Annotated in this window: 80 protein-coding genes and 2 tRNA genes; 47 read left to right on the plus strand and 35 right to left on the minus strand. The window is 42.9% G+C overall.

Features of this window, described 5'->3' with window-relative positions; translation table 11 throughout:
• Window positions 1-337 precede the first annotated feature (337 nt).
• Window positions 338-1,138: a histidine kinase gene (locus tag V7K49_RS25875; RefSeq protein WP_335208183.1), complete on the minus strand. Its 801-nt coding sequence runs from the start codon at window positions 1,136-1,138 to the stop codon at window positions 338-340.
• A 191-nt stretch (window positions 1,139-1,329) separates the two neighbouring features.
• On the opposite strand from V7K49_RS25875, the gene V7K49_RS25880 reads away from it, so the two are divergent.
• From V7K49_RS25880 to V7K49_RS25905, 6 genes are all read left to right on the plus strand, one after another.
• Window positions 1,330-1,554 (plus strand): hypothetical protein, encoded by a 225-nt coding sequence (locus tag V7K49_RS25880; RefSeq protein WP_273766817.1) that lies wholly within the window; start codon window positions 1,330-1,332, stop codon window positions 1,552-1,554.
• Window positions 1,555-1,609: 55 nt separating this feature from the next.
• Window positions 1,610-1,945, plus strand: coding sequence for a cytochrome c6 PetJ (petJ, locus tag V7K49_RS25885; RefSeq protein WP_335074212.1), 336 nt, complete (start codon window positions 1,610-1,612; stop codon window positions 1,943-1,945).
• Window positions 1,946-2,120: 175 nt separating this feature from the next.
• Window positions 2,121-3,140 (plus strand): aldo/keto reductase, encoded by a 1,020-nt coding sequence (locus tag V7K49_RS25890; RefSeq protein WP_335208184.1) that lies wholly within the window; start codon window positions 2,121-2,123, stop codon window positions 3,138-3,140.
• A 58-nt stretch (window positions 3,141-3,198) separates the two neighbouring features.
• On the plus strand, window positions 3,199-3,507 hold the full coding sequence (locus V7K49_RS25895) for a hypothetical protein (RefSeq protein WP_335208185.1): 309 nt from the start codon (window positions 3,199-3,201) through the stop codon (window positions 3,505-3,507).
• The gene (locus tag V7K49_RS25900; protein ID WP_335208186.1) at window positions 3,434-6,241 is read left to right on the plus strand and encodes a tetratricopeptide repeat protein; all 2,808 of its coding nucleotides are present in this window, start codon (window positions 3,434-3,436) and stop codon (window positions 6,239-6,241) included. The genes V7K49_RS25895 and V7K49_RS25900 overlap by 74 nt, the downstream gene beginning before the upstream one ends.
• 158 nt (window positions 6,242-6,399) lie before the next feature.
• Window positions 6,400-6,609, plus strand: a complete 210-nt coding sequence (locus V7K49_RS25905) for a DUF433 domain-containing protein (protein ID WP_335208187.1) — start codon at window positions 6,400-6,402, stop codon at window positions 6,607-6,609.
• Here V7K49_RS25905 and V7K49_RS25910 read toward each other — a convergent pair.
• Window positions 6,577-6,771 carry a DUF433 domain-containing protein gene (locus V7K49_RS25910; protein ID WP_335208188.1) on the minus strand — a complete coding sequence of 65 codons (195 nt, stop codon included), beginning with the start codon at window positions 6,769-6,771 and terminating at the stop codon, window positions 6,577-6,579. The genes V7K49_RS25905 and V7K49_RS25910 overlap by 33 nt on opposite strands.
• A 493-nt stretch (window positions 6,772-7,264) precedes the next feature.
• Window positions 7,265-7,768, minus strand: coding sequence for a DUF4385 domain-containing protein (locus V7K49_RS25915; RefSeq protein WP_335208189.1), 504 nt, complete (start codon window positions 7,766-7,768; stop codon window positions 7,265-7,267).
• A 77-nt stretch (window positions 7,769-7,845) separates the two neighbouring features.
• Between V7K49_RS25915 and V7K49_RS25920 the strand changes: the two genes are divergently transcribed.
• Together V7K49_RS25920 and V7K49_RS25925 are read left to right on the plus strand one after the other, a co-directional pair.
• Window positions 7,846-8,313 carry a VOC family protein gene (locus V7K49_RS25920; protein WP_335208190.1) on the plus strand — a complete coding sequence of 156 codons (468 nt, stop codon included), beginning with the start codon at window positions 7,846-7,848 and terminating at the stop codon, window positions 8,311-8,313.
• A gap of 43 nt (window positions 8,314-8,356) precedes the next feature.
• Window positions 8,357-8,632, plus strand: a complete 276-nt coding sequence (locus V7K49_RS25925) for a hypothetical protein (protein ID WP_335208231.1) — start codon at window positions 8,357-8,359, stop codon at window positions 8,630-8,632.
• 197 nt (window positions 8,633-8,829) lie between these two features.
• Here the strand turns inward: V7K49_RS25925 and V7K49_RS25935 are convergent, their stop codons facing one another.
• Window positions 8,830-9,591 (minus strand): class I SAM-dependent methyltransferase, encoded by a 762-nt coding sequence (locus V7K49_RS25935; RefSeq protein WP_335208191.1) that lies wholly within the window; start codon window positions 9,589-9,591, stop codon window positions 8,830-8,832.
• Window positions 9,592-9,597: 6 nt separating this feature from the next.
• Between V7K49_RS25935 and V7K49_RS25940 the strand changes: the two genes are divergently transcribed.
• Together V7K49_RS25940 and V7K49_RS25945 are read left to right on the plus strand one after the other, a co-directional pair.
• Window positions 9,598-10,416, plus strand: coding sequence for a class I SAM-dependent methyltransferase (locus V7K49_RS25940; protein ID WP_335208192.1), 819 nt, complete (start codon window positions 9,598-9,600; stop codon window positions 10,414-10,416).
• 314 nt (window positions 10,417-10,730) lie between these two features.
• Complete coding sequence (locus V7K49_RS25945; protein ID WP_335208193.1) at window positions 10,731-12,992, plus strand: cation:proton antiporter domain-containing protein; 2,262 nt, start codon at window positions 10,731-10,733, stop codon at window positions 12,990-12,992.
• A gap of 99 nt (window positions 12,993-13,091) precedes the next feature.
• Here the strand turns inward: V7K49_RS25945 and V7K49_RS25950 are convergent, their stop codons facing one another.
• From V7K49_RS25950 to V7K49_RS25980, 7 genes are all read right to left on the minus strand, one after another.
• Window positions 13,092-14,528 (minus strand): TolC family protein, encoded by a 1,437-nt coding sequence (locus V7K49_RS25950; RefSeq protein ID WP_335208194.1) that lies wholly within the window; start codon window positions 14,526-14,528, stop codon window positions 13,092-13,094.
• A gap of 103 nt (window positions 14,529-14,631) precedes the next feature.
• Window positions 14,632-15,303 (minus strand): ABC transporter ATP-binding protein, encoded by a 672-nt coding sequence (locus tag V7K49_RS25955; RefSeq protein WP_334873035.1) that lies wholly within the window; start codon window positions 15,301-15,303, stop codon window positions 14,632-14,634.
• A gap of 275 nt (window positions 15,304-15,578) precedes the next feature.
• Window positions 15,579-15,782 (minus strand): hypothetical protein, encoded by a 204-nt coding sequence (locus V7K49_RS25960; protein ID WP_335208195.1) that lies wholly within the window; start codon window positions 15,780-15,782, stop codon window positions 15,579-15,581.
• A 56-nt stretch (window positions 15,783-15,838) separates the two neighbouring features.
• A complete protein-coding gene (locus V7K49_RS25965) occupies window positions 15,839-17,119 on the minus strand; it encodes an ABC transporter permease (protein ID WP_442948693.1) in 1,281 nt (426 codons plus the stop codon).
• Between the two features lie 23 nt (window positions 17,120-17,142).
• The gene (locus V7K49_RS25970) at window positions 17,143-18,741 is read right to left on the minus strand and encodes an efflux RND transporter periplasmic adaptor subunit (protein WP_335208196.1); all 1,599 of its coding nucleotides are present in this window, start codon (window positions 18,739-18,741) and stop codon (window positions 17,143-17,145) included.
• A gap of 101 nt (window positions 18,742-18,842) precedes the next feature.
• Entirely contained in the window at window positions 18,843-19,439 is a 597-nt protein-coding gene (locus tag V7K49_RS25975; protein ID WP_335074245.1) for a hypothetical protein, read from the minus strand.
• A 309-nt stretch (window positions 19,440-19,748) separates the two neighbouring features.
• The gene (locus tag V7K49_RS25980; RefSeq protein ID WP_335208197.1) at window positions 19,749-20,381 is read right to left on the minus strand and encodes a TetR/AcrR family transcriptional regulator; all 633 of its coding nucleotides are present in this window, start codon (window positions 20,379-20,381) and stop codon (window positions 19,749-19,751) included.
• 145 nt (window positions 20,382-20,526) lie between these two features.
• Between V7K49_RS25980 and V7K49_RS25985 the strand changes: the two genes are divergently transcribed.
• The gene (locus tag V7K49_RS25985; protein WP_334873026.1) at window positions 20,527-21,405 is read left to right on the plus strand and encodes a tetratricopeptide repeat protein; all 879 of its coding nucleotides are present in this window, start codon (window positions 20,527-20,529) and stop codon (window positions 21,403-21,405) included.
• A gap of 252 nt (window positions 21,406-21,657) precedes the next feature.
• On the opposite strand, the gene V7K49_RS25990 is transcribed toward V7K49_RS25985, so the two are convergent.
• Window positions 21,658-22,062 (minus strand): response regulator, encoded by a 405-nt coding sequence (locus tag V7K49_RS25990; protein WP_273766843.1) that lies wholly within the window; start codon window positions 22,060-22,062, stop codon window positions 21,658-21,660.
• A 284-nt stretch (window positions 22,063-22,346) separates the two neighbouring features.
• Here V7K49_RS25990 and V7K49_RS25995 point away from each other — a divergent pair, with 284 nt between their 5' ends.
• Together V7K49_RS25995 and V7K49_RS26000 are read left to right on the plus strand one after the other, a co-directional pair.
• Window positions 22,347-24,896: a DNA gyrase/topoisomerase IV subunit A gene (locus V7K49_RS25995; RefSeq protein WP_335208198.1), complete on the plus strand. Its 2,550-nt coding sequence runs from the start codon at window positions 22,347-22,349 to the stop codon at window positions 24,894-24,896.
• 602 nt (window positions 24,897-25,498) lie between these two features.
• Window positions 25,499-25,684, plus strand: coding sequence for a chlorophyll a/b-binding protein (locus V7K49_RS26000; RefSeq protein ID WP_334873021.1), 186 nt, complete (start codon window positions 25,499-25,501; stop codon window positions 25,682-25,684).
• Window positions 25,685-25,801: 117 nt separating this feature from the next.
• On the opposite strand, the gene rpoD is transcribed toward V7K49_RS26000, so the two are convergent.
• On the minus strand, window positions 25,802-26,968 hold the full coding sequence (gene rpoD / locus V7K49_RS26005; RefSeq protein WP_273766849.1) for an RNA polymerase sigma factor RpoD: 1,167 nt from the start codon (window positions 26,966-26,968) through the stop codon (window positions 25,802-25,804).
• 1,899 nt (window positions 26,969-28,867) lie between these two features.
• Window positions 28,868-30,805: a DNA topoisomerase (ATP-hydrolyzing) subunit B gene (gyrB, locus tag V7K49_RS26010; protein ID WP_334873019.1), complete on the minus strand. Its 1,938-nt coding sequence runs from the start codon at window positions 30,803-30,805 to the stop codon at window positions 28,868-28,870.
• Between the two features lie 183 nt (window positions 30,806-30,988).
• On the opposite strand from gyrB, the gene miaA reads away from it, so the two are divergent.
• On the plus strand, window positions 30,989-31,894 hold the full coding sequence (gene miaA, locus V7K49_RS26015) for a tRNA (adenosine(37)-N6)-dimethylallyltransferase MiaA (protein WP_335208199.1): 906 nt from the start codon (window positions 30,989-30,991) through the stop codon (window positions 31,892-31,894).
• Window positions 31,895-31,950: 56 nt separating this feature from the next.
• On the opposite strand, the gene V7K49_RS26020 is transcribed toward miaA, so the two are convergent.
• The gene (locus tag V7K49_RS26020) at window positions 31,951-32,658 is read right to left on the minus strand and encodes a Uma2 family endonuclease (protein WP_335208200.1); all 708 of its coding nucleotides are present in this window, start codon (window positions 32,656-32,658) and stop codon (window positions 31,951-31,953) included.
• Window positions 32,659-33,106: 448 nt separating this feature from the next.
• Window positions 33,107-33,265, minus strand: a complete 159-nt coding sequence (locus V7K49_RS26025) for a DUF2281 domain-containing protein (RefSeq protein WP_334873013.1) — start codon at window positions 33,263-33,265, stop codon at window positions 33,107-33,109.
• A 363-nt stretch (window positions 33,266-33,628) separates the two neighbouring features.
• On the opposite strand from V7K49_RS26025, the gene glcD reads away from it, so the two are divergent.
• The 6 genes from glcD to V7K49_RS26055 all read left to right on the plus strand — a co-directional run bounded on the left by glcD (window position 33,629) and on the right by V7K49_RS26055 (window position 41,835).
• Window positions 33,629-35,101 carry a glycolate oxidase subunit GlcD gene (glcD, locus tag V7K49_RS26030; RefSeq protein WP_335208201.1) on the plus strand — a complete coding sequence of 491 codons (1,473 nt, stop codon included), beginning with the start codon at window positions 33,629-33,631 and terminating at the stop codon, window positions 35,099-35,101.
• Window positions 35,102-35,364: 263 nt separating this feature from the next.
• Entirely contained in the window at window positions 35,365-36,612 is a 1,248-nt protein-coding gene (locus V7K49_RS26035; RefSeq protein WP_335208202.1) for a glycoside hydrolase family 10 protein, read from the plus strand.
• On the plus strand, window positions 36,612-37,196 hold the full coding sequence (locus V7K49_RS26040; RefSeq protein WP_335208203.1) for a hypothetical protein: 585 nt from the start codon (window positions 36,612-36,614) through the stop codon (window positions 37,194-37,196). The genes V7K49_RS26035 and V7K49_RS26040 overlap by 1 nt, the downstream gene beginning before the upstream one ends.
• 344 nt (window positions 37,197-37,540) lie before the next feature.
• Window positions 37,541-39,787: a sensor histidine kinase gene (locus V7K49_RS26045; RefSeq protein ID WP_335208204.1), complete on the plus strand. Its 2,247-nt coding sequence runs from the start codon at window positions 37,541-37,543 to the stop codon at window positions 39,785-39,787.
• 62 nt (window positions 39,788-39,849) lie between these two features.
• Window positions 39,850-39,921 (plus strand) — tRNA-Lys (locus V7K49_RS26050).
• Between the two features lie 378 nt (window positions 39,922-40,299).
• Complete coding sequence (locus V7K49_RS26055; protein ID WP_335208205.1) at window positions 40,300-41,835, plus strand: flavin-containing monooxygenase; 1,536 nt, start codon at window positions 40,300-40,302, stop codon at window positions 41,833-41,835.
• A 15-nt stretch (window positions 41,836-41,850) separates the two neighbouring features.
• Here V7K49_RS26055 and rppA read toward each other — a convergent pair whose 3' ends face one another.
• On the minus strand, window positions 41,851-42,549 hold the full coding sequence (gene rppA / locus V7K49_RS26060) for a two-component system response regulator RppA (protein ID WP_335208233.1): 699 nt from the start codon (window positions 42,547-42,549) through the stop codon (window positions 41,851-41,853).
• Between the two features lie 76 nt (window positions 42,550-42,625).
• Here rppA and hisG point away from each other — a divergent pair, with 76 nt between their 5' ends.
• The 7 genes from hisG (at window position 42,626) to V7K49_RS26095 (ending at window position 53,380) form a co-directional block, all read left to right on the plus strand.
• On the plus strand, window positions 42,626-43,270 hold the full coding sequence (gene hisG / locus V7K49_RS26065; protein WP_335208206.1) for an ATP phosphoribosyltransferase: 645 nt from the start codon (window positions 42,626-42,628) through the stop codon (window positions 43,268-43,270).
• Between the two features lie 1,392 nt (window positions 43,271-44,662).
• Window positions 44,663-47,233: a GAF domain-containing protein gene (locus tag V7K49_RS26070; RefSeq protein WP_335208207.1), complete on the plus strand. Its 2,571-nt coding sequence runs from the start codon at window positions 44,663-44,665 to the stop codon at window positions 47,231-47,233.
• An 8-nt stretch (window positions 47,234-47,241) separates the two neighbouring features.
• A complete protein-coding gene (locus V7K49_RS26075; RefSeq protein WP_335208208.1) occupies window positions 47,242-47,667 on the plus strand; it encodes a response regulator in 426 nt (141 codons plus the stop codon).
• Between the two features lie 5 nt (window positions 47,668-47,672).
• On the plus strand, window positions 47,673-49,949 hold the full coding sequence (locus V7K49_RS26080) for a hybrid sensor histidine kinase/response regulator (RefSeq protein WP_335208209.1): 2,277 nt from the start codon (window positions 47,673-47,675) through the stop codon (window positions 49,947-49,949).
• A gap of 144 nt (window positions 49,950-50,093) precedes the next feature.
• A complete protein-coding gene (locus V7K49_RS26085; protein WP_334873391.1) occupies window positions 50,094-51,005 on the plus strand; it encodes a hypothetical protein in 912 nt (303 codons plus the stop codon).
• A 585-nt stretch (window positions 51,006-51,590) separates the two neighbouring features.
• On the plus strand, window positions 51,591-52,193 hold the full coding sequence (locus V7K49_RS26090; RefSeq protein ID WP_334823030.1) for a DUF1003 domain-containing protein: 603 nt from the start codon (window positions 51,591-51,593) through the stop codon (window positions 52,191-52,193).
• A 314-nt stretch (window positions 52,194-52,507) separates the two neighbouring features.
• Window positions 52,508-53,380 carry a hypothetical protein gene (locus V7K49_RS26095; RefSeq protein WP_335208210.1) on the plus strand — a complete coding sequence of 291 codons (873 nt, stop codon included), beginning with the start codon at window positions 52,508-52,510 and terminating at the stop codon, window positions 53,378-53,380.
• Between the two features lie 304 nt (window positions 53,381-53,684).
• On the opposite strand, the gene ychF is transcribed toward V7K49_RS26095, so the two are convergent.
• The 3 genes from ychF to yidD all read right to left on the minus strand — a co-directional run bounded on the left by ychF (window position 53,685) and on the right by yidD (window position 55,487).
• Window positions 53,685-54,776: a redox-regulated ATPase YchF gene (gene ychF / locus V7K49_RS26100; protein ID WP_335208211.1), complete on the minus strand. Its 1,092-nt coding sequence runs from the start codon at window positions 54,774-54,776 to the stop codon at window positions 53,685-53,687.
• Between the two features lie 45 nt (window positions 54,777-54,821).
• Window positions 54,822-55,037, minus strand: coding sequence for a hypothetical protein (locus V7K49_RS26105; RefSeq protein WP_334872985.1), 216 nt, complete (start codon window positions 55,035-55,037; stop codon window positions 54,822-54,824).
• Window positions 55,038-55,250: 213 nt separating this feature from the next.
• Window positions 55,251-55,487 (minus strand): membrane protein insertion efficiency factor YidD, encoded by a 237-nt coding sequence (gene yidD / locus V7K49_RS26110; protein ID WP_335074284.1) that lies wholly within the window; start codon window positions 55,485-55,487, stop codon window positions 55,251-55,253.
• Between the two features lie 61 nt (window positions 55,488-55,548).
• On the opposite strand from yidD, the gene V7K49_RS26115 reads away from it, so the two are divergent.
• Complete coding sequence (locus V7K49_RS26115; RefSeq protein ID WP_335208212.1) at window positions 55,549-56,253, plus strand: diacylglycerol/polyprenol kinase family protein; 705 nt, start codon at window positions 55,549-55,551, stop codon at window positions 56,251-56,253.
• A gap of 167 nt (window positions 56,254-56,420) precedes the next feature.
• Here the strand turns inward: V7K49_RS26115 and V7K49_RS26120 are convergent, their stop codons facing one another.
• Window positions 56,421-57,320 (minus strand): alpha/beta fold hydrolase, encoded by a 900-nt coding sequence (locus V7K49_RS26120; RefSeq protein ID WP_335208213.1) that lies wholly within the window; start codon window positions 57,318-57,320, stop codon window positions 56,421-56,423.
• 467 nt (window positions 57,321-57,787) lie between these two features.
• Between V7K49_RS26120 and V7K49_RS26125 the strand changes: the two genes are divergently transcribed.
• From V7K49_RS26125 to V7K49_RS26140, 4 genes are all read left to right on the plus strand, one after another.
• The gene (locus V7K49_RS26125) at window positions 57,788-58,342 is read left to right on the plus strand and encodes a thioredoxin family protein (RefSeq protein ID WP_335208214.1); all 555 of its coding nucleotides are present in this window, start codon (window positions 57,788-57,790) and stop codon (window positions 58,340-58,342) included.
• 71 nt (window positions 58,343-58,413) lie between these two features.
• On the plus strand, window positions 58,414-59,142 hold the full coding sequence (pyrH, locus tag V7K49_RS26130; protein ID WP_334872975.1) for a UMP kinase: 729 nt from the start codon (window positions 58,414-58,416) through the stop codon (window positions 59,140-59,142).
• Window positions 59,129-59,677, plus strand: a complete 549-nt coding sequence (gene frr / locus V7K49_RS26135; protein ID WP_334872973.1) for a ribosome recycling factor — start codon at window positions 59,129-59,131, stop codon at window positions 59,675-59,677. The genes pyrH and frr overlap by 14 nt, the downstream gene beginning before the upstream one ends.
• A gap of 137 nt (window positions 59,678-59,814) precedes the next feature.
• Complete coding sequence (locus V7K49_RS26140) at window positions 59,815-60,936, plus strand: geranylgeranyl reductase family protein (RefSeq protein ID WP_334872971.1); 1,122 nt, start codon at window positions 59,815-59,817, stop codon at window positions 60,934-60,936.
• Between the two features lie 131 nt (window positions 60,937-61,067).
• On the opposite strand, the gene V7K49_RS26145 is transcribed toward V7K49_RS26140, so the two are convergent.
• The 3 genes from V7K49_RS26145 to V7K49_RS26155 form a co-directional block, all read right to left on the minus strand.
• A complete protein-coding gene (locus tag V7K49_RS26145) occupies window positions 61,068-61,688 on the minus strand; it encodes a hypothetical protein (protein WP_335208215.1) in 621 nt (206 codons plus the stop codon).
• A gap of 120 nt (window positions 61,689-61,808) precedes the next feature.
• Window positions 61,809-62,678 (minus strand): CPBP family intramembrane glutamic endopeptidase, encoded by an 870-nt coding sequence (locus V7K49_RS26150; RefSeq protein WP_335208216.1) that lies wholly within the window; start codon window positions 62,676-62,678, stop codon window positions 61,809-61,811.
• A gap of 184 nt (window positions 62,679-62,862) precedes the next feature.
• Complete coding sequence (locus V7K49_RS26155; protein WP_273766880.1) at window positions 62,863-63,300, minus strand: AbrB family transcriptional regulator; 438 nt, start codon at window positions 63,298-63,300, stop codon at window positions 62,863-62,865.
• A 1,470-nt stretch (window positions 63,301-64,770) separates the two neighbouring features.
• Between V7K49_RS26155 and V7K49_RS26160 the strand changes: the two genes are divergently transcribed.
• Window positions 64,771-65,775 carry a succinate dehydrogenase/fumarate reductase iron-sulfur subunit gene (locus V7K49_RS26160; protein WP_335074350.1) on the plus strand — a complete coding sequence of 335 codons (1,005 nt, stop codon included), beginning with the start codon at window positions 64,771-64,773 and terminating at the stop codon, window positions 65,773-65,775.
• A gap of 90 nt (window positions 65,776-65,865) precedes the next feature.
• Here the strand turns inward: V7K49_RS26160 and V7K49_RS26165 are convergent, their stop codons facing one another.
• The 4 genes from V7K49_RS26165 to psbX all read right to left on the minus strand — a co-directional run bounded on the left by V7K49_RS26165 (window position 65,866) and on the right by psbX (window position 68,387).
• The gene (locus V7K49_RS26165; RefSeq protein ID WP_335208234.1) at window positions 65,866-66,390 is read right to left on the minus strand and encodes a TolB family protein; all 525 of its coding nucleotides are present in this window, start codon (window positions 66,388-66,390) and stop codon (window positions 65,866-65,868) included.
• 106 nt (window positions 66,391-66,496) lie between these two features.
• A complete protein-coding gene (locus V7K49_RS26170; RefSeq protein WP_273766882.1) occupies window positions 66,497-67,057 on the minus strand; it encodes a TolB family protein in 561 nt (186 codons plus the stop codon).
• A gap of 47 nt (window positions 67,058-67,104) precedes the next feature.
• Window positions 67,105-68,019, minus strand: coding sequence for a Ycf66 family protein (locus V7K49_RS26175; protein WP_334872964.1), 915 nt, complete (start codon window positions 68,017-68,019; stop codon window positions 67,105-67,107).
• Window positions 68,020-68,267: 248 nt separating this feature from the next.
• A complete protein-coding gene (gene psbX / locus V7K49_RS26180) occupies window positions 68,268-68,387 on the minus strand; it encodes a photosystem II reaction center X protein (RefSeq protein ID WP_273766886.1) in 120 nt (39 codons plus the stop codon).
• 308 nt (window positions 68,388-68,695) lie between these two features.
• Between psbX and V7K49_RS26185 the strand changes: the two genes are divergently transcribed.
• Complete coding sequence (locus V7K49_RS26185; protein WP_229462437.1) at window positions 68,696-68,989, plus strand: YggT family protein; 294 nt, start codon at window positions 68,696-68,698, stop codon at window positions 68,987-68,989.
• 158 nt (window positions 68,990-69,147) lie between these two features.
• On the opposite strand, the gene accC is transcribed toward V7K49_RS26185, so the two are convergent.
• Window positions 69,148-70,491, minus strand: a complete 1,344-nt coding sequence (gene accC, locus V7K49_RS26190) for an acetyl-CoA carboxylase biotin carboxylase subunit (RefSeq protein WP_334872961.1) — start codon at window positions 70,489-70,491, stop codon at window positions 69,148-69,150.
• A gap of 372 nt (window positions 70,492-70,863) precedes the next feature.
• Between accC and V7K49_RS26195 the strand changes: the two genes are divergently transcribed.
• The 6 genes from V7K49_RS26195 to V7K49_RS26220 all read left to right on the plus strand — a co-directional run bounded on the left by V7K49_RS26195 (window position 70,864) and on the right by V7K49_RS26220 (window position 76,564).
• Window positions 70,864-70,944, plus strand: a tRNA-Leu gene (locus tag V7K49_RS26195).
• Between the two features lie 127 nt (window positions 70,945-71,071).
• On the plus strand, window positions 71,072-71,695 hold the full coding sequence (locus V7K49_RS26200) for a chorismate lyase (protein WP_335208217.1): 624 nt from the start codon (window positions 71,072-71,074) through the stop codon (window positions 71,693-71,695).
• Window positions 71,696-71,842: 147 nt separating this feature from the next.
• The gene (locus tag V7K49_RS26205) at window positions 71,843-72,406 is read left to right on the plus strand and encodes a Uma2 family endonuclease (protein WP_334872959.1); all 564 of its coding nucleotides are present in this window, start codon (window positions 71,843-71,845) and stop codon (window positions 72,404-72,406) included.
• A gap of 464 nt (window positions 72,407-72,870) precedes the next feature.
• Entirely contained in the window at window positions 72,871-74,640 is a 1,770-nt protein-coding gene (locus V7K49_RS26210) for a DUF3352 domain-containing protein (protein WP_335208218.1), read from the plus strand.
• 302 nt (window positions 74,641-74,942) lie between these two features.
• A complete protein-coding gene (gene ccsB / locus V7K49_RS26215) occupies window positions 74,943-76,013 on the plus strand; it encodes a c-type cytochrome biogenesis protein CcsB (RefSeq protein ID WP_335208219.1) in 1,071 nt (356 codons plus the stop codon).
• A 212-nt stretch (window positions 76,014-76,225) separates the two neighbouring features.
• Window positions 76,226-76,564, plus strand: a complete 339-nt coding sequence (locus tag V7K49_RS26220; protein ID WP_334872953.1) for a KGK domain-containing protein — start codon at window positions 76,226-76,228, stop codon at window positions 76,562-76,564.
• A 1,631-nt stretch (window positions 76,565-78,195) separates the two neighbouring features.
• Here the strand turns inward: V7K49_RS26220 and V7K49_RS26225 are convergent.
• The 4 genes from V7K49_RS26225 to V7K49_RS26240 are packed head-to-tail and all read right to left on the minus strand — an operon-like array spanning window position 78,196 to window position 82,589.
• The gene (locus tag V7K49_RS26225) at window positions 78,196-78,603 is read right to left on the minus strand and encodes a tetratricopeptide repeat protein (protein ID WP_335208220.1); all 408 of its coding nucleotides are present in this window, start codon (window positions 78,601-78,603) and stop codon (window positions 78,196-78,198) included.
• Window positions 78,522-78,842 carry a tetratricopeptide repeat protein gene (locus V7K49_RS26230; RefSeq protein WP_335208221.1) on the minus strand — a complete coding sequence of 107 codons (321 nt, stop codon included), beginning with the start codon at window positions 78,840-78,842 and terminating at the stop codon, window positions 78,522-78,524. The genes V7K49_RS26225 and V7K49_RS26230 overlap by 82 nt, the downstream gene beginning before the upstream one ends.
• Before the next feature lie 24 nt (window positions 78,843-78,866).
• A complete protein-coding gene (locus V7K49_RS26235) occupies window positions 78,867-82,262 on the minus strand; it encodes a tetratricopeptide repeat protein (protein WP_335208222.1) in 3,396 nt (1,131 codons plus the stop codon).
• Window positions 82,263-82,589 (minus strand): hypothetical protein, encoded by a 327-nt coding sequence (locus V7K49_RS26240; RefSeq protein WP_335208223.1) that lies wholly within the window; start codon window positions 82,587-82,589, stop codon window positions 82,263-82,265.
• A gap of 254 nt (window positions 82,590-82,843) precedes the next feature.
• Here V7K49_RS26240 and V7K49_RS26245 point away from each other — a divergent pair, with 254 nt between their 5' ends.
• The gene (locus V7K49_RS26245) at window positions 82,844-83,461 is read left to right on the plus strand and encodes a Uma2 family endonuclease (protein WP_335208224.1); all 618 of its coding nucleotides are present in this window, start codon (window positions 82,844-82,846) and stop codon (window positions 83,459-83,461) included.
• 12 nt (window positions 83,462-83,473) lie between these two features.
• Window positions 83,474-84,475: a tRNA lysidine(34) synthetase TilS gene (gene tilS, locus V7K49_RS26250; RefSeq protein WP_335208225.1), complete on the plus strand. Its 1,002-nt coding sequence runs from the start codon at window positions 83,474-83,476 to the stop codon at window positions 84,473-84,475.
• Between the two features lie 128 nt (window positions 84,476-84,603).
• On the opposite strand, the gene V7K49_RS26255 is transcribed toward tilS, so the two are convergent.
• Together V7K49_RS26255 and hmpF are read right to left on the minus strand one after the other, a co-directional pair.
• The gene (locus V7K49_RS26255; RefSeq protein WP_335208226.1) at window positions 84,604-85,014 is read right to left on the minus strand and encodes a hypothetical protein; all 411 of its coding nucleotides are present in this window, start codon (window positions 85,012-85,014) and stop codon (window positions 84,604-84,606) included.
• A 97-nt stretch (window positions 85,015-85,111) separates the two neighbouring features.
• Window positions 85,112-86,875, minus strand: coding sequence for a pilus motility taxis protein HmpF (gene hmpF / locus V7K49_RS26260; protein WP_335208227.1), 1,764 nt, complete (start codon window positions 86,873-86,875; stop codon window positions 85,112-85,114).
• A gap of 384 nt (window positions 86,876-87,259) precedes the next feature.
• Between hmpF and V7K49_RS26265 the strand changes: the two genes are divergently transcribed.
• The 5 genes from V7K49_RS26265 to V7K49_RS26285 form a co-directional block, all read left to right on the plus strand.
• Window positions 87,260-88,438, plus strand: coding sequence for a response regulator (locus V7K49_RS26265; protein WP_335208228.1), 1,179 nt, complete (start codon window positions 87,260-87,262; stop codon window positions 88,436-88,438).
• A gap of 536 nt (window positions 88,439-88,974) precedes the next feature.
• Window positions 88,975-89,340, plus strand: a complete 366-nt coding sequence (locus V7K49_RS26270) for a response regulator transcription factor (protein WP_069073698.1) — start codon at window positions 88,975-88,977, stop codon at window positions 89,338-89,340.
• Window positions 89,341-89,353: 13 nt separating this feature from the next.
• Entirely contained in the window at window positions 89,354-89,884 is a 531-nt protein-coding gene (locus tag V7K49_RS26275) for a chemotaxis protein CheW (protein WP_273766906.1), read from the plus strand.
• Window positions 89,885-89,898: 14 nt separating this feature from the next.
• Window positions 89,899-92,847, plus strand: a complete 2,949-nt coding sequence (locus tag V7K49_RS26280; protein ID WP_335208229.1) for a methyl-accepting chemotaxis protein — start codon at window positions 89,899-89,901, stop codon at window positions 92,845-92,847.
• A 182-nt stretch (window positions 92,848-93,029) separates the two neighbouring features.
• Window positions 93,030-95,823 (plus strand): Hpt domain-containing protein (locus V7K49_RS26285; RefSeq protein ID WP_335208230.1); only part of this gene is annotated, 2,794 nt, incomplete at its 3' end.

The raw sequence follows: 95,823 nt of genomic DNA on the forward strand, positions 1-95,823 counted from the left end.
ACTTTAGAAAATGCGACCACTAAAATTCATCTCTGTTTTGTCAGACTTATGCTCCGAAGATTAGCTACTTTATAGATCCCAAATGGGTTCTATAAGCTATTCCAATTTTAACTTGCATAGATTAGGGTGGGTATCTTGCACACCCGATAAGAGTTTAATTTAATTCAAGCAATTTAGATGTTTTTCAACTCATCAAGCGGTGCGTTAGTCTTTGGCATAACACACCCTACGAAAACTGAGTCTTTAATAATTATACAAATACGTTGGTAGGGCACGGCAATGCCGTGCCCCTACGAAAATCATATGTATCAGGGTTTTTGTGAAAAAGCAGTCTAGTCTATTTATGAATAGTATCTCGCTCTTTATGAGCAGGTTGCTTATCTTTGAACAAGTCAGCCGCCGTTAAGAGTAACTGCCTCAACGTTTGTTTGATTTGGCGCTCTTTTCTCGCTAAAGATGTACCAGCTTCACCTAATTGCTCTTCTAGCTGCGATCGCTTTTGTTCTACCTGTACAGCCATAGATTCTGCTTGAGGACGAGCTTTATCATACCAGTGTTTAGCCTCGTCCAGATAATCTTGAACCTCCATAGAACGTCCGCCATAGCGTGCAGCTAAGTTAGCTCGGACAATCGCTAGCTGCGCTTGCAGTTGCGCGTAACGCTTCTTTAACAGTCCTACTTCTTCACTATCTTTAATAGCATTGACAGCAGAATCAATTGCAGTTTTGGTAGTAGCAGGTTCTTGCTTACCCGTATCTTCAATCTCTGCCAAAATTACATCAATCTCTTGCTGTAGTTCTTCTTCTTCACCATCCAGTTGAGCCTGTAACCGCTTGATATCTGTCTGAGTTTGAGCAATGCTTTCGTGTCTTTTGCTATTAATCCCTTCCAGCGCTCCTTCAATCGAAGCTGTCACTTCATCTTTGAGTTCGCTACCTTTTTCTTGGAAGTTTTCGATTACAGCAGAAACTGCATCTCTAACAAGGCTACGAAGCTCAGTAGAACCTTGTTTAAACTCAGAACCTACTTGAGAAACTGCGGATTTGACAATTTCTCGAATCCGCTCAGTTCTTAATTGTCCGGTTTCTTTAGCTTGTTGCAGGTCTGCTTGAATTTGTTGTTTGATATTGTTAGGCATTTTCAACTCTTGGGATTTAACTAATTTGGATAAAATTTTCTAGGCATGTTCCCACACCCACATTATGGCGTAGGCTGATAGAGCTAGGCACTTCCTTTAGATAGAAAATAACAACCCTAAGGAGGTGATGTGTAGCATGTTGACCATTTGTGAGATGATGAATATTTGTTGGTAGTAATTGGGAGTGAAATATGTGGCGAGTAAACATTACTTGTTCAGGGGATGCTTGGAAGCTTTATGGTACTGAATTTAAAGCGATCGCCCAGAAATATCAAGGTGAATTGATTGGTTCCAAAAAAATGCCAGATGGTACGCGCATCATGTCCTATAAAATTGAGGATGTTAGTGATGCAGAAGCCTTTCAAGAAGATTGTGCAAATTTTGCTGGATTTACAACTGACTTTGAATCCCTGTAGTATTGGTTCTGACACTTATGCCTGCAACCAATATGTAAAAATCGGGAGAAGTTAATTGAAAAAAATACTCACATTAGTATTAGTAACGTTTTTGTTATTAATCAGTACTTTCACTTTGCCTGCTAGTGCAGCAGATACAGTTAACGGTGAACAAATATTTAGTGTTCATTGTGCTGGTTGTCATATCAACGGTAGCAACATAATCAGGCGAGGTAAAAATCTCAAAAAGCAAGCGCTGAAAAAGTATGGTATGGATTCCATAGAGGCAGTTACATCTATAGTAACCAATGGTAAAAATAATATGTCAGCCTACAAAGAGCGCCTCACTGAACAGCAAATTCAAGATGTTACTGCTTACGTTCTCGAACAAGCGGAAAAAGGCTGGCGTTAGAAAGTTAGGAGTTAGGAGTTAAGACTTTAGTAGTTATTAACTCTAGCAGTCCTAAATCATTCATAATAAAGTAGAAAAGTTAAAAAGGCTGTAAAAACCTGCTTGTCAACTCACTAATTATTAACTTTTCTCACTTCTAACTTGTGACTTCCAACTTCTCACTCTTGACTTGAAAATGAACTTACCCGCAGCTAGCCGTCTCCAATTCACTCCCGATTTGAACATCTGCCGCATATTAAATGGTATGTGGCAAGTCTCCGGCGGACACGGACAGATAAATCCCCAAGCCGCTATTGAGACTATGTTCAAATATTTAGATGCAGGCTTTACCACTTGGGATTTAGCAGACCATTATGGCCCCGCTGAAGACTTTATTGGTGAGTTTCGCTGTGAACTAATTGATACTCGTGGGAAAGATGCTTTATCTCAGGTGCAAGCTTTTACAAAATGGGTACCTCGTCCAGGCAAAATGACGAAAAAACTGGTTGAGGAAAATATTGATATTTCCCTGATAAGGATGAATGTGGAATCGTTAGATTTGATGCAATTCCACTGGTGGGAATATCAGGATAAAAATTACCTGGATGCCCTCAAATATATGGCAGAACTTCAGACTGAGGGTAAAATTAAGCATCTAGGTTTAACTAATTTTGACACGGAAAACTTGAAGATTATTACCGAAGCAGGCATCAAAATTGTTTCTAACCAAGTACAATTTTCGCTTGTTGACCGCCGTCCTGAAGTTAATATGGTAGAGTTTTGTCAACAGCATGACATAAAACTTTTTACCTACGGTACACTGTGCGGCGGGTTGTTATCAGAAAACTATTTGGGGAAACCGGAACCGCGAAGAGATGATCTATCTACTGCTAGTTTGAAAAAATATAAAAATATGATTGATGGTTGGGGTAGTTGGCAATTATTTCAAGAGTTGCTGGCTATCCTCAAAGAAATTGCTAATAAGCATGGGGTAAGTATCTCCAACGTAGCAGTGCGTTACATTTTAGATCAGCCAACTGTGGGCGGCGTGATAGTTGGTGCCAGACTTGGTGTATCTGAACATATAGAAGATAACGCCAAAGTATTTAGTTTTAGTTTAGATACTGACGATCGCGATCGCATCAACGCAGTATCTCGGCAATCACGGGATTTATACCAGCTAATCGGCGATTGCGGCGACGAATATCGGCGATAATTTCAGGAATTGGGTGATAATACGGTGAAGGTTACTATGGAAACTACTGCTGTCAGCCATGCCCCTAAACTTCACCTTCGCCCTCAGTCAACAGCAGACTTTTGAACTGCGCTGTGATTATGGCTCACGTCGCCTGGATAAAACGGAGTTGGCAGCACTCATTGATTTGTGTGAGCAAAATTACTATGCTCAACAAAAAGATAGCTTACCCTATCTCACCCAGTTGGAACGGCAACTTTATCAATGGCTGGATGGTAAAGAAGGATGGCTGAGAAGGGCACTAGATGAGGCGGATGAGCAGAGCTTTTCGCGGACGCTGGCCGCGTGTAACTTTTCTCTCTGGTTGTCATACGGGACAGGTTCCTAACCAGGGGACAGTACCCTCGATGGCGCAGGCATTGGTGAAGGCGGGGGCAGGTATAGTTTTAGGCTGGGCGCGTCCGGTGTTTGACCGCACGGGTATTGTAGCAGCACAGGCATTTTATCAAGCTTTGGCGACGGGGGCAACTGTTGAGGAAGCAGTTAAAGCAGCGCAGGAGAAGATGATTGACGAAGAATGCACCGACTGGCATCTTTTGCGAATGTATCGAGATACGCGCCCCATTGCAGAACTGGTGACACCTCTGAGAACAGAAAATCGTGAAAGGTTGATGTTTACAGCACCAGAGCAAGAATTTCTCGATGAGAATAATCTAGTTAAAGTTGCCAGTCGGTTTGAGTTTGTGGGACGCAGACGACCTTTGCAACGGTGTCTCAGGGCATTGCGGGAAACCAGCGACCAAATCGGGGTGTTTATTGCCGGGATGGGCGGACTAGGCAAAAGCACCCTGGCGGCGCGGTTATGTACGCGCGTGCAGACGCAGCGTGACAATTTTGCGCGAGTCGTGTTGATTGGCCCTCTGGATGAGTGGGGTTTGCTGAATAAGCTTTCTAATAAGTTTGAGCGGTTTCTAGATGTGCCTGCACTTTTGAATGAACCAAAGATGTCTCTTAAAGGGCGGTTGCAAAACTTTTTTGAGGCAATTGAAAAGGAACACAACCAACCTTTGCTGCTGGTGCTGGATGACTTTGAGCAAAATATCCCCACAGCTAATATTGAAGATGGTTCACTGCGGATGACGGCAGAGGCTTACAAAATTTTAAAGGCGATTTGTGCAGCATTGGCGGAGAACGGGGCAGAAAGTCGGCTGATTGTCACCTGTCGCTATTTGAAAGAAGACACTTTGCCACCTCATCGCCTGCACCTGGAACGCCTGGAACAGATGAGCAGGAGTGATATTGATAAAATCTGCTTTCCCTTAGATAAGGAAGTTAGGCAACAGTTAAGAACTCAGCGAATTATTCACATTGCTGATGGTAATCCCCGGTTGCTGAAGTGGCTATTAGAGGTGATTCAGCAGCCGGCATTAGCGACGGATGAATTATTGAATTGTCTGGAGGCGACTGAGCAGAAGTTCCGCGAAAATATTTTGGCACAAACTCTGCTGGATGCTTTGGAACCGGAAGAACAAAAGTTTCTGGCACGGTTGAGTGTGTTTCATCTGCCTGTGATGGAGGATATTGTCAGGGCAATTTCTACCACCGGAGAATTGGCAGTTTTGGGCAAGCTAACCAGCCTTAGCCTAGTCGAGTCTGCCACCACTCATCCCAACCAGCCAGCTAATTATCGGGTGACGACAATTTTAGAACCTTTGTTAGAGCCAGTGTTGAGTGAGGAAGAATGGCAAGCAACGCGACAGCAAGGGGTGAGGAAAATCCATCAAGTTTGGTGGGAGGAGACTAAGCAAAAAACGGAAGCGCAAGCACTGGAAATTGTACGTTTGGGGCTGTTGGCAAAAGAGCAAGAAATTGCTGTTAGCGTTGGGGATGGGATTGCAACCTATTGGGTAAACAATTTTCGCTTTGTGGAAGCTTTAGAGCTGTGTAAGCAAATCTTGGTAGTTTATCAAGACTACTGCATCTTAGGAACCATCGCCCGTGCGGAAGAAGTTTTGGGTTTTATACAAGAATCTCTTTCCCATTATCAGCAAGCTATACACCTTTGCCCTGAAGATGATTTAACAAGAAAAGCCACTACTCTCAACAACATGGCACTGATAATATTCCAAAAAGGGGATATAGCTAGAGCAGTCACACTCTACAAGCAATCTTTGGAAATACAAGAGCGGATTGGTGATCTTAAAGGCAAAGCCGCTACACTCAACAACATTGCACTGGTAATCGTTCAACAAGGGGATATGTTTGGAGCGATCGCACTCTGGGAGCAATCCTTGGGAATATCTGAGCAGATTGGTGATCTTAAAGGCAAAGGTGCTACGCTCAACAACATGGCGCAGGTAATAGCCCAACAAGGAGACATACCCAGAGCGATTACACTCTGGGAGCAATCTTTGGAAATCAAAGAGCAGATTGGCGATGTCAAAGGTAAAGCGACTACCCTTAATAACATGGCAAAGGTAATCGCCCAACAAGGGGACATACCCAGAGCGATCGCACTCTGGGAGCAAGACTTGGAAATATCTGAGCAGATTGGGGATGTCAAAGGTAAAGGACTTACCCTGGCAAACATAGCTTATTGGGCAGGTGAAACCGGGGATAAAGTTAGAGAATTAGAACTTAATTTGCAAGCTGCTTTGGCACTTACACAGGTTTGTGCCTATGTTGATTTAGTGACAGTTATAACTAGCTTAGGTGTAACAGATGAAAGCAACGGTTTGGTTTACCTAGCTCAAGCAATGTGGCTGACACTGACGATTCGAGTCCCCTTTGTACAGACCATTGAAATAATCCGTGCTTTATATGATGCAGTCCCTCAAGGCAATGAACTAGAAGCTTTGCTAGGGGCAACAGCAATTTTCTTTTGCAACCGCCGAGGTAAAGGCCATCCCCAATTAGATGAACTCCAAGAGCGTAGTATTGAGATGATATCAGAGGCCGCAAGTACCCAGAGAATTGAGACACAGGAAGCGTTTGAAAGTTGGGTTATCCAGCAACGGCTGAACGAACCAGAATATTTCCTCCCCCGACTCAATCAACGCCTAGAGGAGATAGTCGGCGATGGCTGGTTGTTTGACCCCAGTCAAGTTTCAATCGGTGAATAAGGGGAAATGCGATCGCGTTAATCTTAATGATTTTTGTTGTCTTGTCCAGAGAGGAGATGCGATGAAGATAAGGGAGATGCGATCGAGTTAATCTAAAATTAGTTGTGACAATGTAACCAGCTTATGCAGTCGTTCAATATTACTCTGCCAGATGCGATATGGAATCTCAACTAATACAAACTTCTCCCGACATCCTTTCTGGTACACCCGTCTTCTATGGAACTCGCGTACCAGTACAAACATTAATTGATTATTTGGAAGCAGGCGATCGCCTCGACGACTTTCTAGAAGATTTTCCCACTGTGAGCCGCGCACAAGCAACAGCGTTTCTCGAATCACTCTGCTGTAAAAGCAAATACCGCCCTTAATGCTTCTGAGGTAAGAGTCGGATAGTTTTCTAGCACTTGTTGTTCTGTCCATCCCGCAGCAAACAAACCTAACAAAAACTCTACAGATAAACGAGTTCCTTTCACAGTCGGCTTACCCAGCAGAATTTTGGGGTCTGAATGAATGTACTGTTGCCAGTCCATAGTTTTTACTCCGACTAAGCTACAGCTATTGTTTCACAGTATGATTTATGTTGGATTGCTGAGGGGAAATGCGATCGCGTTAATCTTAAATTAATTGGCAATAATGTAAAAAGTTTCTGCAATCAGTCCTCTAGACTCGTTCACGAGTATAAAAGACTCGTCGGCGAGTATCAAAGACTCGTTCACAAGTATCAAAGACTCATTCACGAGTATAAAAGACTCATCGGCGAGTATAAAAGACTCATCGGCGAGTATAAAAGACTCATTCACGAGTATCAAAGACTCGTTCACGAGTATAAAAGACTCGTCGGCGAGTATCAAAGACTCCTTCACGAGTATCAAAGACTCGTCAGCGAGTATCAAAGATTCATTCATCCACCTCAAAGACTCGCTCTGGCGAATGGAATTCGCGGGTATACAGACAAAACCCACCTCCGTGGGTTTCAAATTCGTGAGTCCGCGCAGGCGAACTTAGTTTGTATAGCCGCAATTTCTAATCGGCAGGTATATTTATTTGCAAAGGTGAGATGCTCTCATACATCTGTTTATGCTTGGCTAAAAGCTCTTGATATTTCTCGTTTGTCTTTGCTTCTACCCACTTAGCTTTAAATATTGCTGCTGATTCCGCTTTAACTGAATCTACTTCGTAGGGAAGAATCTCTTTTTTGTCACCTGAAGTTTCCGAATTTTGTTTATATTTCCTGCCACTCTTATGATTAGCATAACGGCGGGAGCGAGTATAACCCATTTGGATAAACTTTCGTGCCATATCCGCTCCTACAAAATCATCTTTCTCTAAATAATCAAGAAAAAGCTCGTATATTTTTTCACTCGACTCTCTAGCAATATCAGGAGTTTTAAACCGCCAGTAGGGAAGAATTTCTGATTTGTATGGTTCAACCAAAAGTACACCCTGCTCACCCTTGCCAACGCGATAGAGTTCAGGATGTTGGCGAAAATCGAGATTTTTAAAGTCTAAAGAATAATCAAAAGCCATGCGAAGTGTTTATTATTCATAATAAACTTTAATAAAAAAGTTGAGCTTCTATCTCTGTAGGGAAATTTTGTTTTATTATGCTATCTAGCACCCAATCTGTGAACAGTGTCCTTGCTCCGGGCAATCTGCGTAAAGTGCATCACATTGCCCTCAACGTCCAGGATATGCAAGCTTCCCGCTACTTTTATGGCACAATCCTGGGTTTGCATGAACTTACAGGCGACGAAGTACCCGCAACCCTGGTGGAACTTGTCGCATCTGGGAAAGTAGCCAACTTCATCACCCCGGATGGGACGATACTGGATTTATTTGGGGAACCAGAGTTATCACCACCAAATCCAGACCCAGAAAAGACTTTCACTAGAGCCTACCATCTAGCCTTTGACATAGATCAGCAGTTATTCGATCGCGCGGTGACAGTGATCAGAGAAAATAAAATAGCGATCGCTCATGGCCCAGTCACTCGCCCTACTGGTAGAGGAGTGTATTTTTACGATCCAGATGGCTTTATGATTGAAATTCGTTGCGATCCAGAAGTTAGTTAGCTTAGAGGCGATCGCAAAAGTATCTACTATGAGCGGGAAACTCATGCAAATATTTAAACTAATTGAAGAGACGATCACAAAACCACCGATTCCACACGAACCATACAAGCAATCATTGAAAGCTTGGGCGATGTATTGTTTGCGAGACAAAGGTTTTAAAGTCGTTTATGCTCAGAATGCCGACTTTGCCATTGAAACTAAAGGCGTAGAAAAGCTGTATTTTAAAGTTTCAAATAGCGCCGATGATTTAGATAATTCTCTTAGCTGGATTGTTTGGGATAGTGCAACCAAAAGCGCCAGCCTCATTCCCAAAAAATAGACTGATGTCAAAAAATCGCTGTGACTATCTTCCTTCCCCAGACAACTGCTGCACAAATATTTGATGTTCTGGCGAATTTAATCCCAACTGCAATACAGCCAATACTTGCTGCATATTGCCAGCAAGTAAATCTGACCAAGGAGTTTTACTTTATTATGGCTTGGTACATATTTTTCTTGTGATCCACTGCCCAAGCCTCATCTTGTCAATAAATCGCTAGAATCAGGTTTCTCAAATACCATTAAATGCTGTTGAGGTAACAAGTTTTTAGTTTCCCGCCAAACCAAACCAACAGCTTGCATTTCTTTACGGACTTGCTTTTGAGTCATCTTGTGCAGACCTTTAATTAGAATAAAGGGATTTTCGCCCCGGTACTCAACCAGCACCACCCTTCCACCTGGTTTCAGTCCTTTCACAATTCCTTGCATCACTTCTTGGGGATACTCCAATTCATGGTAAGCATCTACCATCAGCGCCAAATCGACACTTTCAGGTGGTAGATTTGGGTCAGTAAGGGTCGCCAAAACAGGCTCAACATTGGTGATGTTTTTCTCTTTTTTGAATAACTCAATGATTTCCAACATTTCTGGCTGAACATCTACAGCCAACACCTTACCTGCTGTTAATAGCGGCGCGATGCGAAAGCTCAAGTAACCTGTACCAGCCCCAATATCCGCCACCAGATCATTAGGTTTCAGATTGAGGACGTTGACTACCTTACTTGGCTGTTCCTCTCCTTCTCGCCTTGGACGTTCTAGCCAGCCAGCACCTGTGTATCCCATAACTTTGGCAATTTCTCGCCCCATGTAATATTTGCCGATACCATCTGGATTATGGATAATATGCTGTTCGTAAACTGTGGTGGATGAAGACGCGGCTTGTGCTGTCAGGGTTGGGTTCAGGAGTGAGCAACTCAATATCACAACAAGAGTTACTATAAAGTGGGCAAAATTTGACATTTGGTTATGACTGATCTGGATAGCTATAAACAGCAACTAAGAGAATTTTATGGTAGTAGAACGACTTATGACCATGAGGAAGGGACTCGCCATCCTCTAGAAGCCAAGCTTCTACTTGAATTTGTGCCGCTAGATTCGGGACAGAAAATCCTTGATGTGGCGACTGGAACAGGTTTAGTTGCGATACCCGCAGCTGAAAAAGTTGGTTCAGAGGGTTATGTGATTGGGATTGACATGACCCCTGGAATGTTGCATCAAGCAAGACTTAAGATTGCAGTAGCAAAATTACAAAACATCGAGTTGATTGAGGCAGATGCAGAATATTTCAACTTTAATGATAGTAGTTTTGATGTTGTCTTTTGCTGTGAGGCAATTGTACTTTTTCCTAATATCCTTGCTACTTTGCAAAAGTGGTATGGCTACTTGAAAACAGGAGGGTATGTAGCATTTACCTGTCCTCCCAAAACTGCTTTTATGGCATCTCTTCAGCAGAGGATCTGCGCTAGAGTTTTGGGCGAATCATTACCACATATTCTTGAACCACTGGGGACTCGAGAAAAATGTCAAAATTTGCTCAATCAGGCAGGTTTTAGAGATATCGAAATTAAGATTGAGCCATCAGGACGTTATCGCCCTGTGAGGGATAGCAGATTATCTGGGACAGTAATTAATATAAATTTTAAAGGTAATCCGTTGTTGTCAAAATTATCACAAGAACAATTAAATCAGTTGCAAGTTGAGTACAAAGCAGAAATTGAAAAACTAGCAACTGATCAAGGTCTTTGGGAAGACACTACAAAGTTCTTTGTTCGCGCTCGAAAATAAGTTGATGAGCAAAGCTTTAGTTCTAACCTGACCAATAATTCCTTGATTGTACAGAGCAAGTGCAATACGCTTGGATTAAGGCTAAAATCTTTTGTTAAAGTCAATTTTTTTATCGAACCACAGAGGCGCAGAGAACACCGAGACAAGATAGAAATGCTTAACTGAACTGTATTGAGATTTGCGGATTTATTTGTGGGGTCAATCCAAAATTGTCTGACAGTTTAACCTCCTAGACCGATGTAGAAGTAAATATTTTTAGGATTTACTTGAAGCAGCCCCTTTAAAAATTCGTAATCCAACCTTTGGACGCTTATATGCAAAACCTGTCCCTAATGTTAGTGCCTGTACTCGCTGCACAGAAAATAGCAGGTGACGGTTTAATTAAACCTCTCGGTCATCATGAACTGCTGTTGGTGCTGGTACAACTGTCACTATTGCTTCTGGTAGCGCGGGGATTAGGTGAGTTGATGCGCCGGATTAACCTACCGCCTGTTGTCGGGGAATTACTGGCGGGTGTGCTGCTGGGCCCTTCTCTATTTGGTTTGCTCCTTCCAGACTTACAGGCACACATCTTTCCCAAAAGTCAAGAACAATCGAATTTACTTTCGGTGATTTCTTGGTTAGGCGTGTTATTTTTGCTGATTGTAACTGGGTTAGAGACGGATCTCAAGCTGATTCTTCGTAAGGGTAAAACGGCTCTGCTGATTTCACTGGGCGGAATTATTATCCCGTTTGTTACCGGATTTGGATTGGGCTGGCTATTGCCAGATAGTTTTTTAGCGGACCCACAAAAGCGACTAGTATTTAGTCTATTTATCGCCACAGCAATGAGTATTTCAGCAGTACCAGTGATTGCTAAGGTGCTGATGGACTTAAACCTGATTCGCCGTGACATTGGTCAAGTCACCTTAGCTGCTGGTATGACTGACGACACCATCGGCTGGATTTTACTTTCTGTGGTTTCAGGTTTAGCTACTAGTGGCAAATTTGACTTTGGGACAATTTTCCATTCCGTGAGTGCAGCGGTATTATTTCTAGCGATCGCCTTCACAATTGGGCGTACCATCGTAGACCAGATTTTGCGCTGGGTTGATGACTACGTTGGCGGAGTCTCCGCTAGTATATCGGTTGTGCTGATTCTTTCGCTCTCGGCAGCAGCACTTACCCACGCATTAGGTCTAGAAGCAGCATTAGGTGCTTTTGTGCTAGGGATTCTGGCAGGTCAATCCCGCCGCTTTAGCAATGAAGCTGGACACATGCTAGAAGTATTCACAGCAGCCTTTCTCGCGCCGATTTTCTTTGCTTCAGCTGGCTTGAAAGTTAACTTGCTAACCCTGTTAGTGCCCCAGACGTTGCTATTTGGCTTGATTGTTCTCGCTGTCGCCTGTGTTGGGAAATTTACAGGTGCTTACCTTGGTTCTCGCGTCGGCGGCTTGAGTCATTGGGAAGGTTTGGCGATGGGTTCCGGGATGAATGCTCGCGGAGCGATGGAAATTGTCGTTGCCACGATTGGTTTATCTTTGGGAGTGCTGAATCCACAGATGTACTCGATTATTGTCATGGTAGCGATCGTCACTTCCCTAATGGCTCCACCCCTTTTGCGCTGGTGTTTGTCGAAGGTGGTTATGAGTGAAGAGGAAGCTCGACGTTTGGAACAAGAAGAACAGGATAGCCACAGCTTTATCAAGCAAATTCAGCGTGTCTTAATACCGACTAGCGGTGGCCCCAACATCCAACTAGCGGCGCAACTAGTCGGTTACATGGCTCACCAAAACTCAATAGAAGTTACATCTCTATATGCCCTGAGTGACAAGCAGCCCCAAAACAAAGCCCGCCGGACGGTAACCCAGGTTAAAGATAACGCTGCCGAGCAAGCTCTGGCTTCTGTTGCTGAGGAAATGCAGCTACCTACTGATACCATTTTGCAAACAAAAACGGAGTCTGGGCACAGTAAAGCGGAGGTGATTTTGAATGAAGCGAACAAAGGCTATAACTTGATCGTACTGGGAGCTTCTGAACAGAAACGCCCCCAGAAAGCATTGTTCAATTTGCTTGTAGATCGGGTAGTACAAGAAGCACCTTGTGCAACGATGGTGGTTAAGTCGCACCTACCCCAAGCCAAAGGCGAGATATGCAAAATCGCTCAACAACAGCTGACAAAGATTTTGGTGCCAACGGTGGGGACAGAATACAGCAAAAATGCCGTAGAGATGGCAAGTACGATCGCTGCTCAAACAGGGGCATTAGTGATGATCGTTAACGTGATTAATTTGCCACAGCTTGAGTATATTCTTTACGAACAGCGATCGCTAGCTCCAGTGAAGGAAATTGCCCATGAACTACTCGAACAGCAAGCAGCAACTGGTCGCAATCTCGGTGCTGATGTCAAAACTTATATTCTTCAAGGAACCAGCCCAGAAAGGGAAATCCTCAAGTTTGCCCAAACCAACGAAGTTAACTTAATTATTCTCGGAAGTAGTATCCGAATGGTTACAGGTCGCGTTTTCTTCGGTCACAGAGTGGATGCAATTTTGAATAAAGCCCATTGCCCAGTAGCGGTAATTACTACGCCATAGTCGTTCTAATTAGATGCATTTAGTTTGCTTGAATATAGCTATATTCACATAGATTACCAATCTCAGGATCTAAGCAAACTTTTCTTTAATGATTTGACCTTAGCGCGAAGCCCTAGAAGTGACTGATCTTTGCAAATTAGCTAGAGCGCGATTGTAATCCAAAATAGCTGTGACTCGATTACCTTCTGCTCTTGTCAGGTCATTTTCAGCATCAATCACCTCGGTTTGAGTGCCCACACCAGCTTGGAACCTCAGCCTTGCTAAATTGACAGCTTCCCTGGCTTGATTTAAAGCCACACTAGAAGTTTGCACATTATCTAAATTGGATTGCAATTGAGAATAGTACTGTTCTACATCAAAGCGAATTTGGTCGCGCTGGCCAGAAAATTGAGACTCTGCAATCCCAATATTAGCTCTCGACTGAGCCGCACGCGCTTTTGCTACTCCCCCATCAAACAAACTTACATTTCCTTGGAGTCCCGCTGAATAACCATTAGTAATGCTGACACCGTCATTAAACCGATCTAGCAGATTGTAGGTGCCTACTAAACTAATTTGCGGCCCTAGCTGTGAAAGCGCCTGTCGTCGCCGTTGCTCGGAAATATTACGTTGTGCCAAATACTGTGGCAATTCTGGACGATTTTGAAACGCTTGGACAATTGTTTGTTCCAGTGTTGGCTGCCAAAGACCCGCTAGTTGTACAGGATCTGCTGCACTGATATTAACTGACTGCGACAAACTTAACAGGGTAGCAAGCTGACGACGGGCAATTTGCTGCTGTGAGATAGCATTAGTCAGGTTTTGTTGGGCATTTGCTAAATTCACCTGAGCTTGCAGCACATCAAACCGCGTACCCACTCCAGCCTGTTCTCTGGCTTGAGTATCCCGCAAACTAGCCTGGGCATTCGCCACAGCAGACCGATTAATTCTTACTAATTCATCAGCTTGTTGCAAATTGTAGTATTGAGTGCTGGCATTCAACCTAATTGTAAGAGACTGAGTTTCAACATCAAATTCATCCACACGTAGTTGTTCTTCAGCTGCTCGGATAGTTGCCTCTCGATTACCGGAGGTATAAAGGTTATAATTCAGTTGTGCTGAAGCATTGAATGTGGTGCTGGCTTGAGATGAATTGTTAGTAAAACCATTCCCATTATTAGTCACACGACTGTCAAGACCAAGAGTAGGAAATAAGGCAGCTTGAGACTCACGTAGCGCCGAGCGACTGCGTTCTAACTGTAATAGGGCTATCTGTAAGTCTCGATTGTTACGTTTTGCTAGTTCCAAAGCCTGTGCCAAACTGATTGGCACAGTTTGCTGAATCCTTACTTCCTCCGGTTTGGTAGGAAATTGGAGAGGATTGGAATTGGGGTTGAGGGAATCGGGAACCTGTACAGAGCTTGAGGAATTCTGCGCTTTTGGGGGAGTTACTGCACTTGCTGCATTTGGAAAAAGAATAGCGATACCTGACGGCAAGACTACCGCCAACGCTACGGTAACCCAGGTAGAATATACGGAGAATAAGCTGAGATTCATAATGATGTAGTCATTAATGAGGTTTCTTTGAGGATACAATCACCTGATTGACCTACAGAGGTTTAAATTTTAAATTCCCCCTCAAAAGGTTGATATTAACAAATTAACCTACAATCAAACCATCCTGAACTCGAATAATCCTGTTGGTTTGAGCAGCGATATCTGGCTCATGAGTGACAATCACAATTGTGATCCCTTGGTCATTAAGTTCTGTTAGCAAACTCATCACCTCATGCGAAGTTTCAGTATCTAAAGCTCCTGTTGGCTCATCTGCCAAAACTAATGCAGGTCGGTTGACCAAAGCACGAGCAATAGCTACCCGTTGTTGTTGTCCGCCAGAGAGTTGACTGGGACGATTAGATATCCGTGCGCCTAATCCTACCTTTTCCAAGGCTTCTAATGCCCTTTGACGGCGTTTTGGCTTAGGCAAGTTAGCGTAAATCATTGGTAACATGACGTTTTCCAGCGCTGTCGCCCGCGCCAATAGGTTAAATTGTTGGAAAACAAAACCTATTCTTTGGTTGCGGATATAGGCTAATTCATCATCATCAAAAGTCGTCAGGTTTCTGCCCTCAAAAATATAGTCTCCAGTTGTGGGACGATCCAGACATCCCAAAATATTCATCAGCGTGGATTTACCCGAACCTGATACACCCATAATGGAGACGTATTCCCCTTCCTCTATGGAGAGTTGAATTCCCTTAAGTATTGGAACACTAACTTCTCCCAAGTGATAGGTTTTGGTAATCGATTCCATCCAAATCATAGTTGTCATATTGATTTCGGCTTAATAAATTGTTAGTTGTTGGTTGTTAATTTTTCAAAAAATTACATTGACTGTATAACCTGCGAATAATTAAAATTTAGTCCCCAAGCTATTTGCAAATAAGCTGCAATATTAGGATGTAAAATTATCAGTAAATAGAAAGTACTTCTTGCAATCAAATACCATAATCACCATCTAATTAAAATTGGTAGTTACGAACCAAAATCTTGTGACTTACCTTCCTTGGCGTTATCAAACTCTATTTGTAGTTGGGAAAAATTGCCCTATGAAAATTGCACTAATCCCAGATTAATTAGCGTTTTCACTTCAGCAGAAAAGTTTTGAACAGCGAGTAAGATGACTTGTAATGCTGTAATTTCCTTGAATCCAACTTTATGAACTAAAGTGAGTTCAAAAGCAGTTAGTATATCTGTTGGTGGTGCTTCTGGTTCAACACAGACAAAGATATGATCTAGTTCAAGTTGCATAAATTCACTTGTTTTAAGAGAAGTTTTTAATTTTTAAATTTTCCAGTTTTAATTATTTAGTCACTACGTAAAGCGGTGATTGGATCTAATTTGGATGCATTCCGGGCTGGAATTACCCCAGCGAGTAAGCCAACGGTTAACGAGAGTCCAAAGCCAGCAATGATCGACAATAAAGAAATTACAAACGGAAATTTGAAAATGTTTGCAGCTACAAAAGCTAATAAAACCCCAGTCGCCATGCCAATACCTCCGCCGACAATGGAAATCACGATCGCTTCAGCTAAAAATTGATTAAGGATTGCAGAATTGGTGGCTCCTACGGCTTTACGAATCCCGATTTCCCGCGTTCGCTCAACCACGGAAACTAGCATAATATTGGCAATACCAATTCCACCAACCACCAGGGAAATTCCAGCGATCGCTACCACCATTACTGTAAATAAACCCACAATACTAGTGAAGGTACTAACAATATCAGCTTGATTAGTCAGCCGAAAATCATCAGCTTGTGGCGGATAAATGTTATGACGCAGCCGTAAGAGATTGGTGACTTGAAACTGAGCGGCTTCTAACTGCTCCTGATTAGCGCCTTTGACTAAAATTCCACTTACAGAAACGCCTACCAGGGCATTGTTACCAACCAGTCTCTTCGACATAGTAGTTAGAGGGATGAAAATCTGGTCATCTCGATCCATCGGGCCTTGAGCGCCTTTAGGCTCCATCACCCCAATTACTTCATAAGCCTCTCCCTGAATCCGAATTCGCTCACCGATAGGATTTACACCCTTTCCAAAGAGTGTGGTTTGGACTGTGGGGCCAAGAATGGCAAGCTGTGCGGCAATATCTAGTTCTTCTTGAGTAAAATATTTCCCTTGTTGGGGGTGGGTATTTCTGACTTCTGGGTAGTTTAAATCTGTGCCATAAATAGTTGTTGAGGTGTTCTGTCCTGCATATACAACTTGGGCACTGCGTTGGAGATAAGCAGAAACCATCTGTGCTGATGGCGCTTGTGTAGCGATCGCCTTAGCATCTTCCCAAGTCAAGGTGCTGCTAGAACCTACTCCTTGACGGACATTCCCGCTTCTTGCAGCACCCGCTAAGATTTGGATCACATCTGTACCCAATGCTTGTATCTGTTGCTCAACCCCCTTTTGCACTCCCTGACCAACAGAAGTAATGGCAATGACCGAAGAAATCCCAATAATCACGCCCAACATAGTTAGACCTGTGCGTAATTTGTTACTCCACAAAGTCTCTGCCGCCATTGTCAAGATTTCCAGCAACGGGACTGTGCGGGTATTCTTAGCTTTGTAAAAGCCCTTAAATATCTTAAACATAAGGTTTCTATTTAAAACTCACTTTAAGGGGAACCACCGCCTTGAGAACGACCACCGGCAGAACCACCACCTGAACGATCGCCGCCGCCGGCTCCTCTTCCTCCTCCTGTGCCTCCTCCTAGACCAGGAAAAACCCCTCCTCGTGGTGTTGATTGCGGACGTGACCCTGGTGGGAAACTGAGCAATACCATTTCGTTTCCTGTCAATCCAGACTTAACTTCGGTAAAATTATTTGCGGAGACGCCAGTCTCAATGGCAGTGAACACAGGTCTGTTATTCTTTCCTGCCACAAACACACCTGTGGCATTTTCTTGGCGCACCACCGAGGCTGTTGGCACTACTAGAACATTTTCCACTTGACCGACTTGAAAATCTACTTCCGCATTCATCCCAGACCGCAGTAGTCTTTGAGGGTCTAAAAGTGATACTCTCACTTCAAAACTGGTGACGTTTTGCTCTACTATCGCTTGGGCAGCAATTTGGCTGACTTTACCTTCAAAAGTTTTTCCTGGGTAGGCATCTGCTTTAATCGAGACTTTTTGACCAAGGCGGGTTTTGGAAATATTTGTTTCCGCTAAATTTGCGACAACTTCATTTGTTGAAGCTAGAGACAAGATTGAAGAAGAAGAAGAAGAAGCTACTTCACTACTGGCTGTTGTAGGTGTCACGAAAGCGCCTGGATCAGCAAACTTCTTGGTCACCACACCATCAAAGGGGGCGCGAATTACTGTGTCATTGATTTCGGCTTGGATGTTTTGCAGCGATCCGCGAGCAGATGTTACTTGGGCGCGGGCTGCATTAATATCTTCTTGGCGCGTTCCTGCTTTCAGAAGCGCCAAAGCTTGCTGTCTCTGCTTCACCACAGCTCGGGCTTGCTCGATGTCTTCTGGACGTGACCCAGCTTTTTGCAACCCCAGTGCTTGCTGTACTTCATTTACACTAGCTTGGGCACTGTCGCGAGTGGCACGGTTTTGGTTAAGAGTCTGAAGCGATATACCGCCTGCATTGTAAAGTTGCTGATTACGAACAAAATCATCGTCTGCTTGGCGAAGGGTGGCTTGAGCGCTTTGCAAGCGGGCCTGTGCTTGGGCAATATCTTGAGAGCGATTGCCTGCTTGTACCTTTTGCAGATTCGCCTCGGCTTCGTCTAATACTCCTTGTGCTTGAGCAATATCTTGAGGGCGATTGCCTGCGATCGCCTTTTGCAAATTCGCCTCGGCTTGTGCCAATTGTCCTTGAGCGGAGGTGAGTTGCCCCCGCAGGTTGGAATCATCCATGTAAGCGACAATTTGTCCTTGTTTGACGAGATCCCCTTCCTTTACCAGCAGTGTTTTCAAGATCCCTGAATTTTTCGGGCTGAGGTTGATTGAGCGCTCAGGCTTGACCGTTCCGTTCGCTGAAACTGTGATTGTTAAACTCTGCCTTTCTACAGGCTTTGTCAGCACCCGGCGTCTGGCTTCTTGACGGGAAACAACTGTTACTTGGTAATAAACTCCATAGCCAATTCCACCCAAAAGGCAAAGAGCAATTAGCCAAGAGAGCCAATTACGTCTGCCCTTTTTTTTCTTTACCTCTGGAACCAAAACTGATGAATCTACGGTATTTGGCGTATCAATTTTCATATCCGCTTTGTCTATAAAGAACGGCTACCGAGCTAGTTATTCACGGTTAAAACTATAACTTGGTAGCCCTATACTGACAATGATTTTGAGTTTTTAGTGTTTTAAAGGTTTATTTGCAGTACCAATCCACTAGGAAGTCTGTAGTAATCATCACGCTCTCTAACTAATCTCCCAGCAGGAACAATTTCCTGATTGGGAAGAAGAATATCCCCGTTGGGAAGTCTGAAGTAACCTTGATTACGCAATCTGGCTATGTTCCTAGAAGGAATAATTTGCCCATTGGGATATCTGATGTCACCATTACCAAGTCTGACTACTCTGCTATAGGGTTCGTTGTCACGGTTCCAATTGCCCCGATCTCTAGGGTTTCTGACTTCTCCAGGATAGGGTCTGCCATCGCGGTTCCAATTACCCCTGTCTTCAAGGTTTCTGACTTCTCCAGAATTGGATCTGCCGTCGCGGTTCCAATTGCGCCTGTCTACCGGAGTTGTAACTTCTCTAGAATTGGGTCTGCTGTCGCGGTTCCAATTGCCCCTATTTGTGGGAGTGCTAACTTCTCCGGCATTGGATCTGCCGTCGCGATCCCAATCTCGATCGCGTTCACCTGTCTGGGCATTTGCAGGCGCAGTCAAGAGAGCGGGAATAATGATCAGGGCAGCAGCAGCTAAGACTATCGATATACGGTTTGCTTTCAACATGAAATTGACTCCTTATTTACATTAAAGTTCTATTTTGCTTAGGTTCAGATTCAGCAATTTAGACAGTTGCTTTTGTTTTGGCATCAAGATGTCTAATATTTAACTAAGCGTATAAATTCATACATAATAATTATGGCTCAAAAATTCCCAACCGATGTATGACCAAAGTCACTAGTAATTCCAGACTTATGTATGACGAAAGTCATCAGTTTTCTAATCGGGAGTGGGGAAGGAAAGACGCCAGAAAATATTTCTAAAAATCTTTTTGCGTCCCCGTGTAAGAGCATCCTTGCGTCGGTTTACTTAATCCTAGCTTGGTGCAATTCCTTGCCAGACAATATCCACAATACTCAGGACAAATACTGATACTTCAGTGGTAGGATCTTCAGAATTTAAGTAAGTTTCTATTGTTAATTCGGCAGTTGGCATACTGACTTGGGAGGACATTTGTTCTACGAAAACGTAGTTCATCACCGATCCTACTAAGATATGAGCCACTGTCTTGGCATCGCAAGGGCGAAGGCGATCTTGGTTGATCTCACGTTCTAAGAAAGCAGTCAGTAGTTTGACATCTTGCATCGGTCTTGGCTCTTTACCTCCAAGTTCTGCGATCGCATTGCCTCGCGATCGCAGCATTATAATCCGAGGCAGCACCTCGCGATAAAATTCCATAATCTGGAGACAAATATTGATTAGGTTTTCTTTGAGATCGCCTTTGCCACAAAGAGATTCCAACTCGTTCACCCACAGGGGTTTTTCTGGAATTCCCATCGCTGCAAAAAATAATTCTTCTTTGGTTGAGAATCGCTTGAAAATTGAAGCTTCAGAAATACCAGCTTGTTGAGCAATTTCTAAGGTTGAAGCACCAAATCCTTGTTGTAGGAAAACTTGCCGAGCCGCTTCTAAGATTTGCTGATTGGTGATTCTGGGTATCCGAGACATAAATAAGTAAGTGGATACTTATTAAATTATTGCTTTTGTGATCGCGATGTCAAGAACTAATGACGTAAGATTTTACTGCCGTCAACAGCGGAGATCGTTTAAGCTAGCTGAAAGATTCTTTGATTAGTGGCTTAAAGGCGGTAGTGTGCCTAAATATGTTCGTTTGATTTCTCTTCTAATGGTTTGTAGTTTGTGGAGTATGCCACAAGCCGCTAACGCGCAGGCATTAATACCCCATACATTGCAAGTAGATTCAGAGAAGCAGGGGTTGAGGTTGGCACAGGAAGCGGCTCAACTCGCTCAGTTTCAACAGGTTGAATTAGCTTTGCCACTAGCGCGGCTGGCTAGTAACCTGGCTTCCAAAAATGAGAAGGTGTGGTTGCTCTTAGGTGGATTGCAGCTACAAACTAAAGAGTTTGACGCGGCGATTGCTAGCCTGAAAAAAGCGCAATCTATCAACCCCAAAAATGGTGAGATTCTGTTTGCTTTGGGTTCAGCTAATTTTCAGCAGAAAAATTACCAGGCATCTGTTGTCAATTACCAAGACGGTTTGAAGTTAAAACCCAATGATCCAGAAGGGTTATTTAATTTGGGTAATGCTTACTTTCTGCTGGGTCGATTACCAGATGCGATCACACAGTACAATAAAGCCGTCTCCCAAGATAAAAAATTCTGGCCGGCGCTGAACAATATTGGCTTAATCAACTACGAACAGGGTGATACCCCTGGAGCAATTAAGCGATGGCAATCTGCTATAACTCTTGAGAAGCAAGCCGCAGAACCTTTATTGGCCTTGGCAGTGGCACTGTATACTAAAGGCGATCACCAACAAGGACTAACCTTTGGAGAAGCTGCACTCCGCATCGATCAGCGCTATGCTAGTTTGGATTTTCTCAAAGAAAATCTCTGGGGCGATCGCCTACTGTCTGATACGAAAAAATTCCTAGAATCACCCCGTATTCAAGCAGCCCTACTACAACGAGATAACTCATCATCAGCCCCTGAACAACAGCCTACCCAATAGGAATGCTGAGTTAGGAGTTAGGAGTTAGAAGTTAAAAGTTAAGAGTTAAAAGTTAGGAGTTGGCAGTTCAATATTTCAACTCCTCACTCATAACCGGAGGCGGAGCGTCTCCGGCTCCGCTCCTAACTCATAACTTTCCGATTACCACTTGCTTAATCGCACCTTTTCGTAGTACATATATACTAACTAAATCCAGGAATACTCGCCCAAAAACGTTTTTGGGCGAGTATTCCTGAAATAAGTCGTTAATTCTCAGTGGTCGTCTGTGGGTAGAAGTGCGATGATTTGGTCAACAAACAGTTGATGGTCAACAACTGGCTTAGAAATGTAGCCATCAGCGCCGCTTTGCTTGAGAAAGTTCTCGCGATCGCCTTCCATAGCATGTGCCGTCACCAAAATAATAGGTAAGTTTGCTGTTTTTGGATCAGATTTTAACATTTGTGTAATCTTGATTCCATCAACGGACTTACCTTGGTAAACACTTCTAGACAGAGAAACATCCATCAAAATTAGGTCTGCTTCTCCAGATTGGGCAATTTTTATGACTTCTTCGACATTTTCAGTGTGTTTCACACCCAAGCCGCCACGCTTAGACAAAATCTTGGAAAAAACGCGAGCATTAATTAAATCGTCTTCGACAATTAAAACAGTTTTCATGAGAATTTTACTTATAGAGGTGAGGGAATTCAAGAATTCAAAAATTCAAAATTAACAAATGCAATCATGGTAAGTATCATGGCTACTAAGTGTATATAGATTATACTCGTGTGCATCCTTTTTAATAGTCAATCTGCATCCTCGTCATCAAGGATGATACTACTGCTTTTTCTTCTGTAACCATCAAAATTTTGTTATGAATCCTATTTGATCCGTTATGCTGTGGTTGCTGCAATATTGGGTTCCGCCGGCTTTTGTGTAGTTAAATTTCAGGGAAAAAACTCATGGCAAAACAGTTAAACCTTCTCTCAACGGGACAGGTCATTACAACAGCCCTGCACACCGAGATGCAACGGTCTTATCTAGAATATGCCATGAGCGTGATTGTCGGGCGAGCGCTACCAGACGTGCGTGATGGCTTAAAACCAGTGCATCGTCGCATTCTGTATGCAATGCACGAACTCGGTTTGATACCAGATAGACCTTATCGAAAATGTGCCCGTGTAGTGGGTGATGTGTTAGGTAAATACCATCCTCACGGCGACCAATCAGTTTACGATGCTTTAGTGAGGCTGGTGCAGGACTTTTCTAGCCGCTATCCTTTACTAGCAGGACACGGTAACTTTGGCAGCGTCGATAATGACCCGCCAGCGGCGATGCGCTACACAGAAACGCGCCTCGCACCCATCAGTCATGAGGGAATGCTGACAGAAATTGGCGAAGAAACTGTGGAATTTGTCGGGAACTTCGATAATTCCCAGCAAGAACCAACGGTGCTACCTGCTCAGTTGCCGTTTCTGTTGCTGAATGGCTGTTCTGGTATTGCCGTGGGCATGGCGACAAATGTACCACCGCACAACTTGGGGGAAATTGTCGATGGGTTAATTGCCTTTATCGACAACCCAGATTTGTCAGATGAAAAGTTATTCGAGTTAATTCCAGGGCCAGACTTTCCCACTGGTGGGGAAATAATTGGTGAGACTGGAATTCGGGAAGCATATACCACAGGTAAGGGTGGGATTTTGCTGCGGGGAGTTGCGACTCTAGAGGAAATTCCAGCCACTAGGGGAAGCAAGCGACGGACGGCAATTATCATTACAGAATTGCCATTTCAAGTGAATAAGGCTGCCTGGATTGAGAAGGTAGCGGACTTAGTAAATCAAGGTCGCCTGCAAGGAATTTCTGATCTTCGGGATGAGAGCGATCGCGAAGGGATGCGGGTAGTAATCGAACTCAAACGCGATACCAATCCCCAAGAAGTTCTCCAGCATTTATATCACCAAACTGCTTTGCAAATGACTTTTGGGGCAATTCTCCTAGCAATAGTAGGTGGACAACCCCGCCAGTTAAGTTTGCGTCAACTGTTGCAGGAATTTTTGAGTTTCCGAGAAGAGACGCTGAACCGTCGCTACAATTACGAGTTGGGGAAGACCCAAAGTCGTGTGCATTTAGTGGAAGGTTTACTCAAAGCACTATCTAATTTGGATCAGGTAATTGAAATTTTACGGCAAGCTCCCGACGGGAGTACGGCAAAAATAAATCTTTGTAGCAGACTGGATTTGAGTGAGGTACAAGGAGATGCAATTCTGGCTATGCCGTTGCGCCGCCTCACCAGTTTAGAACAGCAAAATTTGCAGCAGGAATTTGAGCAGCTAAGTGAACAAATTAGCTTGTTGGAGCGATTACTGAACGATCGCCGAGAATTACTCAAGGTGCTGAAAAAAGATTTGCGATCGCTCAAGCGCAAGTACAGCGATCCGCGGCGGACAAAACTAGCGCCTACCAGCAACCAGACAAGGATACAAGAGGAGAAAGGGATAAGGGGACAAGGAGTAGAGGATGGTGAGGAAAATCCAAAATCCAAAATCGTTCGACTGAGCGTAGCCGAAGTCCAAAATCCAAAATTAGAACAGCCAGCAGAGGAAGCAGTTTTAGAGTTTACCCAACGGGGTTATGTGCGCCGCACCCAGCCATCTGGGAGAAAGTCAAAAGGTGAAAATGGTCTGCACGATAATGACTTCATTATCCAAACTGTGTTGACTGATACAGAAAAAGACTTGCTAATACTAACTGCTGGCGGCAAAGTCTACCCTGTGAATGTGGGAGAAATTCCCCCAACCACTGGACGTTCTCCACGGGGAAAACCTTTGATTACTATGCTCAGTAGTACTGCTCAAGGTGCCCAAGAAGCTGTGGTCAGTCGCTTTTTGCTGCCGGAAAATCTCGAAACTAGCCAGATGATTCTTTTAACAAAACAGGGACGAATTAAGCGTCTGTCTCTGGGAGAATTTAGTATCCTGACTCGGCGCGGAATCACAATTTTGAAGCTCAAAGACGATGATGAATTGTCATTTACCCAGTTCACCACTCCAGGGGAGCATCTGATTTTAGCCAGTTCCGGTGGGCGACTGTTGCGCTTTGCAGTCAATGATGAACAGTTACCGATTATGGGCCGCACAGCGATGGGTTTACAAGCATTTCGGCTATTGAAAAATCAGCAAATGGTTGGCTGTGTAACTGTCACCAAAGATGACCAACTGCTGTTAGTTACTCAAGAAGGATATGCCAAGCGAATGGCTGCGAGTCAGTTAAGAGGGGCTAATCGCGGCGATTTAGGCACGCAAGCACTGAGATTTGCCAGCAAAACTGACAACTTAGCTGGTATGGTCATAGCGATCGCCTCTGGTGAGGTAGCTTTAGTGACGAATAAAGAGCGGGTGGTGCGGATACCTGTGGAAACAGTGCCTATCTTAGGTAGAGATATCAAAGGTGAAAGTATCATCCAACTCAACCGCGATGAAAAAATCATCACCGTCGCCGAAGTGCGAACTTAATCAAGGTGAGTTTCTATTTTTGTAGGGTTTGCCTCGTTAAGAGTCTCCGACTGGGAATGCCTTTTGAGAGGGCTGCCGCCTCCCCAATTGCCAGCATAAAATATTGAGATAGTGCTCACCTAAGCTAGATTTAGATCCCCGACTTCTTGAAGAAGTCGGGGATCTGGGCAACAAATAAATTATCCAATCTTGGGGGGATTTTTTATTTGGAAGTCCCTTAAGTAAACTTGATATGCGGTCTGTTCGCCCTTGGCGTCCCCCCTTGGGAGAAGACGCGCAGATTCTTTAAGATCCCCTTAAAAAGGATAGTCAAATATCCCCCTAGACGCTCAAAACAACTACCAATACGACCAATCCAAAAAAATATTTGACAATTGATATCAATAAGCTAATATTGTCTATGACGGTAAAAATCCAAATAATATTTTTCTACCTCTGTAAATCTAACTGAAGGCAGATGTTTTAATCTGTATAAATGGCTGCTCCTATTTATGTCAAGCTATGGAAACAAAAGTATAAAAAATGTTGCTTTTCCGAAAATATTTGTTATATTAGTTTACATAAAGCAACAAACCTTAAGAATTAAGTTTGGAGTCCCAACCATGACAAATGTAAGCACAACAAAAGTAACTACTCCGGTAATTGAAGATCGCAACGCTTGGCGCTGGGGCTTTACCCCACAAGCAGAAATTTGGAACGGTCGTTTGGCAATGATTGGCTTTTCAGCAGCCATTTTAGTTGAGCTTTTTTCTGGTCAAGGCTTCCTACATTATTGGGGCATCCTATAAGTTTTAATATTCAAGATGACCTATAAATAAAAAAACCTGGAGTGCTAATTCACCGCCAGGTTTTTTATTTATTTGTGATTAGTCATTCGCTTTAAACAAATGACTAATGACTAATAATTACCGAATATATTCCTTGAGAACGCTGTTGCGATTTGGATGGCGTAACTTGCGGAGTGCTTTTGCCTCAATTTGACGAATCCGTTCGCGGGTGACGTTGAAAATCTGTCCGATTTCCTCAAGGGTCTTCATCCGACCATCATCCAAGCCGTAACGTAGTCTGAGGACATCTCGTTCACGGGGACTAAGACTGTCGAGGACTTTTTCAAGGTCTTCGCGCAGAAGATTTTTGGAAACTTGGTCTTCTGGTGTCTCACCATCGGATTCAATAAAATCGCCCAATCGAGAATCTTCTTCTTTCCCAATGGGCGTTTCTAGTGAAATGGGTAACTGGGCGGATTTAGCAATAAACCGCAACTTCTCAATGGTCATTTCCATGCGAGTGGCGATTTCTTCTTCGGTGGGTTTGCGACCCATTTCTTGAGACAGCAGCTTGGTAGTTTTCTTAATCCGAGAGATGGTTTCGTAGAGGTGAACTGGAAGGCGAATAGTGCGGGATTGATCTGCGATCGCGCGGGTAATTGCTTGACGAATCCACCATGTAGCGTATGTAGAGAATTTGTAACCTTTTTCGTGGTCAAACTTTTCAGCGGCGCGAATCAAACCGAGACTGCCTTCCTGAATTAAATCTTGGAATGACAAGCCACGATTCATGTATTTTTTAGCAATTGAAACCACAAGACGCAGGTTAGATTGCACCATCTTGTCTTTCGCCCTGCGACCAACATGCAGGCGATAACGAAAGGCTGGTAGTGGTAGTTGCACTGCTTCTGCCCATTCACTATCTCGAGGATCGCGATCTAACTGTTCTGAAAGTCTTTCCCGCACCCTCTCTAATTCCAATAAATCGGCTATTTTCCGCGCCAATTCAATTTCTTCGTCTGCCCGCAACAGCCGAATTCTCCCAATTTCTTGCAAGTAAAGCCGAATTGAATCTTCAGTGTAGTGCTTTTTCTTGCTTTGTGTCCGACGACGCGATTTAGCGGCTTTTCCAGACTTTGCGTCGTCCTCATCAGACTGAGGCTCTAAAAATTCATCGTCACCTTCATCGATGATCAGCAAGTCCTCTTCATCGTCTATTAAGAGTTCTTCTAACTCGAGCTCAGGCTGATTCATTATTTCTAGGTCAGGCTGATAGCTTTCGAGTACGTTGTTAGCCTGGTTCATGCCGCGTTCCTCATGCTCCTTGCAGAATCAATTACTCAAGATGTGTTTACTGCTCTTTTAAACGAGCTAGTTGTCAATCGAAAATAAGCTTTTTGGCAGATTTGCCAGAAATATTTTCGGATGTTTTGCACCTCCGGTCGGAGGGTTTTTTAGTTTAGTTTAAGCAACTACTAAAGGTGACTTACTCACCTTAGTAAATGTTATATGTGTTGCTATCACATACTGCTTTCAACTAACTGGTCAAAAAAAAGACTCGCCTTTATCAACAAACTTGCCAATCTATACAAACAAATTCAGACTTTTGGCAGATTTTCCTATAAAGACTCTTCCGATTGTAGCCTGTTTCACAGAAATTGCACTCTTTTTGTGTATTAATCATGAACTCCCACAGCAATTGTTAGCCACCATTACCAAAAAGACATTAAAAATGGGAATTGTACCCTGAAATTTTTTCTCCACTTTCCGGAATTGCAGTGACGCTCTTATTACATTACGAAGTAAGTACGCTTGCTCTTGCCGAATTTCATGTATTTTACACAACATTAATCACTTAGAAAGAGGGCATTGTATGTTAACTCAGACGACAAGTCTTAATTTATCCATTTTTACATTTCCTTCATAAATTACGCATTCCTTAGACTAAAGCAGGTCTTGACCTTGGGTAAATACAACAAGGGTGATGGTGCTTGCCTGAAAGCAGTTAACCTTCTGCGTACTAATTACCTTAACTGAGGAGTTGAGGCTGTGGCATGATCAACCTGATAGCAGATCAATTTAGGTTTAACTAATTCGGCCTTATTCACAGGTTAGCGCACTGTGGCGATTTCAGCCCTATGAAACTTGACAAACTCTTCTTATTGTATACAAAGATATTTTAATCAATTCAAAAACGATTTGTCTGCGAACTTACCAATATAGTCCTATTTAAGACAAAAGTTCATTAGATACATACGATACAATAGCGATCGCTACGGCAGTACATGAAGATATTAACAAGTTTTCAGCCAGATGGTGTTTGCTTCCAACAGCCATCACCTCGAACAGAGAGAACCCAGAAGATTGCCTGATGATTTGGTTACAAAGCTTTTTTACGTAACTAAATTGTAAATTTAAATACTTTTATTTCAGTAAGTTTCTGTCATCTTATTATGATAAATCCCCAAGATACTTAATTAATTGCTGTTTGATAGATGATATTCAGTTATTTTATTAAAGGATAACAAATGTGTTTATAGCTGGTGGGCGAAATTAATTAGCCAGTCAGTGCAAAGAGTATTGTCTGACTAAATTTCCAATAAAGTTGGTAGTTTTGCTAACAATAGAAATTGAATTTTTGTAAAATATTGACAATAAGCAAATTATATGAATATGAGCACTCATCTAACGCCCCTCTCACATTGCCAGAGGCTAGCACGCCACGGCGGAAATAGAGCAACCATTTAAAAACCCTAAAGAGCTTATTCCGTAATACTTTTGACTTTTGACTTTTGACTTTTGACTTCCGCCTTGCGGTACTAGCGCCTGTCGTAGGATGCCCGAACGCGAGTGTGTCTCCTATCTTGAGAAGGACTGTAGGGAGAAGACTGCGCCCGTTCCCCTTAAAAAGGCTTGCTCTAATTCCCTCTTTTTTAAGGAGGGTTAGGGAGGATCAAGCCTTAACGCAGGCGTATTGGGATATAAAGTCTTTACCAAAAGTCTGTTCCAGGAATCTTAATCAATACTTGAAAGCCACAGATTCCTGACAACTTTTACGAAGTCAGGGATCTTGTTTTTTACGAATGATTTAAGGACTGCTATAGATTAGATGGGGATGTAGACACTATAAAAAAGGTAATGGGTGAAAACGTATCACCCATTACCAATGTCACAAATTATTAGAGTAGTGTCAGGGAATTGATATTAGATATCTAGATCGGTGAAATTGAGTTTAGAACCATAGGTTTCGATGAATTCTCGTCTGGGTGCGACACGATCGCCCATTAAAATTGTGAAGATACGATCAGCTTCTGCGGCATCCTCAATTTCGACTTGCTTCATTTTGCGAGTCTCTGGGTTCATCGTGGTGTCCCAGAGTTGTTGTGGCATCATTTCACCCAAACCTTTGAAGCGTTGGATAGTATAGTTGGCGTTAGCAGGGAATTTGGCGATTGCTTGATTTTTTTCGCGATCGCTATAGCAGTACTCATGATTACGTCCCCGTTCTACTTTAAATAGTGGGGGACAAGCAATATAAATAAAGCCTTGTTCGATCAGTGCTCGCTGATATCGATAGAAGAATGTTAACAACAAAGTCCGGATGTGCGCCCCATCTACGTCAGCGTCCGTCATGATCACTATGCGGTGATAGCGCAGTTGGGTGGAATCGAATTCATCACCTTTGACACCTAAACCGAGGGCTGTAATTAACGCTTGGACTTCGTTATTTTTATAAATTTTAGCATCGTCGGTTTTTTCAATGTTGAGAATTTTACCACGTAGAGGCAAGATCGCTTGAGTGCGGCGATCGCGTCCTTGTTTTGCACTTCCACCGGCTGAATCCCCTTCCACGATGAATATTTCAGATTCGCTGGGGTCACGAGAACTGCAATCTGCCAATTTGCCAGGTAATGGCGAAGATTCCAGTACTGATTTGCGTCGAACTAATTCCCGCGCATGACGCGCTGCTTCTGCGGCTTTGAAAGCTTGGATAGCTTTATCTAAAATTGAGTCTGCGATCGCAGGATGAAATTCTAGGTATTCGGTGAGGACTTCTCCCACCAGAGAGTCAACAATTCCCCGCACTTCAGTGTTACCGAGTTTAGTCTTGGTTTGTCCTTCAAATTCTGGATCTGGGACTTTAACGGAAATAACCGCAGTTAGACCTTCGCGGACGTGTTCACCACTGAGATTTGGTTCATTCTCCTTAATTTTATTGCGCTTACGGGCGATCGCATTTAATGTCCGAGTCAGAACCGCCTTCAACCCTTCTAAGTGCGTACCACCATCAACGGTGCGAATGTTGTTGGCAAAACCCAGCACATTATCCGTGTAAGCATCAGTACACCACTGCAAAGAAACTTCCACTTGCACATTGTTGCGTTCCCCCTGCACATAGATAATTTCTTCATGCAGTGGCTGCTTCTCACGGTTCATGTAGGCAATATATTCTTTAATACCACCCTTGTAATCGTAGGATTCTACTTTCGGTGTATCGCTTTTTAGTAGTTCTAAACGATGGTCAGTAAAGGTAATTTTGACACCTGCATTCAAATACGCCAACTCTCGTAGGCGACCTGATAAAGTGATGTAATCAAACTCAATGCTAATTGTAAAGATTTGGGTATCTGGCTTAAAGGTGACAGAAGTTCCGGTTCTAGCTTCTTTGTAAGGCTTGACTTGCAGTTCTGTAACTGGGATACCGCGTTCATAGCGTTGGATATGAACCTTTTTATCTCGCCAAACCGTAACTTCTACAACCTCAGATAGGGCATTAACAACAGAAATACCAACCCCGTGCAATCCTCCAGAAACTTTGTAACCACCGCCGCCAAACTTACCACCAGCGTGCAGTACCGTCATCACGGTTTCCAAAGCCGATTTTCCCGTGCGCGAGTGAGTATCGATGGGAATACCGCGACCATCATCTGTTACAGTCACCGAACCATCAGCGTTGATATCCACCTCTATATGGGTGCAATAACCCGCCAAAGCCTCATCGATTGAATTATCCACTACCTCGTAAACTAAATGGTGGAGTCCTCGCGGCCCGGTAGTACCGATGTACATTCCTGGTCGTTTGCGGACGGCTTCCAGACCTTCCAGAACTTGAATCTGATCGGCACTGTAACTGCTCGTCATGTAAACTCTCCTGATGCGTGGGGTTGAACTCGCCAAAAGGCAAATAAAAGTCAAAACACTCCAAGATTGTAACACAAAAGCCTTGCTGGCGTCTGTAGGGCATTTTCAAGAGAAGTTTATACAGGGGTTGGACTGCCGTGGAAGAGGGGGGAGGATGAGCCGGATAAGGGAGATGGGGAAGAAATGACTAAATTAATTGTGATTTGTGGGGCGACGGCAACGGGTAAATCAGGTTTGGCTTTGGCTTTGGCGATGCGGTTGGGTTCTGTAATTCTCAGTGCCGATTCTCGTCAAGTTTACCGTGAGTTTGATATTGGTACGGCTAAAGCAACTGTGGCTGAACAAAAATTAGTGCCGCACTATCTAATAGATATCTGCGATCCAACAGACATGATGACAGTAGCAGACTACCAACAGCAAACACAAGCTTTAATTGCTTCTGTTGGTGTTACACCACTTTTACTAGTTGGTGGTACTGGTTTATATATACGCTCCATTGTCCAAGGGATGAGAATTCCTAGAGTCGCACCGCAAATAGAATTGCGATCGCAACTTGAATCTCTCGGTCAGCCTCAACTCTACGCAATGTTACAACAAGTTGACCCTGTTGCAGCACAAAAAATTCATGCTCATGATTCAGTGCGAACTTTAAGAGGATTAGAGGTATATTATGTTACTGGATATCCCATTTCAGAACAACAAGGGGAGAATCCACCAAATTATCCAATTTTGCAAATAGGTTTGGATTGCGATGTTGAAAAGTTGAGAAATCGGATTAAACAGCGTACCGAGCAAATGATAGCAGATGGTTTGGTCGCTGAAGTGGAGTATCTTTGTCAAAAATATGGCGCTGATTTGTCTTTGTTGAATACTTTGGGTTATCAAGAAATTAAGCAATATTTGGCTGGAGATATTTCTTTCGATGAAGCGAAAGAATTAACAATTTTGCATACACGGCAATTTGCCAAGCGACAACGTACTTGGTTTCGAGCATATTCGCAAATTGAATGGTTTGATGCAGATGTTCCTGATTTATTAGAAAAGGTTTGGCATCGGATAAATGAGTTTATAAGTTGCACTAGTTCCTGAGAATTTTTTGCTCATGTAAAGACGTAAAAAAACTTTGCGTCTTTACAGCGAGTCTTCTAGAGAGTGTCGGGATCTACGCCCATAGCCCGTAGCCTATCTGCTAGTAATTGGGTGCGTTGTTCTGCTTGTTCGGCACGTTGTCGTTCCTGTTCGGCACGTTCATCTCCAGTCGATAAAACATTACCATCTTGGTAGCACCAGCGTAACCAATGATCCTGTCTACCTTCAAATTCACCTTCCCAAAAAGTTATACCTAAACCAACTTGTTCAAGCCAAGTTTCTTGACTTTCAAAGTAGCGTCTTCCCCTAAGTTCATAAACGCGTAGTACTTTTTCTCCTAATTGCTGATTCGGGTCATATACGATGTAGTAACTAGCCCGCATATGTTCATAAATTTGCAGCTTTTTGCCCAGTTCATCACCTTCTTTGTTAGAGACAATTTCGAGGACAACTTCTGGTGGTTTGCCAAAACGCCAAACCATATAACAACGATTTTGTTTCTCCCACCAATTTTCAGGTACTTGGACATCTAAGCTGAGAAATATATCAGGTACAATTGCAGGTTGTCCGTCTGTATAGTAGATGCCGACATTTGCTGCTGCTAAAAAAGTCTGCTGCTGTAGAGAACTATAAAGAGATCCAACCAAAAGGCGTTGTTGTTTTTCCGAAGCAAAATTGTCCACAGATGTATCATCTTCAGTCACTAGCTGGTTGGCATCTGGCACATAGTAATCATCATTATTGATTAGAACTTGCTGAACCATGACTTTATGCAGTATTTGAGAGCGTTATTTCTAGGTTAGTTGATTGGGGATGGGAAGGTGCACTGACTCAATATTTTATACTGAAAAATTGTGAGGAGTAGTCATCAATGGAATCTTTTTCAGAACTTGTGAACTTAAGCAAGCTATAACAGTGTGTCACCCCAGGCACCATTGACCTACAGAACTTAATGCTAGCTAAAGATGAGTGCGATTGATTTAGGATTGCTATAGTTGTAGATTATTCACTCGCTGTTGAGTTTCGATTAAATTAGGAAGCGACGAGCTTAAATTTAGCTTACCAAGCCGAGATTTTATTTGTAATTCCCAAACACTAGCCACGCTCACTCCCCAAAAATTGTTAGTATCAATTAATAAATTTATAACTCTCTGGGATAGTTTTTCTGGATTTCTGCTGACCAAATAATTACGTGAGTGTCTAATAACAATTTCATCCCTGACTTTCACCTAACCAAAATTCATCAGGCAAAGGGTTATTAAAATTATCACTTATCCAAATCTTATCTTGGTTTAAACCTAGTACCCGTTTCTGGGATGGTTGTTGGGGTTGAGCATATTTTTGTGCTAGAAATTCCACAAAATCTAGCACTTGTTGTTGCTGTTCGGGTGCTAGGATTTGCAGCTTTGCAATTAATTTTGAGTGGAATCTAAAATTTGGGAAGTCATTTCACTCTCTTTTGTTGAATGTCTGACTCCGTGTTACTTTAACCCCAAAGTTAACATAATATTGGGTTTTACCATCATTTAACGCACTTGTTAAGAGACATCGCACCTTTGGTACTCAAATCAGGCGATCGCACTTACTCTAGATCAAATGCGTAGACGCGGAGCGGCTTGTCGTCAGATATCGTTTTTTACTCACTCTTGACTGCTATTTTTGCAACAATAGTAATTAATGCGTTCAAAAAAAGCGTGCAATACGCCATACATCTACCTTGAACTTTAAAAAACTATGCTTATCCAAGATAAAAAACAACTCAACTGGAAACCAATTCTCAAAGCATTCGAGGCTGTTCTTGGCAAAAATGGTGTTGTCCAACGCCGCGAGGAACTTATTACCTATGAATGCGATGGTTTAACTGGTTATCGCCAACGTCCGGCTGTGGTGGTGTTACCCAGAACTACAGAACAAGTTGCCCAAGTGGTGAAGATATGCAATCAATATTCTATACCCTTCATCGCCCGCGGTTCTGGCACTGGTCTATCTGGAGGCGCTTTACCAGTGAAAGACTCTGTTCTAATTGTCACTTCTTTAATGCGGCAAATCCTCAGCATTGATTTGGAAAACCAACGGGCAATTGTTCAACCAGGGGTGATTAATAGTTGGGTAACACAAGCCGTCAGTGGTGCTGGTTTTTACTACGCTCCTGATCCATCTAGTCAAATTATCTGCTCTATTGGGGGTAACATTGCCGAAAATTCTGGTGGCGTCCATTGTCTCAAGTATGGCGTCACCACTAACCACGTTTTAGGATTAAAAATTGTCACGCCAGAAGGGGAAATTATTGATTTAGGCGGACAAATTCCAGAAATGCCTGGTTATGATTTAACAGGTGTTTTTGTTGGTTCTGAAGGCACTTTAGGAATTGCTACAGAAATTACTTTGCGAATTCTCAAAAGTGCAGAATCAATTTGTGTGTTGCTGGCAGATTTTACTAGCATTGAAGCTGCTGGAGCAACTGTTTCTGATATCATCAGCGCCGGAATTATTCCTGGTGGTATGGAAATGATGGATAACTTCAGCATCAATGCAGTTGAAGATGTTGTAGCAACTAATTGTTATCCCCGCGATGCTACTGCTATTTTAATAATAGAAATCGATGGTTTAGAAGTAGAAGTTGCAGGAAATAAGCAGCGAGTTACCGAAATTTGTAAAAAGAATGGTGCGCGTAATGTCACTTCTGCTACTGATCCAGAAACCCGATTGAAATTATGGAAAGGACGCAAAGCAGCTTTTGCTGCGGCTGGACATTTAAGTCCAGATTATTATGTACAAGATGGTGTAATTCCTCGGACTCAGTTGCCTTATGTTCTGCATGAGATTAAGACATTAAGTGAGCAATACGGTTATCGAGTTGCTAATGTATTTCATGCTGGCGATGGCAATCTTCATCCGCTAATTCTTTATGATAATTCTGTGTCTGGAGCATTAGAGCAAGTAGAAGAAATGGGGGGGGAAATTCTCAAACTTTGTGTTGAAGTCGGTGGTAGCATTTCTGGTGAGCATGGTATTGGTGCAGAGAAAAAGTGCTATATGCCACAGATGTTTAGCCAAGTTGATTTAGAAACTATGCAATGGGTGCGGCAAGTTTTTAATCCTAAAGGGTTAGCAAATCCTGAAAAGATATTTCCTACACCACGAACTTGTGGGGAAGCAGCAAATGCATCAGCACTCAAGCAATTTGAAGGTGTGGAAAGATTTTAATTTTCTGCAAAGGTGCATTCGCAGTTACTCTCATTCCCAGCCTGAGACTGGGAACGAGAGTTTGAGGGGTGCGCCTCACGTGGGGAAACCACGCACATGGCCTGTTGTATTTCACAGAATTAAAAATAGCAAGAATAGTCTGCTAAGGCACATTTATTAATTTACATAATGGCGTAAAATCATCATTTGTTTACATCATCCGGAGGATTACAAGTTTATTTTGTAGTTATATATATTCCGATCGCACTAGGTCACACTTATAAATGAATCGGGTTGTTCGCCGTTATATTTCTTACTTACTGTGTTTAGGATTAGTAGTCACTTTAACAGTTTTTTCACTCTCTTCAGTCTCTTCACTCCCAGTCTATTGCCAAAAAACAAGTTCTTTAACTACAGAAATTCGCGGCGTTTGGCTAACTAATGTTGCTAGTGGTGTGCTATTTGTACCTTGGGGTATTAACCGTGCTCTAAATCAATTATCGGCTCTCAACTTTAACACAATTTATCCTGTAGTTTGGAACCGAGGACATACTTTTTATAAAAGTGCTGTAGCTCAAATGACTACAGGCTCAGATACTCAACCTTTGCTCAACTTCATGCACGCTGGACAGGATGTTTTAACAAAGATAGTCACACTTGCTAAAAAGAAAAATTTGAGAGTCATCCCCTGGTTTGAATACGGGTTTATGACGCCCCATTATTCACAATTAGCAAGGCGTTATCCCGACTGGTTGACAATCGGGCAACAGGGTATAAAGTCTACCCAAGATGCCCCACCGGAAGAACTCGACAATGTTTTGGTAAGTAAGTTGGCTTGGTTGAATCCCTTACATCCACAAGTACAAGAGTTTATCCAAGGGCTAATTTTGGAAGTAGTTAGGGATTACAATGTGGATGGTATTCAGCTTGATGACCACTTTGGAATGCCAGTACAGTTTGGTTACGATCGCTTCACTATTGAACTCTACCAGCAAGAGCATCAAGGCAAAAGTCCCCCAACTGATCCTTTTAACTCAGAATGGATGCGTTGGCGAGCAGACAAAATTACTGATTTTATGGCAGAAATCTATCAAGCTGTGAAGGCAGTTAAGCCCAAAGTCAGAATATCTCTGTCTCCCAACTATCAAGCTTTTGCCTACAAATACTATTTGCAAGACTGGGAAAATTGGGTAAAAAAAGGTTTAGTTGATGAGTTAATTTTGCAGGTTTATCGAAATGACAAAAACTCTTTTATCGCTCAACTGGAACAACCATCTGTGAAATTGGCTCAAAGTCTAATTCCTGTAGAAATTGGTATATCAACGGGAACAGTGCGTAATCCTGTGAAAATCGCACAAGTTAGAGAACAGGTTCAAGCAGTGCGCGATCGCAATTTTGATGGGATCTCTTTTTTCTACTGGGAGAGTCTGTGGGGTTACATCGTACCGGAATCACCCCAACAGCGACGCAAAGCTTTTTTTGATATGTTTAATGCTAAAACTGTCAAACCATTAAAAATAAAGAAAGTTTGATGCCATTCGCGCCAGAAAATCCTAGATTTAGCTTTACATTGTTGTGGACTTTCGCTACTTTTGGCGGTTTTTTATTAAGTTTACTCTTAATTGAAGTCGGCGAAAAACCAGATATTGGGGTAGTAGAAGCAGCTATCGGCGGATTTGCAATCGCACTTCCTCAAGGTTGTCTTCTCAAAGAACCTGTATTTTGTGTCAGGTGGATTTTGTCAAGTCTTTTGGGTTGGAGTATCATCACCGCTATCGGTATTGGTGCGGTGGGTTGGATAGTACCTAGTACTCAGATTTTCCCTATGAGAATCCTGTCTGGGGCGATTTATGGGGCACTTGGCGGCTTAGGGATTGGATTGGCACAATGGTTGGCAATTCCCCAGCCTATGGCGTGGCGATGGATATTTGTCTCTTCGGCAAGTTGGGCTATTGCTGTCCCTGTGGGTTGGGCTGTGGGGATGATTTTGCGCCGCTTGACGCAGTTATTCTTCGGCGAAGTCATGGGATTAGCTATCACTTGGTTGTTGGTTGGTATCCTCACAGGAATGAATGCTCACAAATTGCGATGCCTGCGGCGGGCTACGCCTACGTGAGTTCCCAAGATATACTAAACAAAAACTTATTAAGAAATATAAATTTAATTGATGTATACTGATATTTACTCGTAGATATATGCAATAATCCTAATAAACTGTCAAAAATTAACTTCAGTAAGTTTGCCCCAACCTGCAAATGTATTTTCGCCTTCAAAAAGCAGGATTTGTTAAGCTGACTCCTATTAGCTTTCCTAGATTTCTGACAAGAAGTAGAGAAAGATCCAAATTTCGATGAGCAACAGCTGACAATACTTTGCTGTAGGCGCTAAAGTGCATCTACTACAAGCGTAACGACAAGAGAGCGCCTAGAAGAGTCAGTAATACCAGAAAGGGACTCTCGCATGAATATAAATCCAGCTGAATCAACTATAGAGTTGACAAAATTATCACCACCTCAGATTCTCTTCGGCACCGAAGTAGATGATAAAAGTAGTAGTGAGCAGTTTCTACTGAGCATGTACGATTCTGTGCAGGCATCAATATTTGTAGTAGATGTTTTGGAGGATGGAGATTTTCGGTATGTGGCACTTAATCCCACTCATGAGCGGTGGATAGGCATTCGCTCAGATGAGCTTCGAGGCAAAAAACCAGAGGATATTCTCTCCCCCATCGATGCTGCTAGGGTGCGTCAGCATTACGCCGAGTGTGTGCACTTCGGTCAAACTATTTCTTACGAACAATGTTTGCAATTCCAGGGAGTTGCTACTTGGTGGAGTACGACTCTCACCCCACTAAGGGATGCTAATAGGATTTATCGACTGATTGGTACTAGTAGCAATATCACCCCCGTTAAGCAAGCAGAACAAGGAGTCGGACTGCAAGTTGAACGGGAGCGATTGCTAGAAGCGATCGCTGGACGAATTCACCAATCTGTAGAATTAGAGACAATTCTGCATCAGACAACAATTGAACTGCGGCAGTTTTTGAATTGCGATCGCGTGCTAATTTATCGCTTTAAGGCTGATGGAAGTGGGGTAATCATTGCCGAATCAACTGTGGCTGCGAGTGATCCACTGTTGCGAAAAAACATCACTGATCCCTGCTTGGGTGGCAAACATCGAGAAGACTACGAGCGAGATTGCATTCAAGTTGTCGAGGATATTTATGCAGCCGAGTTGCATCCTTGCCATATAGATTTCCTGGCATCTTTGCAGATCAGAGCCAATTTAGTCGTGCCGATTTTCAAAGAGCAAGATATGTGGGGGCTGTTGATTGCCCAGCATTGCCACCAATCGCGTCAATGGCAGCAAACAGAAACTGACTTACTCAAGCAGTTGGCAACTCAAATCGGCATTGCTGCTAGGCAGGCAGAACTTCATCAGCAGATCAAGGATCTCGAAGCAAAGTTCGAGTTGCAAAAACAGAAGCATATAAATCAGTTGCAGCAGGTGCAAAACTTTGAAGCCTTGGTGCAACGCATGACAGAACAAATCCGCGACAGTCTGGATCAACCTCAGGTGTTGCAGACAGTGACTCAGGAATTAGCAGAGTTACTGAACCTTGCTCGTTGCCAAATCGAACTCTATAGCACCTGCCAAACCCTGGTAACTATTACTTACGAGCATACCATTAACCTACCCCAGTCTCAAGGATTGACCAGACAGATTGCAGACCGGCTTGAAGTTTATCAGCCGCTGTTGCAAAAACAAGCTTTGCAATTTTTAGAAATTGTGCCGGGATGGCAACCAAACTTATTGGTTATGTCCCAGATGGCTTGTCCAATTTTCGATCCTCAAGGGATTTTGGGAAATATTTGGTTGACAAGACCGACACAAAAGGGTTTTGATAAATTTGAAATCGAGCTAGTGCAGCAGGTAGCAAATGAATGTGCGATCGCGATTCGTCAAGCCCAGCTTTACGAAAAAAACCAGGCACAGGTAAAAGAACTAGAAAAACGCGATCGGCTCAAAAACCAATTTCTCCGAAACCTGTCCCAAGAACTGCGGACACCAATAACTAGCATCAGCCTTGCAGTCCAAACCCTCGAAAGTGTCCTCACACCAGAAGAAATATCAGATATAGAAATAGTTCCACAACTTTTGCAGATTCTGCATAACGAGTGTGGGCGAGAAAGCAAGTTAATTAATGATCTACTCACACTCACATATCTCGAAGCCGAACCCGAACCCCCAACTTTGATTGCCATTGACTTACAAAGTTGGCTTCACCCCATTGTCGAGTCTTTTCGAGACCTCACCAACTGCCAGGGGCAACAGTTAAACCTAAGTATTGATCATGCACTTCCGCTTTTAGAGACAGATATCACAGATATGGAGAGGATTATCACCGAACTACTCAACCATGTCTGCAAATATACTCCAGCAGGTGAATTTGTCACAGTCTCTGCTCACCTGATAACAGACGCAGTAGAGCTTAATATTAGCAATTCCGGACTAGAGCTTACCAGCAATGAACTGTCGCGGATTTTTGAGCCTTTCTATCACCTTTCCAAACATGATCCTTGGAAACATAGCGGCACTGGACTGGAATTGGCATTAGTGCAGAAAATGGTCAGACATTTAGGCGGCTCAATTTATGTAGAGAGTGGAGCCGGTCAAACCACCTTCACCATCAAATTCCCCCTTTAATTCGTTTTTTTAGCGTGCCACTGGCTAAATTGTCAGAAGTCTGCTATTATGGTTATTCGTGCGGGTGACTAGCTCAACGGTAGAGCAGTAGACTCTTAATCTATTGGTTGCGGGTTCAAATCCCTCGTCACCCACTTTTTAAGTATTTTCAAAGCTTGTTAATCAATAATTCAGATGGAAATCTGGTATAGTGCCACTCCTAGATGTATGTGGCTTTTACCGGATGGGGACAAGTATAAAGGTATGGGGTATGGAGTTGCAGGTTCGTCGTCAGAGTTTGGGAGTTACCAACACTCTACGCCTTAAGCTTAACGTTTGCGTAGCGTGCCATAGGCAAACCTTACCATATTAGAAGCTACATGAGCAGCCAAAATTCCTATGGGAGGAATACTGCTCATAACTGTCGCTTTAGACTGATTAACTAATTAATATATATTGACATAATTTGCATCATAATAGCTTGAATTCCTCTTTGCAGAAATTCTTTCAAAATTTACTTAAATTAAAAAAGAATGGAAATCAAACAAATTTGCGTGATTGGGGCTGGAATCAGTGGTCTAGTAACAACTAAAACTTTTATCGAGGAAGGCTACGACGTTACTGTATTCGAGAAACAAAAAGGACTTGGTGGTGTTTGGGAAAAATCCCGAAGTTACCCAGAATTAACAACCCAGAATACGGGTGACACATATAGTTTTTCCGACTATCCCATGCCTGCATCCTACCCAGAGTGGCCCACAGCAGAGGATATACGGAATTATTTAGATTCATACGCCCAGAATTTTGGGGTTCTTGAGAAGATTCGCTTCCAAACAGAAGTTACTAATGTTTCCCGCAAAAGTGGAGAACGACCAGGATGGGTAGTTACCATCAGAGTGAAGGAAGGTAATGGGGATGGGACAAAAGAGGAAAAGCACGAATTTGACTTTCTGCTAGTGTGCAATGGAATATTTAGTTTCCCTAATTTACCTTCTTTACCAGGTAGGGAGGAGTTCGCAGCATCTGGAGGACAAGTACTCCATTCTACCGAGTTTAACGATGCTTCAATCATTGAGGGTAAGCGGGTAGTTGTAGTGGGTTTTGGCAAATCTGCCTGCGACATTGCGACTTTGGCGGCGAACATAGCCAAAGAATCCACCCTTGTCTTCCGTCAACCCATGTGGAAGATTCCGAGATTTTTTTTGGGTTTAGTAAACCTGAAGTATATTTTATTAACCCGCTTTGCAGAAGCTTGGTTCCCCTACCGTCAGATGGGACGGCTTGAAAGAGTGCTGCACACTCTGGGTAAGCCACTAGTGTGGACTTTCTGGCGCACTAACGAGATGCTGCTACGCCTGCAATTTGGGCTTGATAGCTGCGGAATGTTGCCCGAATACCCGATGAATCAGGCTAACTGTCAAATTACCATAGCTCCTCCAGATTTCTTCAAGTACGTACACTCTGGTAAAATTCAGGCAATTAAAACGAGCATCGCCAAGTTCATCCCTGATGGCGTAGAATTAACCAATGGTCAGCAGTTGCAGGCAGATATAGTAATTTTTGGTACAGGATTTCGCCAAGAGCTTCCCTTTCTCGAAGAAAAATATCGCCGACAGATAATTGATGAAGATGGTAATTTTAGCCTTTACCGTTATTTGATTCACCCTAATATTCCACAAATGGGTTTTGTTGGCTATAACACCAGCTTCTACAGTCAGTTAACATCAGAAGTTGCTGCTTGGTGGCTGCTAGAGTATGTCAAAGGCAACTTGTTATTGCCTTCGCCGTCAGTAATGTATCAAGAAATGGCAGCAGATATGGATTGGATGAAAACTCAATACCATAGTGTTGTAGCGAGAGGGACATGCATCTTTTCGTTTACCTTGCGTTACACTGAGCAGCTCATGGAAGATATGGGTGCAAATAATCAGCTTCGTGTCTGGAAGGAGATTTCACAGATTATGATGCCTGTGGATTCATCCCTCTACAATAAACTTCGACAGGAATTAAAGTCGCAAAGACTGAAAAATATCAATGATTCTCCTAACCAATTAACCGAATCATTGTGAGTTTAAAACAGGCGGCTAAATTGACTCCACTGAGAAAGCACCGAAACGATAGCCTTTGCCGTAGACTGTGTGAATCAGCGTAGTTTCTCTACCTACCTCAATCTTACGGCGCAGCAAACGAATTAATGCCGCGATCGCATTACTACTGGGTTGTTCTTCCTCTGTCCACAAATTTTGCATAATCTGGGCATGAGTCATTAGTTGTCCACTATGTTCCATAAAGTATTGCAACAACTGGCTTTCTTTTTGTGATAGCTCAATTATTCGTCCTTGGCGATAGGCTACTTGATTTTCAGAATCGAGTTCTAAATCAGCTACGGTTAGGCGTTCAGTGGTGGTTTCATAGGTTTGGGAACCGGAACGACGCAATAAAGCACGGACTCTGGCTAGTAACTCCCGCAGTTCAAAAGGTTTAACCAAATAGTCGTCAGCACCAGCATCTAAACCTTCTACGCGGTCATCTAGAGTATCTTTGGCTGTGAGAAACAGTACGGGAGTGGTTTTGCCTTGGCGTCGCAATTCTTGACAAATCTCTAACCCCGTTTTTCCTGGCAGCATCCAATCTAAAATTAGTAGGTCATAACTGGTTACTTGTGCATGTTCGCTGCCACTTGTGCCATCGTAAGCGGCATCCACAATGTAACCCTCGCGAGTTAACAAGCGACTCAAGGGTTGAGTTAGTTCAACTTCATCATCAACTAATAAAATTCTCATGCTGCTTGTGGTAAGCATATAGAGATATTCTCAATATTATTCAACTGCCAAGACACCAAGGATAACAATAAAAAGAATGCTGACTGTTGCATTGCCAAAAGGGGAACTACTTAAAAATAGCATCCGCCTGCTACAATCTGTGGGATTAGATTTTAGTGCTTTTTTAGATTCAGGAAATCGCCAACTTCAAATTCCTGACACTAAGGGAGTTGCGAAAGGTTTGCTGGTACGAGCGCACGATGTGCCTGTTTATGTGGAATATGGTCAAGCACAACTGGGTATTGTTGGTTACGATGTGCTGCGGGAGAAGCAGCCGCAAGTTGCTCACTTGGTGGATTTGCAGTTTGGGCATTGTCGGATGTCGGTGGCGGTAAAAGCATCTAGTTCTTACCGATCGCCTTTAGATTTACTACCGCATGGTAGAGTTGCTTCCAAGTATGTGAATTGCGCTCGTGAATATTTCCACAGTCTGGATTTACCTGTGGAAATAGTGCCGTTGTATGGTTCAGTGGAACTAGGCCCGATTACTGGAATGTCAGAAGCGATCGTGGATTTGGTTTCCACAGGGCGGACTTTGCGCGAAAATGGTTTGGTTGAAATTGCTACTCTGTATGAAAGCACGGCGCGGTTGATTGCCCATCCTCTGAGTTACCGCCTGAATACGGGTAATTTGAGTGATGTGATTGCCAAGCTGCGGTCAACCGTTTTAGTAGGGGTTTAACAGTTCTAGTCAGAGGGGAATTTTGCACATTTGGGATGCTCCACAGCTTTTATTAGCAAAATCATGCTTTCATCACTAAAGTCACGATTTTTCCCTTAAAGTCACGATTTTTTCCTTAAACTCACAATTTTTCCCTTAAAGTCACGATTTTTTCCTTAAACTCACAATTTTTCCCTTAAACTCATGATTTTTTCCTTAAACTCGTGATTTTTTTCTTAAACTCACGATTTTTTTCTTAAACTCACGATTTTTTCCTTAAAATCATGATTTTTTTCTTAAAATCATGATTTTTTTCTTAAAATCATGATTTTTTCCTTAAAGTCACGATTTTTCTAACGACAGCTTTTGGCATAGTGACAACTGACTAGTACAGCACGGCGTAAATAAGCAGACCATTGAAAAGCCCTAAAGAGCTTATTCCATAATACTTTTGACTTTTACTTCGGCTCCTTTCGGCAACTCTTAGAGACGCTGCGCGTAGCTTGCTTCCCCGTAGGGGTACGCTCAAGGCAAGCCGCTCAGTACAAGTGACTTTTGACTTTTGACTTCCGCCTTGCGGTATTAGCCAATAGTCTGCAATAACTTAATCTCTTCATGCACAGTGAATATAGCGCTTCTGTGTTGAGTCCAATACAGACCTAACAAGAACAGCCCCAATTGTTGTAGCGTTGGGGAGTAAGATTCAAAGCCTCTCTGCTTTTAAGAGAGAGGTCAGAGTTTATTGCATACAAACGAGCGATCACTATAATATCAGTCCTAAATAGGACTTACGCACTGTACAAATTACTCATGGTATGCGTGTAGAGAAAATGGGTCGTTTCAGCCTTTTATTAATCGTTCCATTCCTTAATCGCAAGTAGACCCGCGCCGTAGGGGTAAAGCGCATTGCTAAACCCCTACGAAAAATATGTTTGTTTGTCTCGTTCCCAGTCTCTGACTGGGAATGCCTAATGAGAGGCTCCGCCTCCCTGACTCGTGGCAGAGCCGCAATTGATTTGCATTTCCAGCCAGAGGCTGAAAACGAGGTTTTAAAGGGGTTTGGGTTTAAGTTGATCCGTATGAGCAATGTACTTTACCCCTACGAAAAATATGTTTTTTCAAATAATTTATATTTGGTATTTTCTGTCAATGCGTAAGTCCTACTAAATTTGTTTATACTAGGATTACTGCGATGTCTACGACGGGCTACGCCTACGCAATAACCTTGCGGCGTAAACAGGGAATAGCTTATTACTAAGTATTGCTCTGAATGTAAAAGTAGTATTTTAAACAGATTTTCCTGAAAAGCCAGAGGCGGGGAAAGGACTAATAATTCTTAAAAAAGGTTAAGCTATTCTTGAGATAGCCACGCTGCTGACTGAATATTATATTTAGATTGTTTAATAAAACTTAATGAAAGCTGGACACATTGATACAGAAGTGACGAGGCTAGAAGCGCTCCGCCAGTATCAAATTCTTGACACCGAACCCGAAGAAGCCTACGACAATCTTGCTCAGTTAGCGGCATTTATTTGTGGCACTCCCATCTCCTTGGTAAATTTCATTGATGAAAACCGTCAATGGTTTAAGGCAAAAGTCGGTTTAGATGTATCAGAAATGCCCCGGAGTGTTGGGTTCTCTTACCTTTGCCAAGAGCAGCGTAACGTTGTAGTGGTTTTGGATACCTTAGCTGATGAAAAATTGGCCAATAATCCAGTAGTAACTGGCTATCCTTATGTGCGGTTTTATGCAGGTGTACCCCTAATTACTCCGAGGGGAGATATGCTAGGAACTCTGTGTGTAATTGACCAAGTTCCACGGGAATTGAGCCAAAAACAAGTGGAGGCGCTTGTAGCTCTGAGTCGTCTGGTAATCGACCAACTAGAACTCAGGCGTCATGTAGTTGAAATATCTCAAATTACTGAGAAACTAATAGCACATGAGCAAGAAACGCACGCTCAGTTTAAAGCTGCGAGAACCCGGATCAATAATCTGCTCGAAAGCATCACTGATGGTTTTTTTGCCCTAGATAAAAAGTGGCGATTCACCTACATTAATGGTCAAGCAGAACGGCTTTTGCAAAAAACCCAGTATGAGTTTTTGGGTAAAAACATCTGGGAGGTGTTTCCAGAAATCATCGGTACAACATTCTATCGTGAGTATCACAGGGCAATATTAGAACAAGTGAGTGTGGAATTTGAGGAGTTTTATCCGCCACAGAAGTGCTGGCTTCAAGTCCACGCCTATCCGGCAAAAGACGGCTTATCTGTTTATTTTCAAGATATTACTGAACGACGGAAAACAGCAAAAGCACTACGAGAGAGTGAAGAACGCTGGCAATTAGCATTAGATGGTAATAATGATGGTATTTGGGACTGGAACCTTAAGACTAATGAAGTGTTCTTCTCAACTCGGTGGAAGGAAATGCTCGGGTATAAAGACCACGAAGTTTCCAACGCTTGGGATGAATGGACAAAACAAATCCATCCCGATGAGCGAGATTCGGTACTTCAGGCTTTCCAAGACCACTTTGCCAAGAAAACACCGTTTTACGTGTGTGAATATCGAGTCCACTGCCAAGACGGCAGCTATAAATGGATTCTAGATCGAGGACAGGCCCATTGGGACGCATCAGGTGATGTGGTACGGATGGTGGGTTCCTATACTGATATCACAGATCGCAAGCAAACAGAAGAGGAATTAAAGCAGCAAAATCTGCGATCGCAACTATTTGCCGAAATCACCCTGAAAATTCGAGAATCTTTACAAATAGACGAAATTCTTCAAACCACGGTTACTGAGGTACAAAAATTACTACAAGTTGACCGAGTTTTGATTTTTCAACTAGAGACTAATGGTTCGGGAACAGTGGTGCAAGAAGCGGTGCTGCCTGGTTGGCCCGTAATTCTAGGAGAAAATATTTTCGACCCTTGCTTTAAAGCAGAATACCTAGAAAGATATCGCCAGGGAAGAATCAGTGCCATTGACGACATTGAAGCTGCTCATATCCAACCCTGCCATCGAAAATTTCTTCAGCAGTTTGCTGTCAGGGCTAATCTCGTAGTGCCGATTCTTGTCAGGGAAGGTATTTGGGGCTTGTTGCTAGCTCATCAGTGTGCCGCACCTCGACAGTGGAATAACTTTGAGACGGAGTTGTTACAGCAACTAGGTAACCAAATTGGGATTGCTTTATCTCAAGCGCAACTATTAGAACAACAAACCCGCCAAAGTCAGGAACTGGCGCGTTCCAATGCGGATTTAGAACAGTTTGCCTATGTTGCTTCCCATGACTTGCAAGAGCCGTTGCGGATGGTAACTAGTTATTTACAACTGCTTGAGCGAAAATACAAAAATAAACTAGATGCGAATGCCGATCAGTTTATCACCTACGCAGTAGATGGGGCCCGCCGGATGCAGACCCTGATCAACGATTTGTTGAACTATTCCCATGTCAGCAGTCGGGGACAGCCATTTATACTAGTTGATTGTAATGTTGTCTTGGAGGGGGCGATCGCTAATCTTCAACTGGCGATCGCCGAGAGTAAAGCAGTTGTCACTCATGATCCTCTACCTGAAGTGATGGCTGATGCTACTCAACTGACGCAAGTATTTCAAAACCTGATCGCCAACGCGATCAAATTTTGCCGTCATCAGCAGCCACGAATACACATCGGAGTAGCGAAGCCAGGTGCAAATCCAGATGGGGAAAGTTTAAATGTTATCCCCTCGGCAGATGAATGGTTGTTCTGGGTGCGCGATAATGGTATTGGTTTGGAATCCCAATATGCTGAACGTATATTTATAATTTTTCAGCGCTTGCATGGTGGAGGCAAGTATCCAGGCACTGGAATTGGTCTGGCAATTTGTAAAAAAATTATAGAACGCCACGGCGGCCGGATCTGGGTTGAGTCGAAACCGGGTCAAGGCTCGACTTTCTACTTCACAATTCCAGATAGAGATATTAAGCAATCGTCAACACTATAACAGCGATTATGCCTATTCAGGTTTTGTTAGTAGAGGACAATCCTGGCGATGCCCAACTCACACGCATCGCCCTAGAAGATAGCAAAATCCCGATCCACTTGAATGTGGTCGAAGATGGTGTCGAGGCAATGGCATTCTTGCGAAAACAGGAAAAATATGTCAAAGCAGCCCATCCAGATATTGTGTTGCTCGATTTCAACCTCCCTAGAAAGGATGGACGGGAGGTATTAGCAGAAATTAAAGCAGATGAAAACCTCAAACGAATTCCTGTAGTAGTTTTGACGACTTCGCAAGCTCAAGAAGACATCCTCAAAGCTTATAACCTTTCTGCCAACTGTTATATAGCTAAACCAGTAGATTTCGATCAATTCGTTAACATTGTCCAATCAATAGAAAATTTTTGGTTTGCGATCGTAAAACTGCCACCGGAGTAATGAAAATGGCAGGTAAAAATATTAAAGTTTTATTAGTAGAAGATAATCCTGGTGATGTCTTTTTATTACAGGAGTTTTTAAAGGAAGTTACCACAGTTGTTGATTTGATGCCCGTTGTGCGGCTTTCGGAAGCACTCAACTACCTAGAAAAGGAAATTTTTGATGTAATTCTGTTAGACCTCTCACTGCCAGATGCCCAGGGACTGGAAACCTTTGTGATCACTCACAATCAGGCAAAAGCCACTCCGATAATTGTGCTTACAGGTATAGACGATGAAACCCTGGCAATTAGGGCAATGCAGCAAGGAGCGCAGGATTATTTACTGAAAGGGCAAGTGACTGGCGACTTGCTAGTGCGCTCAATGCGTTATGCGATCGAGCGTCAACGGGCAGACAACGCACTGCGACAGAGTGAGGAACGATTTCGGGTTGCCCTGAAAAACTCTCCAATCTTTGTCTACAACCAAGATATGGAGTTACGCTACACCTGGGTTTACAATCCCGCCGATGGATTGACGGTTGAAGAAATGTTGGGCAAACAAGACTTGGATCTTATCTCAGTTGAAGATGCTCAACATCTGCTCAAAATTAAAAGTGGGGTGTTAACCACTGGCATAGGAACGCGAGAGGAAGTATCAATTACAATCAAAGATACAACTCGATATTACGACTTAACTATTGAGCCATTGCGGAATGAGTTGCAAGAAGTTGTCGGCGTGACTTGCGCCAGTATCGATATTAGCGAACAGCAAGCGGCGCTACGCGAACGCAAATTGGCAGAAGAAAAAATCCGCGAACAAGCAGCATTACTAGATGTCACCATAGATGCCATTTGCGTGCGAGATTTAAACAATCAAATTATCTTCTGGAACAAAGGTGCAGAAACACTTTTCGGCTGGCAAGCTACAGAGGCTTGGGGCAAAAATGCTAATGAGCTTTTGTTTGACGAACCTTCACCAGAAATCGAAGCGGCTCTGTTGCAAGTTATTAGTAAAGGTAAGTGGCAGGGTGAGTTAACTAAACTTACTAAAATGGGCAAGGAAATCCTCGTTGCTAGTCGCTGGAGTCTGGTGTGTGATGAACAAGGGAAACCCAAATCAATTCTCACCGTTGACACAGATATTACCGAGAAAAAACTCCTAGAAGCCCAATTGTTTCGCGCTCAACGCCTGGAAAGTATTGGCACTCTAGCTAGTGGCATTGCTCACGACCTCAACAATATCCTGACACCGATTCTGGCAGGAGCGCAACTATTACCACTCAAATTTCCCAATCTAGATGAACGCACCCGCTATCTACTGGAGATTTTGGAAATCAACGCTAAACGCGGCGCTGATTTAGTCAAACAAGTGTTGTCCTTTGCGCGGGGTGTAGAAGGGAAGCGGATCACTTTGCAACTCAGGCATTTGATAGTGGAAGTTGCCAAAATTCTCAAAGAGACATTTCCTAGATGTATAGAAGTCAGCACTGATGTACCGCAAGATTTGTGGATGGTTTCTGGAGATAGCACTCAACTGCATCAAGTACTGATGAACCTCTGCGTTAACGCCCGCGATGCTATGCCCAGTAGCGGTATTTTGAGTATCTCTGCCGAGAATCTGTTGATTGACGAAAATTATGCCCGCATGAACCTGGAAGCCAAAGAGGGCCCATACACAGTGATTACTGTCTTTGATACTGGAGTTGGGATTCCTAGAGAAATCTTAGATAGAATTTTCGAGCCATTCTTTACCACAAAAGATGTCGGACAAGGCACAGGGTTAGGACTTTCCACCGTACTTGGGATCATTAAAAGTCACGGAGGTTTTGTGAGCGTGTATAGCGAACCAGGAAATGGCACTAGCTTTAAGGTTTACTTGCCAGCAGTGGAGGGAATGGAAACAATTACTCCAGAAGAATTGCCACCACAGAGAGGACATGGAGAATTGATTTTGGTTGTGGATGATGAAGTTGCCATTCAAGAGATTACCAGAACATCACTGGAAGCTCACAACTACAAAACCCTAATTGCCAGTGATGGCATGGAGGCGATCGCGCTATACGTTCAATATAGGGACAAAATTAGTGCCGTACTGATGGATATTATGCTGCCCTCGCTGGATGGTTTAACTGCCATCCGTACCCTGCTAAAAATCAACCCCCAAGTCAGAATTATTGCCAGCAGTGGACTTACGTCTGACAGTAAGCTCAGTGCAGTAGCTGCTATTGGTGTGAATACGTTTTTGTCGAAGCCCTATACTGTCAATGAATTATTGCTTTCTTTACAGAAAGTACTATCGTGAGTCAAGTAATTACGTAAGTAAGCTGATAGCTCTGAGTACAAAAGGCTGCTTTATTGATGTGGGTGCGAATTATCTGGATTTGATATGATTGAGCATCGGCTAACACACTTCTCTAACCGATACTCACAGCTTGGCTAAATCAATATGCCTCGGTTTCTTAAGTTAATCATCAATATAGTAATCTTGGGTACATTGTTACTCATATCTGTGGAAGTTTGGGCGCAAGATTGGCGTCCGGTTCGCGGTGGTATCCCTTTTGGTATTGGTGGTATAGCTTTGATACAGCAGCAAAGCAATACTCTCGATTTTCTGATTGTCCATGACAACAAACAAAAAAATCAAGGTCGTTTAGCAATCATCAGCATTAAGGGTAAAAACCAACCGGAATATTTCCCATTGAACTGGCCAAGTAACATAGAATTGCCCATTGACTTAGAAGCTTTAACATCTGTTCCTGAGAAAACAAAATCCTCTTTTATCGCTTTAAGCAGTTCTGGAAAAGCTTATTACATCAGGTTGGAGCCTGCCAAGAAAACCATCTCAGTTCTCAAGGAATTCAATCTACCAGGAATTATTCAAGGAAATAATTTTGAAGCATTTGGATTACAAAATATAGACGGCAAATTAGTTGCTATTTGGGGACATCGCGGTGAAGGAGAACAACCAGCAACTATTTTTTGGGGAATATTTGACTTAGCTAAATATCAAATTACTCTTGCAGGTTCTGCCAATCTAAAAGTACCCTTTCCATCTGGTAACGTGCGCCATATTTCAGATATTAAGGTAGATCCCGTAGGAATTGTGTACATCACCTCAGCAAGTGATGCCGGAGATGATGGGCCATTCCAGTCGGCTGTGTATGTCGCTGGTTATCTGGGATTACGCGGTGACAAAATTGTATGGCGGCAAAATCCTCAACTTGTTCCCCTCTACCGCTCTAATTACCACAAAATTGAAGGTATAGAACTTGTTCCTGGTGCAGAAGGCGGTGTAGTGGTTGGTACAGATGACGAGAATTTAGGTTCCTATGTATACATTGTGGGTGGAAGTAGCTGAAAAGTATGTCCTTTGATGGCACAGCAAGTCAATCGGTTAGCAAGCGCTCAACAGCAGGAGGTTTCGACCTACACGCAGATTTTAGCAGGATTAAAATTTAAAAAAGACTTGATTCGTTGAATATTTCGAGAGGGTATGATACGCAAGTCGGTTTTCTACCAAGATGCGATCGCGGATTAAGCATGTAGGCAAGGAAAATAAAAACTATTGTGTTGCCGATAAATTTTGGTTATCCCTGATATCGTAATGCGTAAGTAACAGCGATAGGCATTGTTACATGAAACAGAAAAAGACAAACTAACTCTTGGCAAAGTTGGTGGTTAGTCTTCCACTTTATAACTGTCTGGTTTGCCCAACTGGATCATGCGATTGATATCTGCACATTGTAGGAATAATTTGACTTAAACGAATTCTGAAGTTAGTTGTCAGCTTTATTGTCATGAGAACGCAATAGCTTTGGCACAGTGATTTCAAAGCTCGAGTCTATAATGCAAGCCTAACTCCTTGCATCTTGAATTGAACTAAGCAAAGTTGCTAGTTCATCTAATTTTTTCAAGATGCTATTAATAGCAGCATAATAAAATTATGCTTTCAAGTAGCATGAATGAAGAGGAAAAAGAATACTTAGACTATGAAGATAATAATCCACTACTGTCTAAAGTCATACAACGCAACATTCGCACTCTTATCCGTCTTCGGGCCAAGGCTGCTAATAAGAGAAACTTGCAAGACCGAATTGCCGACGTTATTACCTCTTTTTCAGGACATATAGTTTTTGTTTACGTACATCTTGTCTGGTTTGGTGCTTGGATTATTTTGAACACTGGTAAGTTAGGTGTACATCCCTTTGATCCATTTCCCTACGGATTGTTGACAATGGTGGTATCGCTGGAAGCAATTTTTTTGTCAACATTTGTGTTAATTAGTCAAAACCAACTGAGTCAAGAAAGTGAGTATCGCGCCAACTTAAATTTACAAATTGCACTCCTGACTGAGCATGAAGTTACACGAGTATTGCAAATGCTAGATGCGATTCAAGATAAAATGGGCATTGAAAATGATGAAGACAGTGAACTTGCTGACTTAGAAATGGAAACTAAACCGGAAGATGTGTTAGTTGAGATTGAGCGACTTCAGCAGTTAGCACTTAAGAGAAAAAAGCTGAATAAACTCAACCACAGATCATAATCTACGATTGCAGTAAAGTAGTGCGTTTCATCACACAATCGCAATAATTACTCCTTCTAAATGAAGAATATCTTGTGATCATTTTGAGGATTACTGGTTTATTTGCGATCGCCTCGCAATTTCCTTAACAGCAATCTTCATATATCGAGGATTTTGTCAAGCTTTTTAGGGCGATCACAGTTAATATTTTTTATATTATGAAAAAGTGGCTCGTTTTTATTACAATTGTATTTTTATGTTTCTGTTCAATTTATATTGTTAATCCGTCTGATTCTGTCTTGATAAATTATGACAAAAGTTGTAATTTCCAAGTGATGACAAAGGGAGAAGGTTGTTTTATTTACAAAGTTAAATCTGGTAAATTTTATATTCCTATTTACTACTATCTGCCTAATAATTTACAGGAAAATACTAGAGTTTTATTTGCTATGCACGGTGAAAAACGTAATGCTCAAGATTATCGAAATGATTGGAGAAAGATTTATCAATACAACAGTGATCACCATAGTAATTTTATTTTACTTGCTCCCCAGTTTGAACAAAAGTGGTTTCCAAAAGCTGTAGGGTATAATCTTGGTAATATGTTTACTGAAGATTTAAAGATTTTAAATCCTAGAAATCAATGGGCATTTACTGAAATTGAAAATATCTTTACTTTTGTTAAAATAACTACGAAAGTAAAGGCTAACAAGTACTATCTTTACGGTCACTCTGCGGGCGCACAGTTCGTACATCGAATGGTCATCTTTATGCCCTATGCCCATATTCAAAAGGCTGTGGCTGCTGAGGCAGGTTCGTATACAATACCTGATGAAAATAGGGAATATCCCTGCGGTTTGAAGAAACTAACTGGAGAGCCACTATCATCTGTAGATTTGAAAAAAACATTTACCATACCAATGACAATAATTTTAGGTACAAAAGATAATAAAGTTCTACCTCCTGAACATGATTCTTATGCTTGCGATATACAGCAAGGTTCTAATCGTTTAGCTCGTGGCGAATATTTCTACACTCATGTTAAAAGTATTGCTCATAATAGAAAAGAAGATTTTAATTGGACTCTCAAAGAAATTACTGCTACTCACATTGTTGCAAATACGAATCCTCCGATTGAAGATCCTATGTTAGTATCATGTGCCGCTTTGGAGTTTTTTCCTAAATTGACCTTCGTTAATTGCAAATAGTTATTCAGCTAATGTAGGAAATTTTTCATCTCCCTTTTTATTAAGAACTGCTGCGATGTCTTAGACGGGCTGTGACGCGCTTAGAGTCAGGGGTTACCTTCACTGTTGTGTCAGCTTCCCGCAGGGTACAGGAGTGGCTGTGGCTCCAAATCCTGAGGGGGTCGAAACAAGATAGCTGATTTGCTCCTCCTGCTTTTTTCAATTCTGCACCCTGTCAAATTTTGAATTTAGAATTGCTGGAGCGATCGCAACTTGGTGTAGGTTGACCATTATCTTATTGATAACGGCCACTGATTAATTACCCCTACACATTAAATCGGAACAACATTACATCCCCTTCCTGCACAGTATACTCTTTCCCTTCACTGCGAACCAACCCTTTCTCCTTCGCTGCATTCATTGAACCAGTAGTTACCAAGTCTTTATAAGCGACTGTTTCGGCGCGAATAAATCCCCGCTCAAAATCACTGTGGATTACACCAGCAGCTTGAGGTGCAGACATTCCAGCATTAATTGTCCAAGCGCGGGTTTCTTTAGGACCGCAGGTGAAATATGTCCGTAAGCCTAGAAGCATGTAAGTTGCACGAATCAATGCTTTCAAACCGCCTTCTTCCACACCTAAAGACGCAAGAAAATCAGCTTTATCTTCCTCTAGTAATTCCACTAATTCAGCTTCCACTTGGGCAGAAACAATCACAACTTGGGCATTTTCTGTCGCTGCAATTTGCCGCACTGTTTCCACAAAATGATTACCACTTGCCAACTCATCCTCCGATACATTGGCGGCGTAGATAATCGGTTTATAAGTGAGCAGTTCTAGTCCTTTAATAATTTCTGCTTCTTCTTCATTCAAACTCACCTGACGCACCGATTTACCTTCATTTAAAGCCGCAGCTAATTTTTCTAAAACTGTGACTTCAAATTGTGCATCTTTGCTGGTACGAGCTTGTTTACGAGTGCGGTCAATTCGCCGCTCAATTTGTGATAAATCTGATAAGCCCAATTCTATATTAATGATTTCAATATCTCGCGCTGGGTCAACAGAACCAGCAACGTGGATAATATCATCATTCTCAAAACAACGTACCACATGGACGATCGCATCAACTTCCCGGATGTGGGACAGGAATTGATTCCCTAGTCCCTCACCCTGACTTGCACCTTTAACTAAACCGGCGATATCTACAAATTCCACCCGCGCCGGGATAATTTGTGCTGAACTGGCAATCTTAGCAAGAACATTTAACCGTTCATCCGGGACTGCGACAACGCCGACATTCGGTTCAATCGTGCAAAAAGGGAAGTTGGCTGCTTCTGCTTTCGCATTAGCAACTACAGCATTAAATAAAGTAGATTTTCCGACGTTGGGAAGTCCGACAATTCCGGCTCTTAGCATTTTGGATTTTAGATTTTGGATTTTGGATTACATTACAAATGTAATTCAAACGGGTTCCGGTATGGTTTGGGGAATGGGAGCAGGTACTGTTTGAGGAATCGGAGCAGGTACTGGTTCTGGTAAGGGTTGGGGTATAGCTGGCCCCGGTACAGGTTCAGGACTCGGTAGTGGGTTCGGTTCAGGATTGGGACTCGGTAGCGGACTCGGGCCAGGAGTAGGAATTTGTGGATCGGGTATAGAAATCGCAGTAGGATTAATCATGGTAAGTCTAAATTAAATTATTCAACCTTCCCAAGGTAGATGACAACCTCATCTGTTGACATCTCCCCAAATGGCTATACCCAGCGACACTTCCTTTAATAATTTACCGTTGTCATTACAGTTCTCTGTGTGCCTCTGCGTTTCCCTCTGCGCCCCTGTGCGTTTAAATTTCAACCCTCAATTCACCACGATTTTACGCAAAGCTGTACTAAACTACTGCTCCTTTAACTTTTCTACCACCTCTGGCACTGGATCGTAACCACCTGGATGAAACGGATGACAGCGCAAAATCCGCCGAGTTGCCATCCAGCTACCACGCAATACTCCGAATCGTTCAATAGCTTCAATAGCATACATCGAACAAGTTGGTTGAAAACGACAAGTCGGGAGAAACAACGGCGAAATAAACATTCGGTAGCCCCGAATCAGCCAAATCAATAATAGTTTCATTGTAGTTACCTAAATCTTATAAATTAGTAACAGGGGTAAAAATTTTCATTTTGTTGCATCTTTGTTAATTAGATTTTCTGACTTCACCTCAATTCCGATTTTATGGCTGCAAATTGCGAGCGCTGCAATTTGGGTGCTACTCATCCTCCTGATTGCATGGGTGGTAAACCGCTTTGCCGACAAGCCAGAAATCGTGCGAAAGATAGTTCATATTGGCACTGGTAATGTGATTTTAATCGCTTGGTGGCTCGATATTCCCGCCAGTGTAGGGATTACAGCTTCCATTTTAGCGAGTGCAATCACCTTATTATCCTACCGATTGCCCATTCTTCCTGGTATTAATAGCGTCGGACGCCAAAGTTTAGGGACGTTTTTTTACTCTGTCAGTTTCGGTATTTTAGTTGCCTGGTTCTGGTACTTGCAACAACCCCAGTACGCAGCACTAGGAATTTTGATCATGACTTGGGGAGATGGACTAGCAGCTTTGATTGGGCAACGCTTTGGGACACATAAATATAAAGTCTTTGGGACAGAAAAAAGTTGGGAAGGCTCCCTAACTATGATGCTCGTTAGCTATCTCGTCTGTAGTTTGATTTTAGTTGGTACTCAAGGAAACAGTTGGCAAACTTGGGTAGTATCACTTTTAGTAGCAGTTATAGCTACGGCTTTAGAAGCTTTTTCATTTTTGGGTATTGACAATTTGACAGTCCCTTTGGGTAGTGCAGCCCTTGCTTTCTTTTTAAGTCAGTTAGTCTTAAGTTACTAAATTGCATTGAGTGCTAAGGGACTTGCAAAGAAATAAAATACTAGCCATTCTAGAAGATAGGAAACGCCGATTTGCCCACGCCAACTCTAAATCTCTAGAATTGGAATCGCTGTTTTCATGCTCATTGATATGATGTCTTCCTAATCACTTAGAATATGTCATTGCGATTACCGCGATCGCTCTAAAATCCAATCTTGTAAAATCGGATTGACTAACTCTGGTGCTTCATCCTGCGGACAATGCCCTACTCCCTCTAAAGGAATAAACTTTTGTACTTGGGGAAAGTTAGCTAACTCTCTACCTAACTTAATTGGTTCCCACGGATCAGCCGTTCCCCACAAGATAATCGCCGGACAGGGTAACAGTGGTAAAAGGTCTTCTGGTAGGGGCCCTGTAGAATAAGAAGTAAATGCCAGGAACACGGCTACAGCACCCGGATCACTTGCTGGTGAAGTGAGAATATCTACCAACTCATCTGTCACCATCTCAGGATTAGCATAGGCTTGTAGGAGAATCTTTCGTACTGTTTTCGGTTTGGCGAGTTGATTGAAAAAGAAATCGCCAACTGGTTTGATAGATAACAGGCGTTGCAGCAAAGGCGCTCCGAAACGACGAAACCAAGGTAAACTTACCCGTTTGCGATCGTGCAACAGTCGCAATGAACAGTTGAGTAAAGCAACTCCCAAGGCAATATCTGGGTTACTTACTGCTGCTTGCATGGCTACAATACAGCCAATAGAATTTCCGACTAAAAAAGCTGGCTCACCCACAACTTCACGGCAAAAATCTGCTACTTGCTGTCCCCAGGTTTCTAGTGTATACGCAATTTTTTCACCAGGTTGAGGTTTTGCGGAACCGCCAAAACCAATCAAATCAATAGCATAAACACGGCAATTTTGTGCTAGTACGGGAATATTTTTTCGCCAGTGCCACCAAGAAGCACCAAATCCATGCACGAGGACAACAGCTGGCCCAGTGGTTCCTTGGGTTTGATAGCAGATAGGGAAATCTTGCCAAATCCAGGTTTTTGTAGAGGTAAGTGCTGTTTTTGAACTTGAGATTGTCATGGGAAATTTGATGAATACAAGGGTAAAAGCCTTTCAATAGCAGAGTGTAAGTAAAATTGTTTGGAATTTGAATAAAATTTATCAGATTTTAAAAATAAATCTTTTGCTCTAATGATAGCTTAGACTTATACCACGAAAACTTCTAGGCTGATAACACAAGTATCAAGCTGATAGTTTTATCCAGCGTAGAGAGTTTTCATCTTGTTGATAGAGGTAATTTACTCACAACTTAGATTATGTCAGGATTAGGAATTATAACTTCTATAATGTGAGTACTATTTTCGCTATTTTTAGATGTGAGCGAATTAGCATCAGTGCTAGATTCAGTAGTTTCACAATTTACGACAGCCAATTTGGTCTATAAGATTGTCGAATATGAGGCATCGGCTAAAGGGTGGTTTGCAACTGGAAACTGACGCTGAATTTAACAATATTTTTCTTGTTCCTAGTTCTGCGATCCAGAAAACATGAATATATTAGAAACAATTGATACTCCTGTTGGGAGCTACGCACCAGATTTTGAACTGCCAGGTATTGATGGTCAAGTACACCATCTCAGGCGTTATCTTGAGAAGTTCCGAGCAGTGGGCGTCATTTCCATGTGTAACCACTGTCCTTATGTAGAGTGGTATCTAGACAGGTTGAAAAATATTCAAGCTGAATTTGCCCTAGAAGGCTTCACACTAATTGGCATGAATGGTAGTGATGGCGATCGCGACACTAGATCAAGCTTTGAAAATATGAAAGCTTTTGCCCTCCGTCACCAGTTCAATTTCCCTTACCTGTGGGACTCGACGCAAGATGTTACCCGCAGTTTTGGTGCGACAAAAACACCAATGGCCTTTCTCATAGATACTAATGGTATAGTACGCTACAAAGGACAAATTGACGATCATCCCCAAGATGCATCAGCAGTCGGAGAAGATTATTTGAAAACTGCGATCGCTTCTCTGTTTCTTGCTCAAGAAATAGATATACCACAAACAGAAGCAATAGGTACTACATTAATTTGGCGTAACTAGACATAGATAGTCCCTGTAACTGCTATCTTAAATTGGAGGCAATTGCAACTTTTTTGATAAAGCGTAACTTCATGGGAACGAATTACCGACGGGTTTTACTCAAACTGAGCGGTGAAGCCTTAATGGGCAACATGGGCTATGGCATTGATCCAGAAGTGGTCAAAGGAATAGCACAAGAGGTAGCAGAGGTGATAGCCACTGGCACTCAAATGGCCATCGTTGTTGGCGGCGGCAATATTTTTCGTGGCGTCAAAGCGGCGTCGGCGGGGATGGACAGGGCAACTGCTGACTACATAGGGATGATTGCCACGGTAATGAACGCCATGACGCTGCAAGATTCGCTGGAACGTATAGGGGTACAGACGCGGGTGCAAACTGCGATCGCTATGCAAGAATTAGCGGAACCATATATTCGTCGTCGTGCCATCCGCCATCTTGAAAAAGGACGGGTGGTAATTTTTGGTGCTGGTTCTGGAAACCCCTTCTTTACTACAGACACCACTGCGGCATTAAGAGCCGCAGAAATTGATGCCGAAGTGATTTTTAAAGCCACCAAAGTAGACGGAGTATATGACGCTGATCCTCATATTTATCCTGAGGCGAAGCGTTACAATAGCCTCACCTACGCGCACGTTTTAGCCAAAGATTTGCGGGTGATGGATAGTACTGCGATCGCCTTGTGTAAAGAAAATAATATCCCAATTCTGGTATTTGACCTAACGGTGCGAGGAAACATCCACCGAGCAGTCTTGGGAGAATCCATCGGTACCCTTGTGGGAGGTTCTTGTGAAATTAGCTGAAGCTGAGAGTACGATGCAAAAAACCGTTGAGTCAACTCAACGAGCTTTTAACACGATTCGCACTGGTCGCGCCAATGCGAGTCTATTAGATAAGGTATTGGTGGACTATTACGGTTCGCCTACGTCCTTGAAATCACTGGCAAACATTAGCACGCCTGATGCCACGACGATCTTAATTCAACCCTACGATCGCAGCAGTTTAAATATAGTCGAAAAAGCGATTTCCCTCTCAGATGTGGGTTTAACCCCTAGCAATGACGGTTCCGTGATTCGGCTGAATATTCCGCCCTTGACAAGCGATCGCCGTAAAGAATTCGTCAAAATGGCATCTAAGTATGCTGAAGAGGGTCGTGTTGCTATTCGCAACATCCGTCGCGATGCTATTGACTCGATTCGCAAACAGGAAAAAAATACTGAAATTTCTGAAGATGAAGCACGAGATCAGCAAGACAAACTACAAAAACTGACAAACAAATACACTGCAAGAGTAGACGAATTGCTGGCAGAAAAAGAAAAAGACATTACGACTGTTTAAAGTCTAAAGTCTGAAGCATAAAGGCTGAAGGATGATGGATAAATTCTTCAGCCTTTATCATTTCTTAGGTATCTAACAAAAATTGATCAACTATTTCAATAGAAAATAAACTAATTCCGGAGCAAAAATTCAGCCATATGTACGACTGCATCATCGTCGGTGCTGGGCCAGCTGGTGGAACAGCTGCATATCATTTAGCCAAGCAAGGTCGCTCAGTATTAGTGTTAGAAAAAGAATCCCTGCCAAGATATAAACCTTGTGGCGGTGGTGTATCTCCAGCGATCGCTCAATGGTTTGACTTTGATTTTAGCCCAGCGATTTCTGTGAAAGCCGACTCGCTTCGCTTTACTTGGAAATTGGGCGACCCCGTGGAAGCAAAAATCGCCACAAAAGAACCAGTCTGGATGGTGCGACGAGATATTTTTGACCATTTCCTAGTGCAGCAAGCACAGAAGCAAGGGGCTGAACTACGAGATAATACTGAAGTAACGGGTATTGAGTTTAAAAGTGACCATTGGCAAGTTAACACAGCCAATGGGCCAGTTATAGGTCGCTACTTAATCGCGGCTGATGGTGTCAAAGGGCCAATGGCAAAATGGTTAGGCTTCAAAGAACGTAAACGTCGTTTAGCAGGAGCTTTGGAAGCAGAAGTTGCCGCAACTGTGAAGGACAAATCCACAATTCACTTCGAGTTTGGCTTGGTAAAAAACGGCTACATTTGGAACTTCCCGAAGGCGGATGGTTATTCCATTGGTGTCGGTACATTTATCGGCGGCGAACCTCAGAACTTTAAGAAGATTTTAGATGAGTACGCGCGATCGTTTAATCTAGATATCAAAACTAGCAAGCAGTATGGTTATCCCCTTTGCTTGTGGGATGGCAACCAAAAGTTGCATACTCAAAATGCAGTTTTGGCTGGGGAAGCTGCTTGTGTAGTTGATCCAATGACAGCAGAAGGCATTCGCCCTTCAATTTTTAGCGGTTTGATTGCAGCAGGAGCCATTAATGAGGCTCTTTCTGGTGATACCAATGCTTTAGAAAAATATAGTGAAACCATTAATGAAGAATGGGGTACTGAGATGGCTTGGGCGCAAAAATTAGCTGGAGCATTCTATCGCTTTCCTGGCATTGGTTACAAAGTTGGTGTTAAGCGCCCCTCTGGTGCCAAAATCATGGGTAAGATTCTATGTGGAGAACTGCGCTATGGCGACGTTGCCGGTCGTGCGCTCAAGCGTTTAATTCCTGGTTTTGGGGGTTAAGTATAAGGGATTAAGTAACGAATCTCTAAGGTACGAGACACCTACCTCACAAAAATCAATCATCTTTTGTGGGGTGGGCGTCTCACCCACCCTATTTTCATTTTATTTATGCCTATCTACTTACCATTTCTCTAAACTAGGGTTTTAGACAAGGAACTCTCAAAGGTCTGCAATATAATTCCCAGAATCTTATCGACTGCATTAACATGATATTCTATTGAGTCAATACAAACAGTATTCTGTTCTAAAGTTAAGAATTTCCAAGCGGTACCGCTTGTCACAACTCCATATATGACTTTAATATCATTTCCTGCTCTTTGATTGAATATCTGAGCAGCAATCATTGTGGCTACACATTGCCCCAATCCGGCGATGATATTCTCATTTTTGGCCTCTATAACAGTGACTACTGGAGCACTGATAAAATACTGTTCACGAGATGCACTAAGGATAAAGTCACAAAAACCTGAGAGTCCTTTAGCAGGATCAATATTGAACTCTGTACCTGAAAATAAGCTGATTTGGTAATTTAACTGTCGCCTTACCTCAGACAGAATAGGAGCGATTAAAAACTCAGAACGAGCTTTTTCGCTGTTAATGGCAGTCGCTAAAGTTAGGTTCTCATCCAGCAACCGCTTTAGCAAGTCAGAGGGCTGTACCCCGCTTACAATCAGAAACAGATTACGTGTCTCTTCCAAAGTTAAGCTAAATGCATCTCTGACTTTAACAAGACTAAAATCACTGTATGCCATAAACTTCTGCTCCAGTTCTATCTTAATTGTGCATGGCTTGCCCGTCTTTGCAAGATATTATTGTGAAAGCCAAGCTTGGTTAGCAGGCTCGCCTCTCAAATATTGCACCTTAACGCGAAATTAAAAATACTTAGAGAAAAACCAGATAATCACTCCAGTTCCCAATACACAAATAATTCCCGCCAAGCCAGCTAGGGGTTTTTTATTCTTACCTGTAAACCAGTCAGAGACTTTACCTGTGTAAGTAATTAGTTCTGCTGTGTCTAGGGTAGCGATCGCCCATACCCATCCCGCGTGCAGTCCCCAAGCTAAACCCAAATTGCCGTTCGCAGCAAAACGTGCCAACACCAGCACAATTCCCATCAGCCACAATCCGGGGAGTTGGGGTGCGGTTTCGCGTTGCTCCCAAACCAGGTGTAGCAAAGCAAAAATCAAGCTAGAAATTGCTGCTGCTACCCAAATGGGGTAATCCTGTGCTAATTCAGTGAACAGGAAACCGCGAAAAACTAACTCTTCTATCCCACCCACTAATAACGCTATCAAGAAAATCTGTAGCAAGATGGGTAGTAATAACTTGAAATTCGTCTTTTCAAAAAAACACCAACCTAACCCCAATTGCCCACTAAATACAATAGCTAGGCTCACCACTCCCAAACCGAAACCTAGCGCTAAAGAACCAAGAGTTGAAAGATTCCCAACAAAGCCGTAATCCGAAAAAGATTTATTCGTCAGCCAACTAACTCCCCACAGAATCAGGGGAGCTAATAGGTAGAGTGACGCCAATAACGGCATCTTTTGCTCTGGCTGCAAAGGTTTGGGAGGTTGCCAATTGAGCAATATTGCTGATCCTGTTGCAATTGGCAACCAGCAAACTATCCAGAAAATAAAAAATGCCATCACTACAACTAGTGGTGGTGCATTTTCCATAAACGCCAGTAATGCGTTGACCGAAGGCTCAAAGAAAGTTATCAAAATAAACAAAAAAAACACGATAGACTTCTTGCACTATAGATTTCTTGCTGATTAATCAAGACTCTACTAAATTTGGTGACTTCTGCAAGGGGTCGAATCGTATTTTTTACCTGGGGCAAAATTTTTTAAATAGAGCTACTAGTGTGCTGTCGGGTAAGGACAAGTTATCATCACCTAAAACTTATCCCTACCATCAGCAAATTTACTCTTCGTCTTCCAAATCTTCGTCTGATTCGTCAGAATCTACATCTTGTGAGGTTAGTTTTTTATCAGTTTCACCGAGTTGAATCAAGTGAATATGCTTGTATCCCAGCCTAATTTCAAACTCATCTCCAGGCTTTAAGCCCATTGCTTTGGTATATGTAGCACCAATCACAATTTGACCATTTTGATGGACGCTAACCCGATATGTCGGTTCACGACCACGACCATCTTTAGGTGCTTCTGGACTTAGAGGAATTCCTCTAGCCGATAGCAAAGCGTCATAAAAATCTGTGAGATTGACACGAACCTGGTTATTCTTAGTAACAGTGTAATAGCCGCACTGTTTAGCTCTTTCTCGGCGTGGTAAAGTGGAAAGTTCTTTTACTTTAGCAAGTAGTGCTTTTCCAGTTAATGGTGCGGTTGCAGTTTCAGTCATTATGCTCAAATTTTCCTTACTCTCTCCAAACTGATAAACGATGTAGTCTTATGCCAGCATTTAGCTTTTTAGCATTTGCATAGAGCTACTGAAGACCCTAATGTAACGGGTGAATTCCTGCCGATAGGAGCCTAAAGCACTTCTATTATGGTTGTCTACAACCAACTAGAGGCCATAGTTGCCACAGACATTAATTTTGGTGATATTACGGCACTTTTAACCATTATTCGCCATCAGAAAGAAAACTATTTTCTCCTTTGGCTCTACTGTAGCGGTGTAACTTTCAGCCACCTTTACAAATCGTGTTGGTTCTACTGCAAATAAGTCGTAGACCCAATAAATTGCAGGTTTTTCACTTTCAGTGCTTGCCTTTCTTGCCAATGAGCAAGTAGAGTTTTCTCTACTCGTCCTCTCAAGCTTTGGACAGCATAGTATTTCAATAGAGTCCTATGGGCTTATGCCCTTTTGTCCTGCCAGTAGAGACGCGAATTCTCTTGTCTCTACATTACGAATCAACAAAGCAGTAGTAGCCGCGCTGATACGGCTCTTGATTCTGGTTTGGTCGCTTCGTAATTTTATATCAAATACTAGCATGGACTAATAATAGCAAAATACTTGTTTAATTTTGAATTAAAGTTGCTAGTAAATTTTTATTTAAATTTCTGGACTTAAAGAAGAAAAAAGCAGTGACGATTTTCCCAACCCTTTATTGCAAGTATGAGTATTGGCCTATGGCTTTTATAAAAATTTATATAATTGAGACGAGCAGTTTTGACCAATGAGTTCAATCTAAGATTTTCTTGATTGAGAGGAAGCCAAAAAGCGAAAAGTCTCGTGTGTCCGGGTTTATCGGTGCAAAAACTTTTATTTAAAAGTGGTGAGGATTTTTCCTCGGTTTATTATCCTAAGGTCAAAAGTGGTCAGAGGATTTTGTACGTCTGTCTATGGGAAGAATAAATTTCTTAACATCTGCCTAGCGCTTGATTGCCACTACTATATATTGAACATGTGCTTTCACACTTCTATATAATCAAAAAGTTCCGCCTTCGTTACCGCTTGACCGAATTTTCCAGCTAGGACTGTTTGACTCAAGTTGACATCAAGACGTGTTGCTAACCTAACATGCTTTTAATTTGCATATTATCACCAGGTCAGAGATGAACGTAAGTCCCTCTCTCAGCAAACGCTCTTTCCTTTACATTCCCAAACAGGTAAATTCAATGCAAAGCTACAATTACATTTTTGGTGTTTTATCTCAGAATTTAACACAAATATTGCTTACATCGGTGCTACAAGTTAAATTTTAATGGTTATCCTTAAACTAGAATCACTCGCTTTTTTCTCGTCGGCCAATTAACACCAGGGTTTGAATTAAGGGCAAAAAGAGTATAGCTCACTTTTTGCAACTACCTGCGTTGACTGATGATTGTTGAGGCTGGGAAAGCAATTTTAAAATTTTGGTTAGTGATTATGGAAGTTATTTTTAAGGTCATTCGACAGCAACAAAATTCCTCCCCTGTTGTGCAAACCTACCTTGTAGAGGCAGAACCAGGTAATACAATCCTAGATTGCCTGAATCATATTAAGTGGGAGCAAGATGGAACGTTGGCGTTTCGCAAAAATTGCCGCAATACCATTTGTGGTAGCTGTGCTATGCGAATTAATGGGCGTTCGGCTTTAGCTTGTAAGGAAAATGTTGGCAGTGAACTTGCTAGATTACAACAAATACCATCATCCCAAAGTAAAGTAAATGCTATTGGCGAAATCACGATCGCTCCTCTCGGCAATATGCCTGTGATTAAAGATTTAGTTGTAGATATGAGCAGTTTCTGGAATAATTTAGAGGCAGTTGCTCCTTATGTGAGTACAGCAGCCCGACAAGTTCCAGAAAGAGAGTTTTTGCAAACACCACAAGAGCGATCGCGCCTCGATCAAACTGGCAACTGTATTATGTGTGGTGCTTGTTACTCGGAATGCAACGCCCGTGAAGTTGATCCAAACTTTGTTGGCCCCCATGCCCTTGCTAAAGCTTACCGGATGGTAGCAGACTCCCGCGATAGTGACACCCAAAATCGTTTAGCAAGCTACAACGAAGGTACTAAAGGCGTATGGGGTTGCACCCGTTGCTTGTACTGCGATTCAGTTTGTCCAATGGAAGTTGCACCATTAGAACAAATCACCAAAATTAAACAAGAAATCCTCACCCAGAAACAAGCCAGCGATAGTCGCTCACTTCGTCACCGAAAAGTGTTGGTGGATTTAGTTAAAGAAGGTGGTTGGATTGATGAACGTCAATTTGGTTTACAAGTTGTCGGTAACTACTTTAAAGATTTAAAAGGATTACTCAGTCTTGCACCCCTCGGTTTGCGGATGATCATCCGGGGTAAATTCCCCCTATCATTTGAACCTTCAGAAGGGACGCAACAAGTGCGATCACTCATTGAATCTGTGCAACAAGTAGAAAACAAAAGTTAGAAGTGAGGAGTAGAGACGCGATTAATCGCGTCTGTACAGGAGTCAGGAATTTTAACTCATAACTCCTAACTCATAACTCATAATTCTAGTTCAACGTGGTTCTTGAGGGATATTCAACGGTTGTCCATAACGGTCATATACAAAAACATCCCACTGCCCGTTGTTACTAGATTCAAAAGCAATCCTACTACCATCAGCGCTAATTGTAGGGTTGCGGACTTCCGCTTGCAGATTATTAGTCAAATTCCGTGATTGGCGTGTTTCCCGGTCGTAGAGAAAAATAGCCGATCGCCCCTGACGGCTAGCACCAAACACAATATAACGACCATCTTGTGAAACGCTAGGATGAGTTGCGATCGCATCAAAGGAGTTTAAACCTGGCAAATCAACCAAATCACGAGTCACCGTATCAAACATATAAACATCTTGGCTACCGCGTCGGTCAGTAATAAAAACAATGTATCTCCCAGAGATTTGGGGGTTTAATTCTGATGCTAAACTATTGAGACTCCGACCCCCCGGATCAAAGGGATAACTCAAAATGCGAGGGTAGCCAAAACACCCAGTCAATAAACTTAAACATATAAATACAGGTATAAAAAAAACACGTTTCATATAATTAGTCATTAGTCATTAGTCAATAGTCTCACAACTCCTGTACAGACGCGATTAATCGCGTCTCTACTCCTAACTCCTAACTCCTAACTCCTAACTTTCTCCCCTACGGAGGTGAACCTACAGTTGCACCATTAGGAATATCTAACTCAATATTTGGCCCCCGGTCTAAGACTTCAATATCCCACTGACCACGGCTGGCGGTTTCAAAAACAACATAACGTCCATCTGGGCTGATATTTGGTTTTCTGACCCAGCCGCGATAGATTGGCGTGACGATTTGTGACTGTTGCGTAGCGCGATCGTAAAGCGCCACCACTGGTCTACCTTGGTCACTAGTAAGATAAGCAATATAACGCCCGGTATAGCTTAAACTAGGACTTTCAGCAATTGTTTCCTGTCGGTTTATGCCCGGTGTGCCAATAAACAGTTGCCTCTCCAAATCGTAGACCAGTAGCTGCTGATTACCATTCCGATTAGATACAAACGCTAAAAAGCGCCCATTTCCACTCAAAGCAGGTTGCTCCTCGGTGTAGCGACTATTGAGAGAAGTAGGCCCTATGGGAATATCGTTAGAACCACAAGATACAAGCAAACTTGTTAAACTAAAAACCAGGCTCCAATGAATAGGTCTTTGGAGCCAAAATATAGGCGTAAATTTTTTCACCTCAACTGTTTTCCGTCGCCTCTAAAATTACCTCCATCCCAACTGTTTTAAACATCGTCATCAAAATCGGTCGAATTATCTGGCCCCTCATTTGGCTTTTCAACCGGGTTGTATGGTACATAATCAGTTGGGATCGCCTCATCATCTTCGCGCCCTCTTCGAGGAGTCGAGTCAGTGGGTGGACGACGCCTTCTTGGTCTGGGAGCGACATCATCTTCACGACTTTCTGGACGCCCAGACCCGTTATTAGTACGCCGAGAAGGTTTTCTGACTTCCCCTCCTGAACTTTCCCAATCATCAACTTGCCTAGATGAAGAACCCCAATTCTCTTCTTCAGAGCTTTCAGAAGGGCGATTCACAGTCCGCCCAGAAGTCCGCCGCCGCGTTTTATCAGCTGGAGCCTGTTTTTCACTACTGCTGCTGTTACGGCGTTCTGAACGACGGGGGGGTTGCTCCTCGTAGTAGTCATCACGAGTTGAAATCTCATCCTTGCTACCCCGAATCCGGGGACGCACAGGGCGCTCCTCTTCTTCATAAGGTAATGGATCTAAGTCTGCATCCATCTCAGCTTGATACTTTCTGCGATCATTGTACGAATAGCGATCGCTAACCGGTCGGTCTTCATCCACAATCGGAGTGTTGCGCTTTGCTTGCTGGGTAGCTATACTCCGTAGGCGAATACTTTCAACTGCAAAAAATACAGTTGTGCCAACTAAAAGCAATTGACCAAATTGTAGAATCGGGTCTAGCCGCCATCCTTGAAACACGAGAATGAAGCCGCAGAGCAAGCCGACTGCTGCAAAAAAGATATCTTGATCCCGTGACAATTCTGGACGCACAGTGCGGAGAAAATACAGTGCTGCCCCAGCCACAGCCAGGAAAATTCCTAGAATACTGGCTGAGTTTGCCCCAAAATTTACCTGAGCCAGAAAACTGGCTGAGTTCAGCCCAAAATTTATCATTGCTGTTTTCCCAATATCAAATCTATGTTAGCGAGTCACAATTAAAATCACTACTCTAATTAGTCACGATATATTGAAGCTTCAAAGCCTCTGGCAAAGAAGCTCTGAAGCCGTTCACCGAAAAATAAAAACACCTACTTCTGTCAGCTACAACTGCTCCTAGCGGTAAACACTGCTGTTTTTGGTGCAATTAATTTAGATAGCTGACAGACAATCGATTATGAGAGTCAATTCAACTCTCATAAGCATTATGAACGCTGAATTTTATCTTTTTGGCTAATGAAAACTAGACCAACTATAACGGGTATCACAACAATTGCAGTACCCCATAGCAGACTCCAAAGAAAATTTGCTAAAGAAGGCGTCATACTTCTCAACCTTTTTTTACACACTTCATCCTAATTTTAATAGTGTATTACTTTCTTGAGAAGCCTCTAACTCGGAACTGCTAAACTTGGTAACTGCTTTCACCAGTTGTTGAGTTAACCGCGTGAGCGAGTTCGCTTTTCTATTTCCGAAGGAAGTGACAGCATTTGGTTAAAATGATCATGAGAGTGCTTTACAAAGCTTAAAATTTTGTGGCGATGTCTACGACGGGCTACGCCTACGCGAACCTGAAGGGCTTGCCATTGCCTAAGTTTTTTCTTTCTTTACAGATAGATAGTAGCTTAAACCGATGACTGGTGTTGACCTGACTGCTTGGATTCTTGGTCCTGTGTTAGGGCTGATGACATTTTTATTTATATTTCGGATCATTCTCACTTGGTATCCGCAAGTGGATCTGAATCGTTTGCCCTTTAATTTAATAGCTTGGCCTACTGAACCATTTTTAGTGCCCTTGCGAAAGCTAGTCCAACCTATAGGCGGGGTGGACATTACACCTATTATTTGGGTTGGTATCTTCAGCCTACTGCGAGAAATCCTGCTAGGTCAGCAAGGATTGCTGACTATGCTATCTCGTGTTAATTAGGGATGGGGCATGGGGAATTGAGCATTGGGCACTTGTACTGAGCATCTCGACTTCGCTCGATGGAGCCGGCGTCGTTGGCGCTGCCTCTCCAAGAGTTGTATTGGATATTGATTAATAATCAATAGTTCTGCTCCCTTTGCTCCCCAGTCCCCAACCTCTTAACTGTTCATTTCCTGCACAAAGTTTGTATAGACATTACCCTGCAAAAACTGTGGAGTTTCCATAATTTTTTGATGAAATCCGATGGTGGTGGGTAGTCCAGTAATGGCACATTCCCGGAGTGCGCGTTTCATGCGGTTAATAGCAGTGGGTCGATCTGGGGCCCAAACAATTAACTTGCCGATCAATGAATCGTAGTAAGGTGGGATTTGGTAATCTGTATAAACGTGCGAATCAATCCGAACACCAGGCCCTCCAGGGGGAAGATAGCCACTAATCCGTCCAGGAGAAGGGCGAAAGTCGTGATCGGGGTCTTCAGCGTTGATCCGGCATTCGATCGCATGACCCCGCAAAACTACTTGCTCTTGGGTAAGCTTGAGTCTTTCCCCTTGGGCAATCCGAATTTGTTCGGCAACCAAGTCTATTCCAGTAATCATCTCTGTTACAGGATGTTCTACTTGAATCCGGGTGTTCATTTCCATAAAGTAGAATTTACCGAATCTATCCAAGAGAAACTCGATAGTACCCGCCCCACTGTAGTTAATGAATTGGGCAGCTTTGACAGCAGCTTGTCCCATTTTCTCGCGCAGGTCTTGGTCGAGAGCCGGACTTGGTGCTTCTTCCAGTAGCTTTTGATTCCGGCGCTGAATAGAGCAATCCCGTTCGCCCAAATGGATAACATTACCATAATTATCCGCCAAAATTTGAAATTCGATGTGGCGGGGACGTTCAATAAATTTTTCTATGTAAACGCCAGAATTCCCAAAAGCTGCTCCTGCTTCCCCTTGGGCCGCCAGGAAAAGTTTGACAAATTCATCTTCAGAACGAACTAGGCGCATACCCCGGCCGCCGCCACCCGCTGTGGCTTTGATCATCACTGGATAGCCGATATCCTTGGCGAATTTTAATCCTTGTTCCTCAGATTCTACTAACCCCTCAGTACCTGGTACTGTCGGGACTCCAGCTTTTTGCATGGTTTCTTTGGCAGTGGATTTATCCCCCATCAGCTTGATAGCTTCTGGAGTTGGGCCGATAAAAGCAATATGATGGTCAGCACAGATTTCCGCAAACCGGGCATTTTCTGCCAAAAAGCCATAGCCTGGATGAATGGCAGTCGCATTGCGCGTCAGTGCGGCAGCAATAATATTGGGAATATTCAAATAACTTTTACTGCTAGCAGGTTCGCCAATGCAAACCGCTTCATCAGCAAGTTGGACGTGAAGAGCATTACGGTCAACGGTAGAGTGAACCGCAACTGTCGCAATCCCCATTTCTTCACAGGCGCGGAGAATGCGAAGGGCGATTTCTCCCCGATTGGCAATTAATATTTTGTCAAACTTCATTTTTTAGTTTCGATATCATTACCAGTAGATTGACACTTTCTCTGATCCAACTTGAAACGACGCTTTCGCATTATTCAAATTATCACAGTCGATTCGCCACCCTGATTCTAAGCAAACTTTCATATTGCAAGCTTGCTGCCTCTATGGGTCTTAATTACTGTAAGTCTTGGCTAGCTTGCCAAAATGGGCTTTTGCGATCGCACCGCACCTCCTACAGTAGCTCTATCCTTTTTAATATCACTTGTGCAGAGGCTAGATTTCTGTCAGTCTGATACCGCCTTGAGGAAATTTATATTTTTGAGAAATATAACTTTAGATATCACCTTACTATAATTATTTTCTTATGCTATATTCTATGTTTAGACAACCCGTGCGGATGTGGCGGAATTGGTATACGCGCACGCTTGAGGTGCGTGTGGCTTTGCCTTGCGAGTTCGAGTCTCGCCATCCGCATATTTTGTTTATTAGTCAAGGGTCAATAGTCAAGGGTCAAAAAACCTTAGACTGTTGACCCTTAAATCTGGGTATAGCTAAGGTTTTTTATGCTTTTATAGAGATAGGTGAAGTTTTGTAAAAAGCATTGAGTATTACTTTTACGCCCACAAACAACTTAAGACTGCCAGCAGCTTGGCATCGCCTCACTCCGATTTGGCAAGGAGGGGAGGAAATAATTCAACAAAGTTTACCTCATACTCAGCTAGCACCTGCTTGGCAACTCATGCTTTTGGGTGACGGCTCTCCAACACGTCACCTAGAATTGCTCACAGGTGAGCCTGTAGAAGTAGATGTGATTGATATGTCCTTGATTGGCATGGACTTGGATGGTGCGCCTGAGTTAATCCAAACTGTCCCAGGGCCACGACTACGGCGACAAGTGTGGCTGCGGACTGCTTCTGGTCAACGATTAGCCTACGCCACTTCGTGGTGGGAAGCCAGTCATGTAGATGAATATTTGCAAAACCGGTCATTACCAATTTGGGCTAGTTTGGCTCGTCTTCGCACAGAGTTGTATCGGGATGTTCGAGGAATTTACTACGGTGACTCATCGGCGCTAGAGTCTGGTTTTGATGTAACTGGGCCTTTTTGGGGTCGCCATTACTTGTTTTGGCATCATGGACAGCCACTGACTTTAATTTATGAAGTTTTTTCGCCTTATTTAACCAAATATTTGGGAGCTATGCAATTCAATTCAAAAAATCAGTAAAAAGCCTGAAGAGAATATTGCTTTTGAGTTTTGATTGCTATTTAGATAACTCCTTATTTGAAGGGTTGCAAATTACACCTCAACAAATCTTCCAACAAGCAAGAATTTCCGACTGATGTTAGCAACAAAAGCACGAGGAAAGGTTTAATGAATACTGTTGTGCTAAATCTAGAACCGATTGCTCATTTAACCGATGAGCAATTTTATCAATTGTGTATTGCCAATCGTGATTTAAGCCTGGAAATGAATGCAGCCGGAGAATTAATCATTATGCCACCAGTAGGAGGAGAAAGCGGAAATCAAGAAGCAGATTTAATTACAGACTTGAATAATTGGAATCGTCAAGCTAAATTAGGGAAAGTTTTTAGTTCTTCAACTATCTTTATACTTCCCAACGGTGCAAAACGTTCCCCTGATGCTGCTTGGGTAAAATTGGAGCGCTGGGAAGCTTTAACACCAGAAGAACGAAAAAAATTTCCGCCACTTGTACCCGACTTTGTGATTGAACTGCGTTCAGAGACAGATCGGCTTGCATCGATTCAAGAGAAAATGCAGGAATACATCAAAAATGGTCTGCGTTTGGGTTGGCTGATTAATCCTCAAGATGCAAAAGTGGAAATTTACCAACTTTTGAAGGCTGTAGAAGTTGTGCAAATGCCAGCAATTATTTCTGGAGAAGATATATTACCTGGATTTGAGTTGCAAGTATAGGTAGGCGATAAGCTTTCAGGGCATAGCTTTGCTTACCATATTATCCATCTAAAAGATGCGATCGCTCATTAAAAATTGTAGCCAAAGTACTTCATATTCCTTTCTGTGGAACGAACAAAAGCTTTGCCAACCCAGAGTAATGTCAGCTAATCATGACTTGCAGCTTTGTCCAGTTAGTTATATTCTCAAATTGCTTGGACTAACAGATTCACTTGCGGAAACTTTCCGACTGAGAAATTAATCTTAGGGAAACGTCCTACGAAATTCAACAAAGCGTGTTAAAAATGGTAACTGAGCCAAAAACACAGCTTTTTAAAGACTCGGGAAGGTTTATTACGGAAATATCATCTATGTCTAGGATGGAGAAATTTATGCAGTTAACTGCCCTAGATAACGAAAAAGTTTTTGGTTAACTTAACCAATCAAACAAGTAATGAGTTTGCAAGTATAAGGTATAGGTTTCAATGGCACCGCCTCTTGTGTCTGTTCCGATGAAGAAAAATAAGAAACCGTCTTTGGTGCTGACGCTCTCCGCTGCTGGGTTATTGATTGGTGCAGGGAGCGCAGCATACTGGTTGTTAAGCCAGAGACAACTATCTTCCAACGATTTGCTAGTAGGTGCAAATATTATTCCTGGTGATGCCCTGTTTGCGGTTTCTCTGACAACAGATCCCCAGCAGTGGCAGAAATTGCGGCAGTTTGGGACAAAAGAAACCCAAGCAGAACTGGATAAAAATTTAGTACAATTGCGCGATCGCTTTCTGACTAATAATGGTTACGACTTCCACAAAGATGTCGCTCCTTGGGTAGGCGATGACGTCACAATCGCATTTCTTGCCCCAGACACAGCGAGTAAACCTGCACCCAAACCAGTTGCTACCACCGATGAAGATACTGCTAACGATCAGCAGTCGATGGTAATAGTATTGCCAGTGAAAGACCCAGAAATCGCCAAAAACATTTTGGCACGACCGAAAACCCTTAAACAAGGCAAATGGATTGACCGTACTTATCAAGGAATCGCCATCAAACAAAGTCAGGGACAAGCAGGGGAGAACTTCTCAGCGGCATTAGTAGATGGGCGTTTTTTAGTCATAACTGATAGTCCCAAAGCCACAGAACGAGCAATTGACGCCTACAAAAATAAAACATCCCTAGCTACAACAGGGGGCTTTGCTGAGAATTTTCCGAAAATTGCCAATTACCAACCCTTTGCCCAGTTTTACGTAAATGTGCCAACAGCAGCCAAAATAGCCGCAGCTTCTCCAAACCGCCCTTTACCTGCTCAAGTTTTGGCTCAACTGCAAAATAACCAAGGTTTAGCGGGGACAATGACCTTAGAGCCAGAAGGAATTCGCTTCAAGGGCGTTTCTTGGCTAAACCCTAATAGTCAACGGGTGCTGGCGGTGGAAAACAAAGCTGGGAAAATGCAAAGCCGTGTCCCAGCGGAAACCTTAATGATGCTCTCTGGCGGTAACTTGCAGCGGTTGTGGGGAGATTACGTTTTAACATCTCAGGGAAATCCCCTCTCGCCGATCGCACCAGAACAGATCAGAGGTGGGATAAAATCTCTTACCAATCTCGATTTAGATAAGGATTTGCTCGATTGGATGAAAGGCGAATTTTCCTTATCAGTGATTCCTACTACTCCAAAACAAGGTTCACCAGGTGATTTTCGCGCGGGTTTAGTGTTCATGGTACAGGCAAGCAATCGCCAATCAGCTGAAGCATCCATAAAACAGCTCGATGAAGTGATGAGAAATCAATACCAGTTCCAAGTCCAATCGGCAAAAGTCGCAGGTCAACCCGTTGTTAACTGGGTTTCACCTTATGGTACGTTAACTGCCACCCACGGCTGGTTAGATGGAGATGTCGCCTTTCTAGTAGTGGGCGCTCCGATCACTGATAAAATTGTTCCCCAACCCAACAACACACTAGCTAGCACTCTTCCCTTCCAACAAACAGTTCCTACAGAACTAAATCCGACAAATGGTCAATTTTTCTTGGATGTGGAACGAACTGTGAAAAATTTCCCTTTACCAACTCTAATTCCCAATCAAGAAACTTTGCTTGATGCAACGCGCTCAATTGGGATGACATCTGCTGTCAGCGATAGTCGCAGTAACCGTTATGACATTTTTATCGCACTCAAAAAAGTTACCAACATGACTACATTACCTAGTCCAGAAAGCAGTAAGAGCAGTTCTGCTACACCATCTACAATTTCTCCATAACAGCAATTGGAAAAGTTAGGAGTAGAGACGCGATTAATCGCGTCTGTACAGGAGTTAGGAGTTGTACCAATTATCAAAAATCTTGCTATACATCAATCTTCGCGTCTGGTGTGTCTTTACCTCAAAGCGATATCATCTGTAGCAACGTTAAAATGAAATGGTATTAAAAATTATTAATTTATAACAGACGCGATTATCGCGTCTTCTAACTCATAACTTTCCCCTGTTTGATGACCCTGTAAGCATATAGGATCAGAACAGTCAGAATCCATATTTAAAATCATCCACGGAGAGAACACTTTATGAATCTAGTTGTACTCCAGAACTGGCTGGACAATGCCTCCTTTGCCATATTATTCCTGACAATGCTGGTGTATTGGGGAGGAGCGGCTTTTCCGAATCTCCCTTATCTAGCCGCTTTGGGGACAGCTGGGATGGCGATCGCTAATTTGTGCATGGCTACTCTACTAGGGGCACGATGGATAGAAGCTGGTTACTTTCCCTTAAGTAATTTATATGAATCTCTGTTTTTCTTAACTTGGGGAATTACCACAGTCCATCTAATTGCCGAAAGTAGTAGCCGTAGCCGCTTAGTAGGAGTTGTTACAGCTCCTGTGGCAATGGCGATCGCTGCTTTTGCTACCATGACATTACCATCCCAGATGCAAGCGTCAGAACCCCTAGTACCTGCCTTGAAATCAAATTGGTTGATGATGCATGTCAGCGTCATGATGTTGAGTTATTCTGCTTTGATGGTGGGCGCGTTATTAGCGATCGCTTTTTTAGTTGTTACTCGTGGTAAAAACATCCAACTACAAGGTAGTTCTGTAGGTACTGGTGGCTATCGCAGCAACGGCTACCGCTTACACAAAGCATCTGAACTAATTTCTCAACCACCAGCCCCTTCTGCCGAAAATAACGGCTTTGCTCGTTTTGAAACTAGTAGCAACGGCAACGCCAACGGTAATGCTAACACCGCTGTTTTGAATTTAGTAACTACCTCTGAGCCTCAAACTGTAGCAGTATCAGCCGAACCCCTTTCACCCCAGCGCCTTAGCCTTGCCGAAACCCTCGACAACATCAGCTATCGCATCATCGGACTAGGATTTCCCCTGCTGACAATTGGGATTATTGCCGGTGGCGTTTGGGCTAACGAAGCTTGGGGTTCCTACTGGAGTTGGGACCCCAAAGAAACTTGGGCATTAATCACCTGGTTAGTGTTCGCCGCCTACCTCCACGCCCGAATCACTCGCGGTTGGCAAGGGCGCAGTCCCGCAATTTTAGCCTCGACGGGCTTTGTTGTTGTTTGGGTTTGCTATCTCGGTGTGAATCTGTTAGGTAAAGGTTTACATTCTTACGGTTGGTTCTTTTAGTAACCGTTTAAATAAAACTACCTCACTCACGCTACCGCGCACCCTCCTCTTGGTAAGGGGAGGGGTAACGCGAGAACTATAGGCTAATTTACTGGACATTAAATTATTACTGAATTGTTATTTGAGCAGCACTAAATCTATAAAATCATCATTTTGTTTCGGATGAACTGTTATATCTCTGGAAAATATAGATTTATTGACAGGAGATTTTTATGGAAGATGGATTCGAGAGACTAAACCATGATGAAGTTGTGTCTATAGAACCGGACACTTTTAATAAGTTAAATATTGCTAAAACCTTTAAAGTCCGTGATTTGATTACAGCAATTAAGGAATTTATTGGAGCAGAAGAGACAGATGAAGTAAATTTATATACCCAAGGATTAAATTGTGAAGTTTTGCAATTTAGTACTTTTGGATGGAAAAAAGGAAAAGTTAGACTTGCTTTAGAATTTTGTCCTGATGAATCTGAGTCACCACTTGATGAAATTTTTCAACAACTCAAACAAGTAGAAAACGAATACCCAATGAGCGATCACACTAAAGTCTGAGAACCTTAGTCACTTTCTGCTAGTCTACGGTGTAAACACAAGTCTTCTAGAGTTGCCCCATAAGTTTCTGATCCCCCCAACCCCCCTTAAAAAGTTACGGTGTACACACAAGTCGGAAATATCTTACGAACCTGGGTTTGGACTCTCGTATTACCCCACCCTAACCCTGCCCTTAGAAAGGGGAGGGAACCAGATTTCCGATCTCCCCCCAATACATCGGGGGGATTAAGGGGGGTAATACGACTTGTGTATACACGGTAGCCTTAAAAAGCGTGGCAAGAACAAGCCCCGCAAGCCCAACAACAAGCTCAATTATTAGCAGAACAATTGCGTAAACGCGCAGCGGCTTGTCGTTAGACATCGCTTGGCATAGATCCTGATTGTCTCATTTAAATTGCTATCAAAATTCATTTATAAAATGCTTATGAATTACATGATGGCGATCGCGTTTGGTTGCCAGAGATAGGTTTAGCTATTGGCATGGAACGGGGAACTTATCTAGGCATTCCCCGCGAGTGGTTGTATTGTTATGACGAGCAAGGTGAACGGTTTTTAACACCAGAAGAACAGGTGAAACAAGCTCAACAAGAAGCAGAGTAAGCACAGCAAGAATTACAACGCGTCCAACAGTTGCGATCGCTCGGCATAGATCCTAATTCTCTGTCCTGAATTGCATACCATTTCACTAAAACCCTGATACATATAGATTTCGCGTAGGGGCACGGCATTGCCCATGCGTGTCAACTTAAGGTGAAACCCTTGTCAAGACGTGATATTCAGTTCTCTGGCTTCCCATCACGATCCGCGTTACCCCACCCTAACCCTCCCCTTTCCAAGGGGAGGGAAATAAATTTCCTGTTTCCCCCCTTTCTAAGGGGGGATTAAGGGGGGTAAAACGCCTGTGGGATATGCATTTGAGCTGAAGTTGACACCAATGGGCATTGCCGTGCCCCTACCAACGTATTTGTATCATAATTAAAGTCATACAGTATAAAAACTCATTAACGAAGCTCTGAGGTTCACGAATGAAGCTCAAAGGTTCATCAACAAAGCTCCGAGGTTCATCAACGAAGCTCTGAGGTTCATTAATGGAGTTCAAAGACTCATTCACGAGTATCAAAGACTCATTCACGAGTATCAAAGACTCGTCCACGAGTATAAAAGGCTCGTCCGCGAGTATCAAAGACTCGTCGGCGAGTATCAAAGACTCGTCCGCGAGTATTAAAGACTCATTACAGCAGTTTTCAATTACTAAAACCGCACTCTTGCATTCTTGTCAATACAGTTCAGTTAAGAAAAATTGTAGGTTGGGTTAAGCAAAGCGCACGTTCCTCAACCCAACCTACCCAGTTTAAGCTTTTTGGCGCTAACTGAACTGTATTGGCATTCTTGTCTGTGCCTCTGGATGAGACAAAAAATCTTTCGGTATTCTTTCAACACCAAGCTGTAATTAATAATTACGAATTAGTTGCAATAACCGCCTCAGAATAAATTCTGAGGCTAATAGTTAAAGTCGTCTAAAGACGACTGGTAAAAAATTACAGTCCACTTGAGTGGACTTAGGCTATGAGCCGCTGAAATTTATTTCTGGGCGGGCGATAGTGCTAATCGAGAATTGTGCAAGATATAAGCTAATCTTCTTCACTCTCTACTTTCTGCTGCACTCTATCAAGACTTGCACTCACACTTTCAGCATCCGGTGACTTCAATCGTTGCAAAATCTCTAAAGCTGGTTGCAAATAAGATATCGCTTTAGTGTATTCACCCTGCTGTTCTGCCAAATGTCCTAACCTCCGCAGAGTCATTGCTTTGCCTTGGACATTACCAATGCGTTCAGTTATTTCCAAAGACTGATTGTAGAGTGCGATCGCTTCATCCACTTCCCCTTTGTTGGCGTAGAGAACTCCCAGTTGGTGCAACGTCGCCGCTTTGCCTTGGACATCACCAATGCGTTCATTTATTTCCAAAGACTGATTGAAAAGTGCGATCGCTTCATCCACTTCCCCTTTGTTGGCGTAGATACCTCCCAGTTCGTGCAACGTCGCCGCTTGCCTTGGACATCACCAATGCTTTCTTTTATTTCCAAAGACTGATTGAAGAGTGCGATCGCTTCATCCACTTCCCCTTTGTTGGCGTAGATACGTCCTAGCCGGTGCAACGTCGCCGCTTTGCCTTGGACATTACCAATGCGTTCTTCTATTTCCAAAGACTGATTGTAGAGTGCGATCGCTTGCTCCACTTCCCCTTTGTTGGCGTAGATACGTCCTAGCCGGTGCAACGTCGCCGCTTTGCCTTGGACATTTTACAAATTACGCATTACCCTATCAAGACTTGCACTCACACTTTCAGCGTGTGGTGACTTCAATCGCTGCAAAATCTCTAAAGCTAGTTGCAAATAGGATATCGCTTTAGTGTATTCACCCTGCTGTTCTGCCAAATCTCCTAACCACCACAGAGTCATTGCTTGAGTTCGGACATCTCCAATGCGTTGAGTTATTTCCAAAGACTGATTGAAAAGTGTGATCGCTTGCTCCACTTCCCCTTTATTGGCGTAGATAGCTGCCAGTTCGTGCAACGTCGATGCTTCTGTTTGGACATCACCAATGCGTTGAGTTATTTTCAAAGACTGATTGTAGAGTGCGATCGCTTGATCCATTTCCCCTTTGTTGGCGTAGATCATTCCCATTTGGTGCAACGTCACCGCTTTGCATTGGACATTATTAATGCATTCAAATATTTCCAAAGATTGATTGTAGAGTGCGATCGCTTGTTCCACTTCCCCTTTGTTGGCGTAGATCATTCCCATTTGGTGCAACGTCGCCGCTTTGCCTTGGACATCTCCAATGCGTTCTTTTATTTCCAAAGACTGATTGTAGAGTGCGATCGCTTCATCCACTTCCCCTTTGTCGGCGTAGATATATCCTAGACAGTGTAACGTCGCCGCTTTGCCTTTGAAATTACCAATGCATTCAAACATTTCCAAAGATTGATTGTAGAATGGGATTGCTTTATCCACTTCCCCTTTTTTGGTGTAGAAAATTCCCAGTTGGTACAACGTCGCCGCTTTGGTTTGGATATCACCAATGCGTTCACTTATTTCCAAAGATTGATTGAAAAGTGCGATCGCTTCTTCCACTTCCCCTTTGTCGCCGTAGAGAATTGCTAGGTTAAGAATAATTGCAGCTTTTTCTTTTGTATCGTCTTCTGAGCAATAATCTAAAGCTTGTTGGTAGTTTTGTAGTGCCTGATCCGTATCGCCAAGTTCTTTTTTAGAACGAGCTAGATTATGCAGAATACGATAGTCCTTAAAAATTTCTAGGGTATCTTGGCAAGTTTTTACTGATTCTCTGAATCTACTGCTGTTATGCCACCGACTTGTCAAATGATCTGCTATTTTTACAGCAATTTCTCCATCCTTCCCCAACAAAGCCAAGCGATGAATTTCTAACTTTTGTGCTTCTGTAGAACTTTCCGCCTCTTCCCACCACAGGCAATACAAAATTTGTGCAGCTTGTTTATACAACTCTTCACTCTTGGGGTTTTCTGGAAACTCTAACAACGGTGACAAAATCCGGGGAACCCGATACAACCTCTCTCCGTTGTTGGTAAGCGTAACTTCCAACAAACCCAAAATTTCAGCGCGTTGAATATGACTTTCCCAACTTGAGATATCCTCACAAATCGGGGAAATAGCAGCTTGAGGAACAGGTAACTCATACACCAACAACTTACCCAGCATTTTCCGCAAACCTGGAGTTTGCTGCTTCAGCAATTCCTCAGCCAAGATATTCTCACGAAATTTTTCTTCTGCCATTTCCATCTTCTTTAAGATTGTGGCAAGATTATCTGCAATGTTTTCAGAAAGAATTTTATCCAACCATTCCAACAGCCGAGGATTTCCATCTGCTGCTTTTTTGGCGAGTTTCTGCAATTCTGCATCAATCACCAAAGTGCCATTAAACGAATTGAGACGATTATACTTTTTAATTAAATCTGCCCCACCCAAAGCCCCCAGAGGTTCGCGGTAGAGACGATGATTCAGTTCCGACAATTGGAAATCGTAGCGACAAGTAATAATTACCTTGTGGGGAAGTTGGGAATTTTGAATCGCCTTCAGCAACGCCAGCAGTACATTTACAACTTGTGGTTGCAAGACATAAACCCCATTTCGTAATTCCAAATTGGCCTCAAAGTCATCCAGCACAAAAGCAAAGCGCTGTTCTTTGGTATTCAGTCCTTCTTGGAAAAACTTGGTGAGGCGCTGCATCAGAGGTAACTTGCCATTGAGAATTTCATGCCCCCGTTCGGAAGTACATTGTTCAGCAAGGGTTTTGAGCAATTTGTCTTCATCGAGTTGCCGAAAGTTCACCAGCCTGTGATAGCCAACCATCCTTTCTAATAGTCGCGCAGTCACAGTACTCTTACCCACACCCCCCATTCCGTGAATGAGTACCCCCAATGAAATGCGAATCGCTTTAAGACAACGTTGCAAAGTCCGCCGTCTCCCAACAAACTCAGAGGGTTTCGCCACCCGCACCTGTTGGGTATCGGGATCTAAAAACTGTTCATAAGCAGGTTCCGGCGCAGAGAGTGGCAAATCTCGCAACACTTCCACGAACGCACCGGGACATTCTCCCTGAATATATAACCGCAACAAATGCCAGTCACGCACATTCTGTTTAAACAACTGCTGGTAAGTGCTAGCGAGTGCTTCAGCTAATTGATATCCGGCTGCCAATTTGCCGTAGAGGTGTGCGGCGGCGGCTGTAGCTGTGCGATCTTCCACAGGCCGCCCCCAACTTAAAACCGCCCTCGCGCCTTGTGCAATTAGTGCCTCAGCCATTGAAGCGACAGCCCCTTTATCTGGTGCTTGTCCGGTACGACACCCAGATAAAAACACTAATTTGGGAAATCTAAACCGGAAGACTTCCGCAAGTTCTGCCGCCGTGGTTTCGTGACGTTCCCCAATTTCCGTCTCAGTAACAAAATAAGGCGTATTCGCCTCTAAACCTTCCCCCCTCCTCGCTTGCGGGGAGGGGTTGGGGGTGGGGTTCTTTTCCGCTTCACCAGGAGTAATTGAGGCGTGTCCTGTGAGGTGAAACACATCAAAGTCATTAAAATAGCGACTCCACACCTTACCCAACTCGCTGACGCAACCGCTTTCTTCCACCCGCAAATCTACAGCAAAATCTCGCGTATCAGGCAGAATTTTCGCCTCTTCCTGTTCAAAATCTAACTTTGGTTCCACGTCTTCCGGGTCGGTTGCCATAAACAATACTCGCAATTGTCGTGCTTCCACAGAAAACCCTGCCGTTTCTTTCTCAATCCAGCGCAGAGGCAAAATCACCGGATTAACGCGCTTTACCAAAAAATCCTTATCATCATGCAGCACTTCCCAAGGTAGATGCGCCAGTTGTTTATCAGTATCAATGGCAATTACCAACCCCTCACCGCGACACTCAGCAATTCCCCGACTCAACCAGCGCCCATCCCCATCCAACCAAAAAAATAACTGCTGCCCGATTCCTGGTAAATTGGGCAGCAGTTTATAGTAATCTCGTTCGCCTTGCTTGAGTAAATCAGCGATTTCTGCGAGTTTCAGACGACGTGATTCATAGTTATTTTTTTGAGGTAGCCAATACCTGAGTTCAACTGTTTCCTGCGTACTTTCCCGAAGTTGAATGCGGATAGTTTGCACTTATTTGCTGATAGATTTGAGGATTTCCGTGATTTCCTCTATAGTAGCTTCTTCCAGTAAAATCCTATTTCCAGTATCAGGGTCAAGAATTACCACATCAAATTGCTTTCCTGGATGGGATTTATGCCATTCTTGATACCATTTGCGGATTTGTTCAGCTAAAGCAGCAGCACCACCCACAATCCCGATAATAGTAGCAATAGCTGCTAGAGTCGCCTCTCTTTGCGTCGGAACTTCATAGCTTCCCGATATTCCAGGAATTTCTAGCAAAGCCTCGGCTGCTGCTGGTGCGCCTTCACCCTCAATACCGACTTGAATTTCTGCCATGAAATCACCTACGAATTTATACAAGATTCTGTATATTATGCGTTGAATTGAGGATAAGGTTCACGCTCATACACACAGAGGATTGCAAAATTATTTACTTTGTGTTGCAAGAATTGCCTAAAATAAGGCAACAGACGCAAACCTAGAAACCCAGATTGAATCTGAGTTTCAAAAATTACGAATTACGTTAACAATGTAGGAGCGTAATTATCAATTACAAATTAATTTAAGTCCTTTTTTAGCAGGTGAACAATATGGTTCAAACTCCAGTTAAAAAACTAACTTTTGAAGAGTTTCTAGAGCAATACCCTGATGATGGTATTTACGAACTGATCAACGGAGAGATTATACCAATGAAGCCAACTAGAGCGCATAAGAATGTGGCAAGGTTTTTAATGCTTGCCTTCAATGATGAAATTAGACGCTTAGGACTTGAATATATTGCTGACAAAGATATCATCATCAGGACGTTTACTGATACTGAGGAAGAACGAGGTAGAAATCCAGAGGTGAGCGTAGTTAGTGCATCACAATGGAACAGCAATGTACTAGCATACGGGGCGCTGATTGAGCCGATTCAACTTGCTGTAGAAGTCACCTCAACCAACTGGGATGATGATTACGTTGACAAGCTAGATGAGTATCAGCGACTTGGTATCCCTGAGTATTGGATTGTAGATTATCTGGCGATCGCTTCTCGTGCTTATCTCGGTAATCCCAAACTCCCCACAATTTTTGTTTACCAGTTAGTTGACGGCCAGTACCAAGTCCAAAAGTTTACGAGCAATGAGCGTATTATCTCTACTACTTTCCCCGAACTAGCGTTAACTGTTAAACAAGTTGTTGTTGCAAGTCAAATCCAAAAACTATGAGAAGTTCTAAAAATGGTATGGACTCCTCTACACGCAAAAATCCATCGCACTATCCGATCGCGCCACTTATTTGAGCGCAACCAGCGGCTATTAATCGCTGTCTCCGGTGGACAAGATTCTCTATGCTTAATAAAATTACTTTTAGATTTACAATCCAAATGGGCATGGGATTTGGGTATTGCTCACTGTGATCATCGCTGGCGTTCTGACTCCCAAGCTAATACTAATCACGTCGAAAACTTAGCTAAAACTTGGGGTATATCCTTTTATTTAGAAACAGCTAACCAACCTATAAATAGTGAAGCTACTGCACGCGATTGGCGCTATCAAGCTTTAAGTGCGATCGCTCAGGCAAATAATTATCAATATATAGTTACAGGACACACCGCCAGCGATCGCGCCGAAACTCTTCTCTACAACTTAATTCGCGGTACTGGTGCTGATGGCTTACAAGCCCTGACTTGGCAACGCTCCCTGACTACGAGCATTATGCTAGTGCGTCCACTTTTAGAAATCACTCGATCACAAACAGAGCAATTTTGTCAAGAGTTTAAATTACCAATTTGGGAAGATTCTACCAATCAAGATTTGCAATACGCCCGCAACCGCATTCGCCAAGAGTTATTACCATATTTGCGCGATAATTTCAATCCTCAAGTAGAATCAGCCTTAGCCCAAACAGCAGAACTTCTCCAAGCAGAAGTGGAATATTTAGAAAAAGCTGCCCAGCAGTTGCGAGAAAAGGCGATGTCATGGGGAATGGGGGATGAAGAAGATTCCCTTACTCCTCTTCTTCCCTTACGGTTAAATCGTCGGGTATTGCAAAAAGCACCATTGGCATTGCAACGTCGCGTGATGCGTCAGGTATTGCAGCAAATACTGACTGATGCGGCAAGTTTTGAACACATTGAAAAATTAACGGCTTTAATTATAGCGCCAAACCGATCGCAAACTGATCCATTTCCTGGTGGTGCGATCGCTCAAGTAGAAGGCGACTGGATCTGTTTGAAATAGTTAGGAGTTAAGAGTTAAGACTTATACTATTGGACTTTGGACATTCAAAATTGCCCATTCAAATCATAATAGTAGTTCCTAAGTTTTCAATAATTTAATTGCTAATAGAATACCTAAATTAAAGATTATCATTCCACAAGATAAGCTAGGCCTACATCACGTCCATGAAGTGGATAATCCTGAATAGAGTAATCATTACCTAGTTGGCCAATAACAATCAAACCATCACTGTAGGTATGTAATCTTCCATTTGAGTTTAAGAAGTTCAGCGCGTCAGCAGCAACATTGTCAGGTAAGTTTATGGCTAATGTAGATTTATCTATAAAGATTAATTTAGGTAAAGTGATATCAAAAATCACTAAAATTACTCCTAAATGTCTCTTAGCCCAAAAGCCTCTTTTAAGAATTGCTGAGTTATCTTCTACGTACTGTTGCAACTTTACTTCTGTAGAAGTTATTCCTGCAACTTCATACTCAGGATTCGTACCATATCCCCACAAATTTTCATTTCTATTATCAAAGGAATTGAATCTAATCATGTTTTTAGCCTAGTCTTTTAACATATCAGTACATTTTACACAAGGGTCGAATTGTTGTTGCTCAGAGCAAGTTGTCTCACCAAATCCTCAGAACTTGTTAAGACGCTAGTAATTTTGGCTGAGATATTAAACTTTGGAGAGTATGACGCAACTGGGCGATCGCTTGGAGTTGATAATCACCAGTTTCCTGGAATTGCTCCAAAGATTCTCCAATTTCTTGCAGCTTTTGCCGTAAGCCATCGAGTGAATCCTGAATTGGTTGTAGTGCTTCTTGATACAAATTAACCCGACCCCAGTACTCAGCAGTTGTTCTTTGCAGGGACAGCAAGTTTTCCTCGATCGCTTTGAGTTCTTGGCGCTTTTCATCCAGATCGTGAGTTTGATTGTCAATCATTCCCTGATTTAGCTCAATACCAGAACGAATCTGCTCAATTTCCCGTTCCAGTTTTGGGATTTCCTGTGAATATTGTTGCCGCTGGTTTTCAATTTGTAACAGAATCGGTTCTAAATTAATTTTGTTGTTACTTTCTGCTTCATTAGTAAGAGTATGTCCTTGCCGCCGTAGCAGTACAGTTTGGTGTTGCTTGAGAAACTTCTGATGCTGTAGCATATTGCGGCGTTGTCCCACCAAACTGGAGTTTAGCATCTGGTAAAGGTCTTTTTCATCCGTTAGTTCCAGTTCCAAATTGATGTGGTCATGGTCAGATGCATGATTTATTTTAGTTTGGAGTTCTTCTATAGCTTCTTGTTTATATGTCAGTTCTTGTTCTTGATCGTGAACAAAGCTAGCGTCTATTTGCACCTTATATTGCAAGTCTTGCACTATTTTTTGTAGTTCTTCTAAAGGCATTTTATCCAAAGCTTCCACATCAGCTTGTTGACCGAGAACTACATCACCAGATGTTGCTGCTAAAGAGTGAATCTGTTGATATAACTCTTCGGCGTTTCGTAACTGCTCTTTGATTATCCGAGCATACTCTTGCTTGCTAGTAAGGTCTGCTGTATTTATCTGTAATTGGGCTGTTTGCTGAACTAGAGAATTTTGTGCTTCAAGACATGCATTTTGGCGATCGCTAAAAGTTTGTGACAAACGCTCAACTTCTTCTTGCTGTTGAGCGATCGCAGTTTTTTGCTCCTCCAGTTTTTGCCAGTGGGGGGTAAGAGTAGCTTGCTGCTTTTGAACCAATTCAAAAGCCAGATGCAGGTGTTCTCTGACTGTTTCCGTGGGAGCAGCACGACTAGATAAGCGATCAAGTAACTCACTCATTACCCGACTTTGCTCCTCATCTAAAACCGTCCCCTGTTGGAAATCCGCTTGACGCTCCTCCAGGCGACGCTGCTCACCATGCAAATGCTCCCAAGCGCCTTCCAATTCCTGGCGATTGCGCTCAACTTCTGTTTGTAACCGTTCAATTTCTTGGCGGGATGTGTCAACTTTCTGTTTTTGCTCCTCAAGTTGTTGCAACTCATCCTCCAATTGTTGCAACTGTTCTGAGCGTACTTCCATGTCCATTTCACGGCGATTCAACTCTTGCGCCTGAAACGTCAGCGACTGCTTCCACTGATCAATCTCATCTTCCTTGAGCTTAAATTTCTCCAATTGCCGGGAAAAATTCTGCAAAATGTTCACTAGTGGACGCCCTGCTTCTTGAATCCGCTGCACTTGACGATTCGGATTTAGTTCAACTAGTACCAAAGCACCATCATTTAATTTGCTTGCGTCCTCAGCAGCAATCACTTCTTCCGACACAGTACTCCAATTCTGGTCAGTTCGCTGACAAGCTAGCAGTTTCAGTTCGGTTTTGGCACCGCCACTAAGTAAACCACCTTTCTGTTTTTGTACTTCTGCTAAATACAGCACACCGTTAGTCCTTATTGATGCACTTAAAGTTCATGTTTTGGGATATACCTTAAATAATTCTGTTAACTTGTCTCACTGAACTGAAGTTTAGGAGAACAAGACAGACAAAACTATAGACGCGAGATGTTACGTCTTGATACTTATAAAAGCGAATTAGTCGCGCCTTTATATTTTGTACTGATGACAGTGATGATGACTTCCGTGTTAACACTAGCTTTGTCGAAGTGTATTACGAAAAATTAAGGTTTATAGCTTAATGTATTCTCGGATGAGAATAAAGATACAGAGTAAAAATATTCCAATACTCCATAATCAATACTTAAAGAAGAAGCCAGAATTCACAATTCAAAATTCAGCAATACTTAAGGAGCACTTTTTAGCTAAATGCAGGGAAATTTAAATGAAATTGATATTTGCAGTATCCTGCAATTGATTGAGTTGGGACAGCGAACTGGGCAACTATGGGTGGAAGCTCATAGCTCTCACCATAACAACAGACTGGGTGGAGATGGAGCAAGCATTTATCGTCTCCAACAACAGTCTTGGTTCGTGTTTTTCCTCAATGGTGAAATCATCTATTGTCAAGAAGGTGAGAGTAGTTTATCCAGAATTAGCGATTATTTACGTCATTACCGAGTAGAGATGCGACTTACCGACAAACAAATTGCCTCCCTACCATCAACCGACGCGCCAGAGTATGCGTATCTTTGGGCACTCTTGGAGCGGAATATCATCAACCCAAAGATAGCTGGTAGTATCATTCACGGCTTAGTGCATGAAACTCTCTTTGACCTGCTGAGTTTACACCAAGGTAACTTCATTTTCCATCAGGGTGCGGCACTTGCCCCGCAATTAAACACTTTCGAGATTGCTCCATTTGTTACAAAAATTACGAAGCAAGTGCAAGAGTGGAAGCAACTGTATCCACACATTCAGTCTCCAGAACAATTGCCAGTGCTATCTGACAAAGTTCAGCTACAATCCTCGCTACCAGAAGCAACCGTAAATAAGCTACAACATTGGGCTGATGGTAAAACATCCTTGCGTCAACTGGCTCGCTATCTCAACCGAGACATTTTGACAGTCGCTAAGGCAATATATCCATATGTGCAACAGAGTTGGCTACAACTAGTATATTCAGAGACGACTAAACCAGATACCCACACGGATAGCTGGGAATTGAAGGGAAAACAGAGGGGGCGGATAGTATGTATTGACGATGCGATCGCCATCGGTGAGACTGTAAATTCCATCTTACAACCACAAGGATATGAAGCGATCGCTCTCACCAATCCTTTAGAGGCAATGAGTCTGGTGTTTCAACTCAAGCCGGATTTAATTTTATGCGATATTGCCATGTCGGAATTGGAGGGATACGAGGTTTGCGCCATGCTGCGACATTCAACAGCATTTCGGCTCATACCGATTATTATGCTTACTGGTAAAGATGGATTTATTGATCGAGTCAAAGCTAGTATGGTCGGGGCAACAGATTATTTAACAAAACCGTTTACAGACACTGAGTTACTTATGCTCGTCCAGAAATATATCAACAACCAATGAAAATTGGGCATAGGGGAGCCACTGCGTTGTCCGGGTTCCCCCGCTTAAAGCAAGTGGCGTCATGGGGCAGAAGAATTTTAGATTCTGGATTTTGGATTTTGGTGAAGCAGCGCGGTCTTCTCCCTTGGCGTTAGCCTCTCCCTTTGGGAGAAGGGGAGACGCCAAGGGCGATAGCGCAGCGTAAAGCCTGCGGCATGGCAACTCTTAGAGACGCTACGCGAACGCTTAGAGCGAGTCCGCGAGCGTCTGGGGGTTTCCCCCAGGAGTGGACTGCACCAAGCCGAAGGGATTGAACAATCTATAGCAATCGCATTAATCCAAAATTGAGACGGCATGGGCACATGAAGAGATCGAAGATTTGTTGATCTACTAAAAGATGAGTTAAAAGATGTTATCACAGAGTCAGCCAACTCAGTGAAACGTCAATATCCGGGAAAATAGTGAAAAATAGAATTAATTTATACAGTTAATCCTTGCGGAGGAATCAGGGAATGTTCCAAGTAGGAACGTCTACATCAGGAGGTAAATAGACACTTATGAGTACAGTTCTGATTGTGGAAGACAGTATCGCGCAAAGGGAGATGATTACAGACCTCCTGAAAGCAACTGGCTTAACAGTGACCCATGCCAGTGACGGATTAGAAGCATTGGAGGCAATTCAAATAGCACCTCCCGATTTAGTGGTATTGGATATTGTCATGCCCCGGATGAACGGCTACGAAGTTTGTCGGCGGTTAAAATCCGATCCAAAAACCCAAAATGTCCCTGTGGTTATGTGTTCTTCCAAAGGCGAAGAATTTGATCGCTACTGGGGCATGAAGCAGGGTGCAGACGCCTACATAGCCAAACCGTTTCAACCAACCGAGTTGGTAGGAACAGTTAAACAACTGCTGCGAGGATAAGGATAAAAGCAATATGGTCAGCAAACCGGACTTTTTAAGTGGCAGTGGTCAAGACCATTTCCGACCTGAATTACAAGTAGAAAGTCCTGAAGGTGAGTTACATTTAAGGTTTTACATTCCCTCGCATCAGGAGTTTGCACTACAAGCAACTGGTATTCGGGAGGTAATTGAACTAAGTCCTGATAGAATCACCCCGATTCCTAATGCTTCTCCTTTACTTTTGGGTACTCTAAATTTACGAGGTCGAGTTATTTGGGTGGCTGATTTGGGTCAATTTCTTGGGGAAGCAAGTGCATTAAACACGGATAGAGCTGAAATTCCGGTGATTGCCATTGAAGAGCAAGACACGATAGTGGGTTTAGCAGTAGAAGAAATTGGTGGTATGGACTGGTTGGATGTCCAGAATCTCATGCCATCAATTAGTGTTCCAGATACTATGGCTCCCTTTTTACGTGGAGAGTGGTTATTAAGTGCTAAAAACAAACAGTGTCTGCGACTGCTCGATCAAATGGCAATTTTACGAAGTGCGCGGTGGGCAGGATGAAATTGGAGGAGGAAATGGCAGCAAGTATTGATAATTACGAGCCAACATATCAACAGGCGATGACCGCCTATGTTCAAAGGAATTATGAGGTTGCCGCCACTTTAGTTGACCAAGTGGTGCAAAATTTACCAAATGACCCCAATTCCCATTTGTTAAGGGGTCACATCTACTATGTTTTGCAGCAGTATGATGTAGCAAAAGAAGAATATCAACAGGTATTACGCTTGACTAATGATCAAGAAATTATTGGTTTTGCCAATAATGGAATTGAGAATATCAATCAATACCTCCAGTCATTCAGTGGAGAGATTGATACATCAGGAAGTGAAGAGCAAATAAATTCCCCAAACATATCTGATGCACTGGCATATAACGAACAAGAATTAGAAGATTTGGGCGCTAATGAGGAGTTTGACAGCAAGAGCCTTGATCTGAACTTTTTTGGTGAGCATGAAGAAACTGTGAATGGCGTTGAAGATATATCTTCAAATAGTCCATTTGACATCCCCACAGAAGATAGTATTGGAAAGGGAAAAATATCAGATTATTCTACAGCTTTTGGTGATGATCCTTTTGCCTTGGATGAAGAATCCGAGAAACAAGAGTCAAATAGTAACTGGGAGGAGAAAACAGAATTAGAGTTGCCTGCTTTCTGGCAAGAAGATATGTCAGAAGATAGGTCTGAAGAATCATTAGTAAATAGTCACTTTTCAGATAATAGGATAAATTCTGATCACGGAAGTTCAGCTATTGGCAATAATAACTCTTCATTTTCTAATTCAAAAACTGGTCATAGTGAGAATGATTTGCCTGATTTGTTGAGTGATCCCAAGTCTCGAGAGCTTCGGATTGGAAATTTAGAATATAAAAAATCTGATTTTGAAGACGAAACTTTAGTAATTGTTGAAGAAGAATTTAGAAACAGTTCGTCAACAACAAATAACTTGAAATACAAAAATCAAGATGACTTGTCTAAAACCGAAGCAGATGATTGGTTAAAGTCAAAAAAATTGGGAAATAAGGAAGATTGGCTGCCAAATTTATCTGATGATTCTTCATCTTTTAACAGCAATCTACCTCTGGATGAAAAGCAGTTAAAATCAGGTGAAATCAACGGTAAAAATAGCTTTGATGACGATGAAAATTTTGATATGGAAGCATTTGAGTCTGCCTTTGGCTCAGAGGGTTTAAGCTCTTATGAAGACTCAAACAATAACAATATACTGAATGGAGAAAATTCTAAGAGTAATATCGAGTTTTTAGATGACTTTGAGGAATTTGACGATTTAGGCAACATTCCAGGGTTTGACCTGATCGAAGGAAATTCTAACATCAGTGATGCAGCAATGCATTCTGCTCCAGCAGAAACTAGTGGTAGTGGACGCCCTCAAAGCGCAGAGGCTTTTTTAAGTGATGCAGCTAGCGATCGCGAAGAGGAACTATTCTCGATGACTGGTTCGCATGAAGCAGTTCCAGTCTTTAGCCAAACAGATGTCTCGAAACTAGAACCCACTGTTAGCGTCGAGCAAGGCTGGTTAGCACCATTAGAAAATGCCTCCATAGAAAGGAAACAATGGTTAATTGCTGGAAGTGTGGGTATTGTCTCAGCGCTGGTTGTAGCCACAGTTAGCTTTGTCGCCACCACATTTTCTCCACCCCAACAACGAGAATCAGTACGAAACACAGGTTGGGCAATGTCACTAGCTGCTGGGATTGCAGGTTTTGCTACCGCAGGCTTCATGGGGAATCTTGCACTCAAACAAATTCGCCGCACAACTAATGATCTGCAAGCTCAGTTTGAAGCTGTACGCCAAGGAAATTTGAATGCTCAAGCCACAGTGTTTTCTGAAGATGAATTGGGGCACTTAGCTACTGGCTTTAATGAAATGGCGCGGGTAGTTTTCACGACTACAAGTGAAGCCCAACGAAAAGCCGATGAACAAGAGGAAGCCAAAGAAAACCTGCAACGTCAGGTGATTCGCCTATTGGATGATGTAGAAGGAGCTGCTAGAGGAGATTTAACAGTCCAAGCTGAAGTGACAGCCGACGTACTGGGGGCTGTAGCTGACGCCTTTAACCTAACAATTCAAAACCTGCGGGATATCGTTCAACAAGTAAAAGTGGCAGCGAAGGATGTGACAAAAGGTGCAACCAACTCTGAAACCTTTGCTAGAGCCTTATCTGGTGATGCTTTGCGCCAAGCAGAAGAGTTGGCAGTGACGCTGAATTCTGTACAGGTAATGACCGATTCGATTCAGCGGGTAGCAGAGGCGGCGCGGGAAGCCGAAACCGTCGCCCGTGATGCTAGTACGATCGCTCTTAAAGGTGGTGAAGCAGTAGAAAATACTGTGGCGGGGATTTTGGAAATTCGAGAAACCGTTGCCGAAACCACTCGCAAAGTGAAGCGGTTGGCGGAATCTTCCCAAGAAATTTCTAAAATTGTGGCGTTGATTTCCCAGATTGCTTCGAGAACAAACTTGTTAGCACTCAATGCTAGTATTGAGGCGGCAAGAGCGGGAGAAGCTGGACGCGGGTTTGCGATCGTCGCAGACGAAGTGCGTCAGCTAGCAGATAAATCTGCCAAATCCCTCAAGGAAATTGAACAAATTGTGATGCAAATCCAAAGCGAAACAGGCTCGGTGATGACCGCGATGGAAGAAGGCACACAACAAGTAATTAAAGGGACAAAATTGGCAGAAGAAGCCAAGCGATCGCTCGAAAACATTATTCAAGTGGCGAATCGCATCGATATTCTTGTGCGCTCAATTACTAGCGACACTGTGGAACAAACTGAAACCTCCCGCGCCGTCGCTCATGTAATGCAATCAGTAGAACTCACCGCGCAAGAAACTTCCCAGGAAGCCCAGCGAGTTTCCGGTGCCCTACAACACTTAGTGGGTGTATCCCGTGACTTGATCGCCTCCGTTGAACGTTTCCGAGTGGAAACTATGGAAACCAGGTAACAAAGTTAGGAGTTAGGAGTGAGGAGTTAGAAATAAAAATCACAACTCACAACTTGAAATAAAGTTAGGAGTTAGAAATGAGAAGTTAGAAATAAAAATTACAACTCATAACTCATAACTCATAACTCATAACTCATAACTCATAACTCATAACTCATAACTCACAACTCATAACTTTTGCTATGCTGCCGGAACAACAACAGCGGATTTTGGGTTACTTTATCGAAGAAGCCAGGGATCACCTGAATACCATTGAGCAGGGGTTGCTGAATTTAGAGGGGACTCTGAACGACCCGGAAATAATTAGCGAAGTCTTCCGGGCGGCTCACTCCATCAAAGGAGGAGCAGCGATGCTTGGATTGACTAGCATCCAGCATACCTCCCACCGTCTGGAAGATTGTTTCAAACTCCTCATAGAGCATCCGGTTCAGGTTGACCAAAAGTTAGAGTCTTTATTTCTCGGTGTATCTGATACCCTGAAAGCGCTGTTAGAGCATTTGAGCGGGCCATTTGGTCTTTCTGAAGATGCAGCTAATACTTTGATGCTAGAAACTGAGCCGGTCTTTCAATGGCTGAATCAGCATCTGGAATTACTTGTAGAACAAGGGAACAGTGGAGTAGCCACCAGTCCTTCGGCAACAGAACTACACACAACCTCTGTAGAGAACGTCTCCACACTTACTGAACTTTTTCTGCGGCAAGATATTCCCAGTTTGGCAGAAGACACCGATCAGGAATCTCCAGAAATATCCTTCTCTGTACCACCCCAGGAGATGCCAGACGCTCACGGACTCGCTAACGCTGCGCTATCGCCAGTCATCGCCAAAGAAAATAATAATTGGGGCAAGTTTCAAGCCCAGGTACTGCAAACACTGCGGGAAATGTTGCAACTGTTTAAGCAAACAACAACACCCTCAATTCGACAAAACCTTCAGCAATGCTGTTACCAGTTAGTCAGACTTGGTGAGACTTGGAATTTGTCCAAGTGGTGTGGTTTGTGTCAAGCAGCAGCCAGTGCGATCGGCAATCCCGAAAACACTTATCTGACTCTAGCTAAAATTGTCATTACCGAAATCAAGCAAGCTCAAGAATTAGTCCTGCAAGGTAAGGAAGCCGAAATTGCAATTAGTCAGCAACTAGAAGCACTTTTGAGCTTTGCAGAAATTGAGTTATTAGAAATTACCCCCGATTTGTTTGACCAACAGCCTACGGCTTTGACAGAACCATCAACTGCGCCAAAGCTAATTTTATCCGTCAACACTCCAGAAACTGGGAAAACTGAGCAGTTAGTCATAACTAACCTATCTGAGCCAATTGAGGAATTTAATCTAGATGAGGATAGTAGCGAACGCCCTGGTCTTCAGTTACAAGGGATACCATTAAACGCTGCAACTCACACTAGTTTTTCTTTCACCATACATGACGAAGCACATCCAATCAGTAGCAATCTTGACCCCAATGGTCCAGAGGTAGGAATAGCTGAGTTAAATACCCTTGCCGATTTATTTGAAGGCGAAACTCCCGAACTCGATGAAACCTGGCATCAAGAACAAACCTTAGATATTGTTGCCACCGATGACTTTGGAATTGATTTTAGCAGCAGTGACGCTGAGGCTGCTGATGGCGACTTATCCGATTTACTCTCCTTTGATGAAGACACAAGCAACGACCAGCACCCTGCAATCACAGCCACGACAGAAGACTTATCCCTGTTATTTGGTGACAACTTCCTAGAAAAAGAGAATTCAGAACCGCAAAATCAACAAACATCCGCTACGACTGTAGAGTTGAGCGATATTAACGTAATTAATCTAAATTTAGACTCTTACCCTGACGAAAATTTACAAGAATTTACTGAGATTACTAGTGATCTGAAGCAGCCGCCTGGAGAAATTATCCAAAATAGTGTCAACAAAAACGATGTGGTTGAAGATTTATTGACACTGGCACTAGATGATGATATCGAACTATTGCCTACAGGCGAAGTGACTCAACCGGAAACTGAGGCGTTCCCCAGTGTAGAACTATCTATCAGCCAACAAAACAGTTTTGATAACTTATTCTTAGAAACCAAAAAGGCAAATTGGGTAGAAGAAATTATCCCTAGTGACTACGTAGAATTACCCCAGCAAACAGGCTTGTCTTCGGACAACCTGTTTGCTGAAATGGAAGAACATCCACTACTGCCTACAAGGGAACCAGAAATCGGTGATTTATTTGATACATCTCCAGTAATAGTACCTGAGTTTTCTCAATCAGAAAATGATCTGAGCAACTTCTGGAATCAGGAAACCACAGAGGAACAGGACGAATTCGATTCCTTAATTGAGCAGAATGTGGAAAGGGGGTTAGAGGAGAGTTTGTTTGCTGAGGAGGCTGATGACATTTTTGCTGACAGTCAACAGCCCATACCTTCTTCTATAGCCAGTTTTGACATAGAAGAAGATTTTGATATCAATTTCCAGCACCAAGAGCAGCTAGATTTGGTATTCTCATCAGATTCTGGAGATGATTTATTTGATGAGTTAGCACCGAGTAACTCAACTATTTCCCCGATAATCAGCGATCGCATCCAATCATCCCCGCCAGAAACGCCATTGTTCGCGCAGCATCCAGGGGAAGAAATTCTCAGGCGATCGCAACAACCAGAAGCTTTAGATTTTGTTCCAGAATTTACCAATCAGCCCCCAGAGATATCTGCCGTTGATCTGGAACTTAATTCATTCAGCTCTTTCGATGAAAATCCGCAACTGCTGTTTGAGGATGTAGCCACAGATGACTCCACCTATATTCAGATGGAAACCACAGATAATACTGTGGATCAACTATCGCCTACAGAAACTTCTTTAGATATTATCAATTTTGGGGAAACTTCAGATTCACCCCCAGCACAGCCAGGTGATTTGTTCGGCTCTTTCGATGAAAATCCGCAACTGCTGTTTGAAGATGGAGCTACAGATGACTCCACCTATATTC

Origin of the sequence: Nostoc sp. (assembly GCF_036919675.1) — a bacterium.
Lineage (GTDB): Bacteria > Cyanobacteriota > Cyanobacteriia > Cyanobacteriales > Nostocaceae > Nostoc.

What these genes read in the sequence shown, in the direction of transcription:
- V7K49_RS26075 (WP_335208208.1), top strand. Translation starts at nt 47,242, where the DNA reads ATGCCTATTCAGGTTTTGTTAGTAGAGGACAATCCTGGCGATGCCCAA.
- miaA (WP_335208199.1), top strand. Translation starts at nt 30,989, where the DNA reads ATGACTAAATTAATTGTGATTTGTGGGGCGACGGCAACGGGTAAATCA.
- yidD (WP_335074284.1), bottom strand. Translation starts at nt 55,487, where the DNA reads ATGAAACTATTATTGATTTGGCTGATTCGGGGCTACCGAATGTTTATT.
- V7K49_RS26245 (WP_335208224.1), top strand. Translation starts at nt 82,844, where the DNA reads ATGGTTCAAACTCCAGTTAAAAAACTAACTTTTGAAGAGTTTCTAGAG.
- V7K49_RS26095 (WP_335208210.1), top strand. Translation starts at nt 52,508, where the DNA reads ATGACAAAGGGAGAAGGTTGTTTTATTTACAAAGTTAAATCTGGTAAA.
- ccsB (WP_335208219.1), top strand. Translation starts at nt 74,943, where the DNA reads ATGAATCTAGTTGTACTCCAGAACTGGCTGGACAATGCCTCCTTTGCC.
- V7K49_RS25925 (WP_335208231.1), top strand. Translation starts at nt 8,357, where the DNA reads ATGCAAATATTTAAACTAATTGAAGAGACGATCACAAAACCACCGATT.
- V7K49_RS25945 (WP_335208193.1), top strand. Translation starts at nt 10,731, where the DNA reads ATGCAAAACCTGTCCCTAATGTTAGTGCCTGTACTCGCTGCACAGAAA.
- V7K49_RS26265 (WP_335208228.1), top strand. Translation starts at nt 87,260, where the DNA reads ATGCAGGGAAATTTAAATGAAATTGATATTTGCAGTATCCTGCAATTG.
- V7K49_RS26045 (WP_335208204.1), top strand. Translation starts at nt 37,541, where the DNA reads ATGAATATAAATCCAGCTGAATCAACTATAGAGTTGACAAAATTATCA.
- glcD (WP_335208201.1), top strand. Translation starts at nt 33,629, where the DNA reads ATGCTTATCCAAGATAAAAAACAACTCAACTGGAAACCAATTCTCAAA.
- pyrH (WP_334872975.1), top strand. Translation starts at nt 58,414, where the DNA reads ATGGGAACGAATTACCGACGGGTTTTACTCAAACTGAGCGGTGAAGCC.
- V7K49_RS26090 (WP_334823030.1), top strand. Translation starts at nt 51,591, where the DNA reads ATGCTTTCAAGTAGCATGAATGAAGAGGAAAAAGAATACTTAGACTAT.
- ychF (WP_335208211.1), bottom strand. Translation starts at nt 54,776, where the DNA reads ATGCTAAGAGCCGGAATTGTCGGACTTCCCAACGTCGGAAAATCTACT.
- V7K49_RS26080 (WP_335208209.1), top strand. Translation starts at nt 47,673, where the DNA reads ATGGCAGGTAAAAATATTAAAGTTTTATTAGTAGAAGATAATCCTGGT.
- V7K49_RS26155 (WP_273766880.1), bottom strand. Translation starts at nt 63,300, where the DNA reads ATGACTGAAACTGCAACCGCACCATTAACTGGAAAAGCACTACTTGCT.
- V7K49_RS25905 (WP_335208187.1), top strand. Translation starts at nt 6,400, where the DNA reads ATGGAATCTCAACTAATACAAACTTCTCCCGACATCCTTTCTGGTACA.
- rppA (WP_335208233.1), bottom strand. Translation starts at nt 42,549, where the DNA reads ATGAGAATTTTATTAGTTGATGATGAAGTTGAACTAACTCAACCCTTG.
- V7K49_RS26140 (WP_334872971.1), top strand. Translation starts at nt 59,815, where the DNA reads ATGTACGACTGCATCATCGTCGGTGCTGGGCCAGCTGGTGGAACAGCT.
- V7K49_RS25940 (WP_335208192.1), top strand. Translation starts at nt 9,598, where the DNA reads ATGACTGATCTGGATAGCTATAAACAGCAACTAAGAGAATTTTATGGT.
- V7K49_RS26185 (WP_229462437.1), top strand. Translation starts at nt 68,696, where the DNA reads ATGACTGGTGTTGACCTGACTGCTTGGATTCTTGGTCCTGTGTTAGGG.
- V7K49_RS25895 (WP_335208185.1), top strand. Translation starts at nt 3,199, where the DNA reads ATGCCCCTAAACTTCACCTTCGCCCTCAGTCAACAGCAGACTTTTGAA.
- accC (WP_334872961.1), bottom strand. Translation starts at nt 70,491, where the DNA reads ATGAAGTTTGACAAAATATTAATTGCCAATCGGGGAGAAATCGCCCTT.
- V7K49_RS26210 (WP_335208218.1), top strand. Translation starts at nt 72,871, where the DNA reads ATGGCACCGCCTCTTGTGTCTGTTCCGATGAAGAAAAATAAGAAACCG.
- V7K49_RS26270 (WP_069073698.1), top strand. Translation starts at nt 88,975, where the DNA reads ATGAGTACAGTTCTGATTGTGGAAGACAGTATCGCGCAAAGGGAGATG.
- V7K49_RS25990 (WP_273766843.1), bottom strand. Translation starts at nt 22,062, where the DNA reads ATGAAAACTGTTTTAATTGTCGAAGACGATTTAATTAATGCTCGCGTT.
- V7K49_RS26220 (WP_334872953.1), top strand. Translation starts at nt 76,226, where the DNA reads ATGGAAGATGGATTCGAGAGACTAAACCATGATGAAGTTGTGTCTATA.
- V7K49_RS25910 (WP_335208188.1), bottom strand. Translation starts at nt 6,771, where the DNA reads ATGGACTGGCAACAGTACATTCATTCAGACCCCAAAATTCTGCTGGGT.
- V7K49_RS25890 (WP_335208184.1), top strand. Translation starts at nt 2,121, where the DNA reads ATGAACTTACCCGCAGCTAGCCGTCTCCAATTCACTCCCGATTTGAAC.
- V7K49_RS25995 (WP_335208198.1), top strand. Translation starts at nt 22,347, where the DNA reads ATGGCAAAACAGTTAAACCTTCTCTCAACGGGACAGGTCATTACAACA.
- V7K49_RS26035 (WP_335208202.1), top strand. Translation starts at nt 35,365, where the DNA reads ATGAATCGGGTTGTTCGCCGTTATATTTCTTACTTACTGTGTTTAGGA.
- V7K49_RS26240 (WP_335208223.1), bottom strand. Translation starts at nt 82,589, where the DNA reads ATGGCAGAAATTCAAGTCGGTATTGAGGGTGAAGGCGCACCAGCAGCA.
- V7K49_RS26255 (WP_335208226.1), bottom strand. Translation starts at nt 85,014, where the DNA reads ATGATTAGATTCAATTCCTTTGATAATAGAAATGAAAATTTGTGGGGA.
- V7K49_RS26020 (WP_335208200.1), bottom strand. Translation starts at nt 32,658, where the DNA reads ATGGTTCAGCAAGTTCTAATCAATAATGATGATTACTATGTGCCAGAT.
- V7K49_RS26040 (WP_335208203.1), top strand. Translation starts at nt 36,612, where the DNA reads ATGCCATTCGCGCCAGAAAATCCTAGATTTAGCTTTACATTGTTGTGG.
- V7K49_RS25900 (WP_335208186.1), top strand. Translation starts at nt 3,434, where the DNA reads ATGAGCAGAGCTTTTCGCGGACGCTGGCCGCGTGTAACTTTTCTCTCT.
- psbX (WP_273766886.1), bottom strand. Translation starts at nt 68,387, where the DNA reads ATGACGCCTTCTTTAGCAAATTTTCTTTGGAGTCTGCTATGGGGTACT.
- V7K49_RS26160 (WP_335074350.1), top strand. Translation starts at nt 64,771, where the DNA reads ATGGAAGTTATTTTTAAGGTCATTCGACAGCAACAAAATTCCTCCCCT.
- hisG (WP_335208206.1), top strand. Translation starts at nt 42,626, where the DNA reads ATGCTGACTGTTGCATTGCCAAAAGGGGAACTACTTAAAAATAGCATC.
- V7K49_RS25980 (WP_335208197.1), bottom strand. Translation starts at nt 20,381, where the DNA reads ATGTCTCGGATACCCAGAATCACCAATCAGCAAATCTTAGAAGCGGCT.
- V7K49_RS26105 (WP_334872985.1), bottom strand. Translation starts at nt 55,037, where the DNA reads ATGATTAATCCTACTGCGATTTCTATACCCGATCCACAAATTCCTACT.
- V7K49_RS25975 (WP_335074245.1), bottom strand. Translation starts at nt 19,439, where the DNA reads ATGTTGAAAGCAAACCGTATATCGATAGTCTTAGCTGCTGCTGCCCTG.
- V7K49_RS25950 (WP_335208194.1), bottom strand. Translation starts at nt 14,528, where the DNA reads ATGAATCTCAGCTTATTCTCCGTATATTCTACCTGGGTTACCGTAGCG.
- V7K49_RS26125 (WP_335208214.1), top strand. Translation starts at nt 57,788, where the DNA reads ATGAATATATTAGAAACAATTGATACTCCTGTTGGGAGCTACGCACCA.
- V7K49_RS26275 (WP_273766906.1), top strand. Translation starts at nt 89,354, where the DNA reads ATGGTCAGCAAACCGGACTTTTTAAGTGGCAGTGGTCAAGACCATTTC.
- tilS (WP_335208225.1), top strand. Translation starts at nt 83,474, where the DNA reads ATGGTATGGACTCCTCTACACGCAAAAATCCATCGCACTATCCGATCG.
- V7K49_RS26000 (WP_334873021.1), top strand. Translation starts at nt 25,499, where the DNA reads ATGACAAATGTAAGCACAACAAAAGTAACTACTCCGGTAATTGAAGAT.
- V7K49_RS25955 (WP_334873035.1), bottom strand. Translation starts at nt 15,303, where the DNA reads ATGACAACTATGATTTGGATGGAATCGATTACCAAAACCTATCACTTG.
- V7K49_RS25960 (WP_335208195.1), bottom strand. Translation starts at nt 15,782, where the DNA reads ATGCAACTTGAACTAGATCATATCTTTGTCTGTGTTGAACCAGAAGCA.
- V7K49_RS25935 (WP_335208191.1), bottom strand. Translation starts at nt 9,591, where the DNA reads ATGTCAAATTTTGCCCACTTTATAGTAACTCTTGTTGTGATATTGAGT.
- V7K49_RS25915 (WP_335208189.1), bottom strand. Translation starts at nt 7,768, where the DNA reads ATGGCTTTTGATTATTCTTTAGACTTTAAAAATCTCGATTTTCGCCAA.
- V7K49_RS26175 (WP_334872964.1), bottom strand. Translation starts at nt 68,019, where the DNA reads ATGATAAATTTTGGGCTGAACTCAGCCAGTTTTCTGGCTCAGGTAAAT.
- V7K49_RS25970 (WP_335208196.1), bottom strand. Translation starts at nt 18,741, where the DNA reads ATGAAAATTGATACGCCAAATACCGTAGATTCATCAGTTTTGGTTCCA.
- V7K49_RS26280 (WP_335208229.1), top strand. Translation starts at nt 89,899, where the DNA reads ATGGCAGCAAGTATTGATAATTACGAGCCAACATATCAACAGGCGATG.
- V7K49_RS26070 (WP_335208207.1), top strand. Translation starts at nt 44,663, where the DNA reads ATGAAAGCTGGACACATTGATACAGAAGTGACGAGGCTAGAAGCGCTC.
- V7K49_RS26165 (WP_335208234.1), bottom strand. Translation starts at nt 66,390, where the DNA reads ATGAAACGTGTTTTTTTTATACCTGTATTTATATGTTTAAGTTTATTG.
- rpoD (WP_273766849.1), bottom strand. Translation starts at nt 26,968, where the DNA reads ATGAACCAGGCTAACAACGTACTCGAAAGCTATCAGCCTGACCTAGAA.
- V7K49_RS26055 (WP_335208205.1), top strand. Translation starts at nt 40,300, where the DNA reads ATGGAAATCAAACAAATTTGCGTGATTGGGGCTGGAATCAGTGGTCTA.
- V7K49_RS26120 (WP_335208213.1), bottom strand. Translation starts at nt 57,320, where the DNA reads ATGACAATCTCAAGTTCAAAAACAGCACTTACCTCTACAAAAACCTGG.
- V7K49_RS25875 (WP_335208183.1), bottom strand. Translation starts at nt 1,138, where the DNA reads ATGCCTAACAATATCAAACAACAAATTCAAGCAGACCTGCAACAAGCT.
- V7K49_RS26085 (WP_334873391.1), top strand. Translation starts at nt 50,094, where the DNA reads ATGCCTCGGTTTCTTAAGTTAATCATCAATATAGTAATCTTGGGTACA.
- V7K49_RS25965 (WP_442948693.1), bottom strand. Translation starts at nt 17,119, where the DNA reads ATGTTTAAGATATTTAAGGGCTTTTACAAAGCTAAGAATACCCGCACA.
- V7K49_RS25880 (WP_273766817.1), top strand. Translation starts at nt 1,330, where the DNA reads ATGTGGCGAGTAAACATTACTTGTTCAGGGGATGCTTGGAAGCTTTAT.
- V7K49_RS26205 (WP_334872959.1), top strand. Translation starts at nt 71,843, where the DNA reads ATGAATACTGTTGTGCTAAATCTAGAACCGATTGCTCATTTAACCGAT.
- V7K49_RS26145 (WP_335208215.1), bottom strand. Translation starts at nt 61,688, where the DNA reads ATGGCATACAGTGATTTTAGTCTTGTTAAAGTCAGAGATGCATTTAGC.
- V7K49_RS25920 (WP_335208190.1), top strand. Translation starts at nt 7,846, where the DNA reads ATGCTATCTAGCACCCAATCTGTGAACAGTGTCCTTGCTCCGGGCAAT.
- gyrB (WP_334873019.1), bottom strand. Translation starts at nt 30,805, where the DNA reads ATGACGAGCAGTTACAGTGCCGATCAGATTCAAGTTCTGGAAGGTCTG.